Origin of the sequence: Pseudarthrobacter sp. B4EP4b, assembly GCF_006680095.1 — a bacterium.
Lineage (GTDB): Bacteria > Actinomycetota > Actinomycetes > Actinomycetales > Micrococcaceae > Arthrobacter.
Map to the genome: position 1 here is coordinate 1 of NZ_VHIJ01000041.1, position 115343 is coordinate 115343.

The 115343-nt window shown below is 65.3% G+C and carries 103 protein-coding genes and 1 tRNA gene (1 of these 104 running past the window's edge); 60 read left to right on the plus strand and 44 right to left on the minus strand.

Translation table 11 applies throughout. The features are described from left to right. Positions 1-575 precede the first annotated feature (575 nt). Positions 576-1088, plus strand: a complete 513-nt coding sequence (locus FNL14_RS23665; RefSeq protein ID WP_255470869.1) for a hypothetical protein — start codon at positions 576-578, stop codon at positions 1086-1088. 80 nt (positions 1089-1168) lie between these two features. Here FNL14_RS23665 and FNL14_RS15465 read toward each other — a convergent pair whose 3' ends face one another. After that, entirely contained in the window at positions 1169-2521 is a 1353-nt protein-coding gene (locus FNL14_RS15465; RefSeq protein WP_142061622.1) for an MFS transporter, read from the minus strand. A 141-nt stretch (positions 2522-2662) separates the two neighbouring features. Between FNL14_RS15465 and purH the strand changes: the two genes are divergently transcribed. Beyond that, positions 2663-4348 carry a bifunctional phosphoribosylaminoimidazolecarboxamide formyltransferase/IMP cyclohydrolase gene (gene purH / locus FNL14_RS15470; protein WP_142061625.1) on the plus strand — a complete coding sequence of 562 codons (1686 nt, stop codon included), beginning with the start codon at positions 2663-2665 and terminating at the stop codon, positions 4346-4348. Between the two features lie 130 nt (positions 4349-4478). Here the strand turns inward: purH and FNL14_RS23350 are convergent, their stop codons facing one another. Both FNL14_RS23350 and FNL14_RS15475 read right to left on the minus strand, forming a co-directional pair. Beyond that, complete coding sequence (locus FNL14_RS23350; protein WP_181762671.1) at positions 4479-4649, minus strand: hypothetical protein; 171 nt, start codon at positions 4647-4649, stop codon at positions 4479-4481. Next, the gene (locus FNL14_RS15475; RefSeq protein WP_142061628.1) at positions 4633-5607 is read right to left on the minus strand and encodes a serine protease; all 975 of its coding nucleotides are present in this window, start codon (positions 5605-5607) and stop codon (positions 4633-4635) included. Before FNL14_RS15475 ends, FNL14_RS23350 begins: the two co-directional genes overlap by 17 nt. 312 nt (positions 5608-5919) lie before the next feature. On the opposite strand from FNL14_RS15475, the gene FNL14_RS15480 reads away from it, so the two are divergent. Next, positions 5920-8139: an NADP-dependent isocitrate dehydrogenase gene (locus FNL14_RS15480; protein ID WP_142061631.1), complete on the plus strand. Its 2220-nt coding sequence runs from the start codon at positions 5920-5922 to the stop codon at positions 8137-8139. Between the two features lie 162 nt (positions 8140-8301). On the opposite strand, the gene FNL14_RS15485 is transcribed toward FNL14_RS15480, so the two are convergent. From FNL14_RS15485 to FNL14_RS15505, 5 genes are all read right to left on the minus strand, one after another. After that, positions 8302-8799, minus strand: a complete 498-nt coding sequence (locus FNL14_RS15485; protein WP_142061634.1) for a hypothetical protein — start codon at positions 8797-8799, stop codon at positions 8302-8304. Further along, a complete protein-coding gene (locus FNL14_RS15490) occupies positions 8796-10019 on the minus strand; it encodes a serine/threonine-protein kinase (protein ID WP_142061637.1) in 1224 nt (407 codons plus the stop codon). The genes FNL14_RS15485 and FNL14_RS15490 overlap by 4 nt, the downstream gene beginning before the upstream one ends. A 293-nt stretch (positions 10020-10312) precedes the next feature. Next, on the minus strand, positions 10313-12061 hold the full coding sequence (locus FNL14_RS15495; RefSeq protein ID WP_142061640.1) for a hypothetical protein: 1749 nt from the start codon (positions 12059-12061) through the stop codon (positions 10313-10315). Positions 12062-12149: 88 nt separating this feature from the next. Then, positions 12150-12668 (minus strand): hypothetical protein, encoded by a 519-nt coding sequence (locus tag FNL14_RS23670; protein ID WP_255470870.1) that lies wholly within the window; start codon positions 12666-12668, stop codon positions 12150-12152. Positions 12669-13273: 605 nt separating this feature from the next. Then, entirely contained in the window at positions 13274-14344 is a 1071-nt protein-coding gene (locus FNL14_RS15505; RefSeq protein WP_142061646.1) for a Gfo/Idh/MocA family protein, read from the minus strand. 223 nt (positions 14345-14567) lie between these two features. Between FNL14_RS15505 and FNL14_RS15510 the strand changes: the two genes are divergently transcribed. Beyond that, positions 14568-16064 (plus strand): polysaccharide lyase family 1 protein, encoded by a 1497-nt coding sequence (locus tag FNL14_RS15510; protein ID WP_255470871.1) that lies wholly within the window; start codon positions 14568-14570, stop codon positions 16062-16064. Positions 16065-16130: 66 nt separating this feature from the next. Here the strand turns inward: FNL14_RS15510 and FNL14_RS15515 are convergent, their stop codons facing one another. The 4 genes from FNL14_RS15515 to FNL14_RS15530 all read right to left on the minus strand — a co-directional run bounded on the left by FNL14_RS15515 (position 16131) and on the right by FNL14_RS15530 (position 21500). Further along, entirely contained in the window at positions 16131-17228 is a 1098-nt protein-coding gene (locus FNL14_RS15515) for a sugar-binding protein (protein ID WP_142061648.1), read from the minus strand. 50 nt (positions 17229-17278) lie between these two features. After that, positions 17279-18571 carry a multiple monosaccharide ABC transporter permease gene (mmsB, locus tag FNL14_RS15520; protein ID WP_142061651.1) on the minus strand — a complete coding sequence of 431 codons (1293 nt, stop codon included), beginning with the start codon at positions 18569-18571 and terminating at the stop codon, positions 17279-17281. A gap of 43 nt (positions 18572-18614) precedes the next feature. Beyond that, positions 18615-20177: a multiple monosaccharide ABC transporter ATP-binding protein gene (gene mmsA / locus FNL14_RS15525; protein ID WP_142061655.1), complete on the minus strand. Its 1563-nt coding sequence runs from the start codon at positions 20175-20177 to the stop codon at positions 18615-18617. Between the two features lie 132 nt (positions 20178-20309). Beyond that, the gene (locus FNL14_RS15530; protein WP_091423227.1) at positions 20310-21500 is read right to left on the minus strand and encodes an ROK family transcriptional regulator; all 1191 of its coding nucleotides are present in this window, start codon (positions 21498-21500) and stop codon (positions 20310-20312) included. Positions 21501-21705: 205 nt separating this feature from the next. On the opposite strand from FNL14_RS15530, the gene FNL14_RS15535 reads away from it, so the two are divergent. Continuing rightward, positions 21706-22500, plus strand: coding sequence for a carbon-nitrogen hydrolase family protein (locus FNL14_RS15535; RefSeq protein ID WP_142061658.1), 795 nt, complete (start codon positions 21706-21708; stop codon positions 22498-22500). Here FNL14_RS15535 and FNL14_RS15540 read toward each other — a convergent pair. Further along, entirely contained in the window at positions 22479-24131 is a 1653-nt protein-coding gene (locus FNL14_RS15540; RefSeq protein ID WP_142061661.1) for a PucR family transcriptional regulator, read from the minus strand. The genes FNL14_RS15535 and FNL14_RS15540 overlap by 22 nt on opposite strands. 108 nt (positions 24132-24239) lie before the next feature. Between FNL14_RS15540 and FNL14_RS15545 the strand changes: the two genes are divergently transcribed. Together FNL14_RS15545 and FNL14_RS15550 are read left to right on the plus strand one after the other, a co-directional pair. Next, positions 24240-25778 (plus strand): amino acid permease, encoded by a 1539-nt coding sequence (locus FNL14_RS15545; protein ID WP_142061664.1) that lies wholly within the window; start codon positions 24240-24242, stop codon positions 25776-25778. Further along, a complete protein-coding gene (locus FNL14_RS15550) occupies positions 25775-27508 on the plus strand; it encodes an NAD(P)/FAD-dependent oxidoreductase (protein ID WP_181762672.1) in 1734 nt (577 codons plus the stop codon). Before FNL14_RS15545 ends, FNL14_RS15550 begins: the two co-directional genes overlap by 4 nt. Here the strand turns inward: FNL14_RS15550 and FNL14_RS15555 are convergent. Genes FNL14_RS15555 through purU form a run of 3 tightly spaced genes read right to left on the minus strand, consistent with a single transcriptional unit; the run spans position 27505 to position 29591 of the window. Then, positions 27505-28023, minus strand: a complete 519-nt coding sequence (locus FNL14_RS15555) for a gamma carbonic anhydrase family protein (protein WP_091423217.1) — start codon at positions 28021-28023, stop codon at positions 27505-27507. The genes FNL14_RS15550 and FNL14_RS15555 overlap by 4 nt on opposite strands. Before the next feature lie 20 nt (positions 28024-28043). Next, on the minus strand, positions 28044-28703 hold the full coding sequence (locus FNL14_RS15560; protein ID WP_142061667.1) for a class I SAM-dependent methyltransferase: 660 nt from the start codon (positions 28701-28703) through the stop codon (positions 28044-28046). A gap of 27 nt (positions 28704-28730) precedes the next feature. Then, the gene (gene purU, locus FNL14_RS15565; RefSeq protein ID WP_142061670.1) at positions 28731-29591 is read right to left on the minus strand and encodes a formyltetrahydrofolate deformylase; all 861 of its coding nucleotides are present in this window, start codon (positions 29589-29591) and stop codon (positions 28731-28733) included. A gap of 274 nt (positions 29592-29865) precedes the next feature. Between purU and glyA the strand changes: the two genes are divergently transcribed. From glyA to FNL14_RS15615, 10 genes are all read left to right on the plus strand, one after another. Next, positions 29866-31164 (plus strand): serine hydroxymethyltransferase, encoded by a 1299-nt coding sequence (gene glyA / locus FNL14_RS15570; RefSeq protein ID WP_142061673.1) that lies wholly within the window; start codon positions 29866-29868, stop codon positions 31162-31164. Positions 31165-31167: 3 nt separating this feature from the next. Then, on the plus strand, positions 31168-32067 hold the full coding sequence (locus tag FNL14_RS15575; RefSeq protein WP_142061676.1) for a bifunctional methylenetetrahydrofolate dehydrogenase/methenyltetrahydrofolate cyclohydrolase: 900 nt from the start codon (positions 31168-31170) through the stop codon (positions 32065-32067). Between the two features lie 132 nt (positions 32068-32199). After that, positions 32200-33177 carry an ABC transporter ATP-binding protein gene (locus FNL14_RS15580; protein ID WP_142061679.1) on the plus strand — a complete coding sequence of 326 codons (978 nt, stop codon included), beginning with the start codon at positions 32200-32202 and terminating at the stop codon, positions 33175-33177. Then, on the plus strand, positions 33170-34030 hold the full coding sequence (locus tag FNL14_RS15585) for an ABC transporter permease (RefSeq protein WP_091423195.1): 861 nt from the start codon (positions 33170-33172) through the stop codon (positions 34028-34030). The genes FNL14_RS15580 and FNL14_RS15585 overlap by 8 nt, the downstream gene beginning before the upstream one ends. Next, a complete protein-coding gene (locus FNL14_RS15590) occupies positions 34027-34860 on the plus strand; it encodes an ABC transporter permease (protein WP_142061681.1) in 834 nt (277 codons plus the stop codon). Before FNL14_RS15585 ends, FNL14_RS15590 begins: the two co-directional genes overlap by 4 nt. Before the next feature lie 60 nt (positions 34861-34920). Further along, entirely contained in the window at positions 34921-35478 is a 558-nt protein-coding gene (locus FNL14_RS15595; protein ID WP_142061684.1) for a hypothetical protein, read from the plus strand. 10 nt (positions 35479-35488) lie between these two features. Beyond that, on the plus strand, positions 35489-36322 hold the full coding sequence (locus FNL14_RS15600) for an exodeoxyribonuclease III (RefSeq protein WP_142061687.1): 834 nt from the start codon (positions 35489-35491) through the stop codon (positions 36320-36322). Between the two features lie 19 nt (positions 36323-36341). Beyond that, a complete protein-coding gene (gene trpS / locus FNL14_RS15605; RefSeq protein ID WP_142061690.1) occupies positions 36342-37385 on the plus strand; it encodes a tryptophan--tRNA ligase in 1044 nt (347 codons plus the stop codon). Positions 37386-37389: 4 nt separating this feature from the next. Next, positions 37390-38091 carry a 2'-5' RNA ligase family protein gene (locus tag FNL14_RS15610; RefSeq protein WP_255470872.1) on the plus strand — a complete coding sequence of 234 codons (702 nt, stop codon included), beginning with the start codon at positions 37390-37392 and terminating at the stop codon, positions 38089-38091. Between the two features lie 58 nt (positions 38092-38149). After that, a complete protein-coding gene (locus FNL14_RS15615) occupies positions 38150-39199 on the plus strand; it encodes a YihY/virulence factor BrkB family protein (RefSeq protein ID WP_091423169.1) in 1050 nt (349 codons plus the stop codon). Positions 39200-39210: 11 nt separating this feature from the next. Here FNL14_RS15615 and FNL14_RS15620 read toward each other — a convergent pair whose 3' ends face one another. Beyond that, positions 39211-41475, minus strand: coding sequence for a hypothetical protein (locus FNL14_RS15620; protein ID WP_370455869.1), 2265 nt, complete (start codon positions 41473-41475; stop codon positions 39211-39213). A 211-nt stretch (positions 41476-41686) separates the two neighbouring features. Between FNL14_RS15620 and FNL14_RS15625 the strand changes: the two genes are divergently transcribed. Beyond that, the gene (locus FNL14_RS15625; RefSeq protein ID WP_142061692.1) at positions 41687-42988 is read left to right on the plus strand and encodes an ABC transporter substrate-binding protein; all 1302 of its coding nucleotides are present in this window, start codon (positions 41687-41689) and stop codon (positions 42986-42988) included. Between the two features lie 38 nt (positions 42989-43026). On the opposite strand, the gene FNL14_RS15630 is transcribed toward FNL14_RS15625, so the two are convergent. From FNL14_RS15630 to sdhC, 5 genes are all read right to left on the minus strand, one after another. Then, positions 43027-43797, minus strand: coding sequence for a S9 family peptidase (locus FNL14_RS15630; protein ID WP_142061695.1), 771 nt, complete (start codon positions 43795-43797; stop codon positions 43027-43029). Between the two features lie 101 nt (positions 43798-43898). Next, positions 43899-44681, minus strand: coding sequence for a succinate dehydrogenase iron-sulfur subunit (locus FNL14_RS15635; protein WP_091423158.1), 783 nt, complete (start codon positions 44679-44681; stop codon positions 43899-43901). Position 44682: 1 nt separating this feature from the next. Further along, positions 44683-46482 (minus strand): succinate dehydrogenase flavoprotein subunit, encoded by a 1800-nt coding sequence (gene sdhA, locus FNL14_RS15640; protein WP_091423156.1) that lies wholly within the window; start codon positions 46480-46482, stop codon positions 44683-44685. A 109-nt stretch (positions 46483-46591) separates the two neighbouring features. Further along, complete coding sequence (locus FNL14_RS15645; RefSeq protein WP_091423153.1) at positions 46592-47053, minus strand: succinate dehydrogenase hydrophobic membrane anchor subunit; 462 nt, start codon at positions 47051-47053, stop codon at positions 46592-46594. A gap of 2 nt (positions 47054-47055) precedes the next feature. After that, complete coding sequence (sdhC, locus tag FNL14_RS15650; protein ID WP_015936418.1) at positions 47056-47436, minus strand: succinate dehydrogenase, cytochrome b556 subunit; 381 nt, start codon at positions 47434-47436, stop codon at positions 47056-47058. A gap of 264 nt (positions 47437-47700) precedes the next feature. On the opposite strand from sdhC, the gene FNL14_RS15655 reads away from it, so the two are divergent. From FNL14_RS15655 to FNL14_RS15770, 24 genes are all read left to right on the plus strand, one after another. After that, complete coding sequence (locus FNL14_RS15655; protein WP_091423150.1) at positions 47701-48834, plus strand: mannose-1-phosphate guanylyltransferase; 1134 nt, start codon at positions 47701-47703, stop codon at positions 48832-48834. Positions 48835-48909: 75 nt separating this feature from the next. Beyond that, a complete protein-coding gene (locus tag FNL14_RS15660) occupies positions 48910-50109 on the plus strand; it encodes an amidohydrolase (protein ID WP_091423146.1) in 1200 nt (399 codons plus the stop codon). A 105-nt stretch (positions 50110-50214) separates the two neighbouring features. Next, complete coding sequence (locus FNL14_RS15665) at positions 50215-50649, plus strand: MarR family winged helix-turn-helix transcriptional regulator (RefSeq protein WP_142061698.1); 435 nt, start codon at positions 50215-50217, stop codon at positions 50647-50649. A 37-nt stretch (positions 50650-50686) separates the two neighbouring features. After that, positions 50687-51115: an organic hydroperoxide resistance protein gene (locus tag FNL14_RS15670; RefSeq protein WP_142061701.1), complete on the plus strand. Its 429-nt coding sequence runs from the start codon at positions 50687-50689 to the stop codon at positions 51113-51115. After that, positions 51112-52131, plus strand: coding sequence for an NADP-dependent oxidoreductase (locus tag FNL14_RS15675; RefSeq protein WP_142061704.1), 1020 nt, complete (start codon positions 51112-51114; stop codon positions 52129-52131). The genes FNL14_RS15670 and FNL14_RS15675 overlap by 4 nt, the downstream gene beginning before the upstream one ends. Positions 52132-52426: 295 nt before the next feature. After that, entirely contained in the window at positions 52427-53497 is a 1071-nt protein-coding gene (locus FNL14_RS15680; RefSeq protein WP_091423252.1) for a BMP family protein, read from the plus strand. Positions 53498-53677: 180 nt separating this feature from the next. Next, the gene (locus FNL14_RS15685; RefSeq protein ID WP_091423134.1) at positions 53678-55267 is read left to right on the plus strand and encodes an ABC transporter ATP-binding protein; all 1590 of its coding nucleotides are present in this window, start codon (positions 53678-53680) and stop codon (positions 55265-55267) included. Then, the gene (locus tag FNL14_RS15690; protein WP_091423131.1) at positions 55260-56633 is read left to right on the plus strand and encodes an ABC transporter permease; all 1374 of its coding nucleotides are present in this window, start codon (positions 55260-55262) and stop codon (positions 56631-56633) included. Before FNL14_RS15685 ends, FNL14_RS15690 begins: the two co-directional genes overlap by 8 nt. Further along, complete coding sequence (locus tag FNL14_RS15695) at positions 56630-57955, plus strand: ABC transporter permease (protein WP_142061707.1); 1326 nt, start codon at positions 56630-56632, stop codon at positions 57953-57955. Before FNL14_RS15690 ends, FNL14_RS15695 begins: the two co-directional genes overlap by 4 nt. Then, the gene (locus FNL14_RS15700; RefSeq protein ID WP_255470873.1) at positions 57942-58367 is read left to right on the plus strand and encodes a cytidine deaminase; all 426 of its coding nucleotides are present in this window, start codon (positions 57942-57944) and stop codon (positions 58365-58367) included. Before FNL14_RS15695 ends, FNL14_RS15700 begins: the two co-directional genes overlap by 14 nt. Further along, positions 58364-59698, plus strand: a complete 1335-nt coding sequence (locus tag FNL14_RS15705; protein ID WP_142061710.1) for a thymidine phosphorylase — start codon at positions 58364-58366, stop codon at positions 59696-59698. The genes FNL14_RS15700 and FNL14_RS15705 overlap by 4 nt, the downstream gene beginning before the upstream one ends. A gap of 6 nt (positions 59699-59704) precedes the next feature. Further along, complete coding sequence (locus tag FNL14_RS15710) at positions 59705-60334, plus strand: DedA family protein (RefSeq protein WP_091423120.1); 630 nt, start codon at positions 59705-59707, stop codon at positions 60332-60334. A 125-nt stretch (positions 60335-60459) separates the two neighbouring features. Then, complete coding sequence (locus FNL14_RS15715; protein ID WP_091423118.1) at positions 60460-61200, plus strand: DedA family protein; 741 nt, start codon at positions 60460-60462, stop codon at positions 61198-61200. A gap of 27 nt (positions 61201-61227) precedes the next feature. After that, complete coding sequence (locus FNL14_RS15720) at positions 61228-62364, plus strand: adenosine deaminase (protein WP_142061712.1); 1137 nt, start codon at positions 61228-61230, stop codon at positions 62362-62364. A 25-nt stretch (positions 62365-62389) separates the two neighbouring features. Then, the gene (locus FNL14_RS15725; protein ID WP_370455870.1) at positions 62390-63052 is read left to right on the plus strand and encodes a MazG nucleotide pyrophosphohydrolase domain-containing protein; all 663 of its coding nucleotides are present in this window, start codon (positions 62390-62392) and stop codon (positions 63050-63052) included. 133 nt (positions 63053-63185) lie between these two features. Next, positions 63186-64466 carry a phosphopyruvate hydratase gene (gene eno / locus FNL14_RS15730; RefSeq protein ID WP_139028492.1) on the plus strand — a complete coding sequence of 427 codons (1281 nt, stop codon included), beginning with the start codon at positions 63186-63188 and terminating at the stop codon, positions 64464-64466. Positions 64467-64588: 122 nt separating this feature from the next. After that, positions 64589-65287, plus strand: coding sequence for a septum formation initiator family protein (locus FNL14_RS15735; protein ID WP_142061715.1), 699 nt, complete (start codon positions 64589-64591; stop codon positions 65285-65287). A 28-nt stretch (positions 65288-65315) separates the two neighbouring features. Beyond that, a complete protein-coding gene (locus FNL14_RS15740) occupies positions 65316-65999 on the plus strand; it encodes a DUF501 domain-containing protein (RefSeq protein WP_142061718.1) in 684 nt (227 codons plus the stop codon). Further along, positions 65996-66943, plus strand: a complete 948-nt coding sequence (locus FNL14_RS15745; RefSeq protein ID WP_142061721.1) for a Ppx/GppA phosphatase family protein — start codon at positions 65996-65998, stop codon at positions 66941-66943. The genes FNL14_RS15740 and FNL14_RS15745 overlap by 4 nt, the downstream gene beginning before the upstream one ends. 27 nt (positions 66944-66970) lie before the next feature. Then, positions 66971-68335, plus strand: coding sequence for a S8 family serine peptidase (locus FNL14_RS15750; RefSeq protein ID WP_255470874.1), 1365 nt, complete (start codon positions 66971-66973; stop codon positions 68333-68335). Between the two features lie 60 nt (positions 68336-68395). Further along, positions 68396-69877, plus strand: coding sequence for an NAD(P)/FAD-dependent oxidoreductase (locus tag FNL14_RS15755; protein ID WP_142061727.1), 1482 nt, complete (start codon positions 68396-68398; stop codon positions 69875-69877). 122 nt (positions 69878-69999) lie between these two features. Further along, complete coding sequence (locus tag FNL14_RS15760) at positions 70000-71010, plus strand: N-acetyltransferase (RefSeq protein ID WP_142061730.1); 1011 nt, start codon at positions 70000-70002, stop codon at positions 71008-71010. Between the two features lie 20 nt (positions 71011-71030). Further along, positions 71031-71107 (plus strand) — tRNA-Leu (locus tag FNL14_RS15765). 214 nt (positions 71108-71321) lie between these two features. After that, entirely contained in the window at positions 71322-72680 is a 1359-nt protein-coding gene (locus tag FNL14_RS15770; protein ID WP_142061733.1) for an ABC transporter substrate-binding protein, read from the plus strand. Between the two features lie 69 nt (positions 72681-72749). Here FNL14_RS15770 and FNL14_RS15775 read toward each other — a convergent pair whose 3' ends face one another. Genes FNL14_RS15775 through FNL14_RS15790 form a run of 4 tightly spaced genes read right to left on the minus strand, consistent with a single transcriptional unit; the run spans position 72750 to position 76896 of the window. Beyond that, positions 72750-73532: an ABC transporter ATP-binding protein gene (locus FNL14_RS15775; protein WP_091423090.1), complete on the minus strand. Its 783-nt coding sequence runs from the start codon at positions 73530-73532 to the stop codon at positions 72750-72752. Beyond that, positions 73529-74626 (minus strand): ABC transporter ATP-binding protein, encoded by a 1098-nt coding sequence (locus tag FNL14_RS15780; RefSeq protein WP_181762673.1) that lies wholly within the window; start codon positions 74624-74626, stop codon positions 73529-73531. The genes FNL14_RS15775 and FNL14_RS15780 overlap by 4 nt, the downstream gene beginning before the upstream one ends. Continuing rightward, a complete protein-coding gene (locus FNL14_RS15785; protein WP_142061736.1) occupies positions 74623-75591 on the minus strand; it encodes a branched-chain amino acid ABC transporter permease in 969 nt (322 codons plus the stop codon). Before FNL14_RS15785 ends, FNL14_RS15780 begins: the two co-directional genes overlap by 4 nt. 9 nt (positions 75592-75600) lie before the next feature. Beyond that, the gene (locus tag FNL14_RS15790; RefSeq protein ID WP_285250315.1) at positions 75601-76896 is read right to left on the minus strand and encodes a branched-chain amino acid ABC transporter permease; all 1296 of its coding nucleotides are present in this window, start codon (positions 76894-76896) and stop codon (positions 75601-75603) included. Between the two features lie 474 nt (positions 76897-77370). Here FNL14_RS15790 and FNL14_RS15795 point away from each other — a divergent pair, with 474 nt between their 5' ends. Next, positions 77371-78309 (plus strand): Bax inhibitor-1/YccA family protein, encoded by a 939-nt coding sequence (locus tag FNL14_RS15795; RefSeq protein ID WP_091423086.1) that lies wholly within the window; start codon positions 77371-77373, stop codon positions 78307-78309. A 97-nt stretch (positions 78310-78406) separates the two neighbouring features. Here FNL14_RS15795 and galK read toward each other — a convergent pair whose 3' ends face one another. Then, complete coding sequence (gene galK / locus FNL14_RS15800) at positions 78407-79594, minus strand: galactokinase (RefSeq protein ID WP_255470878.1); 1188 nt, start codon at positions 79592-79594, stop codon at positions 78407-78409. Next, positions 79591-80751, minus strand: a complete 1161-nt coding sequence (gene galT / locus FNL14_RS15805) for a galactose-1-phosphate uridylyltransferase (RefSeq protein WP_091418485.1) — start codon at positions 80749-80751, stop codon at positions 79591-79593. The genes galK and galT overlap by 4 nt, the downstream gene beginning before the upstream one ends. A gap of 132 nt (positions 80752-80883) precedes the next feature. On the opposite strand from galT, the gene FNL14_RS15810 reads away from it, so the two are divergent. Genes FNL14_RS15810 through FNL14_RS15825 form a run of 4 tightly spaced genes read left to right on the plus strand, consistent with a single transcriptional unit; the run spans position 80884 to position 85111 of the window. Further along, complete coding sequence (locus tag FNL14_RS15810) at positions 80884-81843, plus strand: aldose 1-epimerase family protein (protein WP_142061739.1); 960 nt, start codon at positions 80884-80886, stop codon at positions 81841-81843. 40 nt (positions 81844-81883) lie between these two features. Then, positions 81884-83224, plus strand: a complete 1341-nt coding sequence (locus FNL14_RS15815) for an AI-2E family transporter (protein ID WP_091418484.1) — start codon at positions 81884-81886, stop codon at positions 83222-83224. Between the two features lie 3 nt (positions 83225-83227). Then, a complete protein-coding gene (gene ilvA / locus FNL14_RS15820) occupies positions 83228-84466 on the plus strand; it encodes a threonine ammonia-lyase (protein ID WP_091418482.1) in 1239 nt (412 codons plus the stop codon). 9 nt (positions 84467-84475) lie between these two features. Next, a complete protein-coding gene (locus FNL14_RS15825; RefSeq protein WP_142061742.1) occupies positions 84476-85111 on the plus strand; it encodes a rhomboid family intramembrane serine protease in 636 nt (211 codons plus the stop codon). A 77-nt stretch (positions 85112-85188) separates the two neighbouring features. On the opposite strand, the gene greA is transcribed toward FNL14_RS15825, so the two are convergent. After that, the gene (gene greA / locus FNL14_RS15830; protein WP_142061745.1) at positions 85189-85683 is read right to left on the minus strand and encodes a transcription elongation factor GreA; all 495 of its coding nucleotides are present in this window, start codon (positions 85681-85683) and stop codon (positions 85189-85191) included. 141 nt (positions 85684-85824) lie between these two features. Further along, positions 85825-86292, minus strand: a complete 468-nt coding sequence (locus FNL14_RS15835; protein WP_142061748.1) for a DUF4307 domain-containing protein — start codon at positions 86290-86292, stop codon at positions 85825-85827. 128 nt (positions 86293-86420) lie between these two features. On the opposite strand from FNL14_RS15835, the gene mca reads away from it, so the two are divergent. Together mca and FNL14_RS15845 are read left to right on the plus strand one after the other, a co-directional pair. Next, positions 86421-87326 carry a mycothiol conjugate amidase Mca gene (gene mca, locus FNL14_RS15840; RefSeq protein ID WP_142061752.1) on the plus strand — a complete coding sequence of 302 codons (906 nt, stop codon included), beginning with the start codon at positions 86421-86423 and terminating at the stop codon, positions 87324-87326. 99 nt (positions 87327-87425) lie between these two features. Beyond that, a complete protein-coding gene (locus tag FNL14_RS15845) occupies positions 87426-87812 on the plus strand; it encodes a hypothetical protein (RefSeq protein ID WP_142061755.1) in 387 nt (128 codons plus the stop codon). Between the two features lie 26 nt (positions 87813-87838). On the opposite strand, the gene FNL14_RS15850 is transcribed toward FNL14_RS15845, so the two are convergent. Continuing rightward, positions 87839-88585 (minus strand): hemolysin III family protein, encoded by a 747-nt coding sequence (locus tag FNL14_RS15850; protein ID WP_255470879.1) that lies wholly within the window; start codon positions 88583-88585, stop codon positions 87839-87841. 154 nt (positions 88586-88739) lie between these two features. Here FNL14_RS15850 and FNL14_RS15855 point away from each other — a divergent pair, with 154 nt between their 5' ends. Together FNL14_RS15855 and FNL14_RS15860 are read left to right on the plus strand one after the other, a co-directional pair. Continuing rightward, a complete protein-coding gene (locus FNL14_RS15855; protein WP_142061954.1) occupies positions 88740-89501 on the plus strand; it encodes an isoprenyl transferase in 762 nt (253 codons plus the stop codon). A 239-nt stretch (positions 89502-89740) separates the two neighbouring features. Continuing rightward, positions 89741-91159: a PhoH family protein gene (locus tag FNL14_RS15860; protein ID WP_091418470.1), complete on the plus strand. Its 1419-nt coding sequence runs from the start codon at positions 89741-89743 to the stop codon at positions 91157-91159. A gap of 459 nt (positions 91160-91618) precedes the next feature. Here FNL14_RS15860 and FNL14_RS15865 read toward each other — a convergent pair whose 3' ends face one another. After that, entirely contained in the window at positions 91619-92266 is a 648-nt protein-coding gene (locus FNL14_RS15865; protein ID WP_142061758.1) for a GNAT family N-acetyltransferase, read from the minus strand. A 42-nt stretch (positions 92267-92308) separates the two neighbouring features. After that, positions 92309-93100 (minus strand): hypothetical protein, encoded by a 792-nt coding sequence (locus FNL14_RS15870; protein ID WP_181762675.1) that lies wholly within the window; start codon positions 93098-93100, stop codon positions 92309-92311. A gap of 58 nt (positions 93101-93158) precedes the next feature. Here FNL14_RS15870 and FNL14_RS15875 point away from each other — a divergent pair, with 58 nt between their 5' ends. Together FNL14_RS15875 and FNL14_RS15880 are read left to right on the plus strand one after the other, a co-directional pair. Then, a complete protein-coding gene (locus tag FNL14_RS15875; RefSeq protein WP_142061760.1) occupies positions 93159-93713 on the plus strand; it encodes an A24 family peptidase in 555 nt (184 codons plus the stop codon). Positions 93714-93758: 45 nt separating this feature from the next. Beyond that, positions 93759-94229, plus strand: coding sequence for an NUDIX domain-containing protein (locus FNL14_RS15880; protein ID WP_091418465.1), 471 nt, complete (start codon positions 93759-93761; stop codon positions 94227-94229). 139 nt (positions 94230-94368) lie between these two features. Here the strand turns inward: FNL14_RS15880 and FNL14_RS15885 are convergent, their stop codons facing one another. From FNL14_RS15885 to FNL14_RS15905, 5 genes are all read right to left on the minus strand, one after another. Next, positions 94369-96063, minus strand: coding sequence for an MDR family MFS transporter (locus FNL14_RS15885; RefSeq protein WP_142061763.1), 1695 nt, complete (start codon positions 96061-96063; stop codon positions 94369-94371). Continuing rightward, the gene (locus tag FNL14_RS15890) at positions 96060-96731 is read right to left on the minus strand and encodes a TetR/AcrR family transcriptional regulator (RefSeq protein ID WP_142061766.1); all 672 of its coding nucleotides are present in this window, start codon (positions 96729-96731) and stop codon (positions 96060-96062) included. Before FNL14_RS15890 ends, FNL14_RS15885 begins: the two co-directional genes overlap by 4 nt. A gap of 146 nt (positions 96732-96877) precedes the next feature. Continuing rightward, positions 96878-98305 (minus strand): class II fumarate hydratase, encoded by a 1428-nt coding sequence (locus tag FNL14_RS15895; RefSeq protein ID WP_091418460.1) that lies wholly within the window; start codon positions 98303-98305, stop codon positions 96878-96880. 76 nt (positions 98306-98381) lie between these two features. Next, complete coding sequence (locus FNL14_RS15900; RefSeq protein ID WP_091418458.1) at positions 98382-98996, minus strand: carbonic anhydrase; 615 nt, start codon at positions 98994-98996, stop codon at positions 98382-98384. A gap of 10 nt (positions 98997-99006) precedes the next feature. Continuing rightward, the gene (locus tag FNL14_RS15905; RefSeq protein WP_142061960.1) at positions 99007-99687 is read right to left on the minus strand and encodes a DUF4245 domain-containing protein; all 681 of its coding nucleotides are present in this window, start codon (positions 99685-99687) and stop codon (positions 99007-99009) included. Positions 99688-99923: 236 nt separating this feature from the next. On the opposite strand from FNL14_RS15905, the gene glpX reads away from it, so the two are divergent. Beyond that, on the plus strand, positions 99924-100946 hold the full coding sequence (gene glpX, locus FNL14_RS15910) for a class II fructose-bisphosphatase (RefSeq protein ID WP_170850736.1): 1023 nt from the start codon (positions 99924-99926) through the stop codon (positions 100944-100946). Between the two features lie 87 nt (positions 100947-101033). Further along, a complete protein-coding gene (locus FNL14_RS15915; RefSeq protein WP_142061768.1) occupies positions 101034-102089 on the plus strand; it encodes a peptidoglycan bridge formation glycyltransferase FemA/FemB family protein in 1056 nt (351 codons plus the stop codon). Positions 102090-102191: 102 nt separating this feature from the next. On the opposite strand, the gene manA is transcribed toward FNL14_RS15915, so the two are convergent. From manA to FNL14_RS15935, 4 genes are read right to left on the minus strand one after another with little or no spacing between them, the layout of a single operon-like run. Beyond that, on the minus strand, positions 102192-103439 hold the full coding sequence (gene manA / locus FNL14_RS15920) for a mannose-6-phosphate isomerase, class I (RefSeq protein ID WP_091418450.1): 1248 nt from the start codon (positions 103437-103439) through the stop codon (positions 102192-102194). 42 nt (positions 103440-103481) lie between these two features. Further along, positions 103482-105143: an LCP family protein gene (locus FNL14_RS15925; protein ID WP_142061771.1), complete on the minus strand. Its 1662-nt coding sequence runs from the start codon at positions 105141-105143 to the stop codon at positions 103482-103484. A 10-nt stretch (positions 105144-105153) separates the two neighbouring features. Beyond that, the gene (gene purE, locus FNL14_RS15930) at positions 105154-105738 is read right to left on the minus strand and encodes a 5-(carboxyamino)imidazole ribonucleotide mutase (protein ID WP_142061774.1); all 585 of its coding nucleotides are present in this window, start codon (positions 105736-105738) and stop codon (positions 105154-105156) included. Further along, positions 105735-106931 (minus strand): 5-(carboxyamino)imidazole ribonucleotide synthase, encoded by a 1197-nt coding sequence (locus FNL14_RS15935; protein ID WP_142061777.1) that lies wholly within the window; start codon positions 106929-106931, stop codon positions 105735-105737. Before FNL14_RS15935 ends, purE begins: the two co-directional genes overlap by 4 nt. A gap of 175 nt (positions 106932-107106) precedes the next feature. Here FNL14_RS15935 and FNL14_RS15940 point away from each other — a divergent pair, with 175 nt between their 5' ends. Next, positions 107107-107676: a GtrA family protein gene (locus FNL14_RS15940; protein ID WP_142061780.1), complete on the plus strand. Its 570-nt coding sequence runs from the start codon at positions 107107-107109 to the stop codon at positions 107674-107676. A gap of 21 nt (positions 107677-107697) precedes the next feature. Here FNL14_RS15940 and FNL14_RS15945 read toward each other — a convergent pair whose 3' ends face one another. Further along, entirely contained in the window at positions 107698-108396 is a 699-nt protein-coding gene (locus FNL14_RS15945) for a TIGR03089 family protein (RefSeq protein WP_142061783.1), read from the minus strand. Between the two features lie 392 nt (positions 108397-108788). Between FNL14_RS15945 and FNL14_RS15950 the strand changes: the two genes are divergently transcribed. From FNL14_RS15950 to FNL14_RS15960, 3 genes are read left to right on the plus strand one after another with little or no spacing between them, the layout of a single operon-like run. After that, on the plus strand, positions 108789-109322 hold the full coding sequence (locus FNL14_RS15950) for a WhiB family transcriptional regulator (RefSeq protein ID WP_091418441.1): 534 nt from the start codon (positions 108789-108791) through the stop codon (positions 109320-109322). 29 nt (positions 109323-109351) lie between these two features. Then, positions 109352-112681, plus strand: coding sequence for a glycosyltransferase family 2 protein (locus FNL14_RS15955; protein WP_142061786.1), 3330 nt, complete (start codon positions 109352-109354; stop codon positions 112679-112681). Continuing rightward, positions 112674-114347 (plus strand): DUF5719 family protein, encoded by a 1674-nt coding sequence (locus tag FNL14_RS15960; protein ID WP_220126191.1) that lies wholly within the window; start codon positions 112674-112676, stop codon positions 114345-114347. Before FNL14_RS15955 ends, FNL14_RS15960 begins: the two co-directional genes overlap by 8 nt. Before the next feature lie 34 nt (positions 114348-114381). On the opposite strand, the gene FNL14_RS15965 is transcribed toward FNL14_RS15960, so the two are convergent. Then, positions 114382-114894, minus strand: a complete 513-nt coding sequence (locus tag FNL14_RS15965; RefSeq protein ID WP_142061789.1) for a metallopeptidase family protein — start codon at positions 114892-114894, stop codon at positions 114382-114384. Between the two features lie 119 nt (positions 114895-115013). Between FNL14_RS15965 and FNL14_RS15970 the strand changes: the two genes are divergently transcribed. Continuing rightward, a protein-coding gene (locus tag FNL14_RS15970) for a DUF3499 domain-containing protein (protein WP_091418436.1) crosses the window boundary here: on the plus strand, positions 115014-115343 show its 5' portion. It continues 60 nt past the right edge of the window; the window shows 330 of its 390 coding nt (coding positions 1-330); its start codon is at positions 115014-115016; its stop codon lies beyond the right edge, outside the window.

The following is a 115343-nucleotide window of genomic DNA, read 5'->3' on the forward strand; positions in this document are numbered from 1 at the left end:
ACCTAACCCGCCCCCTCCTCCCCAACTAGGTAGCGCTAAGTGTCGTTTTGACCCTTCAAAACGACACTTAGCGCTACTCAGATGGGCAGGATGAGGGCGGGCTGTGGATAACTTCGGCAGCCGCACTTCAGGCCTGCCACGATGGGCGAATGAAGGTTCCAACCCGATTACCCGAACACCTGGCTTCCCTGCCGTTTACCCTCCAGGAAGCTGTCGACGCCGGGATCAGCCGACGTCGACTGCGTCACCAAGGCTTGCAGTGGCCAAGCAGGGGAGTCCGGGTGCCCCACGTTGGCGATGATGTCACCTTGGCTCCCCGGATCCGGCCCTTCACGTTGGTCACTGAGTTTGCTGCAGCTTCGCATGCGTCCGCTTTCCTCCTATGGGAGTTTCCCGGCTTTTTGCCAGGCAGCAGTGAGCCACTACTGCACATCTCGCGTCCTGACACGGTCTCCATCATGCGACGACCCGGCGTGAAGGGGCATCGCGGGCAGTTCTTCACTGACGAGGTAGTCAGCCATCACGGGTTGCTCATCACTTCGCGGAGTAGGACCTGGCTGGATTGCTCCCGCAAAATGAGCGTCGAAGAGCTGACCGTGGTGGCTGACCACTTGCTTCGCGTCCCGCGGCCCGACTTCGAAAGCCGGTCTGAGCCCTATGCAACACGGGAGGGCCTGGAGGACATGCTCGACCGGCACAAGGGGACGCCAGGAATCCGGAAGGCGCGTCTCGCCCTTGACCTGGCCCGCGTGGGGTCCGACTCCGCCCCTGAAACCAGGCTGCGGCTGGCGCTGGAGGACGCCGGCCTGCCCGAACCTCTCCTGAACGTGCCTACGGAGTTGCATGCCGGCGTCGTACGCCAACCCGACCTCAGTTATCCGGAACAAAAGGTCGCCGTGGAATACGACGGAGAGGGCCACTCGGAGACCGCGCAAATTGTCAGGGACATTGCCCGGGAAGAGGACTTCGTCCGGGCGGGCTGGATCCTCGTCAGGGTCTCCAAGCGCCACATGGAAAATGACGCCCGGCTCGCTGTCGCGAAGGTGCGGCGGACGCTGCTGTCCCGAGGGTGGTCACAGCACGACTGATCGAAACTAGGTAGCGCTAAGTGTCGTTATCAGGCCCCAAAACGACACTTAGCGCTACCTGGTTGGGTAGGGGGAGGCGGTCAGTCGAGGCGGCGCTGCCTGGTTTCGGGGGAGAAGAACGCCATCCAGAGAACAGCAAGGAGCACCAGGCCGCCGGCCAAGGCGAAGGACGTGGCCAGGCCCAGCTCAGGCCAGAAGTAATTGGCGAAGATCAGCGGACCGAAGCCCGCGCCCAGGCGGGAGAACGTGGACGCCCAGCCGAAACCAGTGCCGCGCAGCTCGGTGGGGTAGAGCTCGGAAACGTAGGCGTACAGGACCGGGATGGCCACCTGAACTACGAAGCCGAACACCAGCAGCCAGAACACCGCCGCAGTGGGGATGTCCACCACAATCGCCACAATCACCAGGGTCAGCGCGGACAGAGGTCCCGTGATGGCGAGAATCCATTTGCGGCCCACCCGCTCCACCAGCAGGGCCGCCACAACAACGCCCAACAGCCCCACCGCGGCCATGGATGCCGTGGTGACAAACGCCTTGTACTCGGCAAAGCCGGCGCCGATCAGGATCCGCGGCATCCATGTCAGCGACAGGTAGTAGACCAGCAGGATGGTGAAGAAGAGGGACCATGCCGCAGCTGTGATCTTCCAGTTGAACTGCCACACGAGGCGCAGCTGGTGCCAGGCGCTGCCGGCGGAAAGCCGGGGCACTTCCTTGGCGTCGGGCAGGCTGTAGGCACGCGGTTCGGCCCCCGTGGCTGCCACTAGTCCGTCGATGACCTTGGCTGCTTCCTCGCGCCGGCCCTTGCGGATCAGGAACAGCGGGGACTCGGGCACGCTCCGCCGGACCCAGAACACCAGCAGAGCAGGCAGCACCATCACCAGCATGGTCAGCCGCCAGTCACCGAACAGGCCCACCAGGCCGGCGGAGACGAAGCCGGCCAGGGCGGCACCCACCGGCCACCAGCCGTCCATGGCGGTGAGGACCTTGCCGCGCTGTTTGCGGGGAGTGAACTCACCCACCAGGGCATAGTCCACGGGAATGCAGCCGCCCAGACCGAACCCGGCCATGAACCGGAACACGCAGAACAAAATGAAGTCGGGGGAGAAAGCCCCCAGCACGGTGAAGAGGGAGAAGATCAGCAGGGTCGCCGTGAAGGCCTTCTTGCGCCCGATAGTGTCCGCGATGGTGCCCCAGACAAAGGCACCCAGGGCCATCCCGATCAGGTTGGCGGTTCCCACCCAGGCGACCTCACCCGGGGTCAGGGCCCAGTGCGTGGAGAGCAGCGGAATGAGGATGCCGTTGAGGGTCACATCCCAGGCGTCGAACATAAAACCAAGGCCGCCGATCACGAAAATCCTGCCCTGGACTTTCCATCGCCATGGCAGTTCCTGGACCACCTGTTCGCCGCTTGGCACAGTGGTGTAAGTATTCATCGCAGCCTCCTGAAAGAACTTTAGCCCGGCCCGCTGACGTTCACACTTCAGGCAGCACAGGGGGCAATCTGCACTTCGCGATAAACTGGCCGTATCCCCACCAACCGCGGCGTTGTTCCGCGAGATAAGACGGAGACATTTGTGAGCTTCACGCAGCATGAGCGCGTATCCATCGACCGAGTTCCGATCCGCCGGGCCCTCATCTCGGTTTACGACAAAACCGGTCTGGAGGAGCTCGCCCAGGGCCTGCATGCAGCGGGAGTGAAGCTTGTTTCCACCGGGTCCACGGCCAAGAAGATCGCTGCCGCCGGCATTCCCGTCCAGGAGGTCGAGGAAGTCACGGGTTCGCCTGAAATGCTCGATGGCCGCGTGAAGACGCTGCACCCGCGCGTGCACGGCGGCATCCTCGCGGACCGCCGTGTCCCGGCGCACATGGAAACGCTCACCAGCATGGAAATCGAGCCGTTCGACCTGGTGGTGGTGAACCTCTACCCGTTCGTCGAGACGGTGAAGTCCGGCGCTGCCCAGGACGACGTTGTGGAGCAGATCGACATCGGAGGCCCCGCCATGGTGCGCTCCGCAGCGAAGAACCATGCCGCCGTCGCCATTGTGGTGGACCCCACCTTCTACGGCCAGGTAGTCGCCGCTGCCGCTGAGGGCGGCTTTGACCTCAAGACCCGACGCCGGCTGGCCGCCAAGGCGTTCGCCCACACTGCCTCGTACGACAACGCCGTGGCCACCTGGACCGCGAGCCAGTACCTGGACGAAGACGGCGACGGGGTCATCGACTGGCCTGCCTACGCCGGCCTTTCGCTGGAACGCTCCGAGGTGCTGCGCTACGGCGAGAACCCGCACCAGCAGGCGGCGCTCTACGTTGACAAGGCCGCCCCGGCAGGCATCGCGCAGGCTGACCAGCTGCACGGCAAGGCCATGAGTTACAACAACTTCGTGGACGCCGATGCAGCCCTCCGCGCCGCTTACGACTTCAGCGAGCCCGCGGTCGCCATCATCAAGCACGCAAACCCGTGCGGTGTAGCTGTCGGAGCGGAAGACGCAGCGGACCCCATCGCTGATGCCCACGCCAAGGCCCACGCCTGCGATCCCGTTTCCGCGTTCGGTGGGGTCATCGCCGCAAACCGAACCGTGACCGCGGGCATGGCCAACACGGTCAAGGACATCTTCACGGAGGTTGTCATCGCGCCGGGCTTCGAGCCGGAAGCAGTGGAAATCCTGTCCAAGAAGAAGAACATCCGGCTGCTCGCCCTGCCGGAAGGCTACGGCCGGTACCCCTCGGAGATCCGCCAGGTTTCCGGCGGCGTCCTGGTCCAGGTCAGCGACAAAGTTGATGCCGACGGCGACAACCCCGCCAACTGGACCCTTGCCGCCGGTGCGGCCGCGGACGACAAGACGCTCGCGGACCTCGCCTTCGCCTGGACTGCCTGCCGGGCCGCCAAGTCCAACGCCATCCTGCTGGCCCAGAACGGCGCTGCCGTGGGCATCGGAATGGGACAGGTCAACCGCCTGGACTCGTGCCGCCTGGCCGTTGAGCGGGCCAACACCCTCGGCGTGGAGGTTCAGTCCGACGTCGAAGGCGCCGGCGGTGCCTCAAACGCCAGCGGTTCCGGCGCACCCCAGCGGGCCCATGGTGCTGTGGCGGCATCCGACGCGTTCTTCCCGTTCGCTGACGGCCTGCAGATCCTGATCGACGCCGGCGTCCGCGCCGTGGTCCAGCCCGGCGGTTCAGTCCGCGACGAAGAAGTCATCGCCGCAGCCAACGCGGCCGGCATCACCATGTACTTCACCGGTGCGCGCCACTTCTTCCACTAGAACGCACCGATTGCTCCACAGTCGCCGGTTTCGGGTTTCGAAACGGCAACTGTGGAGCAATCAATGAAGGCGTAACGAACAACGGCGCCTGTCCCTTTGAGGGGGACAGGCGCCGTCGTTGTTTGTTGGCTTAGTCGTCGCTGGCTGGAGGCGGGCCGGGCTTCGGAAGCCGGGCCTCCCGGGGCTTGGCTTCCGCCATCCGCTCCTCCGTCCAGTACTCGAGGATCTCCTCGCGGGTCTGGTTCAGGTCGCTGCCGCTGACGCCATCCTCGTTGGGAGGATCCTTAGGAGGCTGCTGCACTGTTGTAAGCCTGCTGGATGACCGAACCCCAGTAGGGGCCGTACATCACTGCCGAACGGTCGTAGCCGTAGCTGTTGATGGAGTTCTGGGTGCCGGTGGAGCTGGTGCCGATGAACCACGGGCCGCCGGAGGAGCCGCCGGTCATGTCGCACGGAATGCCCTGGGTGTTGAACTGGGGGTTGAAGGGATCGTTGGAAGCGCGCCCGGTGCAGCTCTTGAGGGTCTCGCCGTTGAAGGGCGAGGCGGCCGGGTAGCCGAAGGACTTGTAGGTCAGGCCCCGTGCCTGGTTGAAGGCGACTCCGGAAGCGCCAACGACGTCAGCCAAATACTGTCCGCTGCCGTTCCGGCTTACCACTGCAAACCCTGTGTCGTAGGTCATGTCCCCGCTGCCGCTCCACTGGGTGGGCGCAATCAGGGAGGTGGCCGCCCACTTGCCGTACGGGGCGGCCCCGTTCTGGTAGGCAGGAACGAACACGAAGTTCGTGGCGAACGCTCCCGGTCCCTCATTCACGCAGTGGCCGGCGGTTGAAACCGTGCTCTTGTTCTGCGCCGATACGGAGTTGCCCGAGCACACGTAGTTGGCGCCGCCGAGGGTGAAGAAGACCTTGCCGATGTGCTTCACCGGGGTTTCACTTTGCGCGAGGGGCTGCTGCTGCTTGGCCCGGGTGGCCTTCACTTCGGCGCTCTTGCCCTTTTCCACCAGCAGCGGGCTCGAACGGTTGCCCCGCTCCAGGGCCTTGCCTGCCAGGACGTCCCCGGGGGTGGCTGTCAGCATGCGTTCTGCCGTCCAGTAATCCGCTGCGCCGGCATTTTCGACAGCCGCACGGGTCACGGAGGGATTCTTTTTGTCCTCGGAAGCGGCCGGTGCAGCGGAGGCTCCGCCGGCCGCAGAGAGTGCCAGAACGGCTGCGGCTGAGAAGCTGAGAAGGCCGGTAGCCAGAGACCTGGTGCGTGTCATTGGTGTCCTGTCATAACGGGGAGGGGCCATGGGGAGGGCCGGAAGTGACGCTCCGAACTTATCGAGATATGACAGTTTTGTAAATAGGAGTGACGTATCATGTAGGGGTCACGCGGGCGCTTCACCCCCAACCCGGGCAGGAAGCACGACGGCGGGCTGACGCACCTGGGCGGGCGACGCCGTCGGCCGTTCTCCATCGCTGTAATCCTCCTCACCGCCGGGGTAACCCTAGGGCGCCGGTAGGGTTCAAAGCCGTGCACTCGGGTAAGTTGTAGATGATAACCAAGCCGACCCACAGGGAGACGCCCGCGCATGTCCAAGATTATCTACACCCACACCGACGAAGCGCCGATGCTGGCTACCTATTCGTTCCTGCCCATCATCGAGGCCTTCGCCTCGACAGCAGGTGTGGAGGTGGAGACCCGCGACATTTCGCTCGCTGGCCGCATCATCGCCGTCTTCGGTGACTACCTGACCCCCGAGCAGCAGATCGGTGACGCCCTTGCTGAACTCGGTGAGCTGGCGAAGACGCCGGAAGCCAACATCATCAAGCTGCCCAACATCAGCGCCTCCATCCCGCAGCTCAAGGCGGCCATTGCAGAGCTGCAGGCCCAGGGCTACGCGCTGCCCGACTACCCGGACAACCCCTCCTCGGACGAGGAAACGGCCATCCGCTCGCGCTACGACAAGATCAAGGGTTCCGCCGTGAACCCTGTACTGCGTGAGGGCAACTCGGACCGCCGCGCACCCCTGTCCGTGAAGAACTACGCCCGCCAGAACCCGCACTCCATGGGCGCCTGGACCCCGGAGTCCAAGACCAACGTGGCCACCATGGACAAGGATGACTTCCGCTCGAACGAGAAGTCCGTGGTCATCGAGTCCGAGGGCACCATCGCCATCCAGCTGGTCCGCGAAGACGGCTCCGTGAAGGTCCTGAAGAAGGCCTTCCCGGTTTTGGCCGGCGAGGTCATTGACGGCACCGTGATGCGCGCCGCCGCCCTGGACGAATTCCTGCAGGCCCAGGTGGCCCGCGCCAAGGAAGAGGGCGTGCTGTTCTCCGCCCACCTGAAGGCCACCATGATGAAGGTTTCGGACCCCATCATCTTCGGCCACGTGGTCAAGGCCTACTTCTCTGAACTGTTTGAGACCTACGGCAAGCAGCTCTCCGCCGCCGGCATCAGCCCCAACAACGGCCTGGCCGCCATCCTCAGCAGCCTCGAGGACCTGCCGGAGGACGTCCGCGAAGGCGTGCAGTCCCTGATCAAGAAGGGCCTCGACGACGGTCCTGCCCTGGCCATGGTGGATTCCGACAAGGGCATCACCACGCTGAACGTCCCCTCCGACGTGATTGTGGACGCGTCCATGCCCGCCATGATCCGCAGCTCCGGCCACATGTGGGGCCCGGACGGCAAGGAAGCTGACACACTGGCAGTGCTGCCGGACAGCTCCTACGCCGGCATCTACCAGGTGGTCATCGATGATTGCCGCGCCAACGGCGCCTACGACCCCACCACCATGGGCACCGTCCCGAACGTGGGCCTCATGGCACAGGCCGCCGAGGAATACGGCAGCCACGACAAGACGTTCGAAATCCAGGAAGCCGGCACGGTGCAGATCGTGGACGGCTCCGGGAACGTTTTGATCGAACACGAGGTCTCCGTTGGTGACATCTGGCGTGCATGCCAGACCAAGGACCTGCCCATCCGGGACTGGGTCAAGCTGGCCGTCACCCGCGCCCGCGCCTCCCAGACCCCGGCGGTGTTCTGGCTGGACGAGGAACGCGCCCACGACGCCAACCTCATCACCAAGGTCAACGAGTACCTCAAGGACCACGACACCGAGGGCCTGGACATCCGCATCATGTCCCCGGTCAAGGCCATCGAGTTCACCCTGGAGCGCATCCGCAAGGGCGAGGACACCATCTCGGTATCCGGCAACGTCCTGCGAGACTACCTCACGGACCTGTTCCCCATCCTGGAGCTGGGCACCAGCGCCAAGATGCTGTCCGTGGTTCCGCTGATGAACGGCGGCGGGCTCTTCGAAACCGGCGCCGGCGGATCCGCCCCGAAGCACGTCCAGCAGCTGCTCAAGGAAAACCACCTCCGCTGGGACAGCCTGGGTGAATTCCTGGCCCTGGCCGTCAGCTTCGAGCACCTGGCCACCACCACGGGCAACGCCCGCGCCCAGGTCCTGGCTGACACCCTGGACCGCGCCACCGGCACTTTCCTGCTGGAGAACAAGTCCCCGAGCCGCCGTGCCGGTGAACTGGACAACCGCGGCAGCCACTACTACCTGGCCCGCTACTGGGCCGAAGAGCTGGCCAAGCAGACGGACGACGCCGAGCTGGCCGCCTCGTTCAGCTCCATCGCCGGTGAGCTTTCCTCCAAGGAGGAGACGATTGTGGGCGAGCTGGCCGAGGTCCAGGGCTCACCCGTGGACATCGGAGGCTACTACCGCCCGGAGGACGCGAAGGCTTCCTCCGTAATGCGTCCGTCAGCCACGCTGAACAAGGTCCTCTCCACCCTGAGCTAGGGGCAGGGCTACCCAGCTCCGAGCAGGCAACGCCAAGAGGCGGTGTCCCGGATATCCGGGGCACCGCCTCTTGTCTGTGGCTTGGCTTGTCGTGTGGCTGGGACCTTCGCGGGGCGCAGCAGCCGGCCCGCCGTCGTCGTGCGCTTTGATGGCGGCGCCGTCCTAGTCCTTGCCCTTGCCCCCGTTGCCCTTCTTGTCGTCGCCGCCACCGTCCTCTTTACCGGTGGCCGGAGCTGGTGCGGGGGCCGGCGTCTGGGTGGCTGCCTCCTTTTGTGCGGCTTCCCGGGAGGCCTGGGCGGCAGCCGCCTCCTCAGCGACGCGCGCCTCTTCCGCTTGCTTGGCAGCCAACGACTCGTTAAGGTCGGCACGGACGGCCGCGGCGATGGTGGTGATGGTCTGCTGCCGGTCCTTCGAAACCTGCCCCTTGCTTTGGGCGGCGGCCAGGTCAGCCTCGAGGTTCTCCAGCGCTTTCAGTGCCGCAGCGGGATCGTTCCGGGAGGAGGCCTCGCTTACTTCGAGGACCCGCGCCTGGAGTTGTCGTGCCGCGCTCGGCTGCAGGCTTGTGTCGGTAGTGCCGCAGCCGGCCAGCAGGCCGGAGGTCAGCACAGCCGCCGTCACCGTTATGGCCAGCGAGGGGCGCCATGTGGCATTTAACCTCATGGTTCCACGCTCTTCTGGAGCTCCTCCAAGTGGTCGCCCAGGACGCCGGTCACGGTTGGGTAAGGCACGACGTCGGGCGTGGACTGGGCGTTCAGGCTCACCAGCACGGCCGCTGCAGCTGCTGCCAGCACCAGGATCCCCAGAACCACGGCCAGCCAGATCCTCCTGCTACGCGACGCGCCGGATGGCTTCTTTCCATGCTGTTTGCCCTTTGCCCCTGGTTCGGGTGCCACCGGAGAGGCTTCGTTTGCAGGTTCCGCTGCTTCCCGGAGTTCATCCAGCGACTCTTCAGCAGTGATGGACGGAGGGTGGAACGGCATGGCCGGCAGGACCCGGGTGGTTTCCGGAACGAGTTCCCCGGGTGTGGACGCGGGCGAAACCAGAGCCTGCCGGAGGGCAGTCTCAATGTCCGCAGCGGCGGGACGTTCCAGCGGCTCGATGGCTGTCATGGAGCGGATTAGATCAGCCCATTCTGTCGGCAAATCCTCGGGAATCTCCGGTGCGCGGTGCAGGCGCGCCACCGCCGACTCCACGGCGCCACCGGGGTATTCGACGGTGCCCTTGATGCACTCAAGCAGCACCAGTCCCAGGGAATAGATGTCCGAGGCGGGGGAGAGGGGCTGGCCAAGGGCCTGCTCCGGGCTGAGGTAAGCGGCCGTGCCCACCATGGTTCCCGTAGCGGTCAGCCGGGTTGCGTCCGCGATCCTGGCGATGCCGAAGTCCGTGAGTTTGGGTCGCAGGGGCTCGCCGGGGCGGATCTGTACCAGCAGGATGTTGGCGGGCTTGATGTCGCGGTGGATGATTCCCAGGCCGTGAACATACGCCAGGGCGTCCGCGATGCCGGCCCCGATGACCGAGAGTTCCTCGAGGGGGACACGGCTGTGCCGGATCCTGGTCCGCAGATCCTGGCCCTCCACCAGTTCCATCGTGAGGAAGGGCCTGGGCTCATCTGGTATGCGGTCGTCGATGCCGGCATCGAAGAGTGTCACCAGGCCGGGGTGGTTGAGCGTCGCGAGAAGCTGGATTTCCGCTTCCTGGCGTTTCAGCTCGTCGGCGTCTGGCGCTTGCGGGGCGAAGAGCTTGAGGGCAACATCGCGGCCCAGGTTCTCGTCCCGGGCGCAGTAGACCGATGACATTCCGCCGCGGCCAATGACCTCACCCAACCGATAACGTCCGCCGACCACTTCATTCTTGATGGAGCTAGGCGATTCCGCCACCATACCGTTCCTCCCGGTGCGCTGCGGCACTGTCCTACCTCAAATTATACGGGCGGTGGAGATAACGGAAGATTGGGCCCCGCACATCTGTTCTGTCACATGCCGGCGGCCCGCCGGCGAACCTCTAGCTTCCGCCGCCGGACCACCGGCCACAAGGACATGTGTGCTGATGACATGTTTGCGTGAATGTGAGTATTTGAGTCGTGTGCTTTTGCGGGGTCCTCCCTTCCCTCAGCCTGCTTGTTGCTGCCGCTTCAGGCGCATGGTGCAGGCACGGTCAACGAAGCGTTGGGCGCCTAGGAAACCTTGCGCTTGCGGAGGAGGACCAGGAGGCCGGCCACCAGCAGCAGCAGGGCCAGCGGGACGAGCGAAGCGTCCATTCCCGTGTTGGCCAGGCTTGTGCTGCCCTTTGCAGTGCCGCCCTGAGTCGCAGCGCCGCGGGCACTGGTGTCGACGCCGATGGCGCCGCTCACTGCGATGGAGCCTGCCGGTGCTGCCGAGAAGCCGCCGGTACCTGCGTCAGTCCCGTTGTCCCCTCCAGTGGTTCCGGTGGTTCCGGTGGTTCCGGTATTTCCGGTGTTGCCGCCGGTGCCGGGTGCGTTTGTACCCGGAGCGTTGGTACCGGGGTCAACGGTGCCGGTGCCTCCCGTGCTGCCATCGCCGGGGTTCTCTGTACCCGGAGTGCCAGTACCCGGGTTTTCGGTGCCGTTGCCGTCGCCGCCCAGACCGATGCCGAGGTCAATGCCGAGATCTACTCCGGTGCCGGTTCCGCCAGTGTTGCCTGCGCCGAGATCGACAACTGCGTCTACGACGGCGCCGAGGCCGCCGGTCGTGCCGTCGGTTCCGGTGTTGCCGAGGTTGAGGTCGACGACTGCGTCCACAGCGGTGCCGAGTCCGTCGGTACCGCCGGAGTTACCCGTGCCGAGATCGACCGCTGCGTCTACGACGGCGCCGAGGCCGCCCGTCGTGCCGTCGGTTCCGGTGTTGCCGAGGTTGAGGTCGACGACTGCGTCTACGACGGTGCCGAGTCCGTCGGTGGTGCCGGTTCCGGTGTTGCCGAGGTTGAGGTCCACGACTGCGTCTACGACGGTGCCGAGTCCATCAGTGGTGCCGGTTCCGGCGTTGCCGAGGTTGAGGTCGACGACTGCGTCTACGACGGCGGCGAGTCCGTCGGTACCGCCGGAGTTACCTGTGCCGAGATCGACCGCTGCGTCTACGACGGCGCCGAGTCCGTCAGTGGTGTCGGTTCCGGTGTTGCCGAGGTTGAGATCGACCGCTGCGTCTACGACGGCGCCGAGTCCGTCAGTGGTGCCGGTTCCGGTGTTGCCGAGGTTGAGATCGACCGCTGCGTCTACGACGGCGCCGAGTCCGTCAGTGGTGCCGGTTCCGGTGTTGCCGAGATTGAGGTCGACGGCTGCGTCTACGACGGCGCCGAGGCCGCCGGTGGTGCTGTCGGTTCCGGTGTTGCCGAGGTTGAGGTCGACGTTCGCGTCCACCGCGGCGCCGAGTCCATCGGTACCGCCGGAGTTACCTGCGCCGAGATCGACCGCTGCGTCTACGACGGCGCCGAGGCCGCCGGTGGTGCTGTCGCCTCCGAGGTCCACGACGGCTGCGGCGGCGAGGTCGGGGCTGGTGGTTTGCCCGGCCCCCGTGGTGCCTCCCAGGTCTACGGCTACGTCCGCTGCGGCGGCCAGGTCTGCCGCTGTCGTGGTGGTTCCGTTGGTGACGGTGTTACCGAGTCCGAGGTCCACGACGGCTGCTGCGACGACGTCGGGGCTGGTGGTACTTCCGCCGGTCCCTGTGCCGTTGCCCAGGTTGACTGCGGCATCCACTACGGCGGCGACGGCCGTTGAATCGGACGGCGTTGGACCACCCAGCAGGCCCAACGACGTCGAGTCAGCGGACGCCGCCGCCGAGATGAGGGCGGATGCGGATAGATCCGATCCGCTGGTCGTGTCCGCGGCGTTTGCCGCGGTGCAACCGAGGGCTAAAAGCCCGCCGGCAAAGAGGGTGCCAAGCATCCCCCTGCGAAGGTTGGAACTCATGATGATGTCTCCTGAGAAAGTTGAGTAAGGGTGCTTTCAGCAACCCGATTGGTCACGTTTCTGCCGCAAATGGGCAGGCGTGCCTCAACTAGTCAGGAGAAGAACCGGGGTCGAAGGACACCGGTGCAGGGGCATGTTCAGGGGTCTCACCGACGCAAATGGCACCGGGAAGGGAAAAATCAAAGGTTAAGGGGTTCAGGAATGCAGCCGAACCGGGGGAACCGCTGGATGCCGATCCGCTTCCTGTGCCGGAGCCAGGGGCCGCAGGAGCCTGGGCAGGCGCGGGGGAAGGATCGACCGTTCCGGGCAGGTCATCGCTGGAGTCGGATGCACCGATCATTGCCCGAAGGGGCGCCGAAGCTTCTGCCAGGGATACGGCACCATCAGGGTTTGCGGCGGTATCCGGAGCAGCAACAACGGAGGATTCCGCAGGTGCCGCCGTCTCCGCCGTCGACTGTTCTGCGGTGGACGCTTCCGTAAGGACCATGGCGGCAGTCGCTGGAACTTCCTCCTCAACCGCCGCGACAGGCAGTTCGGGAAGCTCAACTGGCAGCGGCGCCGTGCCGGTCACCAAATCGTCAACAGGCTCCAGGACGGGTTCGAGCACGGGAAGAGTCCCAGCCACTGGTGGAACAACAGCCTCCACGACTGCTGCCGTTACTCCGTCCGCAACCTGAGCGATTGGAGCAGCGACAGACGTGACGGCGGCGGCGGGAACCACTTGGTTTACCACCGGGACTGCCGAAACGATATTGTCCGCGAGGCCCGAAACCTGGCCGACCACCGGCTGCAGCAGGCCTACAGGGGGCGCAGCCGCAGGAGATGGGGCAGGAGCAGTGTGGGCAGGAGCTTTTGGTGCGGGCCCAGCCAGCTTGTCCGTAACCGAAGACACGGAGCTTGTGACGCCGCCAAGCAACGACGATGTGTCCGAGAGTGTATCGGCGGAAGCTGCCGAGGATGAAAAAGTTAACCAGGTAAGGGTCGCAGCCCCCGCGAGAAGTACAGGCCGAAGGGCACGCCATGGAGAAACAGCGTTAGCCATGCGTACCACCCCCAGTACCCGGTGCATTCGACGATGCCTACAGCCTAAGACTGGATGTTGCGGGAAGTCTAGGGTCTTCTAAAACAATTCGACAAAAGTGGAAACTTTTGTATCAGGCCAATGACAACACGGCTTGTGTCCGTCATTGCTATGACGGATTGCGGAAGCTCCTAATGGCTGTCATTCGGGTAGCTGACCCCCAGTTGGGCCCGCACCCCGTCGAAAAGCCGCATCGTGTTCAAAGAGTCATCCAGCGGCATCACTGGGCTTTCCGTTAGGCCCTGCTGGATGCACCGTGTCACTTCACGCAGCTCATAGGTGTATCCGCGGCCCACGACCTCAAAGGGTTCGATGCGGCGTTCTTCCCATCCGGATCCGACAACGAGTTCACGTGGATTATTAATTGACCCGATGCTTTGCAGGAAGCCTTTGCTTCCGGCGACGCTGGCCGTGCGTGGACCATGGGCGAGCAAGGAGGATGTTAGCTGCGCCTGCGCGCCGTGGTTGTATCCGAGTGTCATGGCGTTCTGGGCGTCGACACCGTCGTCATTGAGAAATCCCGTAGCACTGACCGTTTGCGGAAATCCAAGGGTGCCCAGTGCCCACAGCAGCGGATAGACGGAAAGGTCCAACAGCGCGCCGCCGCCGTCCTGCCTCGCCCATAGCCTGGCCGTGGGTGAATAAGGAGCGGGGAAACCGAGATCAGCTGTGACCCAGTGGATGTCACCGAGTTCTCCGGAAGCGGCGATCTCGAAAGCCCTCTGCATGCTGGGCAGGAAACGGCTCCAGACTGCCTCCATCAGGAAGAGCTGGCGGCTCCTGGCGACGCCGATCAGTTCGGCCGCTTCCCGGGCGTTGATGGTGAAGGCCTTCTCGCAGAGAACGTGCTTGCCCGCATTGAGCGCGGCCAGGACGATCTCGTAATGCTGTGCGTGGGGCGTTGCCACGTAGACAACGTCCACCGCTTCATCGGCAAGCAGCCGCTGGTAGCCGGCGACACCGCCGTCGTCCCCATAGGCCTTCGTGAAGTCATAGGCCACGGCGAAGGCATCTGCTGTGTCTTGACCGCGGGAGCTGACGGCATAGAGCTCAGCGTCATTCAGCAAGGCCAGGTCTTGCGATACCGAACGAGCTATCCCTCCGGTCGCAATGATTCCCCAGCGCAGGGAAGCTCCCGTTGCGGATCGGGGGTCCTGGTCGGGTTGGCTGGACAGCCACGGTGTGGCAATGGGCGCGCTCATGGAGCAATCCTGTCACAGGCCGGCTGGAGCGTTGGGGAAGGCAGCGGTGGACAGCTGTGGTGGAGCTGTGAAGACCTCTTGACAGCGTTGTCACGGGAGAAGTAAGAATAGAAGACCAAGTGGGAAACCGTTTTCTTACTGGTTTTCCCGCTGGCAATCCCTACTCACCCGATCCGCACCCACTTAGGCATGTGGTCTGTTTGGCATGCCGGAAAAAAGGCCAATGACGTCCAAAAATAGAACTCGAACCTTTGCATCCTGCCTCGGCAATCTCCGGCGCGGGGCCGCAGTTGCTGCCTCTGCTTCAGCGTTTGCCCTCGCGGCGGGGCTGGCCGTGGCAGCGCCCGGGGTGGCCAGCCCGGCTCCCGCCGGAGGAGGTGTCATCAAAGCTGATGACTCGGCACCTACCGGCTGGGCCGCCGTCGGAAGCGGTACCAACGGCGGGGCCGGCGCGCCGGCGGAAAACCGCTATAAGGTGAGCACCCTGGCCGGGCTCAAGGCCGCACTGGGAAATCACGGGGAGCCCAAGGCGCCCAAGATCATTTACATCAGTGGCACCATCGACGGGAACCAGACCTCTGACGGCCGCATCCTGGGGGAGCAGGACTACGCGCCCGGGTACAACATCAATAAGTACATGTCCTGCTTCGGCCCGGAAGGGAAAGCATGGAGCGACCAGACGTTTGACTACTGCAAACAGCAGCGACAGTTGCGGCAGACCGGCAGCAACAACATGAAACGGCAGATCGAGGTGAGCCTGCCGAGCAACACCACCCTGATTGGGGTCGGCGCAGATTCGGGATTCGTGGGTACGAACATCGTGATCCTCAGTGCCACCAACGTAGTGGTGCGCAATCTCAGCGTGGAGGCCCCGGTGGACTTCTTCACCACCTGGTCACCGGATGATGGGGAGGGTGCCTGGAATTCGCGCTTTGACTCGGTCTCCTCCGTGACCTCGGATCACCTGTGGATAGACCATGTCCGTCTCACCGACGGCAGGTTCCCGGACAGTGAGGCCCCGATGGGTTTCCGCGGGAAGCGGGCCAACCGGCATGACGGCCTGCTGGACCTCAAGGACGGCACCGACTTCGTGACCATTTCCAACAGCAGGCTCTCCAACCACGACAAGACAATGCTGCTGGGATCAGGCGACGAACACGTGGACAAGGACGGTGGCAAACTTCGGGTCAGCTACATCGGGAACTACTTCGAGAACATTCAGCAGCGGGGACCGCGGGTGCGGTTTGGCCAGGTCCATGTGTTGAACAATTACTTCGCGGGAAGCACAGATCACCCGCAGTACCCCATGATCAGTGAGGCCCAAGGCGGCAACAGCTACTTCCTCGGCGCCGGCTACGAGTCCCGGATCTTCTCTGAGCGCAATGCCTTTGAATACACAGGCCCGGGCGCGGACCCGTCCATTATGGTGAGCAGCTATAACGGCCACCGTTTCAATGACGTCGAGTCCTGGTACAACGGAGCCGAAGCGGACCTGAACCAGGTGGCCCGGACGTCGTTCGAACAGAATCGGGCGGAGGCCCTCGCCGAAGCCGGGCTCACTGGGGAAGCCGCCCCGGACTGGACCGGCTGGGACTTCACCACGGACGTCGGCTGGAACCCTGCCGATGCCTACAGCTACAAGTCGTTCACCACTGCACAGGCGGTGAAGAACCACGCGCTCCGGTTCACAGGACCTGGCGTATTGACCGTCAAGCAGTAGGGCTGTAGTAAGCAGGCGCGGAAAAGCCCGGTCCCCGCGGTGGGGACCGGGCTTTCCGGGGACTGCTTACTTGGTGATCGGGCCGAGTACCGGATCGTCCACGTATGCCGTCTTCACGTTGGCAGAAGTAACGATGACGGGCTCCAGCAGATAGGCCGGAACGGTCTTGACGCCGTTTTTGTAGGAGTCCTTGTCGTTGACTTCAGGCGTCTTGCCGGCCTGGAGGTCTTTCACCATGGTGATGGCGTGCTCAACGAGCTTGCGGGTGTCCTTGTTGATGGTGGAGTACTGCTCGCCAGCCAAAATCGACTTGACAGACTCTTTCTCGGAGTCCTGACCCGTGATCACCGGGATCGGCTTGCCGGCGGCCTTGACGGACGTCAGGATTGCGCGGGCCAGGAGATCATTGGGTGACAGGACACCGTCCAGGTTTGCACTGGTGTAGCTGCCACTGATCAGTGTGTCAGCGCGGCGCTGGGCATTTTCGCCCTTCCAGGCCTGGGTTACGGCCTGCTCGAAGCTGGTCTGGCCGGACAGGACCTTGAGGGTGCCGTCGTCGATCTTCGGCTTCAGGACACTCATGGCACCGTCGAAGAAGACCTTTGCGTTGGCATCGTCAGGCGAACCTGCGAACAGTTCGATGTTGTAGGGGCCGGATGGCTTCTTGGCCTTCATGCCTTCCAGCAGCGCCTGGCCCTGGAGCACGCCCACCTTGAAGTTGTCGTAGGCCACGTAGTAGTCCACGTTCTCGGTGTTCAGCAGCAGGCGGTCGTAGGCGATGATGGTGGCGCCGGCATCCTTGGCCTGCTTCAGCTGGGTGCCGAGCTGGGTGCCGTCGACAGCGCCCACGATGAGGACCTTGGGGTTCTTGGTGATCATGGCGCTGATCTGGTTCTGCTGCTCGGAAACACCGGCATTGGCAAACTGGACATCAGCCTTGAATCCGGCATCTTTGAGGCCGTCATTAAACAGCTTTTCGGCGAGGACCCAGTTCTCACTGGTCTTCTGGGGAAGTGCGACGGCGATGTCGGCGCCCTGTTCGAATCCTCCTGCACCTTCTGTTCCGCCGCCCGAAGGAGCCTCCTGGCGGCCGCAGCCTGTCAGTGCCAGTGCTGCGATGGCAGCGACCGCTGCTGCCTTTCCTGCTTTACCCATCATTCGCATTGTTGGTTCTCTTTCTCTGTAGTGGTGTAACGCTATTCAGGCTGCACAACTCAGGCTTCCCTGGCGATGGCTTCCTTGGTGGAGGTTGTCTCATCGGGCTGGAGCGGGTTGCTGGGGCCGCCGGCGGCACGGCCGCCGCCGCCGACGTTCCTCATCAGCAGGCCGATGATCGACTTCTTGCCCTGGCTCTTGTTGTAGACGTCGAAGGCGACGGCGATCAGGAGCACCAGGCCCTTGATGATCTGGGTGAGGTCGGCGCCGATGCCCAGGAGTTGCAGGCCGTTGTTCAGGACTGCCATGACCAGGCCACCGATGATGGACCCGACCACGGTGCCCACGCCGCCGGTGACTGCGGCGCCGCCGATGAAGACGGCGGCGATGGCGTCAAGTTCCCAGCCCACGCCGTCGAACGGGCCTGATGCGGTGGAGCGGCCGACGAAGATCATGCCGGCCAGGCCGGCGAGGATGGACATGTTCATCATGACCAGGAAGTTGACCTTTTTGGACTGGACGCCGGAGAGTTCGGCGGCGTGGCGGTTGCCACCGACGGCGTAGACGTGGCGGCCCAGGATGGTGCGGGAGGCGATGAAGCCGTAGACCAGCACCATGACGGCGAGGATCAGGCCGGGGATGGGGAAAGAGGTTCCGGGACGGCCGGTGGCGAACAGGTAGGTGGCGTAGAGGATGGCACCGCAGATCAGGACCAGTTTCAGGGCGGTGACCCACATTTCGGGTACTTCGGCGCCGAGGGCCTTGGCGCGGGCGCGGGAGCGGAGCTCGCCCCACACCACGAACGCGGCGGCGGCGATGCCCAGCAGCAGGGTGAGGTTGTTGAATCCGGTGTTGGGGCCGACTTCGGGGAGGTACCCGGATCCGAGGTACTGGAAGTCGGAGGGGACCGGGATGGTGTTGGACTTGCCGACGAACTGGTTGAAGCCGCGGAACAGGAGCATGCCGGCCAGGGTAACGATGAAGGCAGGGATGCCCACGTAGGCTGTCCACCAGCCTTGCCAGGCGCCGATCACCGCGCCGAGGACCAGGCCCAGGAGTACGCCGGCGTACCAGGGGATGCCCCAGTCACGGATGGCCAGTGCCACGGTGACACCGACGAACGCGGCCACGGAACCGACGGAGAGGTCGATGTGGCCGGCGATGATCACCAGGACCATGCCGATGGCCAGGATCAGGATGTAGGAGTTGCCGTTAAAGAGGTTGATGACGTTGCCGGGGGTGAGGGTCCGGCCGTTGGTGGTGATCTGGAAGAAGATGATCAGTGCGACCAGGGCGAAGATCATGCCGAATTGGCGGGTGTTGCCGCCAAACAGCTTTTTGAGGGCGTTCATGGTGTCAGTCCTTGTGTCCGGAAGGTTCTGGGGAGCCAGAGGGTCAGGCGGCTTCGGCTTTGCGGGCGGAGGTCATCAGTTTCATCAGGCTTTCCTGGCTGGCCTCTTCTTTGGTCAGGACACCGGTGATGGCGCCTTCGAAGATCGTGTAGATACGGTCGGACAGGCCCAGGAGTTCGGGGAGCTCCGAGGAAATGACGATCACTCCCTTGCCTTGGTTGGCCAGCTGCTGGATGATGCCGTAGATCTCGTACTTGGCACCAACGTCAATGCCGCGGGTGGGTTCATCCAGGATCAGCAGGTCGGGGTCGGTGAACATCCACTTCGACAGGACCACCTTTTGCTGGTTCCCGCCCGAAAGTTTGGCGACGCCTTCCTCAACGGACGGGGTCTTGGTCCGGAGCGACTTGCGGTACTGCTCCGCCACCGTGAACTCCTGGTTCGGATCCACGACGTAGTTGTGGCTGATCTTCCGCAGGTTGGCTGCCACGGTGGTGGTTTTGATGTCGTCCAGCAGGTTCAGGCCCAGCGACTTGCGGTCCTCGGTGACGTAGCCCAACCCGGCATCGATGGCATGGCGGACGTTCTTAAGGACCACTTCCTTGCCGTCCTTATAGATATGCCCGTCGATGAAACGGCCATAGGACCGGCCGAACACGGACCGGGCCAGCTCGGTGCGTCCGGCGCCCATTAGCCCTGCGAAGCCCACGATCTCTCCGCGGCGGACAAAGAAGCTGGAGTTCTTGCAGACCAGCCGGTCCTGGACCTGCGGATGGCCCACAGTCCAGTTCTTGACCTCGAAGAAGACCTCGCCGATTTTCGGTGTGTGGTCCGGGAACCGGGATTCCAGCGTCCGGCCCACCATGCCCTTGATGATGCGGTCCTCGTCCACGCCGTCGGCTTTGACGTCCAGGGTCTCAATGGACTTGCCGTCTCGGATGATGGTGATGGAGTCGGCGATCTGCTCGATCTCGTTGAGCTTGTGGGAAATGATGATGCACGTGATGCCCTTGGCCTTCAGGCCGAGCATCAGGTCCAGCAGGTGCTGGGAATCGGATTCGTTCAGGGCGGCCGTGGGTTCATCGAGGATGAGGATCTTCACGGATTTGTTCAGTGCTTTGGCGATTTCCACCAGCTGCTGCTTGCCCACGCCGATTTCCTTGATAGGCGTGTCCGGATCGTCCCGCAGGCCCACGCGGGCCAGCAAGTCCAGGGAACGAAGCCGGGCTTCGGCCCAGTCAATGACCCCGCGCTTGGTGGGCTCGTTGCCCAGGAAGATGTTCTCCATGATGGAGAGCTCCGGGATCAGCGCCAGTTCCTGGTGGATGATCACAATGCCGGCGTGTTCGCTGGCCCGGATATCCCTGAATTGCTGGATCTGCCCCTGGTAGACGATGTCGCCGTCGTAACTGCCGTAGGGGTACACACCCGAGAGAACCTTCATCAGGGTGGACTTGCCGGCGCCGTTCTCGCCGCAGATGGCGTGGATCTCGCCGGCCTTGACGCGCAGGCTGACATTATCCAACGCTTTAACGCCGGGGAATTCCTTGGTGATGGACCGCATCTCCAGGATGATCGGGTCCTTCTGCGTGGTCTGGGACGTCATATTGCCCTAACCCTCCAATGCAATGACTTCTTTGTCCGGCCGGCAAAGCGCAGGGCCGTCTGATGAAAAAGTAAACTGGATCACGCCCGTTGTCGTCAAGTCTTTAACGCATATCGCGGGTAACGAAACGGTCTAGGTTTTACGGATTCCGGCGTGCTGGAAGACCAAAGCGGCCGCGCCCAATGCCTCGGCCCGGTCGCCGAGAGATGACATGGTGATGGTGGTGGTCTCGCCGATAACGGGGACGGCGTGCCGCACCAGCCCCCTCTTGATGGGATCCAGGAGAAGGTGGCCGAGGCCCGCCAGCGGCCCGCCAACCACGATCACCTCCGGGTTGATCAGGTTCGCGACATTGCCCAGCGCGCGGCCGACGGCAAGGCCCGCATCGTCCAGTACCCGGAGTGTCGCGGAGTCACGTGCCAAGGCCTTCCGGACGATGTCGGCAGGCGTCAAGGGCCGGTCTTCGCCGCGGCTCAAGAGTTCGATCATGGTTGTGGTTGATGCGATTGTTTCAAGGCAGCCCCGGTTTCCGCAGCGGCACACCAGGCCCTGCTCGTGGATGGTGGCATGGCCAATTTCGCCAGTGATTCCCACATTGCCGTAGTAGGGTGCGCCGTTGAGGATGAGGCCGGCCCCGATGCCGGATCCGATCTTCAAAAACAGCAGGTTGCTGACTCCGGTATGCTGGCCCCAGGTCACCTCTGACCAGGCCCCAAGATTGGCGTCGTTGTCAATAAACACGGGGATCTTGAGCCTGTCCTCCAGGTGCTGGAGGATGTTGATTCCCACCCACTCGGGCAGGATGGCCCCTTGCGCCACGGTACCGGTGCGCCGGTCTATGGGGCCGGGGATTCCGACGCCGGCACCCACCACCGCAGAGCGCGCGATGCCGCTGTCGCGCAGCAGTTTCCCGAGCAGGACCTCTGCCGCCTGGATGCCTTCCTCGGCCTGATGTCCGAGCGGCAGGGCGACGGATTCCTCCGCGATGACGTGATAGCTCAGCGAAGCCAGGACCACCCGCAGGTGCCTGCGGCCGAAGTCGATTCCCACGGCCACCGCACCGTTGCTGTTGAGCCGGACATTGAGCGCCCGGCGGCCCGAACTGGTGATGGGTTCGGTGGATGCCAAGCCGGAATCGAGCATGATTTTGACGATGTTGGAGACCGTTGCGGTGGATAGGCCGGTCTGCCGGGCCAGTTCTGCCTGCGTGGAAGGGCCCGCCATCAGCGTCTCGATGATGCGTTGCTGGTTCAGTTGCCTCAGGGCCGACTGGGAGCCGGGGTTTTTTGGCTTGCTCCTCGTTGAGCGCGTAGTTGCGGGCATGCTTAGAAGATTGCCCCATTCAGCCTGTTGTAGTCAAGAAGTTAACGCAATGAAGCGCTTCCGCCACAGCGGGCGTTCCGGGATGATCTGTCCCGGAAAAGGGGCGAAGCGGTGCAAATGGCCCCAGGAAGAGCTCCCAGGCACTGGTTAGTCTGGTGTCAGGCCTTCAACGGACAGGCTGCTCCAACGAGGGAAGGTGGCTGCGGTGTTGCTGGCACTCCTGCAGGCAAGCGCTGATGTGATGGATGCGGAAGCCAACTGTGCCGCCATCGATGCGGCCGCGGAAGCGGCTGCCGCTGCAGGAGCAGAAATCCTGTTGACGCCCGAACTCTTTCCCACAGGTTATGCTCCCCGCCGCGTGCGGGCAGAAGTGGACCCGGCTGGACTGCCGGAGCTTCACTCGAAGCTCGCCGGCATCGCCCGGCGTCACAGGATTGGCCTGGTGTACAGCCTTCCCCGGGTTACCGGGCAGGGGGAGTGGCACATCAGTGCAACCCTCCTTGATTCCGAGGGCACCAACCTGCTCACTTATGACAAGGTCCACCTCTTCGGCCCCGAGGAACGGGCTGCTTTCGGTCCCGCCGCCCAGCCTCCCACCGTCGTCAGTCTTAATGGCATCCCCACCTCCATGGTGATCTGCTACGACGTCGAATTCCCGGAGTCGGTCCGGGCCGCTGCAGTGGCGGGTGCCGAACTGCTCCTGGTTCCCACTGCGCTGGCCCACGGGTACGACGACGTCCCGCAGGTGCTGCTGCGCGCCCGGGCGCTGGAAAGCCAACTGACCATTGCCTACGCCAACCATTCCGGCGTGGAAGAGGGATGCAGATTCCTGGGTGGCAGTGTCATCGCCGGCCCCGACGGCTCACTGCTGGCTGCCGCGGGGGAAGAACCTCAGCTCATTTACGCAAAGGTGGACAAAGACGCTGCTGCCCGGGCCCGGAGTGACGTGCCCTACCTCGCCGAACGCAGGCCGGACCTCTACCGGTCCTGGGATTCCTGAGCGTTCCCGGCCAGCAGGACCTCGTCGTACTGCAGGGCAATCCACAGCTCCGCACGGGACTGGGCCAGGCCTAAGTCCAGATCCAGCAGTTCGGCAATGGCGTTGACCTGGCGGCGGACGCTGTTGCGGTGCAAACCCAGCTCCTTAGCCGTGGCGTCCCAGCTTCCGTTCGCAGCCAACCAGCATTTCAGGACGCGGAGCTGTCCGTCGCGGCGTTCCGGCTCCAACTCCAGCACCGGCGCCAGGAGCCTGGCCGCCAGCATGGTGCCGGCTTCCCGGCCGAGCAGCCCTGTGACGGACCAGGTCACCTCCTCGACGCGGGCGCTTTTGCCCGTCGCCGCCACCCGGGGCCGCAATGAGGAGGTGCGGCGGTAGGCCGCCGGCAGGCCGGACAGCTCCACTGGCTCACCCACCATCAGGCGCCATCCAAGCTGTTCCACCTCCGCAACCAGCTGGTCATCCACCTTCAGCCGCGTCACGGCCGCGAAGCCGTAGTCGGTCAGTTCCACCATCTTGCTGTCGAACAGCCGCCGCCACTGCAGCAGCTCCCGGACCGGCCCGTCGTCGGCTGCGGGGGCGTCCGCTGTCCGCATTCCCTGCACCACCCGCACCTGGCCGGAGCGCGTTCCCGCCACGCTTTGCGCCAACAGATCCTTCAGCCCGTTCAGCTGCCGCGTGTTGCCCCCGGCAAGTGTCTCCGGGTGCAGCAGCAGTGCGGTGGCGAGCTGGCTCGGGGCCAGTGACCCGCTGGTGCGCTGGCGGACCAGCAGTTCCAGGAGCCCGACGACGGACGAAACCACGCTGTTCTGGGCCGGGGTCAGCGGCTTGTCGGCGCCGAGGACGAGGCTGCCCAGGGTCGCGTCCTTGTTGCTCCTGAGGGGATGGCCGAACACCAGCGCCGAGCCGGGGGCATCAAACGCTTCTGTTTCCACCCGGGGTCCGCTTCCGGTCATGAGCTTCTTGAGAAGGGGCTGAAGTTGGGAAGGTTCGACGGCGGCACCCGCCCGGGCGCGTGCCCGGCCGTCCGCGCCAAACAAGACTGCCCACACGGGCACGCGCTGGGTCAGTGCCGCCAGCAGTTCATGCTCGGGCCGGGCAGAGAGGACCGCGCGCATCAGGTGCCGGTTGGTCTCCGCGAGCTGCCGGAAAACCCGCGCGTTTCCGGACTCCAGCAGTTTGGAGAACTCCAGTCCGAGTGCCGCGAACGGGACGCTGGCCGGGACCTCCACCAGAGTGAGTCCGTGCTGCCGGCAAGCGGCCAGCACGTGGTCCGGAACGCCGTCGTAATACGGCTGCAGGCCGAAGCCCAGCGCCGCCACCCCGGCGTCAACGAGCCGGCGGACATACTCCTGCGCCCGTGACGTGGCGTTGCGGATGTCCCTGCCTCCGCCGCCTTCCCCGTTCCCCTCACCGCGGAACGGCAGGCCCGCGGTGAGGACAAATTCACCGTCGAGCAGGTACGGGGTGGGGTCTTCCAACTCGCTCGGCTCCACCCAGCGCAGGGGAGCATGGCGGTTGCCGGCATCGTGGACCACCGCCACTTCCGGTGGAAGCGCATCGAGGAACTGGCCCAGCGTGACAGCGTCCAGCTGATCCGGGCTGCCGTCCATGGCTGGTGCATTACGTCTCATGGATGATCACTATAGGGCATTTTGCACTGCCTGAGATGCGGCTCACAGCCCTACTGTGAATGAGGGGAAACCAGTTCAGCAGCCAACGAAAAAGAACGGACGTCAACGATGACTGTGCCTACACTCTCCGGCCGGCCCCCGGCCGGGCCGGCCGCCCGTCCCGCTCTGGGCGCCCAGCTCCTGCGCCGCAAACCTATCGGGCAGATGGTCAGCGAGGCGGAAAGCGCCGGTGGCGGCCCCCGCCTGGTCCGCAGCTTCGGGGTCCTCCAACTCACCATGATCTCCGTGGGCGCCACCCTGGGCACGGGCATCCTGGTGATCCTGGGCGAATCCGTCCCCCTGGCCGGACCGGCCATCTGGATCTCCTTCGCGATCGCCGGCCTGGCCGCGCTCCTGTCCGCCGTGTCCTACGCCGAGATGGCTGGGCTGGTGCCCGTTGCCGGTTCCAGCTACTCCTACACGTACGCCACCATGGGCGAAGGAATGGCCTGGATCTGCGGCTGGTGCCTGGTGCTCGAGTATGCGGTGTCCGTCGCCGCAGTCGCCGTGGGCGCGGGGCAGTACGTGAACGAGGCCCTCGCAGTGTTCGGTGCCGTGCTTCCCGACGCCGTGTCGCAACCGCCGGGCGACGGCGGCGTGGTGAACATCCCAGCCATGGTCATCGTGGTGCTCGCCACTATCCTCCTGGTCCGGGGCGCTAAAGAGAGCGCCTGGATCAACACCTCGATCGTGGTGGTGAAGGTGGGCATCCTGCTGTTCTTCTGCGCCGTGGCCTTTACCGCTTTCAACGCCGGCAACTTCGAACCGCTGCTGCCTATGGGTGCCGCAGGTGTCTCGGCCGCTGCCTCCCGGGTGTTCTTCTCCTACATCGGCTTCGACGCAGCCTCCACGGCAGGTGAAGAAGCCCGCAACCCGAAGCGTGACCTGCCCCGGGCAATCATGCTGTCGATGATCATCGTCACCACCATTTATGTCCTGGTTGCCGTCGCCGCCATCGGGGCCCGGCCCTGGGGCTGGTTCGACGGGACAGAGGCGGCACTCGTGAAGATCCTCGAAGAGATCACTGGCCAGCCGTGGATCGCCCTGGTCTTCGCGGTGGGCGCCGTGCTCGCCATCGCCAGCATCGTGCTCACGGTCCTCTACGGGCAGACCCGCATCCTGCTGTCCATGGCCCGCGACGGGCTCATTCCCCAGGTCTTTGGCCGCGTTTCGCGGCGCACCGGCACCCCCGTGGCCGGCACGCTCCTGGTGGGAACCGCCGTCGCCCTCACCGCCGGACTGGTACCGCTGGGCGCCCTCGCGGATGCCACCAGCATCGGCACGCTCTTTGCCTTCGCCCTGGTGAACCTTGCCGTGATCTACCTCCGCCGCACCCGGCCCGAACTGGAGCGCACCTTCCGCGTGCCGTTCTTCCCGCTGACACCCATCCTGGGCGCCGCAATGTGCGCCTACCTGATGGCCAACCTCGGCGCTGACACCTGGGTGGTCTTCGCCCTCTGGATGCTGGTGGGTGTTGCAGCGTACTTTGGCTACGGGCGCCGCAACTCCAAGGTGGCGGCACTGAGCAACGAAGAATACCGCGAGCTGTCCGGACCGAAACTTTCACCTGAGCACACCCCCGAACCGACGAAGGCAGAACTTCCATGACCATCGCCACCGAACTGCCGGCCTCCGACCCGTCCAGCACCTCAGCCGCCCCCGCCGCGGCTCCGGGTGCCGGCGGGGCCGCCGCCGGTCCCATCACCATGCTGAACCCGGACTTCCCGTTCAGCTACGACCACTACCTGGCGCACCCGGACGGGCTGGGATCCGTGCCGCCCGAACTGCTGGGCACTGAGGTTGCCGTCATCGGGGCAGGCCTTTCAGGCCTGGTCACCGCGTATGAGCTGATGAAGCTGGGGCTCCGGCCGGTGGTGTACGAAGCCGACCGGATCGGCGGGCGCCTGCGCACTGCCTCATTCCCTGCGGCGCCGGGCGTGGTGGCAGACCTTGGCGGCATGCGCTTCCCGGAATCAGGCAAGGCGTTCTACCACTACGTGGACCTGCTCGGCCTGGAAACTGAAGAGTTTCCCAATCCGCTCTCCCCGGCAACCTCCAGCACGGTGATCGAGCTGGCGGGCCAGAAACACTACGCGGAAAAACCCAGCGACCTACCGCCGTTCTTCCGCGAAGTGGCCGATGCCTGGAAGGCGGCGGTCAATGACGGAGCGAAGTTCGCCGAGATGCAGCAGGCCATCCGGGCCAGGGATACGGGCCGGATCAAAGAACTGTGGAACGAACTGCTGCCGCTGATGGACGAGCAGACCTTCTACGGCTTCATCGCCGCCAGTGACTCTTTCAAGAAGGCAGGGTTCGCGCACCGGGAAGCCTTTGGCCAGGTGGGCTTCGGCACCGGCGGCTGGGACACAGATTTCCCCAACTCCATCCTGGAAATCCTGCGCGTGGTGTACACGGACGCCGATGACCAGCACCGGCTCATCAGCGGGGGAGCACAACGCCTGCCCGAGGCACTCTGGCAGCACGCGCCGTCGGGCATGGCACACTGGCCGGAAGGAACCTCCCTGTCCTCACTGCACTCGGGCTCGCCCCGCGGTGCTGTGGGCAGGATCAGCCGCGACCCGGACGGAAACCTGCGGATCCGCGAACGCTGGGGCCGTGAGGCCAGCTACCCGGCGGTGGTGACCACCTGCCAGTCCTGGCTCCTGTCCACCCGGATCCACACGGAGGAAGCCCTTTTCCCGGCTGAACTCTGGACCGCTATCGAGCGCTCGCACTACATGCAGTCCTCCAAAACGTTTGTGATGGTGGACCGGCCGTTCTGGAAGGACATCGACCCGGACACCGGCAACGAGGTCCTGTCGATGACCCTTACGGACCGCCTCAACCGGGCCACGTACCTGCTGGACAACGGTCCGGACCAGCCCGCCGTCATCCTGCTCTCCTACACCTGGAACGACGACGCGTTGAAGTGGCTGGCGCTTGATGCGGACGAGCGCGTTGAACTCATGCTGCACTCACTCGAGCAGATCTACCCCGGCGTGGACATCGCCGGCCACATCGTGGGCCAGCCCATCACCGTCTCCTGGGAAGCCGACCCCAACTTCATGGGCGCCTTCAAGGCCAACCTCCCCGGCCACTACCGGTACCAGCAGCGGCTGTTCACGCACTTCAAGCAGGACAAGCTGCCCGAATCACAGCGCGGCATCTTCCTGGCCGGGGACGACGTTTCGTTCACGGCCGGCTGGGCGGAAGGCGCCGTCACCACGGGCCTGAACGCCGTGTGGGGAGTCCTGAACCACCTCGGCGGCGCCTCGGCTCCTTCCAACCCCGGACCCGGCGAACTGCTGGACGAGATCGGGCCAATCAGCCTCGATTAGAGGTGCATCTGCCGGTGCGCTGCGGCCAGCTCGACGTAGCGCGCCGCGTTGGCCCGGACGCCGTCGTACTCCTCATCGGTGAGTTCGCGGCGCACCTTGCCTGGAACCCCAGCCACGAGCGAGCGGGGCGGAACCACCGTGCCTTCGAGCACTACGGCGCCGGCCGCCACAAGCGAGCCGGCGCCGATCACCGCGCCGTTAAGTACGGTCGCGCCCATGCCGATCAGGCAGTCGTCCTCCACAGTGCAGCCGTGCACGACGGCGGCGTGCCCCACGCTGACGCGCTCGCCCACGGTGCAGGGAAAGCCGGGGTCCGCGTGCAGCACCACGTTGTCCTGCAGGTTGCTGCCGGCGCCTACGGAGATGGCGGCAGTATCGGCCCGGACCGAGACGCCGTAGAACGCGCTGGCGTCTGCGGCGAGGGTGGCGTTGCCAATGATCGATGCCGTGGGGGCAACAAAAGCGGAGTCGTGGACGGCCGGGGTGTTGCCGGCGAAAGGGTAAAGAGGAGCCATGGCCCAAGCCTAGGACATCCCTACTTGGGGCCAGGGGTGCGCAGGATCAAGAACTGGTAATGCTGGTTCCAGAGTCCCGCGCCGGGCCCGGACTCGGCGCCGCTTCCCTCCGGCCACGTCACAAACTCCTCGACGGTGCCATGGCGGCCAAAGACCTCGCGGACCGTGGCATCGCTGCGCCTGCTGAAGAAGCGGGGTTCGACGTCGTCCTCGGGGTTCAGGACCTCTTCATCGTCCCCGGACCAGAGCCCGACGGCGATCGGCGCGCCGGGAGCGGCCACGCGGGTCAGCTCCGCCAGCACCGCATCGATATCCCGGGCCGGAACGTGCAGCAGCGTGCTCATCGACCACATTGCCGGGAACGAGCTGTCCGGGAAGGGCAGCCGGCGCGCACTGGCCACAGAGACGTCGAGCCCTCGGCTACGCGCCCACCGGACCTGGCCTTCGGCGATGTCCACGCCCGTGTAGTGGATCCCGGCCTGCACAAATTGCAGCCCGTCCAGGCCGGTTCCCGTCCCTACCTCCAGGATCGCGTGGCGCCCCTCGTGCTTCAGGAGGGCAACGAAACGTTCGCGCTGTTCCACCCGCTGGCGCGACGGCGGGTGGTCGGCCCCGGACGCGGCGCGGCCGTTGTAGAAGTCGGCAAGTCGCCGCTCGCCGTGGTCCGCTTCCGCTTCCATTGCGTCTCCGGGGGAGGGTGGCTACACCTAGTTGAAAACGACTGTCCGGTTGCCGTCGAGCAGCACCCGGTGCTCCGCGTGCCACTGCACCGCCTGTACCAGCGTGCGGCCTTCCACGTCCCTGCCCATCTGGACAAACTGCTCCGGCGTGCGGGCATGGTCAACGCGGATGACTTCCTGCTCGATGATGGGGCCCTCGTCCAACGCCGCCGTCACGTAGTGGGCAGTGGCGCCGATCAGCTTCACGCCGCGCGCGTGGGCCTGGTGGTACGGCTTGGCGCCCTTGAAGGACGGCAGGAACGAGTGGTGGATGTTGATGGCCTTGCCGGTGAGATCGGTGCAGAGCTCGTCGGAGAGGATCTGCATGTACCGGGCCAGGACCGTCAGTTCGATATCGTGCTCGGCGATGAGGGCGCGGAGCTTGTCCTCGGCCTGGACCTTGGTGTCCCGGGTGACCGGGATGTGGTGGAACGGGATGCCGTAGAACTCAGCCAGCCCGGCAAGGTCCTGGTGGTTGGACACAATGGCAGGGATCTCAATGGGGAGGGTGCCGGAGCGCTGCTGGAACAGCAGGTCGTTGAGGCAGTGTGCGGAGGTGCTGGCCATCACCAGGGTGCGGACCTTCTGGCCCACAGCGTTGAGGCTCCACTGCATACCGAAGGCGCCGGCCACGGGGTCCAGGGCGGCCCGAAGCTCGGCGGCGGGGGCCGCCGTCGTTACTTCCACGCGCATAAAGAAGTTGCCCGTGGCGGGACTGCCGTACTGCTGCGAATCCGTAATATTGCACCCCGCCACCAGCAGGGCGCCGGCCACCGCATGGACGATTCCCGGGCGGTCCGGGCAGGACAGGGTTACTACGTACGCTTGGTTCAGCTGCTCTTCACTCACGCGTACAAGCCTACCCGCGCAGGAGGGGCCGGATTTGGTACGCTGGGGAGGTCGCAACTGGCGTTGGGTGGCTAACCACCAGGGAGCGGCAATCACGAAGACCACGGATCGTACGCCTGGGCCGAGGGTCATGTCTTGCCGGAATTGGGGCTGCACCTGCGTCAGTACTGCAGCGCCATACCCGCGCTTTCACGCCTGTCACAAGGCAGTGTGCAAGCGCGCCAGCCGGTAGCCTGACCTAAGCAGTGCCCGTATCCCTAGCCAGGAGTTTTTCGTGACTACTACAGCCACTTCAACCACCGCCGTCAGCAATCAGCCGCTGGCTGAGCTCGACCCCGAAATCGCAGCAGTCCTGGACCAGGAGCTCGGCCGCCAGCGCGGCACCCTGGAAATGATTGCTTCCGAAAACTTCGCCCCCCGCGCCGTGATGGAGGCCCAGGGCTCAGTCCTCACCAACAAGTACGCCGAGGGTTACCCGGGCCGCCGCTACTACGGCGGCTGCGAATACGTTGACGTTGCCGAGCAGCTGGCCATCGACAGGGTCAAGGCACTCTTCGGCGCCGAGTATGCCAACGTCCAGCCGCACTCCGGTGCCCAGGCCAACGCCGCTGCACTGTCCGCCATGATTACCCCGGGCGACAAGATCCTGGGCCTGTCCCTGGCCCACGGCGGCCACCTGACGCACGGCATGAAGCTGAACTTCTCCGGCAAGCTCTACAACGTGGCTGCCTACCAGGTGGAGGAAGACAACTTCCGCATCGACATGGACAAGCTCCGCGAGCAGGCCATCGCCGAAAAGCCGCAGGTCATCATCGCCGGCTGGTCCGCCTACCCGCGCCACCTGGACTTCGCTGCCTTCCGCTCCATCGCCGATGAGGTGGGCGCACTGCTCTGGACCGATATGGCACACTTCGCCGGCCTGGTTGCCGCCGGCCTGCACCCGAGCCCGGTGCCGCACTCCGACGTCGTCACCTCCACCGTGCACAAGACCCTCGCCGGTCCGCGCTCCGGTGTGATCCTGGCCAAGCAGGAGTGGGCCAAGAAGCTGAACTCCAACGTCTTCCCCGGCCAGCAGGGCGGCCCGCTCATGCACGTCATCGCAGCCAAGGCAGTGGCCTTCAAGATCGCCGGCACCGAGGAATTCAAGGAGCGCCAGGAGCGCGTCCTGGAAGGCGCCAAGATCATCGCCGACCGACTCAACCAGGCCGACGTCGCCGAAGCCGGCGTCTCCGTCCTGACCGGCGGCACCGATGTGCACCTGGTCCTGGTTGACCTGCGCAACTCCCAGCTGGACGGCCAGCAGGCGGAAGACCTCCTGCACTCCGTGGGCATCACCGTCAACCGCAACGCCGTGCCGTTCGACCCCCGCCCGCCGATGGTCACCTCCGGCCTGCGCATCGGGACCCCGGCCCTGGCCACCCGCGGCTTCGGTGCCGCCGAGTTCACCGAGGTGGCCGAGATCATCGCCACCGCGCTGAAGGCCGGCACCAGCGCCGACGTGGAGGCCCTGCAGGCCCGCGTGGACCAGCTCGCCGCCGACTTCCCGCTGTACCCGACGCACGAGCAGTGGTGATCCATGACTGACACCAAAACTGCCCGGATCCTCGACGGCAGGGCAGCAGCTGCCGCCATCAAGTCCGAGCTCAGCGAACGCGTCGCAGCCCTCAAGGCCCGCGGCGTCACCCCCGGCATCGCCACGGTGCTGGTGGGCGCGGACCCGGCCTCCCAGCTGTATGTGTCCATGAAGCACAAGCAGTCGGTGGAGATCGGGATGAATTCCATCCAGCGCGAGCTTCCCGGCGACGCCACCCAGGAGCAGGTTGAGGCCCTCATTGACGAACTCAATGCGGACCCCACCTGCCACGGGTACATCGTGCAGCTGCCGCTCCCCAAGCACCTGGACACCGACGCCATCCTTGAACGGATCGACCCCGACAAGGACGCCGACGGCCTGCACCCCACCAACCTCGGCCGGCTGGTGCTCAACGTCAACGGCAAGATCACCTCGCCGCTGCCATGCACACCCCGCGGTGTCATCGAGTTGCTCCTGCGCAACGACTACGACCTCAAGGGCAAGCATGTGGTGGTGGTGGGCCGCGGCGTGACCATCGGCCGGTCCATCGGGCTGCTGCTGACCCGGCGCGAAATCAACGCCACGGTGACGCTGACCCACACCGGCACCACCAACATGTCCGAGCTGCTGCGCCAGGCGGACGTGATCGTGGGCGCGGCCGGTGCCAAGCACATCGTCAAGGCCTCAGACGTGAAGCCCGGTGCTGCCGTGCTGGACGTTGGTGTCACCCGGGAGACCGACCCCGAGACGGGCAAGAGCAAGGTCCACGGCGACATCGATCCTGCTGCCGCCGAGGTAGCCGGCTGGATCTCGCCGAACCCTGGCGGCGTCGGTCCGATGACCGTGGCGCTGCTGATGACCAATGTGGTCGAAGCCGCGGAGCGCAAGGCGGGCATCGCCTAGAGGCGCTATCAGGCAAGTACGACGGCGGCAGGCGCCTTCCCCAGCGGAGGAGCCTGCCGCCGTCGCACTTAACACGCTTGTGTTAAAGCAGAGCACTACCGTTTAGCAGAGGGCTGAACTAGTCTGCGGAGGGTGCACAACGAAGCCATCCTGCCCTCCACAGCCCGGGCGGGCGGGCGGAAGACGCCCCGCACGGTCATCACCGCCGAAAACCTCACCAAAAAGTACGACGACGTGGCCGCCGTGGACGCCATCTCCTTCAGCGTCCCGGCGGGCGAGTCCTTCGGCCTGCTCGGACCCAATGGAGCCGGCAAGTCCACCACCATGAAAATGATCGGCGGAGTCACCAGCCGCACCTCCGGCAGCCTTGAGATCATGGGCCTTGACCCGGACGTGCACGGGCCGGAAGTCCGCGCACACCTGGGTGTGGTGCCGCAGCAGGACAACCTGGACGAGGAACTGCGGGTCCGTGACAACCTCCTGGTCTACGGACGGTATTTCGGCCTGCCCATGAGCTACCTGAAACCGAAGGCCGATGAACTGCTCGAGTTCGCGCAGCTGACCGACAAAGCCAAATCCAAGGTGGATGCCCTGTCCGGCGGCATGAAGCGGCGGCTGACAATCGCCCGCTCGCTGATCAACGAGCCGCAGATCCTGCTGCTGGATGAACCCACCACCGGCCTGGATCCGCAGGCCCGGCACATTCTTTGGGACCGGCTGTTCCGGCTCAAGGAGCAAGGCGTCACGCTGATCCTCACCACCCACTACATGGATGAGGCGGAGCAGCTCTGCGACCGGCTGATCGTGGTGGACAAGGGCCGCATCATGGCCGAGGGGTCGCCGGCGCAGCTCATCCGCGGCCACTCCACCCGTGAGGTGGTGGAGCTGCGCTTCGGCTCCGAGCGGAACACCACCATCGCCGCCGAGCTGGACGGCATCGGGGATCGGCTTGAGGTGCTGCCGGACCGGGTGCTCATTTACGCGCACGACGGCGAGTCCGCCCTTGAGCAGGTAGCGTCCCGCGGCCTGAGGCCGCTGACATCGCTGGTCCGCAGGTCCTCGCTGGAGGACGTCTTCCTGCGGCTGACGGGCAGGAGCCTCGTTGACTGACGAGACGTTGACGGGCGCGGCCCACCATGCCCTTCCATCGGCGCACAGCCCTGGAGTGGCCGCGGCGAAGGCGCGCCGCTGGGGTGCCTTCTACTACATGGAGCATGTGCTCCGGGTGATGAAGGGCTACAGCTGGTCCCTGCTGATGTACAGCGTGGGCCACCCCGTGGCTTACCTGTTCGCGATGGGCGTTGGCCTGGCCACCCTCGTGGACGCGCAGGGTGCCGGAGCTTTCGGGGGAGTGGGGTATGTAACGTTTGTGGCGCCCGCCCTGCTGGTCTCCGCGGCCGTGATGACGGCAGCCAACGAATTCACGTTCCCGGTGATGGGCGGCTTCAAGTGGCGGCGGACCTACTACGGCCCGCATGCCTCGCCGCTGACGCCCCAGCAGATCGCGGCGGGCCACATCATGGCGGTCACCCTGCGGTTCCTGTTGCAGTCTGCCATCTATTTTGCTGCGGTTGCCCTGTTCGGCGCGGCACCGGGCGGATGGGGATGGGTGGCCATCCTGGTAGCTACGCTGGCCGCGCTCTCCTTTGGTTTGCCGCTGATGGCCTATTCGGCGTCGATCACCGAGGACAAGGGCCAGTTCGCCCTGGTGATGCGCTTCATTGTGATGCCGCTCTTCCTGTTCTCCGGGACCTTCTTTCCGCTGGACACCCTGCCCCTGGCGGTGCGGTGGATCGGGTGGATCTCACCGATCTGGCACGGGACCGAGCTGGGACGCGTCTTTACGTACGGCTACCAGGAACCGCCGCTGCTGACCGTCCTTCACGTCCTGGTGCTGGTGGGCCTTGCGGTGGCGGGATGGTTCCTGACGAGGCGGCAGTTCGCGTTGAGGATGGGGCGATGAGCGCCGGAGCGTCCGTCAAGGGCGCCGCGGAGGCGGCCCGCAACAGGACGTTCGGGCCGTTGTACTCGCGCAACGCCAAAGCCGTGATTTCGCGCGGGCTCCTGGCCACCAGGAGCACCAACTGGCTGGTGATGCTCTCCGGTTTCTTCGAGCCGGTCCTGTTTCTGGTCTCCATGGGAGTGGGGCTCGGCGCGATCGTGGGATCGGTGCAGGGGCCGGGCGGCGGGGAGATCAGCTATGCCGCGTACATCGCCCCTGCCCTGCTTGCCGTCTCGGCCATGAACGGCGCGGTCTACGACTCCACCTGGAATGTGTTCTTCAAGATGAACTTCGCCAAGCTCTACCAGGGGATGCTGTACACGTCGCTGGGACCCCTGGATGTTGCGCTGGGCGAGATCTTCCTGGCCCTGCTGCGCGGACTGCTCTATGCCCTGGGCTTCACGGCAGTGATGGGCGTGATGGGCCTGATCACCACGCCGTGGGCCCTGCTGATGATTCCGGCCTCGGTGTTGATCGCGTTCGGGTTTGCCAGCATCGGAATGGGGATCACGAGTTTCCTGAAGACCTTCCAGCAGATGGACTGGATCAACTTCATCATGCTGCCCATGTTCCTGTTCAGTGCCACGTTCTACCCGCTGAGTGTCTACCCGCAGGCCATCCAGTGGCTCATCCAGGCCATGCCGCTGTGGCACGGGGTGGAACTGCTCCGGCAGATCAGTGTAGGTACCTTCACGGCGGCCACGCCCATCCATATCGGCTACTACCTGGTAATGACCGCCGCCGGGATGCTGCTCACCACCGTGCGCCTGCGGCACCTCTTCCTGAAGTAGCCCGTTCGCCGGGGGTGGAAGGCGGCGGGAGCATACCCGGGCGTTTGAGAGAATGGGTGCATGCAATCTTTGGGCAGCTCCAGGTCATCCTCCAAACCCGCCAGGGGCGGATTCTCCATGTTCCGCATCAGCGGGCCGGGACTGATGGTCCTCGTCACCGCGTTCGTAGTGGCAGTGATCTTCGCAGCCAACCAGAACGACGTCGTGGGCTGGGTGGTTGCCGTCATCGCCTTCTTCTGGCTGGCCCTTGCCTCCTTCGTGGTCTTCAGCATCCAGAAGGCCGCCAAAAAAGCCGGCGCGAAGCTGACCGAAGCCCAAAATGCCTTCACGACGGCGGCAGGTCGCGGCCCCTACGCCGGCGCGGACCAGGGCGGTACCCGGGTTGTTGCGGAGCGCAGCCAGGCGGACGAGGTCCGCGACCTCAAGCTGGACCACTCCTTCAAGATCGTCCAGGTGCAGATCCGTGTAGTGGAGGAAGAGCGTGCCAAGGGCGCTGCCGCCAACCAGGACACCATCAACCGGGCCCTGGAAACCATCGAGATCACCGCCACGAACGCCCGAGACATGATCAAGTCCTCCGGCAGCGGGGAGCCGGTCACCGGAACCATCATCGACTAGAGTGGAGCGGGTGAGCTCGGCATTGAAGAAGGACCACCTTCGCATCGCATCCGTCAACGTCAACGGCCTTCGGGCTGCCTACAAGAACGGTATGGCGGCATGGCTGGAGCCGCGCGAAGTGGACATCCTCTGCCTTCAGGAAGTCCGGGCGCCTGACGCCATCGTCGGCCAGTTGCTGGGCGAAGGCTGGCACATCCTGCACGCCGAGGCAGAAGCCAAAGGCCGTGCCGGCGTCGCCATCGCCTCACGCGAGGAGCCGCTGGAAACCCGCAACGGCATCGGCGACGACTACTTCGCGACGGCGGGCCGCTGGGTGGAGGCGGACTTCCGCTTCGCCAATGCAGCCGGACGCCCTGTCCAGCTCACGGTGGCCAGCGCCTACGTCCACTCGGGCGAAGTGGGGACCCCCAAGCAGGACGACAAATTCCGGTTCCTGGACGCGATGAGCACCCGCCTGCCGGAGCTCACCAAGCACAGCGACCATGCCCTCGTGGTAGGGGACCTCAACGTGGCCCACACGCCCAGGGACATCCGGAACTCGAAGGCCAACGTGAAAAAGGCGGGCCACCTGCCGGAAGAACGGGCGTACTTTGACCGCTTCTTCGGGGAGGACATCGGCTGGCAGGACGTCCACCGCAACCTTGCCGGGGACGTCGACGGGCCCTACACCTGGTGGTCTCAGCGCGGGAAAGCATTCGATAACGACACCGGCTGGCGCATCGACTACCACCTGGCCACACCGGAACTGGCGGCCGGTGCCATCTCCGCCGTTGTTGACCGGGCAGCCTCGTGGGACACCCGCTTCTCCGACCATGCCCCGCTTGTAGTGGACTACCAGCTCTAAGCCAGAAGGTTTCCTCCCCATGACCAGCCAGACTTCCCCTGCCATCAAGAAGCGCATCCTCTCCGGAGCCAAGCCCACCGCCGACTCCCTGCACTTGGGCAACTACATCGGCGCCGTCCGCAACTGGGTGGACATGCAGGCCGAGTATGATGCCGTGTTCTTTATTCCGGACCTGCACGCCATCACTGTGGACTTCGATCCCGCAGAACTGGCCAAGCGGACTCGGATCGTGGCCGCCCAATACATCGCGGCCGGCATCGACCCGGACAAAAGCATCTTCTTCGTCCAGTCCCATGTGCCCGAACACGCGCAGCTGGCCTGGGCTTTGAACTGCATCACCGGCTTTGGCGAAGCGTCCCGGATGACGCAGTTCAAGGACAAGACCCAGAAGTCCGGTGCTGACGCCGCCACCCTGGGCCTGTTTGCCTACCCCACCCTGATGGCCGCGGACATCCTGCTCTACCAGACCGACCTCGTGCCGGTGGGCGAGGACCAGCGCCAGCACCTGGAGCTGACCCGGAACCTGGCGCAGCGGTTCAACACGAAATTCGGGGCAACGTTCACGGTGCCGGAAGCCACCATCGTGAAGGAACGCGCCAAGATCTACGACCTCCAGAACCCCAGCGCCAAGATGTCCAAAACAGGGGAGTCGCCCAACGGGGCCATCCAGCTGCTTGAGGACCCCAAGGTCGCGGCCAAGCGCATCAAGTCCGCCGTGACGGATGCCGGTACTGATATCCGGTTCGACCAGGAGGAAAAGCCGGGGATCTCGAACCTGCTGACCATCTACTCCTCCCTTACCGGCAAGTCCGTCGCCGAACTCGAAGCGGAGTACCAGGGGAAAATGTACGGCCATTTGAAGGTTGACCTGGCCGAGGTGGTGGTGGAATTCATCACGCCGCTGCGCGACCGGACCAACGAGCTGATGGCGGATCCTGCGGAACTGGACCGGTTGCTGGCCCACGGCGCCGAGCGCGCCCGAGACATTGCGTCGGTTACCCTCGGCCAGGTCTATGAACGTATGGGCTTCCTGCCGTCCTTCTCCCTCGCAGGAGTCCGCTAGCGCCATGCCGTCCAGCAAAGTCACCGCAAGGGAAGGCTCCCGCTCCATCCGGGCAGAGGGCAGGCGAGGCAACCCCCAAGGCGACCCGGCGGAGGACACCGGCGCCGCCGGCCACGCGCCGTCCCGGACGGAAGATATCAGCGTAGGAGTCATCCTGGGCTTCCCGCCGGAGGTGGCTGAGGAACTGCAGCGCTGGCGGGCTTCCTTCGGGGATCCCCTCGCAGGAGTGGTCCCGGCCCACATCACGCTGGTGACCACCACGCCTACCCGGGACTGGGAGGCTACCCGGGAGCACGTGCGGGACGTGGCCCGCCGCCAAAGCCCCTTTATGGTCACCATCGCCGGCACCGGAACGTTCCGTCCGGTTTCGCCGGTGGTGTTCATCAACGTGGAGGAAGGTTTCGAGGCCTGCGTGGACCTGCACGAGAAGCTCCAGCAGGGCCCCCTCCAGCGGGATCTGCCCTTCGCCTACCACCCGCACGTCACCATCGCCCACGATGTTGCCCCGGAAAGCCTCGATGAGGCCGAAACGGTACTGAAGAACTACAGAGCCACCTTCCCCGTGGTTAGCATGGGACTCTACGAGCACGATGCGGACGGCATCTGGCAGCTACGGGAAGAGCTGGACTTTGGGACCGAAACTGACAACGACGCCGGCACCCGATTCACGGACGCCGCCCCGGACACAGCACCCGAAGCAGGCTGAACAACAGCCCCTCCCCACTGAACAGGCCCGGCTGAAGCTTGCCGTCATCCAGAAACGGATGGACCTGGGGAAGGCACGCCGCGCCGGCGGAAGCTTCTTCGCCACCCTGATGGCGACGTTCCAATGGTTACTGGCACGGCTCAACGCCTTCCGCCCGATGCGTGCCTTCCGGCACTACACGCTCCAGCATGGTCCGCTGATGAGCGCAGGCATCGGCTTCAACATGTTTTTCTCCATCACTGGCCTGTTGACCACGGGCTTCTCGATCGCCGGTTTGGTGCTGCGGGGGCAGCCGGCGCTGCTCGACACCATCGTCGCCAGCGTGGCCCAAAGCGCCCCTGGACTCCTGAAGGTCGACGGCGGCGAAGGACTCGTGGACCCCAAGGAACTGCTCAACCCTGACGGCCTTGGCTGGACAGCCCTCGTTGGAGCGGTAGTGACGGTCATCACATCGCTTGGCTGGATTGCCGGCCTGCGCGACGGGTTGCGCGCAGTGATGGAGCTGCCTCCGCTCGTGGTCAATCCAGTTCTGCTGAAGCTGCGCGACGCCGGCACCCTGCTGCTTCTGGGGATCGCCCTGGTCATCAGCGCCGGAGCTTCCCTGGTTTTTGGCACGGCGGCCGGCTGGGTTGCGGACTTCCTGCGGCTCGATGAGGCCGTGGCGGCTCCGCTGACCACCTCCATCAAGATCGCGGTCCCGCTGGTGCTGAGCTGGGTTACCGCACTCGTGATGTTCCGGCTGGCGGCCGGCCTCAAGTTGTCCCGCCGCGCACTGCTGGAAGGCACCATCCTGGCAGCATTCGGCACCACTATCCTGCAGGTCTTCAGTACCGAACTGTTGGCCGGCGCCGGCCGTAATCCCCTCCTGGCACCGTTTGCGATCATCATCGGCCTGCTGATCTGGTTCAACCTGGTCAGCCAGGTCTACCTTGTCTCTGCCGGCTGGGCCGCAGTCCGCGAGGCCGACCTGAAAGGACAATCCAGCGGGCACGACAAGGGCACCTGGGGCGCCCGGCAGGTGCAGCCCGGGAAGGTGCCCGTCCATGCTGACCATGGCTCCGCGGGCACGTCCCGGCGCCGGGGTCCTGGCGCGGCAAAACAGCGCTGATCCCGGCAGGGCTATGGTGCGGCCACCAGGCCTTCCCACGCCACAGTCCAGCCGGGCGGGAACCCAGGGGCATGGCGGTCCGGTCCGTTATCCCACCCGGCGGCCATCAGTGCAGCGGCGGCGAGGAGCCCGCCGTTGCCCGGCAAGTACAGGGGCAGCGAATCGGTCTGGCGGTTGTGTCCGTTGGGGAGCACTGTGTTCTTGCCTGCGTCCATCAGGAGGGCATTCACTGCAGCCTCCGGATCCCCAAGGCGGGCCGCTGTCATGGCCATGACGGGGTAGTCCCAGCCCCAGGTGCTGCCCCAGTCCCAGTCAGCAAGCACGTCCGCCAGTGTTGCCCGCATAATGTCCTTGTCGATGAGGTCAGTCTCGGGCAGTACACCGAGTGCGCAAAGCATCGAAGGATGATCGGTCCGGATGGTGAACGGCTCCACGTCAATGGCAGCGTAGACGCCATCGATCACCCGCGGCTGCACCATCCCGTCGGCCACCTCCCGCCAGGCAGGGATGGGCTCGAGCCCCAGCCGTTCCCGCCAGGCAGCGGCGATCCGAAGGGCCCACTGCCAATACGCGAGCTCAAAGGTGGGGTTGGTGACTGAGCCTCGGATGCTGCCGTAGCTCTCCTGCGCAGGGATCAACGGGGGCCCCAGTTCAAATCCGCGCGCGGTGGGATGGGCGAAGCTGGCCATAAACGCGGCGGTTTCGAACACGATCTCCGCGAACTCCTCCAGCACCTCAGGGCTGGGGCTTGCCCGGTACAGCAGTTCGGCCAGGTGGATGGGGTGCGGCTGCTGCCAGATGAGGAACGTCCCGATGGGGCTGGGGCTTTCCCTGCCATCGGGGCCAACCTGCTTGGGCCAGCGGACGCCGTCGAAGCCCTGGGCCCTGGCAGTCGCGCGCGAAGGTTCCAGCACGGTCGTGTACCACCGTAAGGAGGGCAGCAGGAGCTCGGGACGGTTCCAGTGGGCAAAGTGGGCAGCGTGCCACCAGTGCATTTCAAGGTGGAAGCGGCCCCGCCAGGAATTGCAGACCAACCCTGTTTCCTGCGGCGGCAACGAGCCCGAGCAGTTAATGGCGGTCAAATACTGCGAGAGGACAATCCGGCGCTCCAGCTCCTTCGCCCGGGGATCGTCCGTCGCCTCCAGCTCGATGGCACCGCCGGAGGACCAGAACCGGGGCCAGGAGGCTGCCGAGGCGTCGGCAACGGCGCTGCCTGGTGAAAGGCCGACGGCGGTTCCGGCCCCTGCGTCCATGCCCGGCTTTGCCGCCACCCGGGACAGCGCGCTGTCACCCCGCGGGATGCAGTCGCCGGTTGCGGCTGGGATAAAAGCAATGGCAAGGTCCATGACATCGACCTGGTCCTGGCCCTGGGCGGCGCTGCCGGGAGCGATTCGAAGGTGATGCTGCCCGGTCTGTTCCACCATAAGGTTGTTTCCGGTGACCACCACCTCGTAGCGGGCGCCGTCCAACGTGCGCTCAACGGTCCAGCTGCTGGATCCGGTGTGCAGTCCGGACGGCGTCGGTTCCCCCAGCGTAGTGGTGTGGGCATCCGGGCTGTCCCAGTCCGCCGCATCGTGCCAGGCCTCGGAACCATACGGGAAATCCATGCCCACCACGAGGCCATGCATGAGCGCGGGCGACACCACGCGCAGTCCGATCTCGTCGCGGTCCGGATGGCAGGCGGTGGTGACGGTGACCGGGTGGCCTGCCAGGGTAAAGCTGCTGCTCACCACGCCGGTCCAGAGATCAAGTGTCTGCTCGGCGTCGCCCACATCGTCCCGTGTGACTGCGCGTTCCGCTCCGTCCTCCACCAGCCGGAAGCCGATCCGGCCCAGATCCAGGCGGTGGGGATTCGCCCTGAGCCACGTTTCCGCCCGGGAGGTATCCGTTTCCCGCTCATTGACGATGTTTCCCACCATGTCCACGTAGGGAACCGGTCCGCGAGGGGAGTCGTAGAGGACGGTGGAACCTGCGAGCCCGTACGGCTGCTCCGGGGGTGTCGAATGCCAGCCCCACTGGGCCTGCGTGCCCAGCAGGGTTCCGGCCGGCAGCTCGTCCCGTGCACCCACCGGGTAGGCCTCAGGGAGTGACTGGAGTCCGGTGAGGTCCGCGGTGAAAGCGAATTCGCCGTTGCCTACGGAGACCGGGCTTCGGGGATCCAAGGTCCGCTGGCACACGTTGTGGCGCCGGACGAGTGCTTGCCTGTCGATGGCGGCGCTGGTTGCGGAACCGCCCGACGACATTCCTGGCAGGGTGGTGGTGCTTTGGCTGTGCACGCTGCACGCCCTTCCGGTGCTGGTGCTGGGCGGGGAGTGGAAACGCGTTTCGCCTAGAAACCGGTTTCCGAACGGTTCCAATCCTTGTTCGCTGCGCTGGATACTGTCAACCCCTGGGCGAGCGAAAACCTGCGAGCTACCTCTTGACCCTCCGCGGCCGTCCTTGATACGTTTCACGAAACCGCTTTCTGACCCGGAAGAAGCTTGCCCAATGACGCGTAAAGTTTTAGGAAGAATCCGTAAATCAGTCGCCATGCTCACTGCACTGGGCCTTCTGGGCGTCACTGCAGGATGCTCCAGCGCCCCATCCAACCAGCCTGAGGACGGCCCTGTTGAAATCCGTTTCTCCTGGTGGGGCAACGCAGGGCGGGCGGAGCTGACCAACAAAGCCATCGCCGAATTCGAGGCCGCCAACCCCAACATCAAGGTCAAGCCCGAATACGGGGACATCGGCGGGTACTTTGACAAGCTGGCAACGCAGGTAGCGGCCAATGATGCCCCTGACGTGATCACCATGGGCGGGGCTTATCCGGCCGAATACGCCAACCGGGGGGCTCTCCTGGATCTCAGCAAGGTCAGCGGTTCCCTGGACCTGTCAAAGATGGACCAGGGCGCGCTGGAGAACGGCCAGGTCCAAGGGAAGCAGTACGGCGTATCCACCGGCGCCAATGCCTTGTCAATCGTCGCCAACCCTGCGGTCTTCCAGGCTGCCGGTGTTGCCATTCCGGATGACAGCACATGGAGTTGGGACGATTTCGCGAAGGCCGCCTCGGACGTAACCGCCAAGAGCCCCAAAGGCACGTACGGAACGGCAACGGTCCTCACCCACGATTCGCTGGACGCCTTCGCCCGGCAGCACGGCCAGTCGCTGTACACCCAGGACGGCCGGCTCGGACTGGACCAGGACACGGTCCGGGACTATTTCGATTACAGCTTGAAGCTGAGCGAGTCCGGCGCTGCGCCCAGTGCATCAGAGACAGTGGAGAAGCTCAACGTGAGTACAGAGCAGACCCTGATGGGCATGGGCAAAGCAGCCATGATGCTCACCTGGAGCAACTCGCTGTCCGCGCTCAGCAAGGCATCGGGTGCGGATTTGAAGCTGCTCAAGCTTCCCGGCGAAAACCCCACCCCGGGGATCTGGCTGCAGTCCTCACAGTTCTATACCATCTCCGCCCGGAGCAAGCATACGGACGCTGCCGCGAAACTGGTCAGCTTCCTGGTGAACAACGAGTCAGCCGCCCAAATCATCCAGAGCGACCGCGGGGTCCCCAGTAACCCGGAAATGCGCAGCGCCATCAAGGACCTCCTGACGCCGCAGGGCAAGGTGGAGGCGGACTACATAGATGCGATCGGGAAGATGGACTTCGCCCCCACCTTCATCGGACCCACAGGATCCACTGCTGTCTCCGAGATCACGGCCCGCATCAACACGGAAGTCCTGTTCAAGCGGCTGACGCCTGAAAAGGCGGCGGAACAATGGCTCAGCGAAAGTAAGGCCGCCATCGGCAAATAACCGCGTACGCGGCCCGTTGCCCTGTCCCCGCGGGCAGGCTACTGGGCCGCGTCGAGGTATTGATCGGCCCAGGCAGCGATGATCCGTGCCGCCCGTGCCGCCTGGCCCTTCCCGGTGAGGAGGTGGTCACTGCCTTCCAGCGAGACAAAGTTCCGCGGATGCCGGGCGGTCTGAAAGATGGTGCTGGCGTTTTCGATCCCCACGGTGTTGTCCGTGGGGGAGTGCAGAACCATCAGCGGCTTGTGCAGCTGCTTGATGCAGTCCGTCAGGTCCGCATTTTCCAGGTCCTCCACAAAATGCTTGCGGATCTCCACCCGCTTCCCGCCGAGGTCCACCTCGGCGCTGCCTTCGCTGAGGATCTTGTCCATTGCGGCGTCGAACACGTGGGCCACATGCTTGGGTGAGAACGGGGCGCCAACGGTAGCGACGGCGTCGAGCTCGGGAATCTCCCGTGCTGCGGCGAGCACTGCCGCGCCGCCGAAGGAGTGGCCTACCAGGAGGGAAATCTCTTTCCCCTCGCTGCGCATGAACTCGGCTGCCTTGACGGTGTCCGCCACCTTGTGGCTGAACGAGCCCGCGGACCACTCGCCGGCCGATCCGCCCAGGCCCAGGTTGTCGAACCGCAGCATACCCACGCCGCTGTCCGCCAGCGCCTTGCACATCCTCGACGCGGACGGCGCATCCTTACCCAGCGTGAACCCGTGGGAGAAGACCCCCCAGCCCTTGACCGGGCCCTCCGGAATATCAATGATGCCGGAGAGCATTTCGCCGGTGGAACCGGCAAACGAGACTTTTTCGGAGCGGGACATGGCGAGCCCTTTCAATTAAAGCAACGCGGGGTCACTTCCGGCCCAATTCCGGGGGAGGATTGGGCGCGGAGTGACCCCGCGTTGCTCACGCTTGGCAGAAACTAGATCTTGCGGGAGAGGATGGCCTGCTTGACCTCTTGGATGGCCTGGGTGACCTGGATGCCGCGGGGGCATGCTTCGGAGCAGTTGAAGGTGGTGCGGCAGCGCCACACGCCTTCCTTGTCGTTGAGGATCTCCAGGCGCATGTCGCCGGCATCATCCCGGGAGTCGAAGATGAAGCGGTGCGCGTTGACGATCGCCGCCGGCCCGAAGTACTGGCCGTCGGTCCAGAACACGGGGCAGGAGGACGTGCAGGCAGCGCACAGGATGCACTTGGTGGTGTCATCGAAGCGCTCACGGTCCTCGGCGGACTGCAGGCGTTCCCGGGTGGGCTCGTGGCCCTTGTTAATGAGGAACGGCATCACTTCGCGGTAGGACTGGAAGAACGGTTCCATGTCCACGATGAGGTCCTTCTCCACAGGCAGGCCCTTGATGGGTTCCACCGTGATGGGCTTGGACGTGTCCAGGTCCTTCAGGAGCGTCTTGCAGGCGAGGCGGTTGCGGCCGTTGATGCGCATGGCATCGGAACCACAGACACCGTGGGCGCAGGAGCGGCGGAAGGAGAGGCTGCCGTCGATTTCCCATTTGACCTTGTGCAGGGCATCCAGGACGCGGTCCGTGCCGTACATGGTCAGGTTGTAGTCATCCCAGGTGGCCTCGCCGGAAACCTCCGGGTTGTACCGGCGCACGCGCAGGTGCACATCGAACGTGGGGATTTCGCCGCCACCGCCGACGCCGGCAGGCAGTTCAATCTTTGAGGCTGGCTCAGCGATTTCAGCGGTCATCTTAGTACTTCCTCACCATCGGCTCGTAGCGGGTAAAGACAACCGGCTTGGTGGCCAGGCGGATGCCGGCAATTGATTCTGCCGATCCGTCTGCCGGGGCGTGGTCGTCCTTGTACGCCATGGAGTGCTTCATGAATTTCTCGTCGTCGCGTTCCGGGAAGTCCTCGCGGAAGTGTCCGCCGCGGGATTCCTCACGGTGCAGGGCCGCCACGGTCATCACCTTGGCCAGCTCCAGCAGGAAGCCGAGTTCAACGGCCTCGAGCAGGTCAAGGTTGAAGCGCTTCCCCTTGTCCTGGACGTTGATGCGCTTGTAGCGCTCCTCGAAGGAGGCGATGTCGCGCAGGACCTGGTTCAGGGTGTCCGCGGTGCGGAACACCTGCATGTTGGCGTCCATGGTGTCCTGCAGTTCCTTGCGGATCTGGGCCACCTTTTCGTCGCCGGTGCCGTTGCGGGCGATGTCCAGCAGCTCGGTGGTGTACGCCAGCGGGTTCTCTGGCAGTTCCACGTAGTCGGCCGTCTTGGCGTACTCGGCTGCGGCAATGCCGGCGCGCTTACCGAAGACGTTGATGTCCAGCAGCGAGTTGGTGCCCAGGCGGTTGGAGCCGTGGACGGAGACGCAGGCAACCTCGCCGGCCGCGTAGAGGCCGGGGACCACGGTGTCGTTGTCCTGCAGGACCTCGGTGGTGATGTTGGTGGGGATGCCGCCCATGGCGTAGTGCGCGGTGGGGAACACGGGAACGGGCTCCGTGTACGGCTCCACGCCCAGGTAGGTGCGGGCGAACTCGGTGATGTCCGGGAGCTTGGCATCGATGTGGGCCGGCTCAAGGTGCGTGAGGTCCAGGAGGACGTAGTCCTTGTTCGGGCCGCAGCCGCGGCCTTCACGGACCTCGTTGGCCATGGAACGGGCCACGATGTCACGCGGGGCCAAGTCCTTGATGGTGGGCGCGTAGCGCTCCATGAAGCGCTCACCTTCCGAGTTGCGCAGGATGGCGCCTTCGCCGCGGGCGGCTTCGGAGAGGAGGATGCCCAGGCCGGCGAGGCCGGTCGGGTGGAACTGGAAGAACTCCATGTCTTCCAGCGGGATACCGCGGCGGAAGGCGATGCCCATGCCGTCACCGGTGAGGGTGTGGGCGTTGGAGGTGGTCTTGAAGACCTTGCCGGCACCGCCGGAGGCGAACACCACGGACTTGGCCTGGAAGACGTGCAGTTCGCCGGAGGCGAGGTCGTAGGAGACTACGCCGGCAACGCGCTTCTGCTTGTACGGCGTGCCGTCCTCGCGCACTGCGTCCTCTTCGACCGTCAGCAGGTCCAGGACGTAGTACTCGTTGTAGAACTCAACGTTGTGCTTGACGCAGTTTTGGTACAGCGTCTGCAGGATCATGTGGCCGGTGCGGTCTGCGGCATAGCAGGCGCGGCGGACGGGGGCCTTGCCGTGGTCGCGGGTGTGGCCGCCGAACCGGCGCTGGTCAATCCGTCCTTCGGGCGTGCGGTTGAACGGCAGGCCCATTTTTTCCAGGTCGAGCACGGCGTCGATGGCTTCCTTGGCCATGACCTCCGCGGCATCCTGGTCCACCAGGTAGTCACCGCCCTTGACGGTGTCGAACGTGTGCCACTCCCAGTTGTCTTCCTCGACATTGGCCAGGGCTGCACACATGCCACCCTGCGCCGCACCCGTGTGCGAGCGGGTGGGGTAGAGCTTGGTCAGTACTGCTGTGCGGGCGCGTTGACCGGATTCGATCGCGGCGCGCATGCCAGCGCCACCGGCACCGACGATGACGACGTCGTACTTATGGACCTGCATACCAGACGCTCTTTCTCTCAAAATTCGCAATAAAACAACGGGCGGGCGTTGCCTGCTCCGCAAAACAAGGCCCGCGGTTTATACCCGCGGGCCCGGGAGGTTGCCGGTGCTAGGCAGGGCAGAAGCCGCCGGGCAGGGGCACGCCGTCGACGACGGGGCAAGGGTTGAAGGTGAAGATCACCAGGGTGCCCAGGACGATGATGACGACGGTGGCTGAGTAGAGGACCGTCTTCAGCCAGCGGCGGCTTGAGTCCTTCTCGGCATAGTCATTGATGATGGTGCGCACGCCGTTGGTGCCGTGCAGCATGGCCAGCCACAGCATGGCGAGGTCCCAGAACTGCCAGAACGGGTCCGCCCACTTACCGGCCACAAAACCGAAGTCGATGGCGTGGATGCCCTCGCCCACCATGAGGTTCACGAACAGGTGGCCGAAGATCAGGACCACAAGAACCACGCCGGAGAGCCGCATGAACAGCCAGGCGATCATTTCGAAGTTGCCGCGGCTTCCGCCGGTGCGGCGGTACTGGGGCGCGATCCGCCCGCTGCGCGGGCTCTCAATCGTTGCTGACATGGCTAGTGACCTCCGAGCGCGAGGGACAGGTGGCGGATGGAGAAGGCGACCATGGTGACCACCCAGAGTCCGAGCACTGCCCAGAGCATCTGGCGCTGGTACTTGGCACCCTTCTTCCAGAAGTCCACCGCAATGATGCGCAGGCCGTTAAAGGCGTGGAAGACGATGGCCGCAACAAGGCCGGTCTCGCCCAGGGCCATGAGGGGGTTCTTGTAGGCACCGATCACCGCGGTGTAGGCCTCGGGAGACACGCGCACCAAGGAGGTGTCCAACACGTGGACCAACAAGAAGAAAAAGATCACTACACCGGTAATACGGTGTCCTACCCAGGACCACATGCCTTCACGGCCGCGGTACAAGGTGCCAGCTGGTTTTGTCGGCACTGATAAACCTCCCTGCAACACAGCGGCGCTGGCATGAGATCCACGCGGGGGGAACGCCTGCTGCGAGAGCACTCGTAGCTCAGGCCTAAATCTAGGCTTCGCTCACAGCTTATTCAATTTAGGAACTCCTTGGTGCCCAGCAACGGCAAGGATTTTCAGGATTAATGAGACAAACACCACAATCGCTCGTCCGGATGAAGTCCGGGCGCCTGCCGCCAGGGCCCATAAGGGGCCCCGGCGCGCGGTCGGCTAAAGTAGGCCTTGATGAGTACAGACAAAGTGACAAGCCCGGTATCACCCCTTGACCGCTTCATTGCGGTGATCCCGGCCGGCGGCGTGGGGACCCGCCTTTGGCCCCTGTCGCGAGCCGCAGCTCCCAAGTTCCTTCACGATCTCACCGGCTCGGGCAGTACATTGCTGCGCGCCACCTATGACCGGCTGCACCCGCTGGCCGGAACCCGGGTGCTGGTGGTCACCGGCAAGGCCCATCGTGACGCCGTGTGCCGCCAGCTTCCGGAAGTCCAGGACGGCGACCTGGTCCTCGAGTCCGAACCCAAGGATTCCGGTGCCGCCATTGGGCTTGCCGCCGCCATCCTGCACGAACGGGATCCGGACACCATCATGGGTTCCTTCGCCGCTGACCAGGTGATCAGCCCGGACGACCTCTTCCAGCAGGCAGTCCGTGAGGCCATCCACACTGCCGCCGCCGGCAAGATCGTCACCATCGGCATCAAGCCCACCCACCCCTCAACAGGGTTCGGGTACATCCGTTCCGGCCAGGACCTGCACATTGACGGCGCGCCCAGCGCCCAGGACGTGGTGGAGTTCGTCGAAAAGCCGAACGAGGAAGTAGCCCAGCAGTACGTGGACAGCGGCAACTACGTGTGGAACGCCGGCATGTTCGTAGCCCCCGTTGCCCTCCTGCTCAAGCACCTTGAGGCCAACCAGCCCGAGCTGTTCCAGGGCCTGCAGGAGATTGCCCGCGCCTGGGACACTCCTGCCCGTGACGAGGTCACTGCCCGCATCTGGCCCACCCTGCCGAAGATCGCGATCGACTATGCGGTTGCCGAGCCTGCCGCCGAAGCCGGGGACGTCGCCGTCGTGCCCGGGTCCTTCCGCTGGGACGACGTCGGCGACTTCGCCTCCGTGGGCCGCCTCAACAGTGCCAAGGAAGTGGACGACGTTACCGTTCTCGGTGAGGGCGCCCGCGTGTTCACCGAGAACTCCAGCGGTGTGGTGGTGACCGACACCAAGCGCGTCATCGCCCTGATCGGAATCCAGGATGTTGTCATCGTGGATACCCCGGATGCCCTGCTGGTGACCACCATGGCCAACTCGCAGCGGGTCAAGGCCGCCGTCGACGCCCTGAAAGCCAGCGGCGACACCGACGTTCTCTAGGCAGTGGCGGTCCCTGCGATGTAACGCGGGGACCGCGATGGCCCGTAATCCGGCGACCCTCGCTAGAGTGAAGCAGTGCGCAATTACACTACGGAAGCCGAGCCCACCGCGCTGGTGGCACCCTGGCTTGAGCCGCTCCTGCCGGAACTGATCGATTTCCGCCGGGACCTGCATGCGCACCCGGAACTGTCCTTCAAGGAATTCCGGACCACGGACAAGCTGGCCGAACGGCTCGAAGCCGCAGGCCTCACCCCCCGCCGGCTGGAGGGCACTGGACTTACCGTGGATGTGGGCGAGGGGCCGATCGCCACTGCCCTGCGCGGAGACATCGATGCGCTGCCCATCATCGAGGAGACAGGCCTGCCCTTCGCCTCGAAAAACCATGGCGTAACGCACGCCTGCGGCCACGACGTCCACACCACCACCATGCTGGGCATCGCCCTGGTGCTGCACCGCATGCACCAGGACGAACCGCTCGGCGCCACCGTCCGCATCATCTTCCAGCCCGCCGAGGAAACCATGCCCGGCGGCGCGCACGCGTGCATCGAGCAGGGCGTGCTGGACGGGGTTCCCCGCATCCTGGCCCTGCACTGCGATCCGCGCATCGACGTAGGCAAGATCGGTACGCGCATCGGCGCCATCACCTCCGCCTCGGACACCATCCGGATCGAGCTCTCCGGCCGCGGCGGCCACACCTCGCGCCCGCACCTGACCGAGGACCTCGTGTTCGCCCTGGCGCAGATCGCCGTCAATGTGCCGGCAGTCCTGTCCCGCCGGGTGGATGTCCGCAGCGGGGTTTCAGTGGTGTGGGGCCAGATCTCGGCCGGCTCCGCTCCGAACGCCATCCCCGGCACCGGCTACATGGCCGGAACCATGCGCTGCCTGGACCGCGAGGCATGGCACGCCGCCGGTGAACTGCTGGACGAAGTGGTGCATCAGGTGGCCGCCCCGTACGGCGTGGACGTGCGGCTGGAGCACACCAGGGGAGTGCCGCCTGTGGTGAACTCCGAGCATGAAACAGCCATCATCGAGGCATCCGCCCGGGCCGAAATCGGTGAAAGCGCCGTGGTGCTGACTCCGCAGTCCATGGGCGGGGAGGACTTCGCCTGGTTCCTCGCGGAGCTTCCGGGCGCCATGATGCGGCTCGGCACCAAAACCCCCGGCGGTGAGGAATACGATCTTCACCGCGGCGACTACATCCTGGACGAACGGGCCCTGGGCCTCGGCATCCGGGTGCTCACGGCTGCGGCGCTGCGCACCATCCGCGACCTTTAGCGGCGGCGGCACGCGCCGCCGTCGTACTTTCTAAAACCACAACGGAGCTTCCCCAGTTAGGCTCAGTAAGTTGTGCACAATCTAGTTGCGCGCTATGGTTGTGGCATGACTGATGTTCCCCGGCTGAACCGCCAGGTGTGCTTTGCGCTCTACTCCGCATCCCGTGCCGCCACCGCCGTCTACCGGCCTGTCCTCGAAGAGCTGGGCCTCACGTATCCGCAGTACCTGGTGATGCTGGTGCTGTGGGAAAGCGAGCCGCGCGGCGTGAAGGAACTGGGCGAAGAGCTTGGACTGGACTCGGGCACCCTGTCACCCCTGCTCAAGCGCCTGGAATCGCTGGGGCTTGTGGAGCGCCGGCGGTCCGAAGAGGACGAACGCCGGGTCGCCATCCACCTGACGCCGGCCGGCCGGGAGCTGAGCGGAAAGGCCGGCGCCATCCCGCAGCGGCTGGCGGACGCCGCCGGGCTGACAGCCAACGAACTGGACCAGCTGCGCGACACCCTGGGCCGGCTGACGGCCGCCCTGCACAACGCGCTCTGACATTGAAGATTTCAACCCACAACAGGACGGAAACACCGTGAAACCCCTTTACACTGCAGAGGCGCTTGCCTCCGGCGAAGGCCGCGACGGCAACGCACGTACCAACGACGGCAAACTGGACGTCACCCTTTCAAGCCCCGTGGAGCTTGGTGGAACCGGCGAGGGCACCAACCCCGAACAGCTCTTCGCTGCCGGCTACGCCGCCTGCTTCCACTCCGCGCTCCGGCTGGTGGGCCGCAAGGAACGCGCGGACCTGACCGATTCGGCAGTGGCCGCCAAGGTCCACCTCGGACAGCTGGACACCGCAGGTTTCGGGCTGGCGGCGGAACTGGAGATCGCCCTGCCGGCACTGGACCTGGCCACCGCTGAGGCGCTCGTGGCCAAAGCCCATGAAATCTGCCCCTACTCCAATGCCACCCGCGGAAACATCACCGTGGACCTGAAGATCCTGGAGTACGCCGCATGAGCGTTGCAACGCTTCCCGCAACCACCCGTGAAATCCAGCTGGCTTCCCGGCCCGCGGGCCCGCCGGTTCCGGAGAACTTCCGGCTTACCGAGTCACCGTTGCCGGAACTCCAGGACGGCCAGGTCCTGGTCCGCAACCTCTTTATGTCCGTCGATCCCTACATGCGCGGGCGCATGAATGACGTCAAGTCCTATTCCGCGCCCTTCGCGCTGGACAAGGCGCTCGACGGCGGCGCCGTGGGGGAGGTGATTGCCTCCCGTTCGGAGCGCCATCACGAAGGCGACGTGGTGGTGCATCCCCTGGGCTGGCGCGAATACGCAGTAGTAGACGCTGCCGCAGCCACGCCCGCACGCACCGACCTCGCCCCCGCGTCCGCTTTCCTCGGTGCACTGGGCATGACGGGGCTGACGGCCTACGCCGGCCTGCTCAAGGTCGCAGAGTTCAAAGCCGGGGACGCCGTGTTCGTCTCGGGCGCGGCCGGCGCCGTGGGCTCACTGGTGGGCCAGATCGCCAAAGCCATGGGCGCATCCCGCGTGATTGGTTCCGCGGGCACGCCTGCCAAGGTGGCCCGGCTGCTGGAACTCGGCTTTGACGCTGCCTTCGACTACCACGACGGTCCGGTGCTGGAGCAGCTGCAGAAGGCAGCCGGTCCCGGCGGCATCGACGTCTACTTCGACAATGTGGGTGGCGAGCACCTGGAAGCGGCACTGGCCACGCTCAACGTCGGCGGGCGGGTGGCGATGTGCGGCGCCATTGCACAGTACAACTCCACCGAACCCACTCCGGCGCCCCACAACCTGATGCTCGCCATCGGCAAGCAGCTCACCCTTAGGGGCTTCCTGGTGGGCGGCCAGCGGCAGCACGCCGCGGAATTCGCCGAAAAGATGGCGGGCTGGCTCGCAGACGGCACTGTCCGCTACGACGAGACCATCCTGGACGGGCTCGAGAATGCCCCGCAGGCGTTTATGGACCTGCTCGACGGCGCCAACACCGGCAAGATGCTGGTCCGCCTCTGACGGCTGTCCGGCAGCTGAACAACAGTAGGGGGCCGCACCCAAGTGCGGCCCCCTACTGATTGGTAACAACTTGTAAACAATCTCCGGAATGGGGTCCTGGTGTGCTACGGAGACGTGGCACAGGCCACTAAAGTAGGTGCAATCAGTGCGCTCCGGCGCAGTGCTGCGGGCTGTCAGTGAAAACAGAATTTCAGTGCAGAAACGGACACTCATTGAATTCGAGCCGTAGCGCCACTCTCTTCATCCTGGAGGAAAATTGAAGACATCACTGCGTGCACAATTCAAGCGCGGTTCCATGGCAGGCCTGGCTACCGTCAGCGCCTCTGCCCTTCTGTTGACCGCCTGCGGCGCAGCCCCTGAAGCCGGAAGCACCTCATCCGCCGGTGCCAGCGACTACACCGGCTGCATCGTCTCCGACTCCGGTGGATTCGACGACCAGTCCTTCAACCAGTCCTCCTACGAGGGCCTGAAAAAGTCCGAGAAGGACCTGGGGATCAAGGTCAACCAGGTGGAGTCCAAGACCAACAACGACTTCGAGCCCAACCTCCGCGCCATGGTCACGGCAGGATGCGACCTGACCGTCACCGTCGGCTTCCTGCTGGGTGACGCCACCAAGAAACAGGCCACTGACAACCCGGACAGCCACTTCGCCATCATCGACTTCGGCTACGCGACCCCCATCAGCAACGTCAAGCCGATCATCTACGACACCGCCCAGGCAGCGTTCCTGGCCGGCTACCTGGCAGCCGGCACCACCAAGACCGGCACGGTGGCCACCTTCGGCGGCATCAAGATCCCCACCGTCACCATCTTTATGGACGGCTATGCCGACGGCGTGAAGTACTACAACCAGCAAAAGGGCAAGGACGTCAAGCTCCTTGGCTGGAACAAGGAAGCCCAGGACGGCAGCTTCACCGGCGACTTCGAGAAGCAGGACGTGGGCAAGCAGCTCACCCAGAACTTCCTGGACCAGGGCGCCGATATCGTGATGCCGGTGGCCGGCCCGGTGGGCAAGGGAGCCGGTGCGGCGTTGAAGGAAGCCAAGGCAGCGGGTAAGGACGTCAAGCTGATCTGGGTTGACTCCGACGGCTACCTCACCGCACCCGACTACAAGGACATCATGCTGTCCTCGGTGATGAAGCAGATGGGCGAGGCCGTGGAAACCGTGGTCAAGGAGGACAAAGACGGCAAATTCAGCAATACCCCGTACGTTGGCACGCTGGCCAACGACGGCGTGCAGCTGGCCCCGTTCCACGACCTTGAGTCCCAGGTCCCGGCGGACCTGAAGTCCGAACTGGACCAGATCAAGAAGGACATCGTGGACGGCAAGCTGAAGGTCGAGTCGGCAGCCAGCCCCAAAGCCTGACCCTGCATGTAGCGCCGCCGCCCGGCTGGTCGATGACCGGCCGGGCGGCGGTGCTTTTTGCTGCTGCCTGCCGCATTTGGGCTACCGCCCGCTCATCCCAGGACTGCAACCACTAGGCTGGTGCTGCAGCCACATATCCCGTCCGGTCGATCACTGGACGCTTCGAGATTGGTCAGAGTTTTGAAACTTGAACTCAGAGGAATCACCAAACGCTTTGGGACCCTGCTCGCCAACGATCACATCGACGTGGTGGTTGAACCCGGCCAGATCCACTGCCTGCTGGGCGAGAACGGGGCCGGCAAATCAACCCTGATGAATGTGCTGTACGGCCTGTATGAGCCGTCCGAAGGTGAAATCCTCATCGATGGTAAAGCCGTTTCCTTCCGCGGCCCGGGCGATGCCATGGCGGCCGGGATCGGCATGGTGCACCAGCACTTCATGCTGGTCCCCGTTTTCACGGTCGCCGAGAATGTGGCCCTCGGCGCCGAACCCACCAAGGCCGCCGGCTTCCTGAACCTGGACGAGACCCGGCGCCGGATCAAGGAAATCTCAGACCAGTATGGCTTCGACGTTGATCCTGACGCCCTGGTGGAGGACCTGCCCGTGGGCGTCCAGCAGCGTGTTGAAATCATCAAGGCGCTGGTGCGCAACGCCAAGGTCCTGATCCTCGATGAACCCACCGCTGTGCTGACGCCGCAGGAAACGGACGAGCTCCTGGACATCATGCGCCAGCTTAAGTCCGGCGGCACGTCCATCGTCTTCATCTCGCACAAGCTGCGGGAAGTGAAGGAAGTCTCGGACACCATCACGGTGATCCGGCGCGGAAAGGTGGTGGGGGAAGCCAGTCCCACCGCACCCACCGCAGAGCTTGCCTCCATGATGGTGGGGCGCGCCGTCAGCCTGAACCTGGACAAGGCACCGGCCCAGCCGAAGGAAAAGACCTTCGAGGTCCGGGACCTCACCGTCATCGCACCCAGCGGCCACCACGTGGTGGACGGCCTCAGCTTCGATATTGCCCGCGGCGAAATCGTGGCAGTGGCCGGGGTGCAGGGCAACGGCCAGACCGAACTCACCGAAGCCATCCTCGGCCTCCAGGACCGTGTATCGGGTTCCATCACACTGGACGGCAAGGAGTTGCTGGGCCGGTCGGTCAAGGAAGTCCTGAACGCAGGCGTCGGCTTCGTTCCGGAGGACCGCAAGGTGGACGGACTGGTGGGCACGTTCTCTGTAGCGGAGAACCTGGTCCTGGACCTCTACGACAAGCCCCCGTTCGCCAAGGGCATCAGCATGAGCCCGGCGAAGATCCTGGAAAACGCCAAGGCGCGCATTGGCGAGTTTGACGTGCGGACGCCCTCCGCCGTCGCCGCCGCCGGCACACTCTCCGGCGGCAACCAGCAGAAAGTGGTGATGGCGCGCGAGCTTTCCCGGCCACTGCGCCTCTTCATCGCCTCACAGCCCACCCGCGGCGTGGATGTGGGTTCCATCGAGTTCCTGCACCGCCGGATCGTGGCCGAGCGGGATCAGGGCACACCGGTGATGATCATTTCCACTGAGCTGGACGAGGTCATGGAACTGGCGGACCGGATCGCCGTGATTTACAAAGGCAAACTGGTGGGCATCGTTCCGGCCGGCACCGGCCGCGACGTCCTGGGCCTCATGATGGCGGGAATCCCGCCGGAGGAACATACGCCTGTGCCGCAACCAGGGCCGGCATCCACCGCTGCTGCCACGTCCTCCACGTCTGACGCCGAAGGAGGCGACCATGTCTGACAAGCATCCCCCCAAGCACGCGGCCGGTGAACCCGGCCCCGGGGCAGAGGAGGCCACGCCCGCGGAAGACTCGACGGCCGCCGTGGTCTCCGTTGACACGGCCGGCGGTGCCATGGGGCCCTCCGCCGTCCCGGCCACTGCCCAGAGCGGTCAACTGCCGGGCGGCCCTGACACCGTTCTGCGCAGGATCTTCACCGGCAGCGGCATGGTTTCGGTCCTCGCCGTACTGCTGGCGCTCATCATCGGCGGACTCCTGATCGCCAGCACCGACAAGCAGGTGGCCACCACCTCCACGTACTTCTTCGCTCGTCCCACCGACTTCCTGGCGGCCGTCTGGAACGCCGCCACCCGCTCCTACATAGCACTGTTCCAAGGCTCGGTCTTCAACCCGCGCGGCAACAGCGTTGCCGCCCAGTTCGCGCCCTTCATGGAGACCCTCACCATCGCCACGCCGCTCATCACGGCCGGCCTCGGCGTCGCACTGGCCTTCCGCGCGGGCCTGTTCAACATCGGCGCCCAGGGCCAGATCATCGTGGCCGGCATCCTGGCAGCCTGGGTGGGCTTCGCGCTCCACCTTCCCGTGGGCCTGCACCTGCTGCTGGTCCTGGTGGCGGGCATCATCGGCGGCGCCTTCTGGGGCGGACTCGTAGGTGTCCTCAAGGCACGGACCGGCGCCCACGAGGTCATCCTGACCATCATGTTCAACTACATCGCGCTGTACTTCCTGCGGTACCTGCTGAACACGCCGGCCTTCCAGCGGCCGGGGGAGACCAACCCCATCTCGCCCATCCTGGACCCGAGCGCCGTGTACCCGCAGATTTTTGGCACGCAGTACCGCCTGCACCTCGGGTTCCTCCTGGCCATCGCGGCCACGGTCCTGGTGTGGTGGCTGCTGAACCGCTCCACCGTTGGCTTCGAATTCCGGGCCGTGGGCGCCAACCCCAAGGCTGCGCAGACCGCCGGCATCAACGTCTCCCGGTCCACCATCCTGGTGATGGCCATCGCCGGCGGGCTTGCCGGTATGTCCGGCGTGGCCCAGGTGGCGGGCACTGAGAAAGTCCTGACCGACGGCGTAGCCGCCACGTACGGATTCGACGCCATCACCGTTGCCCTCCTGGGACGTTCGACGCCGTGGGGCACCTTCGCCGCGGGCCTCCTGTTCGGCGCCTTCCGCGCAGGAGCCGTCCAGATGCAGATCCAGACCGGAACCCCCATCGACATCGTCCTGGTGGTCCAGTCCCTGATCGTGCTCTTTATTGCTGCACCGCCACTGGTCCGGGCCGTCTTCGGACTGAATCCCCGGCGGAAGAAGCAGGCCCGCACGGCCAAGTCCCGCAAGGCAGCAACCACCGGAGGTGCAGCATGAGCACAACAGTTTCCTCACCCCGGCCTGGAAAGCCCCAGCCGGACAGCACAGCATCAGATACCGGCCCAGCCGCCATCTCCACCAAACCCGTGACCTGGCGGACCCCGGTCCTGCTTACCTCCTTCGGGTTGATTGCCCTGGTCTTCTTCGGCCTGCTGGCACCCAACCAGACCGCCAGCTTCGGGATCTCCACCGGCGAGGACTTTTTCCAGCTGCCGGCACTGCAGGTCAATGCCTTTGCCGGCGGGATCGTCCTCTCAGTCCTCCTGCTGGGACTCGCCGGCTACGCCGTCTACCTCAAGACCAAGGGCAGGCCCGCTCCGGGCTGGCTGACGGTGGCGTTTATCGTCCTGTTCGTGGCCGCGTTCCTCATCTGGGTGGTGGGTGGCGCCCGGACCCCGAACATTTCCCTCGCCGGCCTTATTGCCGGGTCTGTCACCCTGGCGGTCCCGCTGGTGTTCGGCTCGCTGTCCGGCGTCCTGTGTGAGCGCGTGGGCGTGGTGAACATCGCCATCGAGGGCCAACTCCTGGGCGGCGCCTTCACCGCCGCCATCGTGGCCAGCATGACGCAGAACCCGTTCATCGGGCTGGCGGCCGCCGCCGTTGCCGGAGCCGTCGTGTCCATGGTGCTGGCGTTGTTCAGTATCAAATACCTCGTCAACCAGATCATCGTGGGCGTGGTGCTCAACGTCCTGGTCTCCGGTGTCACGGGATTCCTCTTCAGCACCGTGATGCAGGCCAACAAGGCCCAGTTCAATTCACCTCCCGGGCTGGACATCATCGAGATTCCCGTCCTGTCCAGCATTCCGATCATCGGTCCCATCCTGTTCCGCCAGTCCTTGGTGGGATACCTGATGTACATCGCGGTCCTGGTGGTCTGGGTAGGCCTGTTCAAAACCCGCTGGGGCCTGCGGGTCCGGGCCGTGGGTGAGCACCCGCAGGCTGCCGACACCCTGGGCATCAACGTCAACGCCACCCGGTTCTGGAACGTCACCCTGGGCGGGGCAGTGGCCGGCATCGGCGGGTCATTCTTCACCTTGGTGGCGATCGACAGCTTCACCAAGGAAATCTCCGGCGGGCGCGGCTTTATCGCGTTGGCCGCCCTGATCTTCGGCCGGTGGAACCCGATCGGAGCCTTCTTCGCCGCGCTGCTCTTCGGTTTCGCGGACAACCTGCAGAGCATCGTGACCATCATCGGAACCCCGGTACCCAGCCAGTTCATGGCCATGCTGCCCTACCTGGTGACAGTACTCGCCGTGGCCGGGTTGGTGGGCAGGTCCCGGGGCCCGGCGGCCAGCGGCATTCCCTATGTCAAGGGTTGACGCCGTGGCCGGAGCGATGGAACCGGACTGGTCCGCCCTGGAGGCTGCCGCCGTCGAGGCCATGCAGAAGGCCTACGTGCCTTATTCGAAGTTCCCGGTGGGGGCGGCGGCGCTGACCGAGGACGGCCGGATTGTCAGCGGCTGCAACGTTGAAAATGCCAGTTACGGGCTGACCCTCTGCGCTGAATGCGCGCTGGTGGGCAACCTGCACATGACCGGGGGCGGACTGCTCCGTGCCTTCTACTGCGTGGACGGCAACGGCAAGGTCCTGATGCCCTGTGGCCGCTGCCGCCAGCTGCTGTACGAATTCCGTGCGCCCGGCATGGAACTCATGACCACCCAAGGCATCAAGACCATGGACCAGGTGCTGCCCGACGCCTTCGGTCCCCAACACTTGGAGGAAACCCGGTGACAGATCCCCGCGCGCAGAACAACAACACCGCCGAAACGTTCGACGCCGTAGACATCATCCGCGTCAAGCGGGACAAAGGCACGCTCAGCCCCGAACAGATCGACTGGACCATCGACGCCTACACCAGGGGTGTCATCGCGGACGAGCAGATGGCCGCCCTGAACATGGCTATCCTGCTCAACGGCATGAACCACAGCGAGATAGCCCGGTGGACGGCCGCAATGATCGCCTCCGGCGAGCGGATGGACTTCTCCAGCCTGCGGCGGCCCGACGGCGGCCTGAAATACACCTCGGACAAGCACTCCACCGGCGGGGTGGGAGACAAGATCACCCTGCCCCTGGCGCCGCTCGTGGCCGTCTTCGGCGTTGCCGTTCCGCAGCTCTCCGGCCGTGGACTGGGGCACACCGGCGGCACCCTGGACAAGCTGGAGGCCATCCCCGGCTGGCGTGCCAGCCTCAGCAATGAGGAAATGCTGGCACAGCTGCAGAACGTGGGCGCAGTCATCTGCGCCGCCGGGGCCGGGCTGGCTCCCGCGGACAAAAAGCTGTACGCACTCCGCGACGTCACCGGCACCGTGGAGGCGATTCCGCTGATCGCATCCTCCATCATGAGCAAAAAGATCGCCGAGGGCACGGGCTCGCTGGTCCTGGACGTCAAGGTGGGCAGCGGCGCTTTTATGAAGGATGAGGCAAAGGCCCGCGAACTCGCCGAGACCATGGTGGCCCTGGGCAAGGACGCCGGGGTCAACACCGTGGCCCTCCTGACCAACATGAATACGCCGCTTGGACTCACCGCCGGCAACGCCATTGAAGTGGAGGAGTCCGTGGAGGTTCTGGCTGGCGGTGGTCCTGACGATGTGGTGGAGTTGACCGTCCGGCTCGCGGAGGAAATGCTCGCCGCCGCAGGAGTGCACGACGCCGATCCCGCCGCTGCGCTGAAGGACGGCCGCGCCATGGATGTCTGGAACCGAATGATCGAGGCCCAGGGCGGCGATCCGCGGGCCAAGCTGCCGGCGGCCCGGGAATCGGAGGTGGTTTACGCCCCGGCGGATGGCGTGCTGGTGGAGCTGGACGCCTTGGCCGTCGGGGTGGCCGCGTGGCGGCTCGGCGCTGGACGGGCGCGCAAGGAGGACGTAGTCCAGGCGGGTGCAGGGGTGCGCATGCATGCTAAGCCCGGCGCCGTGGTCCGGGCCGGCGAGCCACTGATGACCCTGCTGACCGATACCCCGGAACGCTTCGCCCGGGCCAAGGAAGCACTGGAGCATGCGGTGGTGATTGCGCCCGAGGGATCCAGGCCGGCGCAGCGCCTGATCATCGACCGCATAGCATAGGGTCCCATGCAGGCCATCAATGACTTCATCCTCGCGGCAGCCGGTCAGCCTTGGGTGCTGTTCCTGGTTCTGGCCTGTTGCATCATTGACGGCTTCTTTCCCCCCATTCCCAGCGAATCCGTGGTGGTGGGCCTTTCGGCCGTAGCGGCCACGGCGGATGTTCCCAACCCGTGGCTCCTGATGCTGGTGGCCGCGTTCGGGGCTTTCTCCGGCGACAACATCGCGTACCTGATCGGGCGGAGGGTGGGCACGAGTCGCTGGGCGTGGATGCGGGGACCCCGGATGCAGAGCGCATTCCGGTGGGCGGGCAGGGAACTGCGCAAGCGCCCGGCCTCGCTCATCCTCGTGGCACGGTTTGTTCCGATCGGCCGGGTGGCCGTCAACCTCACGGCCGGCGTCACGCACTACCCGCACCTGCGCTTCGTGGGCCTGACCGTTCTTTCGGCGTCCCTCTGGGCAGGCTATTCAGTGGGGATCGGCCTGTTTTTCGGCCAGTGGTTCGAGGACAACCACCTGCTGGGCGCGGCCATCGCCATCGTGTGCGCGGTGGCTCTTGGGGTGGTAGTGGACCTCGTGATCAACCGGGTGCGGCGCCGGGCCCCGATGATGGAGCGGATGAAGGAACCAGAAGCGTAGTTGAAGCGTTGTTCGGGCAGGCAGGGGCGTAGCGAACAGCGCCTTGGCCGTGGGACACTTAGGAACGATTTCCGCTTTGGCTGCGTCACTTCCGGCTGCGCCAGGTTGCATAGGAGCAAGACTGCGTGGAGTTTATTAATGAGGCCGTGCTCCATGCAGCGGGCCAGTGGTGGATTTACCCGGTCCTGTTGGTGTTTTTCTTTGTGGACGGCTTCGCCATGGTGGTCCCCAGCGAGACCCTTATCGTGGCCCTTGCGGCGTTCTCCCGGCACAGCGGCGAACCCAACCTGTGGATCCTCGGTTTCACCGCTCTGGTGGGCGCCATCGCGGGCGACAACATGGCCTTTATGCTTGGACGCCGGATTGGCCTGAACCGGTGGAAGTGGATGCGCCGGCCCAAGGTCCAGAAGGCTTTCGGCTGGGCGCGCTACGAGTTGGACAAGCGCGGCGCCGTGCTGATCTTCACTGCCCGTTACATTCCCTGGGGCCGGGTGGCGGTCAATTACGTCGCCGGAAGCACAGGCTTCTCCCACCGCCGCTTCTTCCTGCTGGACGCCTTCGCCTGCATCACCTGGGTGGGGTACTCCATCGGCATCGGCGTGCTGGCCAGTTCCTTCCCGTGGCTGCACAACAACCCCTTGCTCAGTGCCGGCATCGCCGTGGTGTTCGCCATCGTGCTTGGTGTCCTCCTCGACCACCTGCTCAGGTTGTGGCATAAGCACCTCGCCCGCAACGACGCCGAAGAAGTGGACGAGTGGCTCGACGGCGGCCGCTCCGGTGCCACGAAGCCGAATCCGGGGACCGCGGAGCTGCTTGCTCCAGCGGCCGGGGACGGCGAGCATGCGGCCACGGAGCGGCTGGCATAGAAGCCCTGCCCACCCTAAGGTGGGAACGTGACTGAGCCTATTGTTGATGCTGCCCCTGCCATCGATTTTGACCTGAAGAGCCTGCCCAAGGTGTCCCTTCACGACCACCTGGACGGAGGACTCCGTCCGGCAACGATCATCGAACTGGCCGAGGCCGTTGGGCACACCCTTCCATCCACCGATCCCGTGGCGCTGGGCCAGTGGTTCCGTGAGTCCGCTGACTCCGGCTCCCTGGTCCGTTACCTTGAAACTTTTGACCACACGGTTGCTGTGATGCAGACCGCCGAAGGCCTGTTCCGGGTTGCCAAGGAATTCGTCGAGGACCTCGCTGATGACGGTGTGGTGTACGGCGAAGTGCGGTGGGCTCCGGAGCAGCACCTGCAGAAGGGCCTCAGCCTGGATGAAGCAGTGGAGGCCGTGCAGGATGGCCTGGAGGCCGGCGTCGAGGCAGTGGGGGAGACCGGACGCGAAATCCAGGTAGGCCAGCTCATCACCGCAATGCGCCACGCCGACCGCGGCCAGGAGATTGCCGAACTGGCGGTCCGCCACCGGAACAAGGGAGCGGTGGGTTTTGACATCGCCGGCGCCGAAGACGGCTTCCTGCCTTCCCGCTTCCGTGACGCGTTCACCTACCTGGCCCAGCACAACTTCCCGGCCACCGTTCACGCGGGCGAGGCAGCCGGCCTGGACAGCATCCAGTCCGCCCTCGTGGACGGCCGGGCGCTACGCCTGGGCCATGGCGTCCGCATCGCCGAGGACATCATGGTGGAGTTCGACGACGACGAGGACACCGAGGACACCATCGGCCTGGTGACCCTGGGCGACCTCTCCAGCTGGGTCCGGGACCGCGGCATCGCCCTGGAAATCTGCCCGTCCTCGAACCTCCAGACCGGCGCCATTTCCGGGTTCGGCGAGGGCATCGAAAGCCACCCGCTGGACATGCTCTACCAGCTGGGCTTCAACGTCACCATCAACACCGACAACCGGCTGATGAGCGGCGTGACGCTGACCGACGAGTTCGAACTGCTGGTGGAAACCTTCGACTACGACCTCGACGACCTCCTGGAACTGACGCTGAACGCCGCCGAGGCATCCTTCCTGCCGCTGGAGGAGAAGGAAGCGCTGGTGGAATACATCAACGACGCTTACGCAAACCTTGGCTAACGAGCAGGCGGCCGGCAGCTCCCCGATGGGGGAGCTGCTCGGGACAATTGCCGCCCTGCGCGAGCACTGCCCCTGGATGGGCGCCCTGACACATGAGTCCCTCGTGGAGTATCTCCTCGAGGAGGCCTTCGAGGTGGCTGAGACCATTGAGGCAGGAACTTCAGGCGGAACCGCGGGGGAGCAGCACTTCGACGCCGAACTGCTCGGTGAGCTGGGCGACGTCCTGCTTCAGGTGGTCCTCCATGCCCGCCTCGCGGAGGAACGCGGCGCCTTTAAGTTCGACGACGTGGCCCGCGGCCTGAGTGCCAAAATGGTCCGGCGCAACCCCCACGTGTTCCGCCCGGACGGGTCCCTGCAGGACAGCTTCCCCGCGACGGTCGATGAGATCGTGCAGAAATGGGATGCCGTGAAACGGGCAGAGCGGCCACAGCGCACGGATCCGTTCGAAGGGATCCCGCTGGCCCTGCCGGCACTGGCGCGGGCGCAGAAGTCCATCGACCGCGCTGCAAGGGCCGGCGTCGACCTGCCTGCCGGGGCTCCCATTCCGGAAACGGAAGAAGAACTCGGCGGGCTGCTGCTCGCCGTCGTCCGTTCCGCCCATGCCAGCGGATTCGACGCCGAACGCGCCCTCCGCGGCGCAGTTCGGGACTACCAGCAGCACAACCCCCGGCAGCACCAACAGAGTTAACCGCATCATCATGACGTCCGGGGGCTGGATAGGTTTCCGTAACCCGGACCACTCTCGACTACGCTGGTCCCTGACGAGTACGTCGAGTTTTCAGCTGTATTTCCCCCGTTAATCGCCCATAAGGAGCAAATTCATGGCGCTTATCGATGCCATCCACGCCCGCGAGATCCTCGATTCCCGCGGCAACCCGACTGTAGAAGTTGAAGTCCTGCTTTCCGACGGCCAGATCGGCCGCGCGGCAGTTCCCTCCGGTGCTTCCACCGGCGAACACGAGGCCGTTGAGCTGCGTGACGGCGACAAGGGCCGCTACCTTGGCAAGGGCGTCCAGAAGGCCGTTGACGCCATCATCGACCAGATCGCTCCGGCCCTGACCGGCTTCGACGCCACGGACCAGCGCAGCATCGACCAGGCCATGCTGGACCTGGACGGCACCCCGAACAAGGGCAAGCTGGGCGCCAACGCCATCCTGGGCGTCTCCCTGGCCGTGGCCAACGCCGCCGCAGCTTCCGCCGACCTGCCCCTCTACAAGTACCTGGGCGGTCCCAACGCCCACGTCCTGCCGGTCCCGCTGATGAACATCCTCAACGGTGGCTCGCACGCCGACTCCGACGTCGACATCCAGGAATTCATGGTTGTCCCGCTGGGTGCCGAGACCTTCTCCGAGGGCCTGCGCTGGGGCGTTGAGGTTTACCACGCCCTCAAGTCCGTCCTGAAGGAAAAGGGCCTGGCCACCGGCCTGGGCGACGAAGGCGGCTTCGCACCCAACCTGCCGTCCAACCGTGCAGCACTGGACCTGATCCAGGAAGCCATCAAGAACGCCGGCTACACCCCGGGCAAGGACATCGCCCTGGCGCTGGACGTTGCCTCCTCCGAGTTCTTCACCGACGGTGCCTACCAGTTCGAGGGCAAGGCGCTGACCTCTGCCGAGATGAGCGCCTACTACGCCGAACTCGTCGCCGATTACCCGCTGGTCTCCATCGAGGACCCGCTGGACGAGAACGACTGGGACGGCTGGAAGACCCTCACCGACTCCATTGGTGACAAAGTCCAGCTGGTGGGTGACGACCTGTTCGTCACCAACCCCTCCATCCTGCAGCGCGGCATCGACACCAAGACCGCCAACTCCCTGCTGGTCAAGGTCAACCAGATCGGCTCCCTCACGGAGACGCTCGACGCCGTCAGCTTGGCACAGCGCGCCGGCTACACCACCATCACCTCGCACCGCTCCGGCGAAACCGAGGACACCACCATCGCCGATATCTCGGTGGCCACCAACGCCGGCCAGATCAAGACCGGCGCACCGGCCCGCTCCGAGCGCGTTGCCAAGTACAACCAGCTGCTGCGCATCGAAGAGGAACTCGACGACGCCGCACGCTACGCAGGCCGCAGCGCATTCCCGCGTTTCAAGGGCTAGTAGCCGCGTAAACCAATCACCGGTGGCTATGGTTGAAAGACCATAGCCACCGTTGTTGTTTCGGCATTGTTCCAGCCCAAAAAAGTGGCGGCCCCAGGCAGGCTGCGCGTTTCAGGAGTGTCATGGCTACCCGCCGTCCCAAAGTTCCCAAGGTTGCCACAGCCCGTCAGGGCACCCCACAGGCGGACCACGAGACCGCCGACGTCATCCGCGCTGATTTTGGTTCGGCCAAGGGAAAACCGGGCACGGCTGCGGCCGGCCATGAAGTATCGGGAAACGCACAGGCCGGCCACCGTACAGCGGGTGCGGACAACTCATCGCGGCCCGCTTCGGCAAGGGGGTCTGCAAAAGCGTCCGACGGCGGCGGGAAGGGTACCGGCGCCCATGGCGCCTCCCGGAGGGCCGGCACGGACCTGGCGGAGGAGCAGCAGCCCGTACCGGCCAAGGCGTTCTCCGGACGGATGCTCGCGCTGGCTGTTGTCATGATTGCCATCACCATCATGCTGGCGCCCACGGTGAAGATCTTTTTCGACAAGAGGGCCGAAATAGCGGCCCTGAACGCCGATATCGCTGCCCGTGAGGCCGAAGGCAACAGCCTGCGGCAGCAGGTTTCCCGCTGGCAGGACCCCAACTACGTGAAACAGCAGGCCCGCGACCGCATTAACATGGTTATGCCGGGTGAAACCGGCTACTGGGTCTTCGGCAGCGATCTGCCGGCCGGAGAAGCCGGTAGCCAGACCGGTGCAGCAGCACAAGACCCCGCCGATCTGCCGTGGGTGGATTCCCTGTGGGAGTCCATCACGCGCGCGGCCACAGACTGAACAGCAACAGGAAGGACGGCCAGCGACAGTGGAACCCTACACGGCAGCCGCCCGGGACGAATCCCGCCAACCATCACCGCAGGACCTGGAAGTACTGAGCCGCCAACTGGGACGGCCGGTCCGTGACGTAGTGGAAATTCCTGCGCGGTGCGTCTGCGGCAACCCGCTGGTGGCGGCCACAGCTCCGCGGCTGGGCAACGGGACACCCTTCCCCACCACCTTTTACCTCACGCACCCCGTCATCACCTCCGCCGTCTCAAGGCTGGAAGCGGCAGGAGTGATGAATGAGATGAATGACCAGCTTGCCGGCGATGAGGATCTGGCCGCTGCCTACCGCGGCGCCCATGAGGCATACCTGGCCGCCCGGGCTGCCATTGGCGAGCGTTCTGGCATAGGTGCAGTTCCTGAAATCGACGGTATTTCCGCCGGCGGCATGCCCACCCGCGTCAAATGCCTCCACGTCCTGGTGGGCCACTCGCTGGCCGCCGGTCCCGGGGTCAACCCCCTCGGAGACCAGGCCATCACTGCCATCAGCGAGTGGTGGACTGCAGACAAGTGCTACTGCGCCGGGGCATGGGATACCTCCGGGGAGGCGCCCTCCAGGGACCTGAGCCGCCACGGCCCGCAGGGGCTGCCTGACATCGTGGGCCGGCCCGCCCCCGTCCGCAAGGCCTCGGGCACCACAGCCGGCACTGCAGGGGCGGACCAGTGACGCGTGTCGCCGCCATCGACTGCGGCACCAACTCCATCCGCCTCCTGATCGCGGACATCGGGCGCAGCAACGGCACCACCACCCTCACCGACGTTGTGCGCGAAATGCGTGTGGTCCGGCTGGGCCAGGGCGTGGACGCCACCGGCGAACTGGCCCCCGAAGCCCTGGAACGCACCTTCGCAGCCACCGCCGATTACGCCCGGCTCATCAAGGAGCACGAAGCGGTCAAAGTACGCTTCGTTGCCACCTCGGCAAGCCGCGACGCCCGGAACCGGGACGTCTTCGTTGACGGCATCCGTACCCTCCTCGGCGTGGAACCCGAGGTCATCACGGGAGATGAGGAAGCCGCCCTGTCCTTTGCCGGCGCCAGCAGCGTCCTGCCCATCCTGGATGGACAGGAAGTGCTGGTGGTGGACCTCGGCGGCGGAAGCACCGAGTTCGTCCTCGGCACCGCGGCCGGCGTCAGGGCCGCCAAATCGGTGGACATCGGATGCGTCCGCCTCACCGAACGCCACCTGCGTCAGGATCCGCCCACGCCGGAACAGATCGCGGCTGCCCAGGCCGATGTGGACAACGCCATTGCCCGCGCAGGCCAGGACGTTCCGCTGGAACGCGCCACCGCCGTCGTCGGCGTTGCCGGCTCCATCACCACCATTACCGCTCACGCCATGCGGCTGCCCGAATATTCGCCGGACGCGATCCATGGCACCGAGCTGTCCCTGGATACTGTCCGCGCTGCCGCCAACGACCTCCTGGCCATGGACCGCGCAGACCGCGCCGCCCTGCCCTACATGCACCCGGGCCGCGTGGACGTCATCGGCGCAGGTGGACTGGTGTGGGGCCGGATCCTCGAACGGCTGCACGAACTGACCGGTGGGCGCATCACCACCGCCACTGCGAGCGAACACGACATCCTCGACGGCATCGCCCTGAGCATCGGCTGACCGCCCATGCAGAAACATGCAACCGGGATGACGCCACCGCTCGGGCGGGCCGGCGCGGCTCTGCTGGCACTGCTCCTGGCCGCCTGCTGCCTCGGAACGGGGCTCTTCACCGCACCCGGTGCCCGGGCGGACGAGTGGCGCGACAAGCAGTACTGGCTCGCTGAATCCGGAATCACCAAGGCCTGGGAGGTCTCCAAGGGCGCCGGCGTCAAGGTGGCGGTGATCGACAGCGGCGTGGACGCCAAGCACCCTGACCTCAAGGGCGCCGTGGTGGGCGGCTACGACGCTTCCGGCTCAGGGCAACCCGATGGCCAAAAGGTGGTGGGCTCCAAGACCGAACACGGCACCCTGGTGGCCACCATGCTTGCAGGACGCGGACACCAGCCTGCCGATGCCACAGCCAGTCCATCACTGGGACCAGCAGGCCTTCCGCCGGATGGAATCGTGGGCGTGGCTCCGGAAGCGCAGATCCTTTCGGTCTCCACCTGGCTTGGCTCAACGAACCCCTCCGGCAAGAGTGACCAGGACCAGATCCCCGAAGCGGTCCGCTGGGCCGTGGACAACGGGGCCAAAGTCATCAACATCTCCCTTGGCAGCACCACTCCGCAGTGGCCGCAGAGCTGGGACGCCGCCTTCCTCTATGCCGAGCAAAAAGACGTGGTGATCGTGGCCGCCGCCGGCAACCGGGTGGGCGGCAACATCCAGGTGGGCGCACCTGCCACTATCCCGGGCGTCCTTACCGTGGCCGGACTGGACCGTAAGGGAACCGCGTCTGTTGACGCCTCCTCGCAGGGCATCAGCATCGGCGTTGCGGCGCCGGCCGAAAACCTGCTGGGCGGTGTTCCGGGCGGCAGCTACGCGGAATGGGCCGGAACCTCAGGCTCCACGCCCATAGTTGCCGGGGTAGCCGCGCTGATCCGGTCCAAGTGGCCGGACATGAGCGCCAAGCAGGTCATCAACAGGATTGTTGCCACGGCCAAGGACTCGGGCGCCCCCGGCAAGGACCCCCTTTACGGTTTCGGTGTGCTGAATGCCGAGGCAGCCCTCAAGGACGACGTTCCTGAGGTATCGGCCAACCCGCTGGGTTCCATCGCCGAATGGATCAGGGTCCACCGCCGCGGAAACCTTGCCACACCCACTCCCGTCCCCACCGCTGAGGTCCCCAGCGCAGTACCCACGCTGCCGGAGGCCACCGTGCCCGCAGTGAAGGCTCCCTCCCAGCGGGACAGTGCCTTGGGCGCCGCCGTCGTGATCGGTTTTGGCCTGCTGTTTGTGGCCATTATTGCGGCAGCGGTCATCCAGCTGAGGCGGGCCGCCAGGAACCCGGGTGAATTGCGGGAGGAGCCCGATACCGGGGTGGTGGACAGGGTGGATTCCCGCCGGCAAACCTAGGGTCCGGAGCCTTCCCGGCAGTTAGTGAAGATTTTCACAAACTGCTGTATCCTTGGAGCTATGGCAACCACCCCAGAGCTCCAGGACCGTCCCCGGGTACTCGTCGTCGGCGGCGGGTACGTCGGCCTGTACGTAGCACTCAAACTGCAGAAGAAGATCGCGAATGCCGGTGGCATCGTCACCCTCGTGGATCCACTGCCCTACATGACCTACCAGCCGTTCCTGCCCGAGGTGGCCGGCGGCAACATCGAGGCCCGCCATGCCGTGGTCTCCCACCGCAAGCACCTCCAGCAGACCGAACTCATCCAGGGCCGCGTCACCTCGATCGACCACGAAAACCGCACCGCGGTAGTGGCTCCCGCCGATGGCGGCGCACCTTTCGAGGTTCCCTATTTCGACGTCGTCCTGGCCGCCGGCGCCATCACCCGCACTTTCCCCATCAAGGGCCTCGCGGACAAGGGCATTGGCCTGAAGACCATCGAGGAAGCCGTTGCCCTGCGCAACAAGCTCCTGGAGCGCATCGAACTCGCCTCCACCATGACCGACCCCTCTGCCCGCGCCAAGGCCCTCACCTTCGTAGTGGTGGGCGGCGGTTTCGCCGGCATCGAGTGCATCACCGAGATGGAGGACCTGGCCCGCGCCGCGGTCCGCAACAACCCGCGCATCAAGCAGGAGGAAGTCCGCTTCGTCCTGGTCGAAGCCATGGGCCGGATCATGCCGGAAGTTACCGCCAAGCAGGCCGAATGGGTTGTGGAGCACCTCCGCAGCCGCGGCATCGAGGTGCTGCTGAACACCTCGCTGGACAGCGCCGAAGGCACCCTCAAGCTCATCAACCTGCCGGACAAGTCCCCGGCCCAGGAATTCGAAGCGGACACCCTGGTGTGGACCGCAGGCGTGCAGGCCAACCCCATGGTCCGCTCCACCGACTTCCCGCTGGAGCCCCGCGGCCGCGTGCGTGTCCTTCCGGACCTGCGCATCGCCGGTGACGAAGGCATCATCGACAACGCCTGGGCTGCCGGCGACATCGCCGCCGTTCCGGACCTCACCGGCAAGGGCCTCCCGGACGGCACCTGCGTCCCCAACGCCCAGCACGCACTCCGCCAGGCCAAGCGCCTCGCCAAGAACCTGTGGGCCTCCCGCTGGGACAAGCCGCTCAAGGACTACAAGCACAAGAACCTGGGCGCCGTTGCCGGCTTCGGCGAGTGGAAGGGTGTTGCCAACATCAACCTCGTGGGCAGCATTGGCCTCAAGGGCGGGCTCGCCTGGCTGGCACACCGTGGCTACCACGGCCTGGCCATGCCCACGTTCGAGCGCAAGTTCCGTGTGATCTTCAACTGGATCCTCGCCTTCTTCGCCGGCCGCGACACCACGCAGCTGCTGGACCTGGACAACCCCCGCGGCGCCTTCGTGGCAGCAGCCACCCCGGCTCCCAAGCCCGCGGCCGCACCTGCTGTCGACGCCGCACCGCCGGCAGGCGCTGCAGGCTCAGCGGAAAAGACGAAGGTTGATCCCAAGGAAGCCGTTACGGCCAACGCCAAGTAACACCGGTTCTGCCTGGGGCACGGGTGTGAACACCCTGCCTTAACGCACGACGGCGGCTGTCCCCTGTTGGGGGACGGCCGCCGTTTGCGTCGGCGCAACTTTTCCCCTTCTAGACTGGCACCATGAGTGGCGAGAAGAACCTGCAGGCCCTGATCGCGGGGATGCACCCGGTACAGCGCAGCGGCGAGTATGTCTACGTCCTGTGGCCGCATGGCCGGCCCCTGGCGCCCGGCATCGAGGCGGCGGTCCGCGAAGCCGAAGGCCTGACGGTGGTGCTTCCCCGGGCCGCAGCGGACAGGGAAGGGCTGTCCTACGACTTTGTGGCGGCCTGGATCACTTTGGAAATCCATTCCGCGCTGGAAGCCGTGGGGCTGACCGCCGCAGTCAGCAAAGCCCTCACGGAGGCCCGGATCAGCTGCAACGTCCTGGCAGGCTTCCATCACGACCACCTCCTGGTGCCGGTGGCTGACGCACCCCGGGCTCTTGAGGTCCTTGCCGGACTTTCCGCCCGGAGCAGGCAGAGCCCCGCCGGGTTGCTGGAGCCCGTCCAGCTGGCGGGCAACGCGCACGGGCTGGATGAGGTACGGCCTCCCATCCCCGGACTGCAGCTGCGCGACGAAGCTCCGGCCGACAGGGATGCGATCCTCGCGCTGACAGCCGAAGCATTCGCCATCTCCCCGGCTACCGGCCTTCCCGCTGACGGGGAACCAGTGGAAGTCAATGTGCTCCGGGAACTGTTTGACTCCCGGGAATACCTGCCCGGCTTCAGTGTGGTGGCGGAGCTGGACGGCGAAGTGGTGGGCCATGTCATCAGCACCCGCGGATGGGTGGGCAGTCAGGAACTCCTCGGACTCGGCCCGATCAGTGTTACACCGCGGCTCCAGAGACAGGGAATAGGCTCCGCCCTGATGAAGGAGACCATCGCCCGGGCCAACGCGGCGGGGGAGAACGGCATCGCCCTCCTGGGCAGCACAGGGTACTACCCGCGGTTTGGCTTCGTTCCTGCTGCCTCGCTGGGCGTCCTGCCGCCTGAGGAAGTGTGGGGCGACAATTTCCAGCTCCTGCCGCTCGCGCTCTGGCCCGGCGGCATCCACGGCGTCTTCCGGTACGCCGAACCATTCACCCGTCTCTGACGGGATACCATGGATCCGTTGCCCCAGTAGCCCAATTGGCAGAGGCAGCGGACTTAAAATCCGCGTGTTGTGGGTTCGAGTCCCACCTGGGGTACCAACGCGCCGCCCGTGGTCGGGGCGGTGATCCATGGAAGCCGCCCGCCTTGCGGGCGGCTTCCTGCGTTTAATTCCACATATGCAACGACTGTTATGCAGATGTGACCTCAGTCACTTATGTTCGCCTGGGATATGCATTAGCTTGAAGCTAAATCAGGAACACCTGATTTTTCGTGTCAAAGGCCGTTCGCACCTTTAGATCGAGGAGCTCGTAAATGACTTTATTCCCCCATGCGGGAACCCGCGCCGCCAAGCTGACAGTGCTTGGCATTGGCGTCGCCTTTATGGCGACAGCCTGCGGCGGTTCGTCCACACCCACGGCGTCCGAGTCCACCACCGCCGCTGCGGCAGGAATTGCATGCCCGGCTCCAGGCTCCACGGGCGGAAGCTCCGCGCCCGCCACCGGTGGAGGCGGAGGTGGAGCGGTTCCACCGTCCAAGGGTTCAACCGCAACCCCGCTTAAGCTTGGTTCGCTGCTGCCCACCACCGGTTCACTGGCTTACCTTGGTCCGCCCGAAATTGCAGGCGTGAACCTCGGCGTCAAGGAAGTCAATGACGCCGGCGGCGTCCTGGGCAAGCCCATTGAGGTTGTCCACCGGGATTCCGGCGACACCAAGACGGACATCGCCACCCAGTCCACCAACGCCCTGCTCGGCCAGGGCGTCAACGCGATCATCGGCGCGGCATCCTCGGGTGTTTCCAAGACAGTTATCAACCAAATCACCGGTGCCGGTGTCCTTCAATTCTCGCCGGCGAACACCTCGCCCGATTTCACCACCTGGGATGACAAAGGCCTCTACTGGCGCACGGCACCCTCGGACGTACTGCAGGGCAAGGTCCTGGGCAACTACATGGCAACGTGTGGCGCCCAGACAGTGGGCATGATCGTCCTGAACGATGCCTACGGTACGGGCCTTGCAAAGAACATCAAGGCAGCCTTCGAAGGGGCCGGCGGCAAAGTGGTTGCCGAGGAACTCTTCAATGAGGGCGACAGTCAGTTCAGCAGCCAGGTGGACAAAGTCCTTGCCGCTAAGCCTGACGCCATCGCCCTGATCACCTTCGACCAGGCCAAGAGCATCGTCCCGCTGATTTCCGGCAAGGGCGCCAAGCCCAGCCAGATGTTCCTGGTGGACGGCAACACTTCCGACTACAGCAAGGACTTCCAGGCCGGGACCATGCTGGGCGCGCACGGAACGTTCCCCGGAACGTTCGCTAACGAAGCGTTCACGAAGAAGCTCCTCCAAATTGATCCGGCCCTGAAGGACTTCACCTACGGCGGTGAGTCCTATGACGCCGTGAACCTGATCGCGTTGGCTTCCGAAGCCGCCGGCAGCACCAGTGGTCCGGAGATCGCCAAGCAGCTCAAGGGAGTCTCGGAGTCGGGCGAGAAGTGCAGCAACTTCTCCTCCTGCGTCACCCTGCTGCGCGAGGGCAAGGACATCGACTACGACGGCCAGTCAGGTCCGGTGACCTTCTCCGATGCCGGTGACCCCACCGAGGCCTACATCGGCATCTACGAGTACACCAACGACAACAAGCTCAAGCCCCTCCAGTCTGAGTTTGGCAAGCTCTAACAGCAGTTCCTGACACACAAAGGGAGCCTCCGTCCAACTGGACGGAGGCTCCTTTTCTGTTACCGGCGTTTAGCCCTCTTCGACGGTGTCGGCCAGGGTGCCGAGGTAGAGCTGGATGACCTTGGGGTCCTTCATCAGCTCACGGCCGGTGCCGGTGTAGGCATCCCTGCCCTGGTCCAGGACGTAGCCACGGTCGCAGATCTGCAGGCACCGGCGGGCGTTCTGTTCCACCATGATCACGGACACGCCCGCCCGGTTGATCTCATGGACCCGGAGGAACGTCTCGTCCTGCTTGACGGGGGAGAGCCCCGCGGAGGGCTCGTCCAGCAGCAGCACTGCCGGGTCCATCATCAGGGCCCGCCCCATGGCCACCATCTGGCGCTCACCGCCGGACAGCGAGCCTGCCCGTTGTGCGCGGCGCTTGCCGAGCTCGGGGAACAGGCTGGTGACGAAATCGAAGCGCTCGGCGAAGTCCTTGGGCCGCTGGAACATGCCCATCTGGAGGTTTTCCTCGATGGTCAAAGCAGCAAAAACATTGTTCGTCTGCGGAACAAATCCCACGCCGCGGCTCACCAGCTTGTTGGCCTTCAGCCCGGTAATGTCCTGGCCGCGGACCACCACGGTGCCCGAATGGACCTTGACCAGCCCGAACATCGCCTTCAGGAGCGTCGACTTGCCGGCACCGTTGGGGCCGATGATGCCGATGAGTTCGCCTTTGCGGGCCTCAATACTGCAGCCGTTGAGGATGTTGACCCCCGGCAGGTAGCCTGCCACCAGATTGGTGACCTTCACCACCGAGTCGCTGTCGCTGACCGGCTGGGCGGCGGGCGCCGCGCTTGTACTGCTGCTCATTGGCTGTCCTTCTCTGTGCGGTCCCTGCCACTGACATCCGTGCTGCTGTGGCGGCCGGGAGCCCCGTCCCCGGCAGGCCGTTCCGCCTGCCGGGATGTTCCGGTTTCTTCGGCCACCACATCAAGTGAAATGATGCCCGCATTTTCGGTTCCCACCACCGACTCTTCATCGCTGACCAGCTCAGCTGCCAGTTCCTTGATGCCCTCCGAGTCGCCCAGGTCCACATCGTGGTGGGCGCCGAGATAGGCATCAATGACCGCGGGGTTTTTCATGACCTCGGTCGGCGGGCCCTCAGCCACCACCTTGCCCTCCGCCATCACCACCACCCAGTCGGCTATGTGGCGGACCATGTGCATGTCGTGCTCGACGAACAGCACGGTCATGCCTTCTGCCTTGAGGTTCTTAATGTGGTCCAGCAAAGACTGCGTCAACGCAGGGTTCACGCCGGCCATGGGCTCATCCAGCATCACCAGCTTGGGCCGCACCATCAGGGAGCGGGCCATTTCAAGGAGCTTGCGCTGACCGCCGGAAAGGGATGCCGCGTAGTCGTCCTTTTTGGTATCCAGCTTGAACTTCTCGAGGAGGACGTCCGCCTCGGCGGTGATTTGTTTCTCCCGGCCGCCCCAGATGCCCTTGAACAAAGCCTTGGCCAGGCTTTCCCCGGGCTGGTTTGCCGCGCCGAGCCGCATGTTCTCCATAACGGTCAGTTTGCCCATGACCTTGGTGAGCTGGAAGGTACGGACCATTCCCATCCGCGCCACCTTGTACGGCGAAACTCCGGCAATGCTCTTACCCTCAAACTGCCATTTGCCGGTATTGGGAGTATCAAAGCCCGTGAGGAGGTTGAACAGCGTGGTCTTGCCCGCTCCGTTGGGACCAATGAGGGCTGTGATCTTATGGCGGGGAATTTCGAGGTATTCGACGTCCACCGCGTTGATGCCGCCGAAGCTTCGGGTGACGTTCTCCGCCACCACGATGGGATCACGCTTCTTGCAGCCGGGTCCGATGTCGCCGGCCGCGATGGGCCGGGCATCGGTCATGTAGTCCGGCTCCGCGGAGCCGGGATTGGTTGGTTCCGTGCTGTGCATGCTCATGCGAACGCCAGCTCCTTCTTGTTTCCGAAGACGCCCTGGGGCCTGAAGATCATTAGCAGCATCAGGGCGACGCCCACCAGGATGTAGCGCAGCTGCCCGGCCTGGACCGTGTTGAGCCACGTGACGGCCCCGGACTCGATCAGGCCGTACAGGATGCCCTGGGTCAGGGAGAGGACAACCCAGAAGATCATGGCGCCGATCACCGGACCGAGCACAGTGCCCAGGCCGCCAAGCAGGAGGCAGGTATAGAGGAAGAACGTCAGTTCTGTGCCGTAGTTTGCCGGCTGGACCGCTCCGCGGGGGAGGGTGAACACCATGCCGGCCAGCGCGCCGAGGACGCCGCCGATGATCAGGGCCTGCATCTTGTAGGCGTAGACGTTCTTTCCAAGGGACCGGACGGCGTTCTCGTCTTCACGGATGCCCTTGAGGACGCGTCCCCAGGGGCTCCGCATCAGCAGCCACACGAGCGTGCAGCAGATGGCCACCAGGGCCCACCCCACCACACGGATGAAGAAGTCGCGGTTGTTCATGCCGAAGTAGGAACCTTCGGGGAACGGGTTCATCGAGTAGAACCCGCCCTCGAACGCGGCCAGGCCGTTGGCTGAGCCGGTCACCGAGGTGAGCTGGTTGGTGGTCACGATGTACCGGACGATTTCCGCGGCCGCGATGGTGACGATGGCCAAGTAGTCGGCTCGCAGCCGCAGCGTGGGAATACCCAGCAGGAGGGCAAAAATCGAGGAGGCAATGACGGCGATCAGCAGCCCGACGAAAAACGGGACACCGAAGGTGAGGGTGGAGATGGCGAAGCCGTAGGCTCCCACCGCCATAAAACCGGCCTGCCCGAAGTTCAGCAGCCCGGAGTACCCGAAGTGCACGGCGAGGCCGAGTGCGGCCAAGGCGTAGGCCGCCGTCGTCGGGCTGAAAATTTCACCGGCAGCGCTGGCAAGAATGAATCCAAAGTCCATGGCTGTCTCCTAACCCACGCGCTCGCGCCGGCCCAGGATGCCCTGGGGCCGGAACAGAAGGACAACGATCATGATGAACAGGGCGCCCACGTATTTGAGGTCGGCGGCGAGGCCGAACACGGTGGTGAGTTCCACGAAGATGCCGACGATGATCGACCCGATCAGGGCGCCGAAGACGGTTCCCAGGCCGCCCAGGGTGACGCCGGCGAAGATGAGCAGGAGGATGGCCGAGCCCATATCGAAGGTGACGCCGGGGCGGTAGTAGGCCCAGAGGATGCCGCCGAGGGACGCCAGCATGCCGCCGGTGATCCAGACGAGGCGGATCACGCCGTCAACGTCGATCCCGGATGCCGCGGCGAGGGCAGGGTTGTCTGCCACTGCGCGGGTGGCCTTGCCCAGCCTGGTCTTGAGGAGCACCACGCCGATCAGGGCAATAACCACCGCACTGATGCCCAGGGACCAGAGGTTGTTCGGTGAGATCGAAACCGGCCCGAGCTGGATTTCGGGGCTCTGTGCAAACGGCAGCTGCTGGGTGGCGCCGCCGAAGTAGAACTGGATCACGTAGCGCACCGCCAGGGCGAGGCCGATGCTGACGATCATCATGGGGACCAGCCCGGTGCCTCGGCGCCGCAGTGGCCGCCACAGCCCCCGGTCCTGCGCATAGCCGAACAGGCCGCCACCCAGCAGGGACAGGAGGATCGCCAGCCAGAACGGAAGGCCGATGGCGTTGAACGCGAAGACCAGCACCGCACCAAGGGTCACCATCTCACCGTGTGCGAAGTTGGTCAGGCCGGTGGTGCCGAAAATCAGTGACAGGCCCACCGAGGCCAAGGCCAGCAGGAGGCCAAAACTGAGCCCGGCCACGAGGCGGTTGAGCAGGTTCTGCCCGAAGTTCTGCTGTTCCACCACAATGCCTTTGCCGAAGGCGAAGATCACCGACAGGTTGGAGGTTTGGCTGAAGGTCACCTGGCGCGGGTTCTCCTGGCCTTCAGCCAGGGTGATGCCCTTCGGCAGGGTGGATTCGTCCAGCTCCACCGTGTACGTACCCTGTTGCGGCACGCCGATGTTCCAGGCCCCGTTTGCAGTGGACTTCGTGGTTCCGGTGAAGTCGCCGCTCTTGGCGGTGATGGTCACACCGGCCAGCGGCGCGCGGGTGTCGTCCCGGAGGAATCCACTGATGTTGTTCTGGAAGGTCTGGTTCGACGGGGATGGTGTCGGTGCGGGGGAAGCGGCCTGGGATGCCGGTGCGGCAACGAGGAGGATCGCCAGGATGGAAGCACTGATGGCTCCCAGCAGTCCCAGCAATCGGCCGCGTCTTCCGGCCGGCTGGCCTTGGGGTGTACTTCTCAAATTGAAAACCTCCACTTGGGGGCGGTCTCGGCTGCGCCTCTGCAGCCGCTGCGAACGGTCGCAGGACGGGGATGGCACCCACTGGCCCGGCACCCATCACAACTGTGAGTTCCGTCACCCTGCTTGGCTTATGCTACAGCGCAAGAGAAGGGTCAAATGCTGTGGTTCCGGCCTTATATGTAGCGATCGGATAACAACTGGTGCCGCCTGGCTTCAGAAGAAAGGCGGAGCCACCGGGAAAACCTTTGTTGAATAAAGGTGCTTCCCTGGACAGGCTCCGGTCTAAAGGTTCCGGGGAGTCCGGCCGCTGGACGTCACGGTTGGGTTTCACCCTTGCTATGGCGGGAACTTTTAGCGGTGCCGCCACGTGGGAATTGGTAGCGTGAACCACAAGGAACACAAAACACCATCACATGGAGGAATCCCGCAATGGCACTTGGCGGCAACCCGATCTTCAACGGAAAGAGCTTCCGTGGAGCCACCCAGGCACCGCCTGTCCCGCCGGCTCCTTACGGCCAGGCTCCTTACGGCCAGCAGTATGGCCAGCCCTTCGGCCAGCAGGGCTACGGCCAGCAGCCGTATGGCCAGGCTCCCTACGGCCAGCAGGGCTACGGCCAGCAGCCCATGACCGATGAGCAGCTGCGGCAGATGTACAACCAGCCTGCAGCCGGCCCGGCGGACACCGGCCGGATGACGTTCGACGACGTCATCGTCAAGACGGCAGCCTGCCTTGGCGTTGTGGTGGCCGGCGCTGCCGTCACCATGTTCGTCAGCATGGGCCTTGCGTCGCTGCTGATGATTGTTGGTGCCCTCGGCGGTTTCGTGCTGGCTCTGGTCAACACCTTCAAGAAGCAGCCTTCACCGGCCCTCATCCTCGCGTATGCCGGACTGGAAGGCCTGTTCCTTGGCGGCCTGACCCGTATCCTGGACGCACAGTTCCCCGGGGTCGGCCTGCAGGCTGTGATCGGTACGCTGTCCGTGTTCGCCGTAACGCTGGTGCTGTTCAAGAGCGGCAAGGTCCGGGCAACGCCCAAGGCCATGCGCTTCTTTATGATCGCCCTCATCGGCTACGCGGTGTTTGCCCTGATCAATATGGTCATGATGATGACGGGACTGACGCAGGAGCCGTTCGGCCTGCGCACCCAGGTTGAAATCTTCGGTATCCCGCTGGGCGTGTTCATCGGCCTGCTGGCCATCGGCCTGGCCGCTTTCTCCCTGATCATGGACTTCACCAGCATCGAGGCCGGTGTCCGCAGCGGCGCCCCCCAGCGCTTCTCCTGGACTGCCGCCTTCGGCCTCACCGTCACCCTCGTATGGCTGTACGTGGAAATCATCCGCCTGCTGGCCATCCTCCGCGGGGACGACTAACCGCACAGCGGGAGGCCGCCGTCGTACTTTTGAAGCAGGCCAATAAAGGCTGAGGGCCCCACCACCAGGTGGGGCCCTCAGCCGTTGGACGCCGAACTCAGGCAATGCGCATGGCGCCGGCAGCCGGCGTCACAGTGAAGATGTCCGGTGCGGTGAAACCGGCGCCTGCAAACGCCTTGACGACGGCGTCCCGCACCTTGTGCTCGGAGCTGACCGGGGTAAGGGCGATGGCCGCACCGCCGAAACCGCCGCCGGTCATGCGGGCGCCGATGGCGCCATTGGCGCGTGAGGCCTCCACTGCCAGGTCCAGTTCCGGGCAGGAGATTTCGAAATCGTCGCGCATCGATACATGGCTGGCATCCAGCAGGGCACCGATTGCTGCCGGACCCTGGGCCCCCAAAAGCTCCACTGTCTGAAGGACGCGGTCGTTCTCCGTGACCACGTGCCGTACGCGGCGGAACGTCACTTCATCCAGGAGTCCGGAGGCCTCTTCCAGGTCGCCCACCTGGACGTCCCGCAGGGCCTTGACTCCGAGGACCTCCGCGCCCAGCTCACAGGAGGCGCGCCGGGAGGCATAACCGCCGTCGGCATGGGAGTGCGACACCTTGGTGTCGATCACCAGCATCACCAGGTCCGCCGGTTCCGTTTCGAAGGGAACCAGGTTGACGTCCTGGTTCCGGCAGTCCAGGAACACGGCGTGTCCTTTTGACCCGCGCAACGATGCTGACTGGTCCATAATCCCGGTGGGCGCCCCCACAAAGTCGTTCTCGGCCTGCTGCGTGGCCAGGACCATCTCCTCTGCCTTCAGGCCCGCGCCGGTCAGGTCGTTCAATGCCGAGATGACCGCACACTCGATGGCATGGGAGGAGGAGAGTCCTGCGCCGAGCGGAACATTGGAGTCAAGCAGCAGGTCAATGCCGGGAACGTCGATGCCCCGCTGGCGCAGGGCCCACATCACTCCCAAGGGATACTTGGTCCAGCCCTTGGCCGAACCGGGGCGCAGGGAATCCAGGGACATACTCACAATTCCCTGGTCCCCGTAGGTGGACAGCAGCCGCACTGTGGAATCGGTGCGGGTCCTTACGGCCACCCGGGCAGTCCGGTCAATGGCGAAGGGCAGCACAAATCCCTCGTTGTAGTCGGTGTGCTCGCCGATCAGGTTCACCCGTCCGGGCGCCTGCCAGACGCCGGCGGGAACGCTGCCGAATTCACGGGTGAAGCGCGCCGTAAGATCTTCGGTGCCTGCCGGTCCGGAGGTGGTCAAAGAATCACGAATGGCGCTCACGCAGTTGCTCCTTCAGGCAAGGCTGCCTGAAGGGCAGCGGGGGATGGGGTGGAGGCCGGAACGGTGACGTTGCGCAGCCGCTCCGCCACACTTTCCGGAGTGGTGTCGTTGATGAACGCGCCCATGGCGGCCTCCGATCCGGCAAGGAACTTGAGCTTGTCCGCAGCCCGGCGGGGCGAGGTCAGCTGGAGGTGCAGGTAGCTTGCGGGGCGCAGCAGGTCGTCAATCGGCGCTTGGTGCCATGCTGAGATGTACGGCGTGGGGGTGGGGTAGATGGCATCCAGGCGTTTGAGCAGGTCAAGGTAGACGTGCGCCAGTTCATCCTTCTCCTCCCCGCTCAGCGCCGCCAGGTCGGGAACCTGGCGGTGGGGAACCAGGTGGATCTCCAGGGGCCAGCGGGCAGCGAACGGGACATAGGCGCTGAAGTTCTCACCCTCCATGACCATTCGGCTTCCGTCCTCGCGCTCGGAGCGCAGCAGCGAGCCAGTGAGCGTCTCCCGGCCCTGGGCCGCATCGTAGAATTTGCGGGCCGCCGCACCCAGGACGCCTGCCCGCGGGGTCACATACGGGTAGGCGTAGATCTGCCCATGCGGGTGGTGCAGGGTCACGCCGATGTCCGCGCCGCGGTTTTCAAACGGAAACACCTGCTTGATTCCCGGAAGCGCGCTCAGGGCTTCTGTCCGCTGTGCCCATGCCTCGATGACGGTGCGGGAACGGGCTTCACTCAATCCGCTGAAGGACCCCGTGTGGGCAGGGGTGAAGGCCACCACCTCACAGCGTCCATAGGCCGGCCCCTTTGTTCCCCAGGCGGGGTCAGCAGGGACGGTCCCGAGGGCAGGGCCCAGGGATGGGAAGCGGTTCTCGAACACCACCACGTCGTAGTCGTCTGCCGGAATCTCTGAAGGGTTGCTGGCAGTAGTGGGGCAGATGGGGCATTGGTCTGCCGGGGGAAGATGCGTGCGGCTCTGGCGGTGGGCGGCAACGGCTACCCACTCGTCCGTCAGGGCGTCAAAACGGACTTCGCCCGGCTCGCCCCGCGGCGGCAGGCCGCGGTGGTCCGTCGTGTTTTCCGCCGCCCTTGCCTTGGGGGCGTGGGCGTCGTCGAAGTAGATCAATTCCCGGCCGTCGGAGAGCCTGGTGCTGGTGATTCCCGTCATGAACCCTGTCCTTTGGTGGTGCAGCAACTTAACAATATTGTGCCACAGCCCGCTCAGAAGAGAAGAGAATCAAACAAAAAGTAACACGGAAGGTTGATGCGGCGGCAGGGGTTGGGCTGTACGGTAATGCTCATGACTTCCGACTCATCCCTTGAAACCGGCGTTGCTTCAGGCTACCGGGCATACGCCACCGGACGGCAGCATGAGCTCCGCAGGGGAGATGCCTTTGCTGTGGTCACTGAGCTGGCGGCCGGACTCCGCCTCTACAGCCGGGGAGGGATCCAGCTGACCGAGACCTACGGCGATGACCAGATTCCGCCGGGCGGGTGCGGCATTACCTTGGCTCCCTGGGCCAACAGGGTCCAAGACGGACAGTGGTTCCTGGACGGCAAAAAGCAGCAGCTGGACATCACGGAAGTGGCCCGCAACAACGCCAGCCACGGCCTCCTCCGGAACGCCTCCTACGCGCTGGTGGACGAGTCGGAACATTCGGTCACACTGGAAGCCACCATCTTTCCCCAGCACGGCTACCCCTTCCTGGTACGGCACCGCGTGCAGTACCTGCTTGCGGAGGACCTGGGACTGGTGGTCCGCCAGACGCTGGCCAACGACGCCAAGGCTCCGGCGCCCTTTGTCCTCGGTGCCCACCCGTACCTGCGGCTTGGTGACGTACCGGTTGAAGACCTGGTGCTGACCGTTTCCGCGGGCACCCAACTGCTCGCTGATGAGCGGCTCATCCCGCGCAGCAGTGCGCCAGTCCAGGGGGACACTGACTTCCGGGCGGGACGGCACATTGCTCCATTGAGCGTGGACGTTGCTTTGACAGGCCTGCAGTTCGACGGCGGCCGGGCCCGCCACACCCTTGCTGGACCTGGCGGGCAGCAGGTCAGCCTCTGGCAGGATGAATCCTGCCAGTACGTCCATGTTTACGTCAGTACCATCTACCCCGGCCGGAACCGTGCTGTGGCGGTCGAACCCATGACGGGGCCGGCGAATGCCTTCAACTCCGGGGACGGGCTCCGTTGGCTGCCGCCGGGGGAATCGTTCACCATCTCGTGGGGAATTGACTACAGTCCCGGCGCAGCGGGGTAGCAGTTTCCCATTAGGCCACGGCTGCGGAAGTATAAGGGCTATGACGCCAGCCGAGGATCCCGTTACGTCCGACCCTCAACCAGTGCGGCAACCAGCCGCCACACCTGCCCAGGCAGGTCCGCCACTGCGGGTCCTCACAGACCGTGAACTGGATAAGGACATTCCGTACGGCGTGCGCATCGCCGCGTCCTGGGCCTGGCGGTTGGGCCTCATCCTCCTGGTGTCCGGCGCGCTGATCTGGCTGCTGCGGCAAGTCAGCTTCCTGATCATCCCGGTGATGGTGGCCGCGCTCCTCGCCGGCCTCCTCAGCCCGGTGACCACCTGGCTGCGGCGCCGGGGACTGCCTGGCGGCCTCGCAGTGGCCGTGACCGTCCTCGGTTTTATTGGACTCATCGCCGGAGCGCTGGCACTGGTGGGCAGGCAGTTGCTCATCGGATTCGGCGAGCTCTGGTCCCAGGCGCTGGAAGGCGTGAAGCAGGTCCAGGACTGGCTTTCGGCCGGACCCCTCCACCTCACCGCCGCCCAGATTGATCAGTATGTCAAGGAGGCCACGGACGCGCTGCAGAACAACAGCAGCAGCATCCTCAGCGGCGCCCTGTCCTTTGGCAGTACTGCCGGCCACTTCGCCGCGGGAATGCTCCTGGCGCTGTTTATCCTGATTTTCTTCCTCCTTGAAGGCGACCGCATCTGGGCGTTCCTGGTACGGCTGCTGCCCAGGAAGGCCCGGGCCGCGACGTTCGGAGCTGGCCGGAAGGGCTGGTCATCCATGGTCAGCTACGCCCGCATCCAGATGTTCGTGGCCGCCGTGGACGCAATTGGCATAGGTGTGGGCGCCGCCATCATCGGTGTGCCGCTGGCTCTTCCCCTGGGCGTGCTGGTGTTCCTGGGTTCCTTTATCCCGGTAGTGGGTGCCCTGATCACCGGCATCATTGCCGTCCTCCTGGCACTCGTGGCCAACGGCCCGGTCAACGCGCTGATCATGCTGGCCATCGTGCTGGCGGTCCAGCAACTGGAAGGACACATCCTGCAGCCGCTGGTCATGGGCAAGGCCGTATCCCTGCACCCGGTGGCTGTGATCCTCTCCGTTGCGGCGGGCTCGTACCTGGCAGGGATCCCCGGAGCGCTGTTCTCGGTGCCCATCCTCGCCGTCGCAAATTCGGCCATTCGCTACATCGCCGCCAGAACGTGGGAACATGAACAGGTGCTGGCAGCGCCGGGCAGCCCCCTGCTTGCCGGCGCCGGACCGGACAACACCGTTAAGAATGTTGACCCGCCGGACGCCCACAAGGACGGCAACCGCGACGCAGCCGGCACAATCGCAGAACATCCTGACGCCCGTACCAATGACGCGGCGCCGGGGCCGAAATCCAGAGGAGATTAGTCCGTGAACATCCTTGAAACCCTTCCCGTCACGCTGGACGATGTCCTGGAGGCGCAGAAGTTGCTCGACGGGATTATTGCGCGGACTCCGGTGGAATCATCACGCGCCCTGGGAAAGCTTGTGGGCGGAGACGTCTACTTCAAGTGCGAAAACCTGCAGCGCGCGGGATCGTTCAAGGTCCGCGGCGCCTACGTCCGGATGGCCCGCCTGTCGCCCGAAGAAAAGAAGCGCGGCGTGGTGGCCGCTTCCGCAGGCAACCACGCCCAGGGCGTCGCCGTGGCGGCCAAGAGCCTGGGAATCAAAGCCCGCATCTACATGCCGCTCGGAGTGGCCCTGCCCAAGCTGGCCGCCACCCGCAGCCACGGCGCCGAGGTCATCCTGCACGGCCACAACGTGGATGAGGCGCTCGCCGAAGCCCAGCGCTACAGCAACGAGACCGGGACGGTCTTTGTCCACCCCTTCGATAACGTGGACGTTGTCGCCGGCCAGGGAACGCTGGGACTGGAAATACTGGAGCAGGTGCCCAACGTGGACACCGTCCTGATGGGCGTTGGCGGCGGAGGGCTCCTGGCCGGTGTCGCCGTCGCCATCAAGGCCCGTGCCAAGGAACTGGGCCGGGACATCCGCATCATCGGCGTACAGGCGGAGAACGCGGCGGCCTACCCGCCCTCACTCGCGGCAGATGCACTGGTGCCTTTGAAGAAGGTGTCCACCATGGCCGACGGCATCGCCGTCGGCCGTCCCGGCCAGCTTCCCTTCAGCATCATCCGCGAGCTGGTGGACGATGTAGTGACCGTCAGCGAAGACTCCCTGGCCCGCGCCCTGATCTTCCTTCTGGAGCGGGCCAAGATGGTGGTTGAGCCGGCCGGCGCCGTGGGGGTTGCCGCCCTGATGGACGGCAAGATCGAAAATCCCGGAACCACAGCGGTGGTCCTCTCGGGCGGCAATATCGATCCCATGCTGATGCTCAAGGTCATCCAGCGCGGCCTCTCCGCCGCAGGGCGCTACATGACCGTCCGCATGATGCTCGACGACCGCCCCGGTTCGCTCGCCACCATCGCCAGGATCATTGCCGAGAACGACGCCAACGTCACCGGCCTGGACCACACCCGCGTGGGCGGCTCCATCAGCATGGGCGACGTCTCCATTACCGTCAACCTGGAAACCAAGGGCCATGAGCACGGCGAGCAGGTGCTCAGCGCGCTCCGGGCCGAGGGGTTCCAGCCCATCGTGGTGCACTAGGGGGAGCCGATGGCCGGACTGACAGGGTACAAGGGGTCCGACGGCAAGGGTTTCGGGGACCGGCGGACCATTGCCGCCAGGGCCAAGGGCGGCCTGCTGGTGCTGGGGAGTTTTGTGGCGCTCCTCTTTATCATCGAACTGTTCAACGCACTGATGCTGCGCTCGCTCAACCGGACGTTCGGCCTGCGCCCCAGGAGCGCCGACGGGCTGCTGGACATCTTCACGTTCCCGCTCCTGCACGCCAACCTGAACCATTTGCTGTCCAACAGTTTTCCGCTGATCATTTTCGGCTTCCTGGTCTTTTTGGCCGGACTGCGGGTCTTTCTGACGGCCCTGGCCTTCAGCTGGCTCGGATCGGGACTGACGGTGTGGCTCATCGGAAACGGCGGCGTCACAGTGGGTTCCTCAGGCCTGGTTTTCGGACTGTTCGCGTTCCTGCTGGTGCGCGGATTCTTCAACCGCAGCTGGCGCCAGATCCTCCTGGCCGTGGTGCTGTTTATGGGCTACGGCGGCATCCTGCTGGGCGTACTGCCTTTATTTTCCAGCTACGTCTCCTGGCAGGCCCATCTTGGCGGTGCCGCCGGGGGAGTGGTGGCGGCGCTGCTCCTGCGCGCGCGGAAGGCCGAGGCGGTCAACGACTTCTGACCGCAGCCCCCGCCGCTGACAAAGCAAAACGCCGGCCACCCCTCAGGGGCGGCCGGCGTTTTTGTTTGCTCTTACCGCTATGCGGTATACGGCTTGGCGGAAAGGATCTCTACCTTGATGTCCTTGCCGTTGGGCGCCGTGTAGCTGAGCGTCTCGCCTTCCTTGTGGCCAAGGATGGCAGCGCCCAGCGGTGACTTCTCGCTGAAGACATCGAGATCGGAATCGCCTGCGATCTCACGGGAGCCCAGCAGGAAGGTTTCTTCGTCGCCGGCGATCCTGGCCACCACGATCATGCCGGGCTCCACAATTCCGTCATCCGCCGGAGACTCGCCCACGTGGGCGTCCCGAAGCAGGGCAGTCAGCTGGCGGATGCGGGCCTCAATCTTGCCCTGCTCCTCCTTGGCAGCGTGGTAGCCCCCGTTCTCCTTGAGGTCACCCTCCTGCCGGGCGGCTTCAATCTTCTGGACAATCTCTGCCCGGCCAGCGCCGGAAAGGTGGTCCAGCTCTGCCTTCAGGCGGTCAAAAGCTTCCTGGGTAAGCCAGGCTGCAGCTGCGCTGTTGGTGGTAGACACGGACTTCTCCTCTAATGGTCCTACATGCAAAAGACCCCGCCACGGTGGCCACTTGTGGAACAGTAACCAGCTCAGCGGGGTAAAGGTATTGCTCCATTGTAGTCAATCCTGTGGATTTACCCAACGCGGGAGCGGCGCGGATCACATTTTCTGGCCCGAGCTGCCAGGAATCCAGCAGCTGTCCACCACGCCGGATACGGACAGGGACTCCGTGCGGACGGTAACGCGCTGCGAAACTGTCCGCCCGCCGTCGGCCGTCTCCTCGGCCTGCGACGGCGGAACGTCCACGACTTTCCAGCCAACCACCGCGAATTTCGAGTCCAGCGCCTTAACCGCGCACTTGACGGCCGTGCCAGGTTCCCTGGTGACCTGGAAATCCACCTCGGCCACCGTGGCATCCGTAGTGGCGTAGCCGATATCTTTGAAGCTCACAGTGGTGAGGGAATTCGAGGTGGAGACCCAGGCCATGAACCCAATGCCCGCGGCAAGCGCAACACCGCCGATGGCCCGCCTGGCGGCAGGGGAGAGCCTGCGCTTTTGAGCACCATAACGATTGGCTAGGCTAGTGTTCGCGGGCTCGGATGGGGCCTGCTGGTCCGGGGAAGTCACCAGACCAGTTTAGTGCCCATCCGCAGCCGCCTTCCCGGCCGCAGCCCGGTCATGGGGGCAACCGCCTGTTCAGCGATACATCCAGCAGCCACAAGCCGCGATATGAAGAATAAAGGAGCAGTCCTTCGATGACAGCGTCCAGCAACTCACAGGCGCCGCTCCGGCTGCTCGCCGTCCATGCCCATCCGGATGACGAGTCCAGCAAGGGTGCCGCCACGATGGCGAAGTACGCCGCAGCGGGGGTGGACGTTATGGTGGCCACTTGCACTGACGGGTCACGCGGGGACATCCAGAACCCGGCAGTTGAAGGCGAACCACATCCAAAGCGGGATATGGCGGGGGCCCGACGCCTGGAAATGCAGCGGGCAGCCAAAATTCTGGGTATCAGGCAGCGCTGGCTGGGTTTCGTGGATTCGGGTTTGCCTGAGGGCGATCCGCTGCCGCCTTTGCCGGCCGGGTCCTTCGCCACGCTGCCGCTCCACCAAGCAGCCGCCCCATTGGTGCGCCTGGTCCGGTCCTTCCAGCCCCATGTCATCCTGAGCTACGACGAAAACGGCGGCTATCCCCACCCGGACCACATCATGGCCCATCGCGTAGCAGTCGAGGCCTTCGGCGCCGCGGGCGATCCGGCGCGCTACCCCGAGGCGGGCGAACCCTGGGAGCCCAGCAAGCTGTACTACGACCGGGCCTTCAGTCCCGAGCGCTTCCGTGCACTGCATTTCGCCCTGGAGGAGGCGGGCCTTCAGTCGCCGTATGCGGAGCGGCTCGCCGCATGGCTGGAGTCCGACGCCGAGGGTCACACGCCGCCGCCGGCCCCCCACCCCACTACCACCCAGGTGGACTGCGGCGACTTCTTTGAAGTGCGCGACGACGCTTTGCGTGCACACAGGACGCAGGTGGACCCGCTGGGGTTCTTCTTCGCCGTTTCGCCAGAGATGCAGCGCCGGGCATGGCCTTGGGAGGACTACTCGCTGATCAGCTCCCGGGTGCCCTCGGAGCTGCCGGAGAAGGACCTGTTCGCCGGGCTAAGATAGAACCGGCAGGCAATTTCTATGCTGCGTAGAAGAAGCGCCCGGACCTCGGGTGGCTGGATCTGCTCCCTGCTGACACCCGTTCCATAGAAGGTATTCACCGTGCAAAGTCTGCTCCTCAGCCTGGCCACCACGCCCGCGCCCCAGCCCACGCCCTCGTTGCGGGAGGGAATTACGCAGGACCAGGTGACACCGGGGCTCCTGGGCTTCATCATGACCGCCTTTTTTGTGGTGGCCACGGCATTGCTCATCGTGGACATGGTCCGGCGCATCCGGCGGGTCCGCTACCGCGCCCAGGTGGAGGAGGAGCGCATCGCGGCTGCCTCGGCTGCTGACATCGAAGCGGCTGAGGCTGCCGAAACGGGATCCGCTGCGGGGCCGTTGGCAAGTCCGGCGGACGGTTTTGCTGCCGGTTCGGCCTCCGGGGAGTCCCTCCAAGGGCCGGCCGACGGCGGCACGGACGCCGGTCCCGGGACCCGTCGCCACTAACTGGCTAGCTGAGCACGGCTAATCGGCTAGCTGAGCACGGCCAGGGCTATTGCCGTGAAGTGCGCGGCGAAGGCAACCACGGTCAAGGCATGGAACAGTTCGTGGAAGCCGAAGTGGTGGTAGCTGAAGTTCGGCTTCTTCAGCGCGTAGAAGACCGCCCCCGTGATGTAGAGAACCCCGCCCACGCAGATGAGGACGGCTGCAGGAACGCTGGCCTGGAAGAACTGCGGAAGATAAAACAGCGATCCGCAGCCCAGGGCGATGTAGATCGGAACGTAGAGCCAACGGGGAGCGTCGGTCCACAGCAGCCGGAACAGCACGCCCAGGATGGCGCCGGACCAGATGACCCAGAGCAGCAGGACGGCCTGGGGCCGTTCCAGGAGGGTCCAGGCCAGCGGCGTGTAGGTCCCCGCGATCACCAGCATGATGTTGGTATGGTCCAGCCGCTTAAGGACCATTTTTACCTTCGGGGACCAGTTGCCGCGGTGGTAGATGGCGCTGATGCCGAACAGCATCACTCCGGTGGCCGCAAAGACGGCCGACGAGACCTTGCGGTCCACTGTGGGGGCCAGCGCCACCAGGACGATGCCAGCCGCCAGGGCCAGCGGCGCGGTCACGGTATGGATCCAGCCCCGCCACTTGGGCTTGATCATCAGGAGCTCAGCCAGGCGGACTGCGGCCCCGTCCACAGCGTTCATGTCAGGGCCGGTTCCGGCGCTTGGAGTGCCGTCCGGCTGCGGCTTCCGGGACGCATCCGGGGTGTTGCTGTTCATCGGTCCAGAATAACTTACGCAGCAGTAAGTTACCGGTGAGTAATAAACTGTCCCGCCTGGTTCCGGCCGGGCCGGGACCGCACCTGCGGCTGCGGACGGTAGCCTAGGATGTGCACAGCCGAACGTACAGCAAGGAAGTCAGGTGAGAGAGCGCGTGGAGTTGCCCGGGTTCCTCTACGGCTTTTACGAGCGCAGGCTGCTCAAGGACCTTGCCCGAGACCGGATTCCCCGGCATATCGGCGTGATGGTGGACGGCAACCGGCGATGGGCCAGGCAGTTCAACGCCCCCACCAGCCAGGGCCACCAGGCCGGCGCGGACAAGATCCACGAGTTCCTTGGCTGGTGCCAGGAACTCGGGATCAAAGTGGTCACGCTGTACATGTTGTCCACAGACAACATGAACAGGTCCAGCGAAGAACTTGACCTGCTGATGGGCATTATCGCCAATACGCTGGACCGGCTGGACGAGGACGCCAACATTTCCGTGCACGCCATGGGTGCGCCCGAATTGCTGCCGGACTACCTTGCCGAGCGGCTGAACAAGCTGACTGCACGCACCCCGGTCCGGGAAAAAATCCATGTGAACGTCGCCGTGGGGTACGGCGGCCGCCGGGAGATTGTTGATGCGGTCCGTGAGCTGCTGCATGATGCCGTGGCCAAGGGCAGGGACATCGGCAAGCTGGCGGACGACCTCTGCGTGGACGACATCTCCCAGTTCCTCTACACGCGGGGCCAGCCCGATCCGGACCTGGTGATCCGCACGTCCGGGGAACAGCGCCTGTCCGGGTTCCTGATGTGGCAGAGCGCCTACAGCGAGTTCTACTTCTGCGAGGCCCTGTGGCCCGCCTTCCGCAAAGTGGATTTCCTGCGTGCCCTCCGTGATTACGCCGGCCGGCAGCGGCGCTTCGGAGCCTGACCTTCCCGGTTCACCGCGAGTTCACGCGGCCGCAACAAGAATCGCCGCGTAATGGTTGCGGAAATTACTTCCGATGGATTTACGTTATATCCATCAGCAGGCAAAACCGCCGGCTGATCGGGGAGGCCAGTACATGGAGCGAGACATCGCACCGGTTGTATGGGAGGCCGGACCCGGCCTCATGGCCGAGCCGGCTCACCACTAACACATCCGGGCTTGCGCCCGGGGCTGGAGTCGATGTGGCTACTTCTGAACAACTGCCCGCGGTCCTTTCCGACCAGGGAGAGAAAGCTACCTCTCGCGCCACGCGAGCCACTATAGAAACCGGTGCAGCGGAAGAAACCGCGGCCGGTTTTGCTGTCTCTGGAAGGGAAGCCAGCATCCACACCTTTGTGATCGACACCTCCGTCCTGCTCTCCGACCCCCGTGCGCTGCTGCGCTTTGCAGAGCATGAGGTCATCGTGCCGGTTGTGGTTATCACCGAGCTGGAGGCAAAGCGGCACGACCCGGAACTTGGCTACTTTGCCCGCAAGGCACTCCGGCTCCTCGACGACCTGCGGGTCAAACACGGCGGCCTCAACCAGCCCGTTCCCATCGGCGACGACGGCGGAAGCCTTGTGGTGGAGCTGAACCACATCTCCTCGGAAGTGCTGCCGCTGGGCTTCCGCAGCGGCGACAATGACAGCCGCATCCTCGCCGTCGCAAAGAATTTGGCGAACGAAGGCCGGAACGTCACCGTTGTGTCCAAGGACCTGCCCATGCGCGTCAAGGCCTCAGCTATGGGCCTCACCGCGGACGAGTACCGCAACGAACTGGTGAAGGACTCCGGCTGGACCGGCGTGGCCGAGGTGGAAGCCGGCGAACAGGAGATCAACACGCTCTACGGGCACGAGCCCGTCTTCATCCCGGCCGCTGCTGAGCTGCCGGTCAACACCGGGCTGGTGCTGCTGTCCAATCGCGGCTCGGCGCTGGGCCGGGTGGGACCGGACAAGCAGGTGCGGCTGGTCAAGGGAGACCGTGACGTGTTCGGCCTCCACGGCCGCTCCGCGGAACAGCGGCTGGCCATCGACATGCTGATGGATCCCGCCGTCGGGATCGTCTCCATCGGTGGCCGGGCGGGAACCGGCAAGTCGGCACTGGCCCTGTGCGCCGGCCTGGAAGCGGTGCTGGAGCGCCGGGAACACCGCAAAGTGATTGTGTTCCGGCCGCTCTACGCAGTGGGCGGGCAGGAACTCGGCTACCTCCCCGGCTCGGAGTCCGAGAAAATGAACCCCTGGGCGCAGGCTGTCTTTGACACCCTCGGGGCACTGGTGAGCCAGGAGGTGGTGGAGGAAGTCATGGACCGCGGCATGCTCGAGGTCATGCCCCTCACCCATATCCGGGGCCGCTCCCTCCACGATGCCTTCGTGATCGTGGACGAGGCCCAGTCGCTCGAAAAGAACGTCCTGCTCACCGTCATGAGCCGCATGGGACAAAACTCCAAGATCGTCCTCACCCACGACGTCGCCCAGCGAGACAACCTCCGCGTCGGACGCCACGACGGAATCGCCGCCGTCGTCGAAACCCTGAAAGGACACCCGCTCTTCGGCCACATCACCCTGACCCGCTCGGAACGTTCACCGATCGCAGCACTGGTCACGGAGTTGCTCGAAGGCTGAGAGCTCAGTTATTCAGAGAGGCCGTGGTCCAATTCGTCGGGCCACGGCCCTTCTCCGTCGCTTAGCGCGGAGGTCCCTTCCCAAGGCTCGCAAGCTCGCCTCGGGTCCCTCGGGACGCCGCTTACCTCCCGCCGCGCCGCTCCGGTCGCTGGGCGACCTGCGCCACGCTCTGGTCGGCGATGCGCTCCTACACGAAGGACCGTAACCCGACGTGTGCGCGTCTTCAGTCACCAGAAGCGCACCTACGAACACGTCCGTCGGGCAGGAGCCTGAGCGGCTTGTTCGTTGCGCCCTGCCAAGGTGAGGCGAGGCACCAGCCGCGTCGCAGTCCTTCTCGTAGGAGCGCATCGCGACGCATCGGGCCCCGGAGGTCGCCCAACGACCGAAGGTGCCCCTATGCGTTGTGTCTAAGCGACGGAGAAGGGCTGTGGCGTGGCGGACTGGACCACGGAGACTTGCTCAGGTGACCTTGAGGAACTTGGCTACAGGCTCGTGGCCCTCGACCTGCAAAGTCCAGTCGGGGCGTTTGAAGGTTTCGGGGGTGAGGCGGACGTGTTGGACTGTTTCGACTTTGGGACCCCAGGCTTTGCGGGTGATGCCGTTCAGATCGTAGCCCAGGGACCGGGAGACGCCGATTGAGGCTTCGTTCCAGAGGGCCGCTTCGGATTCGGCGACTTCCGCGCCCAGCCAGTCGAACGCATAAAGGACGACGGCGGCACGCATCTCCTTGCCGAGGCCCCGGCCCTGCATGGACTGCTTCAGCCACGAGCCGGTGCTGACTGTCTTGAGGGCGGCGAAGTCCTTGGCGCCCACGTCCTGGCAGCCGATGAACTCGCCGTCGTGCCAGATGCCCAGCAGCAGGGTCCAGGATTCCGGGGTGCACTCGGCCCGGCAACGCCAGTGCCATTGCGCCATGCGTGGGCCTAGTTCATGTATCGGAGCTTCTGCCCACGCGGTGCTGAAGGGGTTTCTGCCAGGCTCGTGGATCCCGCTGCGCGCGGCTTCCACGGCCGCCGGGATGTCCTGGTCCAGGATGGGGCGGAGTTCAAGGCGGGGAGTGGTTAGCCGAAGGCCAAAAAGTGGCCAGACGTCGCTGATCGTTGTCATTCGCGAAGCCTAGCCGATGGCCTCATCGAAGGCTTGTCATCCTCAGGCGGGGATTTCCCAGCTGATGTGCTGCCGGACATCGGTGAGGCTCATCGATTGCGCTACGAAGAGGTCGTCCAGCATGTACTCGTCCACGGCGATGATCCGGAGCCAATGGCCGTACTCTTCCGTGCCGGGCTCCAGGGACTGGCTTGCCACGCAGACGCCGGTGGCAAGGTCCACCCGGATCCGTGACTTTCCCGGCAGGCACAGCGGCGCCGAGGGATGGTTGGGGTGGTAGGCGGCGGTGGGTGCCACCACCGCTTCCAGCACTGGCCGGCCTTCGTGCTCCCGGTGGCTGACCCCGTGCACTTCCACCCTGTTGCTGCCGGGGAATTCGATGGGCACCGGCGCGTTGCCGGCCAGTTCCACCGGGTCCAGTGCAGCGGAAAACCGGCCGTTGCCGAAGCCGGGCTCACCGTAGGCGGCTTCCGGGCGGCGCCGCACCAGGCCCTGGTCGTCATAGACGGGCGTGACCAGATGCGGCGGCAGGAGCCAGGACTTACGGGTGGCACTGACGTACAGGCCGTCCTTGGAATCATTGATCCCCGTGGTGCTGTGCAGGACAAGTCCGTCTGCGGTTTCGAGCCGGAGTGCGCCGGGGCGGCGCAGCCAGGCCCGGACCAGGGGCGCTGCAGGGCTGGGCGCCTCGGCGAATGGCTCATCCCAGTATTCGAAGCGCAGGGACTGCCACTTCCAGGGGGAGGACCTGCAAAGATTCCGGAACATGGCCGGATCCGCGGCGGCTGAACTGCTGTCCGGATTCGTCCGGTGACGGGAGTCCCAGGTCGCCATATCCACAGTTTACGCGCGGGCGCTGCAGGGGACAGCGGAAATCCAGTAGCATCCGAGGGTGATCCAACGACTGGGCGAACTCTGGCAGCACACCCCGCTGGCCTTTTGGCTGGTGCTGGCTGCCTGCGCCTACTTTGCAGTGATGGCCGTGAGGCTCACCGTCATAGACGTCCGGCATCACCTCCTGCCCAACCGGATCGTCTTCCCGTCCTATGCCGTGGCCGGCGTCCTGTTGCTCACCGCCGCAGTTTTCTCCGATGTGGTCAGCGGCGCGGACCAAAGCCGCGGTGGTCCGCCCGCCGCTCTGCTGGCCGTGTCCGCCCTGCGGATAGTGGCCGGGGCTGCCATCTTGTGGCTGTTTTATTTCGTCCTCCGGTTTGCCTACCCGCCGGGAATGGGCTTTGGCGATGTGAAACTGGCGGGTGTCCTGGGTATGTATCTTGGCTTTCTCGGCTGGGGCCACCTGTTCGCCGGTACTTTCCTGGCATTCCTGCTGGGCGGCCTGTGGTCCATTGCCCTGCTGGCTGCCCGCCGGGGGACCCTGAAGTCCTCCATTCCGTTCGGGCCGTTTATGCTGGCCGGCGCCGCGGCCGCCATGCTGCTGCCCGCCTGACAGGCCGGGCCAATATGCGTGCGGTCAGTTCGGTAGGCTGGCCTAATGCCTGCGCCTGACTACGTCCTGAAACTCCGCAAGAAAATCGGCAACGACCCCCTGTGGGTCCCTGGCGTGCGGGGCGTGGTGGTCGATGACTCGGGCCGCGTCCTGCTCGCCCGGCGGGCGGACAACAGGCAGTGGGCGCTGATCAGCGGAATGCTCGATCCGGGCGAGCAGCCGGCACGCGGCCTGGTGCGGGAGATCTTTGAGGAAACGGCGGTAGTGGCCGAACCGGAGCGTGTTGTGTCCGTGGGGGCGGTGGGTCCCATCACCTATCCAAACGGAGACGTGTGCGAGTTCCTCGACGTGGTTTTCCTGTGCCGCTACATCTCGGGAACCGCCCGAGTCAATGACGACGAGTCAATCGACGTCGGCTGGTTCGGCCTGGATGAACTCCCCGACCTGATGGCCGGGCACCTCACCAGCATTCACCGTGCCCTGGCTCCGGCGGAAGCAGCCCACTTCGAACCCTGAGCAGGCTGGCCGCGCTGCGGCATAGCAGGCGACGCGGGCAAAGTCCTGAAACGCAACAGGGTCGCCGCAACCCCCAAGATTGTGGCGACCCTGTCAGTCCGGCACTCCTGCACCACGGCTTGCAGGAGTACGACGGCGGTCAGCGGCGCTGGGAAACCAGCTCGCCGTCGTCGTCCTTGACGCTGTCCTGGTCCCCTGCGGCGTCCGCCGCAGTTCCGGCCGCGCGATTGGCCAACTCAGCGGCGAGGCGCTCAGCTTCCTCCCCACCCACGGCTTCCCCGCGGGCCACCATTCCGGCGGTGTCCGAGAGCGGAATCTGCTTGAGCGTGAGGGCGAGGAGCAGCGCCACGGCGATGAAGGGGATCAGGTACCAGAAGACCGGTGCCAGCGACTCGGCGTAGGCGTTGACGATGGCATCCCGCAGCTGCTCCGGAAGCTGGTTCAGGGCCTGCGGATCCAGTGTGCTGGTGGACTGTGCAGCCTGCTCACTGGAGGCGCCGGCGCCGGTGAACGCGCCGGTCAGGGCCTCGGACAACCGGTTGGTGAAGATGGAGCCGAAGATGGCCACGCCCATGGCCGCGCCCACTTCACGGAAGTAGTTGTTGGTGCTGGTGGCGGTGCCGATCTGGTCGGCCGGGACGGAGTTCTGGACCACCAGCACCACCACCTGCATGATCAGGCCGAGGCCCGCGCCGAAGATGAACAGCTGGACGCAGATGACCCAGATGGGAGTGCTGGCGGCCAGTGTGGTCATCCACAACATGGCGGCCATGGTGAAGGCCGCGCCCAGGATGGGGAACATCTTGTACTTGCCGGTTTTGGAGATCCGGATGCCGGAGTAGATGGAGGTGCCCATCAGGCCCGCCATCATGGGCAGCATCAGCAGGCCGGACTCGGCGGCGGAGGTGCCGGAGGACATCTGCAGGAACGTGGGAACGAAGGCGATCGCGGAGAACATGCCCAGCCCAAGGGTGAAGCCGATGGCCGTGGCGTTGACGAAGATCCGGTTGCGGAACAGGCTCAGCGGAATGATGGGGTCCTCGGCCCGGCGCTCAACCATGACAAAGGCGGCGGCGGACAGCACCATGCCGGCGCCAAAGGCCCAGGTGAGGGGTGAATCCCAGCCTTCGTCCTTCTTGCCGCCGAAATCGGTGAAGAAGATCAGGCAGGTGGTGGCGGCCGACAGCAGCACCACGCCCAGGATGTCGATCCGCTTTTCGGCTTTTTTGTTGGGCAGCGTCAGGGTGAACCAGGCGATGGCGAATGCGGCGATCCCGATGGGGATGTTGATGTAGAAGGCCCATTCCCAGGTCAGGTGGTCCACGAAGAATCCGCCCAGCAGGGGGCCAGCCACGGCGGAAAGGCCGAAGATCGCACCGAGGGGGCCCATGTACTTGCCGCGGTCCTTGGCCGGGACAATGTCGGCGATGATGGCCTGCGAGAGGATCATCAACCCGCCTCCGCCCAGGCCCTGGATGGCCCGGAAGACCACGAAGCCCCAGAAGTCGGTGGCAAAGGCGCAGCCCACCGAGGCCAGGGTGAACAGGGCGATGGCGATAAGGAACAGGTTGCGCCTGCCCAGGACGTCGCCGAACTTGCCGTAGATGGGCATCACGATGGTGGTGGCGAGCAGGTAGGCGGTGGTGATCCAGGCCTGGTGTTCCACCCCGCCCAGCTTGCCCACGATGGTGGGCATGGCCGTGGAGACGATGGTCTGGTCCAGGCTGGAGAGCAGCATGCCGGCGATCAGCGCCGAAAAGATGATCCAGATGCGTTTCTGGGTCAGCAGCAGGGGACCGGCTGCTGTTGCCCTCGTAGCGGCGGCGTTACTCATGGTTGTCCTTCTGCGGCGGTGGTGTCCGGCTGGTCGAATGGCTGGGAGAAGAGCAGGCTTGCGGCGGAGATGTTCTCCATCAGCAGCTCTTTGTAGGGGCGGGTGTTGCCGTCGGCGAAATAGGCGATGCTGCTTTTCCGGGCGATGGTGCTGAGCAGCGCAACGGCCATCTGCACCACGGGGTGGTCAGGAGCAACGCCTTCGCGCAGGGCCACGTCGCGGGCGAATTGTGCCTCCCGCCGCTCGGTGACCCCGATGAGCCGGAGGATCAGCTGGGGCTCTTTTTTGACGACGGCGATCAGCTGGCGGGTCTCCTCTTCCGAGGCTTCCATGTCCTCGGACAACCGCAGGGAAAGTCGGACGAGGTCCCGGAAGAGGGTGGGCGACAGTTCACCGGAGGGTGAGGAGGCGCCGCCGTCGATGAACTCTTTGAGGATGTCGGCGGGCAGGTCCTCGTCGCCGTGGCCGATGACGGCGTCTTCCTTCGCAGGGAAGTAGTTGAAGAACGTCCGGCGCGAAATGCCTGCGCGCTCGCAGACCTCCTCCACGGTGTAGCCGTTCAGGCCGCGCTCGGCGGTGAGGGCACGGGCGGCGGAGGTGATGCCGGCACGGGTGGCAGCCCGTTTCCGCTCGCGAAGCCCGCCCTCAATTTCTGCACTATCGTCCACAGAGTAAAGTTTTGCACTCACAGAGGAAGAGTGCAACTTTTGATGGCCGAGCGAAGGAGGGCGAGGGGAGAATGCAGTACGACGACGGCCGGTACCTTTCGTGCGAAAGGTACCGGCCGCCGTCGTACATGGGGTTGGTGCGGAGGCTACGCCTTGTGCGCCGGAGCCGTCATGGTGGTGACGTCCAGGGCCTTGTCGAGGTCGGCCTCGGAAACCTTGCCTTCGCCGTCACCCACGAAGCCGAGCTTCTCGGTGGCCTGGCGGACAGTGAGGCCCTCGGCAACAGCCGTCTTGGCAATCTTGGCTGCGTTCTCGTAGCCGATGTACTTGTTCAGCGGCGTAACGATGGACGGGGAAGCCTCGGCGAGGAAGCGGGCACGCTCCACGTTGGCCGTGATGCCGTCAATCATCTTGTCCGCCATCACGCGGCTGGTGTTGGCCAGCAGGCGGATGGACTCGAGCAGGTTGGACGCCATCACCGGGATGCCCACGTTCAGCTCGAAGGCGCCGTTGGTTCCGGACCAGGCGATGGCGGTGTCGTTGCCGATGACCTGGGCGGCCACCATGATGGACGCCTCGCAGATGACCGGGTTGACCTTGCCGGGCATGATCGAGGAACCGGGCTGCAGGTCCGGGATGGCGATCTCGCCCAGGCCGGTGTTGGGGCCTGAGCCCATCCAGCGGAGGTCGTTGTTGATCTTCATGAAGGAGATGGCGATGTTGCGCAGCTGGCTGGACGCTTCGATGAGGCCGTCGCGGTTGGCCTGGGCCTCGAAGTGGTCGCGGGCCTCGGTGAGGGGGAGCCCGGTGTCGGTGGCCAGCAGTTCGATCACGCGCTCCGGGAAGCCGGCCGGAGTGTTGATGCCGGTACCCACGGCTGTGCCGCCGAGCGGAACTTCGGCAACGCGGGGGAGCGAGGCGTTGATGCGCTCGATGCCGTAGCGGACCTGCGCGGCGTAGCCGCCGAACTCCTGGCCGAGCATCACCGGGGTGGCATCCATGAGGTGGGTGCGGCCGGACTTAACAACGTCCTTGAACTCCACGGCCTTGCGCTCCAGCGACTCGGCCAGGTAGCCGAGGGCCGGAATGAGGTCGTTGATCAGGGCCGAGGTCGCGGCAACGTGCACCGACGTGGGGAACACGTCGTTCGAGGACTGCGAGGCGTTGACGTGGTCGTTGGGGTGGACAACCTTGTCGCTGCCGGCGGCCTTCAGGGCACGCGAGGCGAGCTCGGCGATGACCTCGTTGGTGTTCATGTTCGAGGACGTGCCGGAACCGGTCTGGAAGACGTCGATGGGGAAGTCGCCGTCGTACTTTCCGGCAGCCACCTCATCCGCCGCGTCTGCGATGGCCTTGGCAAGCTCGCCGTCGAGCACACCCAGTTCAGCGTTGGCCTGTGCGGCAGCCTTCTTGACCCGGGCCAGTGCCTCAATGTGGGCACGTTCCAGGGTCTTGCCGGAAATAGGGAAGTTCTCCACTGCCCGCTGCGTCTGCGCGCGGTACAGTGCGTTCACGGGGACGCGGACTTCGCCCATCGTGTCATGTTCAATGCGGAACTCTTCAGTGGAAGTCATGGGGCTAGCTTAGGGCGATCCGGCACCCCATCGAAAACCGTGAAGAGCATGCTACGGGCGGGTTTTTACCCCCGCCCTACAGCTCGCCGATCCCGGAAACAACGTTGGCGCGCCCCTCGGCCAGGCTGTACGAGAGGCCGATGACCGCCGTGCGTCCGCTTTCGATTGCGTCCGAAATCACACGGGAGCTGTCCACCAGCCGTTCGGACGTCTGCTTGACGTGCTCCACCACCATGTCGTTGACCTCGTGCTTGTCCTGGCGCATCGAGGTAAGCACCGACGGCGTAATGCGCTCCACCAGATCGCGGATGAAGCCGGGAGGCATCTCGCCGGTATCCACTGCCGCCTTGGTGGCGCTGACGGCGCCGCAGCTGTCGTGGCCCAGGATGGCGATCAGGGGTACGCCGAGCACGCCCACGCTGTACTCCAGCGAGCCGAGGACGGCGTCGTCAATCACCTGGCCTGCCGTGCGAACCACAAAAACGTCGCCGAGTCCGACGTCGAAAATGATTTCTGCTGCGAGCCGGGAGTCCGAGCAGCCGAAAATCACCGCGAAAGGGTGCTGGTTCTCCACGAGCGAGGACCGGCGCGAGGAGTCCTGGTTCGGGTGGGAGGATTCGCCGGCGACGAAGCGTTCATTTCCTTCGCGCATCCGGCGCCAGGCAAGGGCAGGAGTCAGATAGGTAGTCACCCTGCTTACCTTAGGGGGCAGTGGTGGCCGAAGGTGAAACTGTGACGGCAGGATTGCTGTCCATGGACTTCACGACGGCGTCCGCCAGGGTGGCGAATTCGTCCAGTTGGGCGGCGCCGGAGAGGATCACGGTAGTCCCGCGGTAGTCAAGCACCATCGACTTTTCGCCTTTGCCGGTATCGCGGAGTTCCCATTCCTGCCCGCCGGCATTGCGGGATCCGGTGACCGGTGCATTTTCTGTCTGCTGCAGGAGCCAGGTGGGGTTGGCGGCGCGGGTCTGGATGAGTCCGATGAAGGACTGTTTGGGCGTGATGTAGCCCACCTCCCACGAGGGAACGCCGCTTCCCGTGCCGGCTTCCCAGCGGGCGTAGTTGGGCCGGAAGGTGTTGCCCGTGTCCGGGGCCACCGGTGTGAATCCTGCCACATCCGTTGCGTTGCGGGCTGCGGCGCTGACGTCGATGTCCGGGCGGTAGCCGTCATTCTTGGGGGAGGGGTTCATCAGGACGATGGGCAGGAAGGCCGCGATGCTGACCGCCAGGGCAATGATCATCCCGATCACCGAGGCGTTGGCCCGCTTCGCTGCCGCAGCCGGAATCACAGGCTTAACCGGGGGCTGCCCTCCCTGCACGCCGGGTCCGTTGTTGCTTCCGGATCCGGCCGGTTCGGGGGTGGGACTGGTCTTTTCCTGCATTTCGCTCACCCCTCCATAGTCCCCTATGCCGGTGCACAACTCACACTCGCCCCAGGCGGCGCCGGCCCCTGTCTGGGGCAGCGCGCGCGGGTACATTGCGCCGCCGCGTCATGCCGCAGCCCGAGGGCGGTGCCGCGACTATGATCGATATCAGAGGAATCACCGCGTTCGCTGTTCCGGCGGAGCGGGTTCAATGATCGCCACTCGAAGAAGAGGTTCACGTGTCACCAGCGTCCATGACCCAGAAGTACTCCACGATCTCCCCGTCCCTGGCTGTGGGCAATGACGAGCCGGACCGCAACCTCGCCCTTGAGCTTGTCCGCGTTACCGAGGCCGCGGCAATCGCCGGCGGCCACTGGGTTGGCTTCGGCGACAAGAACACGGCCGACGGCGCCGCCGTTGACGCCATGCGCTCCTTCCTGCAGACGGTCCACTTCAACGGCGTTGTGGTCATCGGCGAAGGCGAAAAAGACGAAGCCCCCATGCTCTTCAACGGCGAACGCGTCGGCGACGGCACAGGCCCCGAATGTGATGTGGCCGTAGACCCCATCGACGGCACCCGCTTGACCGCCCTGGGCATCAACAACGCCCTCGCCGTCCTGGCCGTGGCCGAACGCGGCTCCATGTTCGACCCCTCCGCTGTGTTCTACATGGAAAAGCTCGTCACCGGCCCCGAGGCCGCTGACATGGTGGACCTCCGCCTGCCCGTCAAGCAGAACCTGCACCTGATCGCCAAGGCCAAGGGCGTCAAGGTCAACCAGCTCAACGTCATGATCCTTGACCGCGACCGCCACCGCCCGCTGGTGGAAGAAATCCGCGAGGCCGGCGCCCGCACCAAATTCATCATGGACGGCGACGTCGCCGGTGCCATCGCAGCCGCCCGCTCCGGTACCGGCGTGGACGCGCTGATGGGTATCGGCGGAACCCCCGAAGGCATCGTTGCGGCCTGTGCCATCAAGTCCCTCGGTGGTGTCATCCAGGGCCGCCTGTGGCCCACCAGCGACGAGGAAAAGCAGAAGGCCATCGACGCCGGACACGACCTTGAGCGCGTCCTGTCCACCAACGACCTCGTCTCCAGCGACAACTGCTACTTTGCCGCCACCGGCATCACCGACGGCGACCTGCTCAAGGGCGTCCGGTACTCCAAGGACAAGGTCCTCACCCAGTCCATCGTGATGCGGTCCAAGTCCGGCACCATCCGTTTTGTGGAGGGCGAGCACCAGGCCAGCAAGTGGGAAGGGTACGCCCGCAAGAGCTGATCCCCTTCCTGCCCGACACAGATCCCCGGAGCGCCGCAGGGTGCTCCGGGGATCTGCCGTTTCAGGCCTTGGTATAGGGTTGAAGCCATGATTCCTGCTGTTGTGCCCTGTACTGACCGCGCCCTCTGGGACGAATATGTTGACCGGTTCCAGGGACATCCGCAGCAGCTGTGGGGCTGGGGCGAGACCAAGGCAATGCATGGCTGGTCCGTGGAACGGGTGCTGGTCAATCACGGCGACAAGACCGTGGGCTGCGCCCAGTTGCTGGTCCGGAGGCTGCCGTTCCCCTTCCGCGCCCTGGCCTACATCCCCCGCGGCCCGATGTGTTCGGTGGAGGACGCCCCGGCCGTACTGGCCAGCCTGGCTGACCATGCAGCCGCGCGCCACCAGGCAGTGGCGTTGAGCATCGAACCCGACTGGGATCAGGACTCCGCCTTCGCCGGCGCGGTAGCCTCCGCCGGCTTCCGGCCCACCACCAACACCGTGCTGATCCCGCGGACGCTGATCCTGGACCTCTCCAGGACAGACGACGAACTGATGGCGGAGATGTCCAAGTCCACCCGGGCCAACATCCGCAAGGCCATGCGCAGCGACGTCGAGTTCCGGAAGGTCAAGAACGAGGCCGAGCTTGAACAGGTCCTCGCGATCTACCACGAGACGGCCGAGCGCGCCGGCTTCGGCATCCATGAGGACCAGTACTACCGCGACATCTTCAAGAACATGGGGGACGGGTCCCCGGTCATCGCCGCGTTCGACGGCGAGCAGATGCTGGCCTTCGTCTGGCTGGCCAGGAGCGGGTCCACGGCTTTCGAGCTGTATGGCGGGGTCTCTGCCGAAGGCCAGAAGCAGCGCGTGAACTACGGCGTGAAATGGGCCGCCCTGCAGGCCATGCGCGAAGACGGGTGCTCCCGCTACGATTTCAACGGCCTCCTCAACGACGGTATCTCCGACTTCAAGAAGCAGTTCGCCAAGCACGAAAACATGCTCCTGGGTACGTGGGAAAAGCCGCTCTCACCGCTCTATCCGGCCTACGCCCAGGCCATGCCGCTGGCCCGCCGAGGCCTGCAGCAGGGGAGGCGGCTCCTGAAGACCGCGGCCGGCCGCATCCGGCCACTGATCCAGCGGCTGCGCCCGGGCAGCTGACGAAGCAGGCCAGAAAAAGGGCGACGGCGGCACCCGCGTGGGGTGCCGCCGTCGCCCTTTGCTCTTTGCTGGCCTGGCAGCCGCGGGTTGCTGAGCAGGCTGCTAAAGGCCAGTGGTGACTGCGAACGCCAGCGCAGGTTCGGTGCTGCCGGCTACCGGGTGGACGTTAACGGGCGCCTCGGCGGCCGGCAGGAAGGCGCTGCCGCCGCGCGAGAGCTGCAGATCGCCCTTGGGAGAGTCCAGGTAGATGTCCCCGGCCACCACAATCACCACGGCGGCGCCGGACTGGGCCAGCGGAACGGGGCCCGCGTCCGGTGCGAGCTCGATCCGCTGGAGCTGGAATTCCTCGAAGGGCGGCCGGAAAAGCTCCTGGTCCATGACGGTCCGCTCGGCCTGAAGCATTGGCACGGCCACTGGCTGGAAGTCGATGGTCCGCAGCAATTCCGGGACGTCGACGAACTTGGGTGTGAGCCCGCCGCGCAGCACGTTGTCGGAGGACGCCATCACTTCAACGCCAAGCCCGTGCAGGTACGCGTGCACGTTCCCCGCCGGCAGGTAGACGGCCTCGCCCGGCTCCAGCGATATCCGGTTGAGCAGCAGCGAGATCAGCACGCCGGGGTCACCCGGGTACTTTTCATTGAGGCTGATGACTGTGGCCAGTTCGGTTTCGTAGGGTGCCAGCGGAGCTCCGGCCAGCAGCGCGGCAACCACCTGGGCGGTGTCGTCAGCTACTGACTGGCCGCCGGTGATCAGCCGCTCGAAAGCGGCCCGCAGGCCGGCCCCTTCATCACCCGCCCGGAGATCCTCGAGCAGGGTACCGATCAGCGCGGGTGGCTCGCCTTCCACCTGATCAAAGGCTGCCGCAACGTGTTGCAGGATTTCGCGGGTCCGGGCTGCCGGGCGGAAACCGCAGAGCGCCTCGAACGGCGTCAGGGCAAAAATCATCTCCGGTTTGTGGTTGTCATCCCGGTAATTCCGGTTGGGGGCGTCAGGTGCGAGGCCCTGCGCGTTTTCACGCGCAAAACCGGCCCTCGCCTGGTCAAGGCTGGGATGGACCTGCAGGGACAGCGGCTGTGCGGCAGCGAGGACCTTGGCCAGGAAGGGGAGGCGGGGGCCGAAACGCGCCACCGAGTCAGAGCCGAGGAAATGCTCGGGGTCGCGCGAGATCAGTGCGTCCAGGGCAGTGGCGGAGCCGTCCTCCGGAACGCGGGCCACGGAGGGCGAGTCCGGGTGCGCGCCGATCCACAGCTCGGCTTCGGGGCGGCCGGACTCGGGGCGTCCCAGTAGGGCCGCGATGGCCGTTGTTGATCCCCAGGCGTAATCCCGGAGGACGTTCTCAATCTCGTACAAGTTGGTGTCCGTTCCTAGGTCTGGAGGGAAGGGAAAGTGGGCTTACAAGGGGGCGCACTGGCCGTTGGTCGCCACCAGTTCACGGATGGCTTGTTCGTCGCCCTGGCGCTTGAGCCCGTTGAGCAGGGACTCGGTGATGGGTTCACCGTCCGGAGTGGTGGTCACCGGCGTGAAGTCCGCCGAGGGAGGAGACTGCTGGGTCCGGATTCCGCCCCCTGCAGGCGGCGCTCCAGCGGCGGGCGCTGCGGGAGCGGGCGCCGCCTGCAGGTGCCCGGAGGCGGCCGCCGGAACCACCAGCATGTCATCGGCGGTTCCTGCAGACTGGGCATCCGAGGCCGAGGCCAGCAGCTGGTCCACACGCTCGTGGATGATGTCGAAGTTCGGAACCGTGGAGAAGGAGGCGTCAAAGTCCGGCGGGCCGATGGTGAGCCGCTTGGCTTCCTTGCCCTTTGCCTTGATGGCCAGGTCCAGGAAGCTGCCCAGCTGCGAGGAGGAGATATTGGAGTCCACAACCTTGGTTCCGGCGTTGGCGATGTCCTCGAACTTGGCCAGCAGGGTGGCCGGGTCCAGCTGTTTGAGCATGGCCTGCTGGACACACTGCTGGCGCGCGATCCTGGCGTAATCGTCCACGAATTCCCGCGAGCGGCCATACCACAGGGCGTGGTAGCCGTCCAGGGTGTTGTCGCCGGCCGGGATCCAGCCCAGCGGCATGCCGTGGATGCCGTTGGCCTCGTCGATGGTTTCCCCGCTGATGGGCACCCAGCCGCCGGCCTTGATCCGGATGCCGCCCATGGCGTCAATGAGCTTGGAGAAGCCGTCCATGTCCACCAGCACGTAGGCCTGGATGTCCATGCCCAAGGTTCCGGAGACGGCTTCCAGGGTTGCCTGCGCACCGGGGTCCGCCACGCCGGGGTAGAGGTCCGCGTGTTCGTTGGTGACCTCAGTGTTGATGGCGTTGATCAGGCACGCGTCGCCGCAGTCGTACCCGTCGGGGTAGATGGCGCGCATGGGGGAGTCCGCGCTGAACTGGGCGTTCTGGAAGTTCCGCGGGATGGAGATGATGGCCGTCTGGCCGGTCTCGGCATCGACACTCAGCACGGACAGGCTGTCCGGGCGCCTGCCGGTCCGGTCATCCCCGGCGTCGCCGCCCATCATCAGGAAGTTGTACCGGCCGTCCACCGGTTCCATGGCGGGGCCGGCCGAGAAGATGCTGCCGATGGCGTTCCGGCCAACGTTTAGCAAGTAGGCGGCGTAGCCCAGCGAGCCGCTTCCCAGCACCATCGCCAGCACCAGGGCAATCACGACGGCGGGACGGGCGGGCGGCGCCAGCAGTACCGGGCGGATGAGCCTCAGGGTGTTGATAAAGAGGATGGCCCAGCCAACGGCCAGCGCCGCCAGCACGATGATGATGGCCAGGGAGGCGAGGGGGTTGGTGATGATGCTGATCAGCAGGCTCCGGTTGACCAGCAGCAGGATGACGGCCAGTACCAGGGCTGCCCAGGCGCAGAGGGTTACGCGCAGCGCAGCCCGGCCGAGTTTGCGGTCGCCCGCTACGAGTTGGGCACTGCCGGGCACCAGGAGCGTCATCAGGACCAGCACAAAGCCGCGTTTGGTCCGGACCTGGGGTGAGGCGCTCACCGGGTAGCGGACGGGGTCGGTCATGGCAGTGTCCGAGGGGGACTGCTGGATCTTGCTGCTGGACATGGCCGCCTCCCTAACGGCTGCCCCGGAGCGTTCCGTTTCCCTCTGCGAAGACCTCACTGACCTTCTGCCGGAGGTTTGCCCCCTTGCGGGTGGCCACGGCATTGAGGTCGGCGGCGAATTCGATAAGGTCGACGCGCAGCGAGGCGGCAAGCTCATCAGTGCCTGCTGCCAGCATCCGGACTGCGAGGAGTCCGGCATTGCGGGCTCCCGCGATGGAAACCGTGGCTACCGGAACACCGGCAGGCATCTGCACGATGGAGAGCAGGGAGTCCATACCGTCCAGGGTCTTCAAGGGAACGGGCACTCCGATCACGGGGAGCGGTGTGACACTGGCCAGCATGCCTGGAAGGTGGGCGGCGCCACCGGCGCCGGCAATGATGACCCTCAAACCGCGCTCGTGCGCTGTCTGGCCGTAACGGATCATTTCCATCGGCATCCGGTGTGCCGAGACAACGTCGGCTTCGAAGGGAATGCCGAACTCCGCCAGGGCGTCCGCTGCCGCTTCCATTACCGGCCAGTCGGAGTCCGAACCCATCACCAGGCCTACCAGAGGGCTGACTGCGGTGCCTCGGGCCGGGGTAGCTTCGGCGCTCATGCGTTCTCCTCAAGAATTGCTGGCGGTTCTTCTGCCGGCACCCGCCCGTCCCGGATGATGCCTGCCACCACGGCGGCCCGGCGTCGAACGGAGTCAACGTCCGCCGTCGACGTGCCTGCCAGGTTGACGTGGCCGATCTTGCGGCCGGGGCGCACGGATTTGCCGTAGCAGTGCACCTTGGCGGCCGGTTCGCTGGCCAGGGCCAGCGGGTAAGCGGAAAACAGGTCCTGGTTGTCTCCGCCCAGGAAGTTCTTCATCACCACAACCGGTGCCAGGGCATCTGTGGCACCCAAGGGCAGATTCAGGACCGCCCGGAGGTGCTGCTCGAACTGGCTCGTCACCGCACCGTCCTGGGTCCAGTGCCCGGTGTTGTGCGGCCGCATCGCCAGTTCGTTGATCAGGAAGCCGGCACCTGTTCCGGGCGTTTCGAAGAGTTCCACCGCCAGGACGCCAGTCACTCCGAGTTCATTGGCAATCCTCAGCGCGGCATCCTCGGCCGCGGCGGCAACTTCCACGGGGATGTCGAGGGCGGGGGCGATGACTTCGTCGCATACGCCATCCACCTGGACAGTGTGTACTACCGGCCACGCCCGGGCTTCCCCGTCAGGTGTGCGCGCAACCAGCGCAGACAGTTCCCGGGTGAATTCGACTTTTGCTTCGGCGAGGAGGGGGCTCATGGACTCGAACCAGTCACTGGTTTCGGCAGCCTCCGCGGCGGAGGAGATGATCCGTACACCCTTGCCGTCGTAGCCGCCGCGCGGCGTCTTCAGGACTACCGGCCAGCCGGTCTCCTCGCCGAATGCGACCAGTGCGGGCACGTCGGCGACGGAAGCCCAGACCGGATTCGGCAGTTCGAGGCGGTCGATGGCAGCGCGCATGACGAGTTTGTCCTGGGCGTGGACCAGGGCGTCCGGGCCGGGCTGGACGTTGACGCCGGCTTCCTGCAGGGCCCTGAGATGGGCCGTGGGAACGTGTTCGTGGTCGAACGTCATCACGTCCAGGCCCTTGGAGAATTCCAGCAGGGTCTGGAAGTCCTTGTAGTCGCCCACCGGCGAGGAGGACACTGCAGACACGGCTGAAACGTCGTCACTTTCGGCAAGGACGCGCAGTTCGAAGCCGAGTGCTGTTGCCGCTGGGGCCATCATTCGCGCAAGCTGGCCGCCGCCAACCACACCTATTACTGGAAAAGTCACATGGGCCAGCCTACCGAAAACCGCCGGGTATCCCGCCTTCGGGTCGGGGCGGCGGTTGAGTTTTTCGGCGCACGCGGCGCCGGATGGAGCAAGTTTGGGGGGCTTCCGTCCAGCTTTGGGGGCTAAAATAGGCCTCTGGCCGTGTGGCCCATTGTTTCAACGGCCATGGAGGGTCATGTTTAGCGCACTTTCAGATCGCATCCGGGGGCTCGCCTCGCTTTTCTGGCGTGAGGTGGCCAAGTTTGGTGCCGTCGGCGGTGTGGCATTCGTCATCGATAACGGCCTCACGTATTTCCTGATGCACGGAGCGATGTCGGACAGCGAGGCCAAGGCCCGCTTTGTGGGCGCTTCGGTGGCCACGATCTTTTCCTGGATCGCGAACCGTCTCTGGACCTTCCGGCACCGCCGGCAGGCCAACGTGCTGCGCGAGTTCCTGATGTTCATCCTCATCAACGGCATCGGGATCGGGATTTCCACCGGATTTACCGCCCTGGCCAAGTACGGGCTGGGCGTCACGGACAAGAACCTGCTCTTCCTTGCCGGTGTTGTGGGCATCCTGGTAGCAACAGTGGTCCGGTTCTTCGCCTACCGGTTCCTGGTGTTCAACCAGGAACTGGACCAGGAGCCCGAGTTCTCGCACGACCACGAGCTCATCGAACTCCACCATGCCAAAGGTGCGCACGCCGATGCTGATGTGGCGGAGCCCGAGCCTTTTGCCGGGGACCCCGCCCAGCCCCAAAAGTAGGGGCGCGGCCCGGGCCAGCCTTCAGCTGCCGTGGATGCGTTCCGCGGCGAGCAGCTTCCCGGTATCCGCAACGTCAGGATGGGTGAGCACCACTGAGCCTCCGCGGCGCCAGGCGCCGAGTGCATCGGCCAGCGCCGCTTCAAGCCCGCCGCCGCCCGCCACGTGAAGCCGGACGCCTTCTTCATGGGGCACCGCGAAGCCGTCCAGCAGGTCTTGGTGGAGGTGCCGGCGCCCGTCAGATGCCACGATGGCGCAGGCGGATGGATCCGGATCGACATGCTGCATAAAAACATCCCCGTGGGAGCGCACCTCGGCCGCGTAGTCGAGGAAGCCGGCCGGAAGTCCGCCGTCCCACCGCATGGCAAGCGCCGGCAGCGCCACTGCCACCACGGCGTCGTACTTTCCGTTCACCGCATCCGGCGCGGCGGTTGCCAGGAAGTCGGCCTCCTCCCCGTTCAGCACGGTCTCAAGGCCGAGCTGCCAGGCGGCCAACGCCCACACCATGGACTTCCAATGCGCCGGAAGGTCCAGGGCCAGCCGCATGCCGGGCCCGGCGTCCAGTTCGTCCTGCAGCAGGTTGCTGGTTTTGGCCACCCAGTTGTCCAGCACCTTTCCGGACAATTCCACGCGCTCGGAGTCCGGGCCGTACCAGGTGAGCCGCGGGGCCGTGGAATTGCCGGAGCGAAGGCTGGTCATCAGATCGATTGCGGGGGTATTCATGGCTCAATCCTGCCACCCGCCGCTCGGCGGGTCATCCGGTCGTTCGAGCCTGGTTCCATCGCACCAGTGCCGCTGTGATCTTTATCACTTCCGATGCTAAGCGTGCTTGCTATTTTGGTGAAAAGCGGCTATTTTCCGCACCAACTGGGACCTTTTGGCATTCCGGCGCCTACTTTTCGCCCCCTCGGCGCCGCTGTGGCGCCGGAGCCGCAGAAAATCGCGGGCGTGGCGTGCGAAACTTCGCAGGATTTACTGATTATTATCCGGGCAGCGGCTTGACTCACCCTAGTTACACGCGTGTAATTAGATAACTAAAGGCAACTGCGTAAATACCGGCACACAACCGAGTGTCCATGTATCCAGGCAGTCGCTGCAACATCAGGAGGGTCGCCGTGGGGCAAGCAGAGCGTATCCAGGAAGATGCCGTCGTCGCCGGTCAGGCAACGGCGAAATACCGTTCGCGGGGGGTGCCAAGCGATTGGTACGTTGACCCTGCCGACCCTGATGCGGCGGAGCGGTACAACACGAACAACAAGGACTTTCTCCAGGACCAGGCCACGGCATTCCTTGCCGCCCATGAGGCCCTCCTGGATGGCGGTGGGGACCCTGAGGACGAGCTGGACCCGCCCATGGAACTGGCGGCGGCCGGAACGGCGCAGCCGGTCTGGATCGGCCTGCCCTTCCAGCAGGACTTTGATGACGAAGGCGAGCTTGGCTGGCAGACGGACGCCTTGTGCGCCCAAACGGACCCGGAGGCATTCTTCCCCGAAAAGGGCGGTTCCACCCGCGACGCGAAAAAAGTATGCGGTGCCTGCAACGTGCGGTCGCAATGCCTTGAGTACGCGCTGGCGAACGACGAACGGTTCGGCATCTGGGGAGGCCTGTCCGAGCGTGAGCGCCGGCGGCTGAGGAAGCGAGCAATCTAATTCATCAGGATGTTCACGTCACTGCCGTTGTGGTTGCCCACAACGGCAGTGCCTATCTCCCCAGGACCCTGGCAGCACTGGCGGACCAGACCCGGCCCGCGGACTATGTCATCGGGGTCGATACCGGCTCCCGCGACGATTCCGAGGTCCTCCTCCAGCAGGCTCTGGGCGGGGCGCACGTCGTCAGCCACCGCGGGAAGAGCGGTATGGGCGCTGCCGTCTCCGCCGGCCTCGCCCGGCTCGCCCCCTGGCGCGGCGAGCCAGGCGCGGGCGGGCCGGAGTGGATTTGGCTGCTCCACGACGATGCCGCACCCGCCCCGGAAGCCCTCGCTGAGCTTCTCACCGCTGTTGAACGCGCACCGTCCGTCACTGTCGCCGGCTGCAAGCAGCTGGATTGGCACGCTGAACGCCATCTGATAGACGTCGGCCTGTCAACGAGCCGCTGGGCCGAACGGCTCACACTTATCGACGCCGACGAACTGGACCAGGGGCAATACGACGGCCGCACGGACACGTTCGCCGTTAACTCGGCGGGCATGCTGGTCCGCCGCGACGTCTGGGAGCAGTTGGGCGGCTTCGACCCCGCGTTGCCGGGCAGCGGCGATGACGTCGACTTCTGTTGGCGCAACCGGCTGGCCGGACACCGGGTGGTGGTAGTTCCCGCAGCCACGATGTTCCACGTTGCCCACCGGCCCCATGCGCTGGGGAATGCTGCTGCAGCCCGGAAAGCACAGGTCCATCTGCGCCTGAAGCATGCACCGCTGTGGATGGTTCCTGTCCACGCTGCGGCCGCCCTGCTGGGAAGCATCTTCAAATTTGTGCTGAGCATTGCCGTTAAGGATCCCGGGCACGGCATTACGCAGCTCGTTGCGACTTTCGCTGCGCTGGCCAGGCCGGGCGCCGTTTTGAAGGCCAGGCGGACCGCCCGAAGGACACGCCGGATCAGGCGCTCCGTCATCCGCAAGCTCCAGACACCGAGGCGGGAGGTCTGGAGCCACAGGCGTTCGCTGATGGAAGCCCTGGGGTCGGACGCCACTGCAGCTGACCACCTAGAACACGACCCGCTGGCGCATCAGCCCACCGGTGACGCTTCGGACGACTTCGCGGCGCTGGCCACCAGTAAACGCGGCTGGGTGGGCAACGGGGCGCTGGCCGCAATTATCATCGCCTCAGTCACGTCGCTGCTGGGCCTGACCGGACTGTTCGGAGCCCCTGCAGTATCAGGCGGTGCCCTGATCCCTGTTTCCGCCGGGCTGGGCGAGATCTGGCACCACGCGTCCAGCTGGTGGATCTCCCTGGGCGCCGGACTCCCGGGGCGCGGCGACCCCTTCGGCTATGTCCTCTGGGTCCTCGGCGTACTCGGTGGCGGCGACGCCAATGCGGCCATGGCCTGGCTGCTGCTGCTCAGCACGCCGCTGTCCGGCCTGACCGCCTGGTTTGCTGCCGGTGGACTGACGGTCCGCCGCCGGCTGCGCCTGGTGGCGGCACTTTTCTGGGCCGGTGCTCCCGCCCTGCAGGTGGCGCTGAACCAGGGCCGGGCAGGGGCCCTCATTGCCCACATCATGGTTCCCCTCCTGGCGCTTGCCCTGCTACGCGCTACCGGTTCAGCCGTGGGCCAAGGCCGCTTTGAGGCCCCGGCTCCCGGCGACCGTCGTTTCACCGACAGGCCGCCAATTAAACCCGGGATCAACGGGATGCCGTCCTGGACCGCGGCGGCAGCTGCAGGCCTGGCCATGGCGGTGGTGACAGCTTCCGCGCCTTCCCTGCTCATTCCCGCCACCGTGGCAGTAGTGCTCTGCGGGCTCCTCCTTGGACGCCGCGGGCGCACGGTCTGGTGGGCACTGCTGCCCACGGCCGCCCTGTTCATTCCCTTCGGACTTTCCACGCTCGACCGGCCCCGGGCCTTACTGGCAGACCCCGGCGTGCCGCTGGCCTTTGACGCCGCACCGTTGTGGCAGCAGCTCCTCGGACAGCCGCTCGAGTTCGGCCCCGACGGCGGGCTCTCCGGGCTCCCGTTCTTCGCCGACGGCACCCTGCCGTGGGCATCACTGCTGGCGTTCCTGGTGGCCGTGCCGGTCCTGCTCCTGGCCGTGGCCGGACTATGCCTGCCGGGCCAGCGGACCGGAATTGCCCGGTTGTTGTGGGTTATTGCCACCATCGCCCTGGCCGGTGGATGGCTCGCAGGCAACGTGGCGGCCGGCATCAATGCCAACACCATGGTGACTGCCTTCCCCGGGCCGGCGGTTTCTGCCGCGGCCTTTGCCTTCCTGGGTGCCGCCCTGCTGGGGGCGGAACAGCTCCTTGGCCGTGCAGACAGGGCTGCAGCAACGGGCACGAAGCACAAGCTGACGCTGCGGTCCGCCACAGCGTTGGGCACGGTGCTCCTTGTTGCAGGACCGCTGGCTGGCATGACGGCCTGGTCGGCGCAAAACCTTCTTCGAACGTCCGCCGTGACGTCCCAGGCGCCCGCCGGCGCCGGTGCACCGCTGGGCACACCCCGCCTGGTGGAAGCCGCGGGCCGGCGTATCCTCCCGGCAACGGCCATCGACAGGGGGACCGGCCCCGAACAGACACGCACCCTGTTGATCAGCACCCGTGACGACGGCACCTATGACGCCTCGTTGATGCGTGGTGCGGGCACCACGCTGGACAGCCTCTCCGCCATCGCCTCCGCGCGGAACATCCTGGGCGCCCCGGGCTCCGAAGCAGTCCGGGACGACGACGAGGTCACCGCCGCAGTCCGCCGTGTGGTGGCCACCCTGGTTGCAGGCCAGGGCGTGGATCCCCGGACCGACCTCGAACAACTGGGCGCCGGCTTTGTGGTGCTGCGGGCCGCCGATACCGCCGCGCAACTGACCGCCAGCAGGATGGATGCGGTGCCGGGGCTTATTGCCGTAGGACAGACCGACGTCGGCTGGCTCTGGCGCATCGCTCCGCTGAACCAGCCGGCGCTGCAGCCGGCAGACATCACCCAGCGCGTAAGGATTGTTGATGGCAAGGGCGCCGCGATCGGCCTGGTACCTTCAGGCCACGACGACGTCGACGCCCCCATTCCCGAGGGTCCTGAGGGCCGCCTGGTGGTGCTCGCAGAGCGGGCAGATCCGGGGTGGACTGCGTGGCTGGATGGCCGGAAGCTCACAGCCACCACGTCCGGATGGTCACAGGCTTTCACACTGCCGCCCACGGCGGGACACCTGAGCGTGCGGTACGAAAACCCGGCCGCCCTGTGGGCCGGGATCGCCCAGGCCGCCGTCATCGGACTGACGGTGATGCTGGCCATCCCCATGCCGGCCCGGCGCCAGCGGACCGGCCTGTCCCGGGATGAAGGCTCGCTGCGTAAGGAACGCCAGAATGCATAACAACCCTGTTCACCCTGCAGCACCGCACGCGCTGCCTGCCGGCGGGGAAGCGGAAACCGAGGAAACCGAGGGGAGCCCGGACCAGGCGAAGCGCACCGGCAGCGGACGCAAAGCGCTCGTGACCGGGCTGCTGTCGGCTGCGGTCATCATGGCCGGTGCGGGAGCAGTGGTTGCGGCCGGATCCTTCCTTCCGCAGCCCGGCTCCAGCCGCAGCGTGCCCGCGGGGGTGTCCGCGGTTCCGGCCGGGACCAGCGTCGGGGTCTGCCCGGGACCCGCCCGCCTGCTGGAAGGCACGGAAGCGGGCACGGACCCGCAATTCAGTCCCGAGTCGGAGACTGCTGCCAGTACAGTCACCGGCGCCGTCCTCAGTGCCGGCGGCGTGCTGCCGGCAAGCCGCCTGTCGGAACTCAGCGGCCGGACCGCCGTCGAAATCGCCAAAGGGCCCGGCCCGTCCGCTGCCGCCGGCGCTCCGCAGGAGCTCCTGGCCGGGGTTGTTGCAGGGCGGCAGGTGAACCAGGTGAGTGTGCTCAGCGCCGATGCCACCACCAACCAGAAGGCCTCAGCTGCGGCCGGCATGAAGTTCACGGCAACCGACGGCGACCTGCAGGGGACGGCAGCCGCGAACTGCCAGCAGCCCTCGAACGACCAATGGCTCGCCGGTGCCAGTACTACGGTGGGCCGCACGTCCGTGCTGATGCTCACCAACGCTTCATCCACACCGGCCACCGTGAGCCTGGAGCTGTTTGGGTCCAACGGACAGATCCAGGCGCCGGGAAGCCGCGGCCTGCTCGTGGCGCCCGGTACTTCACGGGCTGTAGTTCTCGCCGGGCTCGCCCCGGGTGAAGCCCAGTTGAGCGTGCATATCCGCAGCGCCGGCGGGCCGGTCGCTGCCGTCATCCAGCAGAGCGTCCTGCGGGGACTGACCCCGGGAGGTGTGGACTTCATAGCCCCCGGTGCAGCACCGGCTGTGCGGCAGGTGATGACCGGGGTCGACATCCAGGAGGCGGGACAGGTTGCTTCGCTCACGGCGAAGTCCGGATATGAGGACGCCGGACCGGCCCTGCAGCTCACCGTTCCCGGACCGTCGGACGCCGTGGTGGAGGTCAAGCTGTACGGGCGGGACGGCCAGAAGGCCCTGCCGTCCGGCGGCGTGATCACCGCGAAAGCGGGTGCGGTCACGGAAATTCCACTCGCCGGGGTCCCGGCCGGCCACTATACGGTGGCTGCATCATCGGACGTCACTTTCGTGGCCGCTACGCGGATTACGCGCGGACTCCAGGACAGTAAAGCGGTGGATGTCGCCTGGGCGGCATCCGGAGTCAGGCTCGGCAGCCAGCACGTGGTGCCGGTTCCGCCGGGCGGCCAGCGCACCCTGGTTTTTGGTGCCCTGGAGAACCGGGCCACCATCACGTATTCGGCCATCACCGCAGACGGCAAAGTACGGGCGCCGGCCACGGCGGACATTGCCGGCGGAACAACGGCTTCCATCGCGGTGCCCGGGAAGGCTGACGATTCGGACGTCGTGGGCTACGTGGTCTCGGCGTCAGGAGACGCTGCCTATGGTTCCCTGCTGCTGCAGCAGGACGGCCGGGACGATATCTCGTCACTGGCATTCCTCCCGGCCGCTGCCGGACAGGAAACCGTACCCGTGACCCTCAGCTACTGACGACGCCTCTTCAGCCGGCCCTTAGTACAGGCGCTCAGTACCGGCGCCGGTAAACGGGGTCCAGCGTTTCGGGGGCAACACCCAGCATTTCAGCCGTGTGTTCCACCACCACGTCATGGACCAGGTCCTGGAGGTCGTCGACGCCCCCGCACGCCTGCTCCACCACGCGCCGGTACACCGTGATCATGGGGCCGTCCTGGTCCGTTGCAGGGATGTAGGCGCCCATGGGTGCCGGGGCCGAATTCGCTGCCAGCTGTTCGAGGTCCGGCGGGATCTCATCCACGCCGAACCGCACGCCGTCGAGGGTCTTGCCCCAGATATCGTGGAGCCGCTGGGCGGAGTCCAGGACCATGTCATCGAACCGGTCAGAGCGCGTGCGGTAGCCGGGATGCGTGGGGAGCATCACTTCGCCACGGAGACCGCGTCCATGCCGGTTCCGGCGGCGGGCCATAAAGCTTTTGCCGGGTATTCCGGTGCCCGGGTCCTTAACGGCACCCGGGTCAGCCAACCGGACCGTAAAACCTGATTCATGGTTCGATGACTGCATACATCGACTGTAAACCCGGGCGAACAATTACGCGATACATTGTCCCCGGCTTCACGGGCGCGTCGACCCGAAGCGGCAATGCGCCGATATGCGGTGGACAGCGAGTAGTCTGGGATGTCGTGGGAGCTATCCGTCAGTGTTCAAGATCTGCGTGCCGCCAGTCAGCGGTGGCTACCCTGACGTACGTCTATGCCGACTCCACTGCAGTCCTTGGTCCGCTGGCCACCTACGCTGAACCGCATTGTTACGATCTGTGCGAGCAGCATGCAGGCTCCCTGACCGTTCCCCGGGGCTGGGAAGTCCTGCGCCTGGCCATGCCCACCACTCCGCAGCAGCCGGGTCCCGATGACCTGCTGGCCTTGGCCAATGCGGTCCGGGACGCCGCTGCCTTGCCGGCCCAGCCGCCGTCGACCCCAGCCAAGCGCGGACCGCACTCAGCCCTTGAGGCA

What these genes read in the sequence shown, in the direction of transcription:
- FNL14_RS23665 (WP_255470869.1), top strand. Translation starts at nt 576, where the DNA reads ATGAGCGTCGAAGAGCTGACCGTGGTGGCTGACCACTTGCTTCGCGTC.
- FNL14_RS15465 (WP_142061622.1), bottom strand. Translation starts at nt 2,521, where the DNA reads ATGAATACTTACACCACTGTGCCAAGCGGCGAACAGGTGGTCCAGGAA.
- FNL14_RS15475 (WP_142061628.1), bottom strand. Translation starts at nt 5,607, where the DNA reads ATGACACGCACCAGGTCTCTGGCTACCGGCCTTCTCAGCTTCTCAGCC.
- FNL14_RS15480 (WP_142061631.1), top strand. Translation starts at nt 5,920, where the DNA reads ATGTCCAAGATTATCTACACCCACACCGACGAAGCGCCGATGCTGGCT.
- FNL14_RS15485 (WP_142061634.1), bottom strand. Translation starts at nt 8,799, where the DNA reads ATGAGGTTAAATGCCACATGGCGCCCCTCGCTGGCCATAACGGTGACG.
- FNL14_RS15490 (WP_142061637.1), bottom strand. Translation starts at nt 10,019, where the DNA reads ATGGTGGCGGAATCGCCTAGCTCCATCAAGAATGAAGTGGTCGGCGGA.
- FNL14_RS15495 (WP_142061640.1), bottom strand. Translation starts at nt 12,061, where the DNA reads ATGAGTTCCAACCTTCGCAGGGGGATGCTTGGCACCCTCTTTGCCGGC.
- FNL14_RS15505 (WP_142061646.1), bottom strand. Translation starts at nt 14,344, where the DNA reads ATGAGCGCGCCCATTGCCACACCGTGGCTGTCCAGCCAACCCGACCAG.
- FNL14_RS15510 (WP_255470871.1), top strand. Translation starts at nt 14,568, where the DNA reads ATGACGTCCAAAAATAGAACTCGAACCTTTGCATCCTGCCTCGGCAAT.
- FNL14_RS15515 (WP_142061648.1), bottom strand. Translation starts at nt 17,228, where the DNA reads ATGCGAATGATGGGTAAAGCAGGAAAGGCAGCAGCGGTCGCTGCCATC.
- mmsB (WP_142061651.1), bottom strand. Translation starts at nt 18,571, where the DNA reads ATGAACGCCCTCAAAAAGCTGTTTGGCGGCAACACCCGCCAATTCGGC.
- mmsA (WP_142061655.1), bottom strand. Translation starts at nt 20,177, where the DNA reads ATGACGTCCCAGACCACGCAGAAGGACCCGATCATCCTGGAGATGCGG.
- FNL14_RS15530 (WP_091423227.1), bottom strand. Translation starts at nt 21,500, where the DNA reads ATGCCCGCAACTACGCGCTCAACGAGGAGCAAGCCAAAAAACCCCGGC.
- FNL14_RS15540 (WP_142061661.1), bottom strand. Translation starts at nt 24,131, where the DNA reads ATGAGACGTAATGCACCAGCCATGGACGGCAGCCCGGATCAGCTGGAC.
- FNL14_RS15545 (WP_142061664.1), top strand. Translation starts at nt 24,240, where the DNA reads ATGACTGTGCCTACACTCTCCGGCCGGCCCCCGGCCGGGCCGGCCGCC.
- FNL14_RS15550 (WP_181762672.1), top strand. Translation starts at nt 25,775, where the DNA reads ATGACCATCGCCACCGAACTGCCGGCCTCCGACCCGTCCAGCACCTCA.
- FNL14_RS15555 (WP_091423217.1), bottom strand. Translation starts at nt 28,023, where the DNA reads ATGGCTCCTCTTTACCCTTTCGCCGGCAACACCCCGGCCGTCCACGAC.
- FNL14_RS15560 (WP_142061667.1), bottom strand. Translation starts at nt 28,703, where the DNA reads ATGGAAGCGGAAGCGGACCACGGCGAGCGGCGACTTGCCGACTTCTAC.
- FNL14_RS15575 (WP_142061676.1), top strand. Translation starts at nt 31,168, where the DNA reads ATGACTGACACCAAAACTGCCCGGATCCTCGACGGCAGGGCAGCAGCT.
- FNL14_RS15590 (WP_142061681.1), top strand. Translation starts at nt 34,027, where the DNA reads ATGAGCGCCGGAGCGTCCGTCAAGGGCGCCGCGGAGGCGGCCCGCAAC.
- FNL14_RS15595 (WP_142061684.1), top strand. Translation starts at nt 34,921, where the DNA reads ATGCAATCTTTGGGCAGCTCCAGGTCATCCTCCAAACCCGCCAGGGGC.
- trpS (WP_142061690.1), top strand. Translation starts at nt 36,342, where the DNA reads ATGACCAGCCAGACTTCCCCTGCCATCAAGAAGCGCATCCTCTCCGGA.
- FNL14_RS15610 (WP_255470872.1), top strand. Translation starts at nt 37,390, where the DNA reads ATGCCGTCCAGCAAAGTCACCGCAAGGGAAGGCTCCCGCTCCATCCGG.
- FNL14_RS15615 (WP_091423169.1), top strand. Translation starts at nt 38,150, where the DNA reads ATGGACCTGGGGAAGGCACGCCGCGCCGGCGGAAGCTTCTTCGCCACC.
- FNL14_RS15625 (WP_142061692.1), top strand. Translation starts at nt 41,687, where the DNA reads ATGACGCGTAAAGTTTTAGGAAGAATCCGTAAATCAGTCGCCATGCTC.
- FNL14_RS15630 (WP_142061695.1), bottom strand. Translation starts at nt 43,797, where the DNA reads ATGTCCCGCTCCGAAAAAGTCTCGTTTGCCGGTTCCACCGGCGAAATG.
- FNL14_RS15635 (WP_091423158.1), bottom strand. Translation starts at nt 44,681, where the DNA reads ATGACCGCTGAAATCGCTGAGCCAGCCTCAAAGATTGAACTGCCTGCC.
- sdhA (WP_091423156.1), bottom strand. Translation starts at nt 46,482, where the DNA reads ATGCAGGTCCATAAGTACGACGTCGTCATCGTCGGTGCCGGTGGCGCT.
- FNL14_RS15645 (WP_091423153.1), bottom strand. Translation starts at nt 47,053, where the DNA reads ATGTCAGCAACGATTGAGAGCCCGCGCAGCGGGCGGATCGCGCCCCAG.
- FNL14_RS15655 (WP_091423150.1), top strand. Translation starts at nt 47,701, where the DNA reads ATGAGTACAGACAAAGTGACAAGCCCGGTATCACCCCTTGACCGCTTC.
- FNL14_RS15665 (WP_142061698.1), top strand. Translation starts at nt 50,215, where the DNA reads ATGACTGATGTTCCCCGGCTGAACCGCCAGGTGTGCTTTGCGCTCTAC.
- FNL14_RS15675 (WP_142061704.1), top strand. Translation starts at nt 51,112, where the DNA reads ATGAGCGTTGCAACGCTTCCCGCAACCACCCGTGAAATCCAGCTGGCT.
- FNL14_RS15680 (WP_091423252.1), top strand. Translation starts at nt 52,427, where the DNA reads ATGGCAGGCCTGGCTACCGTCAGCGCCTCTGCCCTTCTGTTGACCGCC.
- FNL14_RS15690 (WP_091423131.1), top strand. Translation starts at nt 55,260, where the DNA reads ATGTCTGACAAGCATCCCCCCAAGCACGCGGCCGGTGAACCCGGCCCC.
- FNL14_RS15695 (WP_142061707.1), top strand. Translation starts at nt 56,630, where the DNA reads ATGAGCACAACAGTTTCCTCACCCCGGCCTGGAAAGCCCCAGCCGGAC.
- FNL14_RS15700 (WP_255470873.1), top strand. Translation starts at nt 57,942, where the DNA reads ATGTCAAGGGTTGACGCCGTGGCCGGAGCGATGGAACCGGACTGGTCC.
- FNL14_RS15710 (WP_091423120.1), top strand. Translation starts at nt 59,705, where the DNA reads ATGCAGGCCATCAATGACTTCATCCTCGCGGCAGCCGGTCAGCCTTGG.
- FNL14_RS15725 (WP_370455870.1), top strand. Translation starts at nt 62,390, where the DNA reads ATGGGGGAGCTGCTCGGGACAATTGCCGCCCTGCGCGAGCACTGCCCC.
- eno (WP_139028492.1), top strand. Translation starts at nt 63,186, where the DNA reads ATGGCGCTTATCGATGCCATCCACGCCCGCGAGATCCTCGATTCCCGC.
- FNL14_RS15735 (WP_142061715.1), top strand. Translation starts at nt 64,589, where the DNA reads ATGGCTACCCGCCGTCCCAAAGTTCCCAAGGTTGCCACAGCCCGTCAG.
- FNL14_RS15750 (WP_255470874.1), top strand. Translation starts at nt 66,971, where the DNA reads ATGACGCCACCGCTCGGGCGGGCCGGCGCGGCTCTGCTGGCACTGCTC.
- FNL14_RS15755 (WP_142061727.1), top strand. Translation starts at nt 68,396, where the DNA reads ATGGCAACCACCCCAGAGCTCCAGGACCGTCCCCGGGTACTCGTCGTC.
- FNL14_RS15760 (WP_142061730.1), top strand. Translation starts at nt 70,000, where the DNA reads ATGAGTGGCGAGAAGAACCTGCAGGCCCTGATCGCGGGGATGCACCCG.
- FNL14_RS15770 (WP_142061733.1), top strand. Translation starts at nt 71,322, where the DNA reads ATGACTTTATTCCCCCATGCGGGAACCCGCGCCGCCAAGCTGACAGTG.
- FNL14_RS15775 (WP_091423090.1), bottom strand. Translation starts at nt 73,532, where the DNA reads ATGAGCAGCAGTACAAGCGCGGCGCCCGCCGCCCAGCCGGTCAGCGAC.
- FNL14_RS15780 (WP_181762673.1), bottom strand. Translation starts at nt 74,626, where the DNA reads ATGAGCATGCACAGCACGGAACCAACCAATCCCGGCTCCGCGGAGCCG.
- FNL14_RS15785 (WP_142061736.1), bottom strand. Translation starts at nt 75,591, where the DNA reads ATGGACTTTGGATTCATTCTTGCCAGCGCTGCCGGTGAAATTTTCAGC.
- FNL14_RS15795 (WP_091423086.1), top strand. Translation starts at nt 77,371, where the DNA reads ATGGCACTTGGCGGCAACCCGATCTTCAACGGAAAGAGCTTCCGTGGA.
- galT (WP_091418485.1), bottom strand. Translation starts at nt 80,751, where the DNA reads ATGACGGGAATCACCAGCACCAGGCTCTCCGACGGCCGGGAATTGATC.
- FNL14_RS15810 (WP_142061739.1), top strand. Translation starts at nt 80,884, where the DNA reads ATGACTTCCGACTCATCCCTTGAAACCGGCGTTGCTTCAGGCTACCGG.
- FNL14_RS15815 (WP_091418484.1), top strand. Translation starts at nt 81,884, where the DNA reads ATGACGCCAGCCGAGGATCCCGTTACGTCCGACCCTCAACCAGTGCGG.
- FNL14_RS15825 (WP_142061742.1), top strand. Translation starts at nt 84,476, where the DNA reads ATGGCCGGACTGACAGGGTACAAGGGGTCCGACGGCAAGGGTTTCGGG.
- mca (WP_142061752.1), top strand. Translation starts at nt 86,421, where the DNA reads ATGACAGCGTCCAGCAACTCACAGGCGCCGCTCCGGCTGCTCGCCGTC.
- FNL14_RS15850 (WP_255470879.1), bottom strand. Translation starts at nt 88,585, where the DNA reads ATGAACAGCAACACCCCGGATGCGTCCCGGAAGCCGCAGCCGGACGGC.
- FNL14_RS15865 (WP_142061758.1), bottom strand. Translation starts at nt 92,266, where the DNA reads ATGACAACGATCAGCGACGTCTGGCCACTTTTTGGCCTTCGGCTAACC.
- FNL14_RS15870 (WP_181762675.1), bottom strand. Translation starts at nt 93,100, where the DNA reads ATGGCGACCTGGGACTCCCGTCACCGGACGAATCCGGACAGCAGTTCA.
- FNL14_RS15880 (WP_091418465.1), top strand. Translation starts at nt 93,759, where the DNA reads ATGCCTGCGCCTGACTACGTCCTGAAACTCCGCAAGAAAATCGGCAAC.
- FNL14_RS15885 (WP_142061763.1), bottom strand. Translation starts at nt 96,063, where the DNA reads ATGAGTAACGCCGCCGCTACGAGGGCAACAGCAGCCGGTCCCCTGCTG.
- FNL14_RS15895 (WP_091418460.1), bottom strand. Translation starts at nt 98,305, where the DNA reads ATGACTTCCACTGAAGAGTTCCGCATTGAACATGACACGATGGGCGAA.
- FNL14_RS15905 (WP_142061960.1), bottom strand. Translation starts at nt 99,687, where the DNA reads ATGCAGGAAAAGACCAGTCCCACCCCCGAACCGGCCGGATCCGGAAGC.
- glpX (WP_170850736.1), top strand. Translation starts at nt 99,924, where the DNA reads ATGACCCAGAAGTACTCCACGATCTCCCCGTCCCTGGCTGTGGGCAAT.
- FNL14_RS15915 (WP_142061768.1), top strand. Translation starts at nt 101,034, where the DNA reads ATGATTCCTGCTGTTGTGCCCTGTACTGACCGCGCCCTCTGGGACGAA.
- FNL14_RS15925 (WP_142061771.1), bottom strand. Translation starts at nt 105,143, where the DNA reads ATGTCCAGCAGCAAGATCCAGCAGTCCCCCTCGGACACTGCCATGACC.
- purE (WP_142061774.1), bottom strand. Translation starts at nt 105,738, where the DNA reads ATGAGCGCCGAAGCTACCCCGGCCCGAGGCACCGCAGTCAGCCCTCTG.
- FNL14_RS15940 (WP_142061780.1), top strand. Translation starts at nt 107,107, where the DNA reads ATGTTTAGCGCACTTTCAGATCGCATCCGGGGGCTCGCCTCGCTTTTC.
- FNL14_RS15945 (WP_142061783.1), bottom strand. Translation starts at nt 108,396, where the DNA reads ATGAATACCCCCGCAATCGATCTGATGACCAGCCTTCGCTCCGGCAAT.
- FNL14_RS15960 (WP_220126191.1), top strand. Translation starts at nt 112,674, where the DNA reads ATGCATAACAACCCTGTTCACCCTGCAGCACCGCACGCGCTGCCTGCC.
- FNL14_RS15965 (WP_142061789.1), bottom strand. Translation starts at nt 114,894, where the DNA reads ATGCAGTCATCGAACCATGAATCAGGTTTTACGGTCCGGTTGGCTGAC.